This window comes from Candidatus Pelagibacter sp. PS_43, assembly GCF_059417795.1.
Map to the genome: position 1 here is coordinate 691288 of NZ_CM182066.1, position 114740 is coordinate 806027.

General features: G+C 28.8%; 129 protein-coding genes and 3 pseudogenes (2 of these 132 only partly in view). 48 read left to right on the forward strand and 84 right to left on the reverse strand.

Going from position 1 to position 114740, the window contains the following annotated elements:
* The 4 genes from AC5SLL_RS03805 to AC5SLL_RS03820 form a co-directional block, all read right to left on the reverse strand.
* Window positions 1–354 carry the 5' end (the start) of a carbamoyltransferase family protein gene (locus AC5SLL_RS03805; protein WP_494586152.1) on the reverse strand. Its footprint begins 1482 nt before the window's first position, so the window shows 354 of its 1836 coding nt (coding positions 1–354); the start codon lies at window positions 352–354; its stop codon lies off the left edge, out of view.
* A gap of 134 nt (window positions 355–488) precedes the next feature.
* Complete coding sequence (locus tag AC5SLL_RS03810; protein ID WP_494586153.1) at window positions 489–638, reverse strand: DUF5989 family protein; 150 nt, start codon at window positions 636–638, stop codon at window positions 489–491.
* A 1-nt stretch (window position 639) separates the two neighbouring features.
* Window positions 640–1023 carry an SxtJ family membrane protein gene (locus AC5SLL_RS03815; RefSeq protein WP_494586154.1) on the reverse strand — a complete coding sequence of 128 codons (384 nt, stop codon included), beginning with the start codon at window positions 1021–1023 and terminating at the stop codon, window positions 640–642.
* A 331-nt stretch (window positions 1024–1354) separates the two neighbouring features.
* Window positions 1355–3376 carry an acyltransferase family protein gene (locus tag AC5SLL_RS03820; protein WP_494586155.1) on the reverse strand — a complete coding sequence of 674 codons (2022 nt, stop codon included), beginning with the start codon at window positions 3374–3376 and terminating at the stop codon, window positions 1355–1357.
* 173 nt (window positions 3377–3549) lie between these two features.
* Between AC5SLL_RS03820 and AC5SLL_RS03825 the strand changes: the two genes are divergently transcribed.
* On the forward strand, window positions 3550–4923 hold the full coding sequence (locus tag AC5SLL_RS03825) for an SGNH/GDSL hydrolase family protein (protein ID WP_494586156.1): 1374 nt from the start codon (window positions 3550–3552) through the stop codon (window positions 4921–4923).
* The gene (locus tag AC5SLL_RS03830; RefSeq protein ID WP_494586158.1) at window positions 4913–5800 is read left to right on the forward strand and encodes a phytanoyl-CoA dioxygenase family protein; all 888 of its coding nucleotides are present in this window, start codon (window positions 4913–4915) and stop codon (window positions 5798–5800) included. The genes AC5SLL_RS03825 and AC5SLL_RS03830 overlap by 11 nt, the downstream gene beginning before the upstream one ends.
* Before the next feature lie 194 nt (window positions 5801–5994).
* On the opposite strand, the gene xsc is transcribed toward AC5SLL_RS03830, so the two are convergent.
* Window positions 5995–7779 carry a sulfoacetaldehyde acetyltransferase gene (gene xsc / locus AC5SLL_RS03835; protein WP_494586159.1) on the reverse strand — a complete coding sequence of 595 codons (1785 nt, stop codon included), beginning with the start codon at window positions 7777–7779 and terminating at the stop codon, window positions 5995–5997.
* 113 nt (window positions 7780–7892) lie between these two features.
* Between xsc and AC5SLL_RS03840 the strand changes: the two genes are divergently transcribed.
* The 3 genes from AC5SLL_RS03840 to AC5SLL_RS03850 are packed head-to-tail and all read left to right on the forward strand — an operon-like array spanning window position 7893 to window position 10445.
* Window positions 7893–8177: a UxaA family hydrolase gene (locus AC5SLL_RS03840; protein ID WP_494586160.1), complete on the forward strand. Its 285-nt coding sequence runs from the start codon at window positions 7893–7895 to the stop codon at window positions 8175–8177.
* A gap of 5 nt (window positions 8178–8182) precedes the next feature.
* Window positions 8183–9349: a UxaA family hydrolase gene (locus AC5SLL_RS03845; protein WP_494572649.1), complete on the forward strand. Its 1167-nt coding sequence runs from the start codon at window positions 8183–8185 to the stop codon at window positions 9347–9349.
* A gap of 22 nt (window positions 9350–9371) precedes the next feature.
* Entirely contained in the window at window positions 9372–10445 is a 1074-nt protein-coding gene (locus AC5SLL_RS03850) for a YeiH family protein (RefSeq protein WP_494586161.1), read from the forward strand.
* Here AC5SLL_RS03850 and AC5SLL_RS03855 read toward each other — a convergent pair.
* The 11 genes from AC5SLL_RS03855 to AC5SLL_RS03905 all read right to left on the reverse strand — a co-directional run bounded on the left by AC5SLL_RS03855 (window position 10442) and on the right by AC5SLL_RS03905 (window position 20623).
* Complete coding sequence (locus AC5SLL_RS03855; protein WP_494586162.1) at window positions 10442–11524, reverse strand: sulfite exporter TauE/SafE family protein; 1083 nt, start codon at window positions 11522–11524, stop codon at window positions 10442–10444. The two genes, AC5SLL_RS03850 and AC5SLL_RS03855, sit on opposite strands and share 4 nt — an antisense overlap.
* A 231-nt stretch (window positions 11525–11755) precedes the next feature.
* A complete protein-coding gene (locus AC5SLL_RS03860) occupies window positions 11756–12106 on the reverse strand; it encodes a hypothetical protein (protein WP_494580492.1) in 351 nt (116 codons plus the stop codon).
* An 18-nt stretch (window positions 12107–12124) separates the two neighbouring features.
* Window positions 12125–13984: an adenylyl-sulfate reductase subunit alpha gene (gene aprA / locus AC5SLL_RS03865; protein WP_494580490.1), complete on the reverse strand. Its 1860-nt coding sequence runs from the start codon at window positions 13982–13984 to the stop codon at window positions 12125–12127.
* Window positions 13984–14454 (reverse strand): adenylyl-sulfate reductase subunit beta, encoded by a 471-nt coding sequence (gene aprB, locus AC5SLL_RS03870; protein WP_494580488.1) that lies wholly within the window; start codon window positions 14452–14454, stop codon window positions 13984–13986. Before aprB ends, aprA begins: the two co-directional genes overlap by 1 nt.
* Before the next feature lie 19 nt (window positions 14455–14473).
* Window positions 14474–15268: an adenylyl-sulfate reductase gene (locus AC5SLL_RS03875; protein ID WP_494572655.1), complete on the reverse strand. Its 795-nt coding sequence runs from the start codon at window positions 15266–15268 to the stop codon at window positions 14474–14476.
* A gap of 104 nt (window positions 15269–15372) precedes the next feature.
* A complete protein-coding gene (locus AC5SLL_RS03880) occupies window positions 15373–15771 on the reverse strand; it encodes an HIT family protein (RefSeq protein WP_494586163.1) in 399 nt (132 codons plus the stop codon).
* 5 nt (window positions 15772–15776) lie between these two features.
* Complete coding sequence (locus tag AC5SLL_RS03885) at window positions 15777–16547, reverse strand: aminotransferase class IV (RefSeq protein WP_494586164.1); 771 nt, start codon at window positions 16545–16547, stop codon at window positions 15777–15779.
* Window positions 16510–17067, reverse strand: a complete 558-nt coding sequence (locus tag AC5SLL_RS03890) for an aminodeoxychorismate/anthranilate synthase component II (protein ID WP_494586165.1) — start codon at window positions 17065–17067, stop codon at window positions 16510–16512. Before AC5SLL_RS03890 ends, AC5SLL_RS03885 begins: the two co-directional genes overlap by 38 nt.
* Window positions 17064–18227: a chorismate-binding protein gene (locus AC5SLL_RS03895; RefSeq protein WP_494586166.1), complete on the reverse strand. Its 1164-nt coding sequence runs from the start codon at window positions 18225–18227 to the stop codon at window positions 17064–17066. The genes AC5SLL_RS03890 and AC5SLL_RS03895 overlap by 4 nt, the downstream gene beginning before the upstream one ends.
* 3 nt (window positions 18228–18230) lie before the next feature.
* Window positions 18231–19451 (reverse strand): MFS transporter, encoded by a 1221-nt coding sequence (locus tag AC5SLL_RS03900; protein WP_494586167.1) that lies wholly within the window; start codon window positions 19449–19451, stop codon window positions 18231–18233.
* The gene (locus AC5SLL_RS03905) at window positions 19448–20623 is read right to left on the reverse strand and encodes a trans-sulfuration enzyme family protein (RefSeq protein WP_494586168.1); all 1176 of its coding nucleotides are present in this window, start codon (window positions 20621–20623) and stop codon (window positions 19448–19450) included. The genes AC5SLL_RS03900 and AC5SLL_RS03905 overlap by 4 nt, the downstream gene beginning before the upstream one ends.
* A gap of 163 nt (window positions 20624–20786) precedes the next feature.
* On the opposite strand from AC5SLL_RS03905, the gene AC5SLL_RS03910 reads away from it, so the two are divergent.
* Window positions 20787–21500 carry a hypothetical protein gene (locus AC5SLL_RS03910; protein WP_494572662.1) on the forward strand — a complete coding sequence of 238 codons (714 nt, stop codon included), beginning with the start codon at window positions 20787–20789 and terminating at the stop codon, window positions 21498–21500.
* Here the strand turns inward: AC5SLL_RS03910 and mnmA are convergent.
* On the reverse strand, window positions 21493–22608 hold the full coding sequence (gene mnmA, locus AC5SLL_RS03915; RefSeq protein WP_494580475.1) for a tRNA 2-thiouridine(34) synthase MnmA: 1116 nt from the start codon (window positions 22606–22608) through the stop codon (window positions 21493–21495). The genes AC5SLL_RS03910 and mnmA overlap by 8 nt on opposite strands.
* A 41-nt stretch (window positions 22609–22649) precedes the next feature.
* Here mnmA and AC5SLL_RS03920 point away from each other — a divergent pair, with 41 nt between their 5' ends.
* Genes AC5SLL_RS03920 through AC5SLL_RS03930 form a run of 3 tightly spaced genes read left to right on the forward strand, consistent with a single transcriptional unit; the run spans window position 22650 to window position 23727 of the window.
* The gene (locus AC5SLL_RS03920; RefSeq protein WP_494586169.1) at window positions 22650–22820 is read left to right on the forward strand and encodes a DUF3553 domain-containing protein; all 171 of its coding nucleotides are present in this window, start codon (window positions 22650–22652) and stop codon (window positions 22818–22820) included.
* Window positions 22817–23587, forward strand: a complete 771-nt coding sequence (locus AC5SLL_RS03925; RefSeq protein WP_494586170.1) for a 3'(2'),5'-bisphosphate nucleotidase CysQ family protein — start codon at window positions 22817–22819, stop codon at window positions 23585–23587. Before AC5SLL_RS03920 ends, AC5SLL_RS03925 begins: the two co-directional genes overlap by 4 nt.
* Entirely contained in the window at window positions 23587–23727 is a 141-nt protein-coding gene (locus AC5SLL_RS03930) for a hypothetical protein (RefSeq protein WP_494572666.1), read from the forward strand. Before AC5SLL_RS03925 ends, AC5SLL_RS03930 begins: the two co-directional genes overlap by 1 nt.
* Here AC5SLL_RS03930 and AC5SLL_RS03935 read toward each other — a convergent pair.
* A complete protein-coding gene (locus AC5SLL_RS03935; RefSeq protein ID WP_494572667.1) occupies window positions 23719–24282 on the reverse strand; it encodes a regulatory protein RecX in 564 nt (187 codons plus the stop codon). The genes AC5SLL_RS03930 and AC5SLL_RS03935 overlap by 9 nt on opposite strands.
* A 28-nt stretch (window positions 24283–24310) precedes the next feature.
* Here AC5SLL_RS03935 and AC5SLL_RS03940 point away from each other — a divergent pair, with 28 nt between their 5' ends.
* Both AC5SLL_RS03940 and AC5SLL_RS03945 read left to right on the forward strand, forming a co-directional pair.
* Window positions 24311–24784 (forward strand): ABA4-like family protein, encoded by a 474-nt coding sequence (locus AC5SLL_RS03940; protein WP_494586171.1) that lies wholly within the window; start codon window positions 24311–24313, stop codon window positions 24782–24784.
* Window positions 24777–25355, forward strand: coding sequence for a 2-hydroxychromene-2-carboxylate isomerase (locus tag AC5SLL_RS03945; protein ID WP_494586172.1), 579 nt, complete (start codon window positions 24777–24779; stop codon window positions 25353–25355). Before AC5SLL_RS03940 ends, AC5SLL_RS03945 begins: the two co-directional genes overlap by 8 nt.
* Before the next feature lies 1 nt (window position 25356).
* On the opposite strand, the gene AC5SLL_RS03950 is transcribed toward AC5SLL_RS03945, so the two are convergent.
* Entirely contained in the window at window positions 25357–25740 is a 384-nt protein-coding gene (locus tag AC5SLL_RS03950; protein WP_494586173.1) for a rhodanese-like domain-containing protein, read from the reverse strand.
* Window positions 25741–25771: 31 nt separating this feature from the next.
* Between AC5SLL_RS03950 and AC5SLL_RS03955 the strand changes: the two genes are divergently transcribed.
* Both AC5SLL_RS03955 and bcp read left to right on the forward strand, forming a co-directional pair.
* A complete protein-coding gene (locus AC5SLL_RS03955; protein WP_494586174.1) occupies window positions 25772–26773 on the forward strand; it encodes a glycosyltransferase family 2 protein in 1002 nt (333 codons plus the stop codon).
* Window positions 26766–27227, forward strand: a complete 462-nt coding sequence (gene bcp, locus AC5SLL_RS03960; protein WP_494586175.1) for a thioredoxin-dependent thiol peroxidase — start codon at window positions 26766–26768, stop codon at window positions 27225–27227. The genes AC5SLL_RS03955 and bcp overlap by 8 nt, the downstream gene beginning before the upstream one ends.
* Window positions 27228–27287: 60 nt before the next feature.
* Here the strand turns inward: bcp and AC5SLL_RS03965 are convergent, their stop codons facing one another.
* The 8 genes from AC5SLL_RS03965 to AC5SLL_RS04000 form a co-directional block, all read right to left on the reverse strand.
* Window positions 27288–28589, reverse strand: coding sequence for an ammonium transporter family protein (locus AC5SLL_RS03965; RefSeq protein ID WP_494586176.1), 1302 nt, complete (start codon window positions 28587–28589; stop codon window positions 27288–27290).
* Window positions 28590–28734: 145 nt separating this feature from the next.
* A complete protein-coding gene (locus AC5SLL_RS03970) occupies window positions 28735–29010 on the reverse strand; it encodes an HU family DNA-binding protein (protein WP_271495401.1) in 276 nt (91 codons plus the stop codon).
* Between the two features lie 140 nt (window positions 29011–29150).
* On the reverse strand, window positions 29151–30284 hold the full coding sequence (gene rseP / locus AC5SLL_RS03975; protein ID WP_494580460.1) for an RIP metalloprotease RseP: 1134 nt from the start codon (window positions 30282–30284) through the stop codon (window positions 29151–29153).
* 36 nt (window positions 30285–30320) lie between these two features.
* The gene (locus AC5SLL_RS03980; RefSeq protein WP_494580458.1) at window positions 30321–31088 is read right to left on the reverse strand and encodes an ABC transporter permease; all 768 of its coding nucleotides are present in this window, start codon (window positions 31086–31088) and stop codon (window positions 30321–30323) included.
* Window positions 31078–32013 (reverse strand): ABC transporter ATP-binding protein, encoded by a 936-nt coding sequence (locus AC5SLL_RS03985; RefSeq protein WP_494586177.1) that lies wholly within the window; start codon window positions 32011–32013, stop codon window positions 31078–31080. The genes AC5SLL_RS03980 and AC5SLL_RS03985 overlap by 11 nt, the downstream gene beginning before the upstream one ends.
* Before the next feature lie 49 nt (window positions 32014–32062).
* Complete coding sequence (locus AC5SLL_RS03990; RefSeq protein ID WP_494586178.1) at window positions 32063–33511, reverse strand: sodium:solute symporter family transporter; 1449 nt, start codon at window positions 33509–33511, stop codon at window positions 32063–32065.
* 108 nt (window positions 33512–33619) lie between these two features.
* Entirely contained in the window at window positions 33620–34135 is a 516-nt protein-coding gene (locus tag AC5SLL_RS03995) for a hypothetical protein (protein ID WP_494572677.1), read from the reverse strand.
* Between the two features lie 20 nt (window positions 34136–34155).
* Complete coding sequence (locus AC5SLL_RS04000) at window positions 34156–34599, reverse strand: cytochrome c (protein WP_494586179.1); 444 nt, start codon at window positions 34597–34599, stop codon at window positions 34156–34158.
* A 3-nt stretch (window positions 34600–34602) separates the two neighbouring features.
* Between AC5SLL_RS04000 and AC5SLL_RS04005 the strand changes: the two genes are divergently transcribed.
* Window positions 34603–35145, forward strand: coding sequence for a cytochrome b (locus AC5SLL_RS04005; protein ID WP_494586180.1), 543 nt, complete (start codon window positions 34603–34605; stop codon window positions 35143–35145).
* On the opposite strand, the gene AC5SLL_RS04010 is transcribed toward AC5SLL_RS04005, so the two are convergent.
* Entirely contained in the window at window positions 35142–35855 is a 714-nt protein-coding gene (locus AC5SLL_RS04010) for a class I SAM-dependent methyltransferase (protein ID WP_494586181.1), read from the reverse strand. The two genes, AC5SLL_RS04005 and AC5SLL_RS04010, sit on opposite strands and share 4 nt — an antisense overlap.
* 51 nt (window positions 35856–35906) lie before the next feature.
* Between AC5SLL_RS04010 and AC5SLL_RS04015 the strand changes: the two genes are divergently transcribed.
* The 3 genes and pseudogenes from AC5SLL_RS04015 to AC5SLL_RS04025 form a co-directional block, all read left to right on the forward strand.
* Window positions 35907–36860, forward strand: a complete 954-nt coding sequence (locus AC5SLL_RS04015; protein ID WP_494586182.1) for an ADP-ribosylglycohydrolase family protein — start codon at window positions 35907–35909, stop codon at window positions 36858–36860.
* Complete coding sequence (locus AC5SLL_RS04020; RefSeq protein ID WP_494586183.1) at window positions 36861–38180, forward strand: MATE family efflux transporter; 1320 nt, start codon at window positions 36861–36863, stop codon at window positions 38178–38180. It abuts the gene before it with no gap.
* Between the two features lie 36 nt (window positions 38181–38216).
* A pseudogene (locus AC5SLL_RS04025) lies at window positions 38217–38891 on the forward strand (MBL fold metallo-hydrolase); the annotation flags it as partial.
* A gap of 8 nt (window positions 38892–38899) precedes the next feature.
* On the opposite strand, the gene AC5SLL_RS04030 reads toward AC5SLL_RS04025, so the two are convergent.
* From AC5SLL_RS04030 to AC5SLL_RS04065, 8 genes are all read right to left on the reverse strand, one after another.
* Window positions 38900–39268, reverse strand: a complete 369-nt coding sequence (locus AC5SLL_RS04030; protein ID WP_494586184.1) for a thioredoxin family protein — start codon at window positions 39266–39268, stop codon at window positions 38900–38902.
* A 6-nt stretch (window positions 39269–39274) separates the two neighbouring features.
* Window positions 39275–39586, reverse strand: a complete 312-nt coding sequence (locus tag AC5SLL_RS04035) for an AzlD domain-containing protein (RefSeq protein ID WP_494586185.1) — start codon at window positions 39584–39586, stop codon at window positions 39275–39277.
* The gene (locus AC5SLL_RS04040) at window positions 39586–40284 is read right to left on the reverse strand and encodes an AzlC family ABC transporter permease (RefSeq protein WP_494586186.1); all 699 of its coding nucleotides are present in this window, start codon (window positions 40282–40284) and stop codon (window positions 39586–39588) included. The genes AC5SLL_RS04035 and AC5SLL_RS04040 overlap by 1 nt, the downstream gene beginning before the upstream one ends.
* A gap of 18 nt (window positions 40285–40302) precedes the next feature.
* Window positions 40303–41361 (reverse strand): ABC transporter ATP-binding protein, encoded by a 1059-nt coding sequence (locus AC5SLL_RS04045; protein ID WP_494586187.1) that lies wholly within the window; start codon window positions 41359–41361, stop codon window positions 40303–40305.
* A 4-nt stretch (window positions 41362–41365) separates the two neighbouring features.
* The gene (locus AC5SLL_RS04050) at window positions 41366–42982 is read right to left on the reverse strand and encodes an ABC transporter permease (RefSeq protein ID WP_494586188.1); all 1617 of its coding nucleotides are present in this window, start codon (window positions 42980–42982) and stop codon (window positions 41366–41368) included.
* A gap of 76 nt (window positions 42983–43058) precedes the next feature.
* The gene (locus AC5SLL_RS04055) at window positions 43059–44078 is read right to left on the reverse strand and encodes an extracellular solute-binding protein (RefSeq protein WP_494586189.1); all 1020 of its coding nucleotides are present in this window, start codon (window positions 44076–44078) and stop codon (window positions 43059–43061) included.
* A 435-nt stretch (window positions 44079–44513) separates the two neighbouring features.
* Window positions 44514–45791: an isocitrate lyase gene (gene aceA, locus AC5SLL_RS04060; protein WP_494586190.1), complete on the reverse strand. Its 1278-nt coding sequence runs from the start codon at window positions 45789–45791 to the stop codon at window positions 44514–44516.
* 65 nt (window positions 45792–45856) lie between these two features.
* Window positions 45857–46024, reverse strand: a complete 168-nt coding sequence (locus AC5SLL_RS04065) for a hypothetical protein (protein WP_494572689.1) — start codon at window positions 46022–46024, stop codon at window positions 45857–45859.
* Window positions 46025–46135: 111 nt separating this feature from the next.
* Between AC5SLL_RS04065 and AC5SLL_RS04070 the strand changes: the two genes are divergently transcribed.
* A complete protein-coding gene (locus AC5SLL_RS04070; protein WP_494586191.1) occupies window positions 46136–47569 on the forward strand; it encodes a helix-turn-helix domain-containing protein in 1434 nt (477 codons plus the stop codon).
* On the opposite strand, the gene AC5SLL_RS04075 is transcribed toward AC5SLL_RS04070, so the two are convergent.
* The 3 genes from AC5SLL_RS04075 to folE are packed head-to-tail and all read right to left on the reverse strand — an operon-like array spanning window position 47570 to window position 50090.
* The gene (locus tag AC5SLL_RS04075; RefSeq protein ID WP_494586192.1) at window positions 47570–48460 is read right to left on the reverse strand and encodes a LysR family transcriptional regulator; all 891 of its coding nucleotides are present in this window, start codon (window positions 48458–48460) and stop codon (window positions 47570–47572) included.
* Window positions 48460–49461 carry an oxidoreductase gene (locus AC5SLL_RS04080; RefSeq protein ID WP_494579153.1) on the reverse strand — a complete coding sequence of 334 codons (1002 nt, stop codon included), beginning with the start codon at window positions 49459–49461 and terminating at the stop codon, window positions 48460–48462. Before AC5SLL_RS04080 ends, AC5SLL_RS04075 begins: the two co-directional genes overlap by 1 nt.
* Before the next feature lie 20 nt (window positions 49462–49481).
* Window positions 49482–50090 (reverse strand): GTP cyclohydrolase I FolE, encoded by a 609-nt coding sequence (gene folE / locus AC5SLL_RS04085; protein WP_271516874.1) that lies wholly within the window; start codon window positions 50088–50090, stop codon window positions 49482–49484.
* A gap of 77 nt (window positions 50091–50167) precedes the next feature.
* Here folE and hisI point away from each other — a divergent pair, with 77 nt between their 5' ends.
* The 3 genes from hisI to AC5SLL_RS04100 all read left to right on the forward strand — a co-directional run bounded on the left by hisI (window position 50168) and on the right by AC5SLL_RS04100 (window position 51922).
* Window positions 50168–50635 carry a phosphoribosyl-AMP cyclohydrolase gene (hisI, locus tag AC5SLL_RS04090; protein WP_271516876.1) on the forward strand — a complete coding sequence of 156 codons (468 nt, stop codon included), beginning with the start codon at window positions 50168–50170 and terminating at the stop codon, window positions 50633–50635.
* Window positions 50636–51010, forward strand: coding sequence for a DUF2237 domain-containing protein (locus tag AC5SLL_RS04095; RefSeq protein WP_271516878.1), 375 nt, complete (start codon window positions 50636–50638; stop codon window positions 51008–51010).
* A gap of 63 nt (window positions 51011–51073) precedes the next feature.
* Window positions 51074–51922, forward strand: a complete 849-nt coding sequence (locus AC5SLL_RS04100) for a bile acid:sodium symporter family protein (RefSeq protein ID WP_271516881.1) — start codon at window positions 51074–51076, stop codon at window positions 51920–51922.
* Between the two features lie 3 nt (window positions 51923–51925).
* Here the strand turns inward: AC5SLL_RS04100 and AC5SLL_RS04105 are convergent, their stop codons facing one another.
* Window positions 51926–52897: a DeoR family transcriptional regulator gene (locus AC5SLL_RS04105; protein WP_494586193.1), complete on the reverse strand. Its 972-nt coding sequence runs from the start codon at window positions 52895–52897 to the stop codon at window positions 51926–51928.
* Between the two features lie 103 nt (window positions 52898–53000).
* On the opposite strand from AC5SLL_RS04105, the gene AC5SLL_RS04110 reads away from it, so the two are divergent.
* Window positions 53001–53216 carry a hypothetical protein gene (locus tag AC5SLL_RS04110; RefSeq protein WP_494586194.1) on the forward strand — a complete coding sequence of 72 codons (216 nt, stop codon included), beginning with the start codon at window positions 53001–53003 and terminating at the stop codon, window positions 53214–53216.
* On the opposite strand, the gene AC5SLL_RS04115 is transcribed toward AC5SLL_RS04110, so the two are convergent.
* From AC5SLL_RS04115 to AC5SLL_RS04140, 6 genes are read right to left on the reverse strand one after another with little or no spacing between them, the layout of a single operon-like run.
* Window positions 53217–54836 (reverse strand): electron transfer flavoprotein-ubiquinone oxidoreductase, encoded by a 1620-nt coding sequence (locus AC5SLL_RS04115; RefSeq protein WP_494586195.1) that lies wholly within the window; start codon window positions 54834–54836, stop codon window positions 53217–53219.
* 23 nt (window positions 54837–54859) lie between these two features.
* Window positions 54860–55813, reverse strand: a complete 954-nt coding sequence (locus AC5SLL_RS04120; protein ID WP_494586196.1) for an electron transfer flavoprotein subunit alpha/FixB family protein — start codon at window positions 55811–55813, stop codon at window positions 54860–54862.
* Window positions 55813–56562, reverse strand: a complete 750-nt coding sequence (locus AC5SLL_RS04125) for an electron transfer flavoprotein subunit beta/FixA family protein (protein ID WP_494586197.1) — start codon at window positions 56560–56562, stop codon at window positions 55813–55815. The genes AC5SLL_RS04120 and AC5SLL_RS04125 overlap by 1 nt, the downstream gene beginning before the upstream one ends.
* A complete protein-coding gene (locus AC5SLL_RS04130) occupies window positions 56562–58994 on the reverse strand; it encodes a GcvT family protein (RefSeq protein WP_494586198.1) in 2433 nt (810 codons plus the stop codon). Before AC5SLL_RS04130 ends, AC5SLL_RS04125 begins: the two co-directional genes overlap by 1 nt.
* Window positions 58995–59053: 59 nt before the next feature.
* Entirely contained in the window at window positions 59054–59554 is a 501-nt protein-coding gene (locus AC5SLL_RS04135) for a hypothetical protein (RefSeq protein ID WP_494586199.1), read from the reverse strand.
* The gene (locus AC5SLL_RS04140) at window positions 59499–60068 is read right to left on the reverse strand and encodes an NAD(P)H-dependent oxidoreductase (RefSeq protein WP_494586200.1); all 570 of its coding nucleotides are present in this window, start codon (window positions 60066–60068) and stop codon (window positions 59499–59501) included. Before AC5SLL_RS04140 ends, AC5SLL_RS04135 begins: the two co-directional genes overlap by 56 nt.
* A 36-nt stretch (window positions 60069–60104) precedes the next feature.
* Between AC5SLL_RS04140 and AC5SLL_RS04145 the strand changes: the two genes are divergently transcribed.
* Window positions 60105–60302 carry a DUF4170 domain-containing protein gene (locus tag AC5SLL_RS04145; protein WP_494572701.1) on the forward strand — a complete coding sequence of 66 codons (198 nt, stop codon included), beginning with the start codon at window positions 60105–60107 and terminating at the stop codon, window positions 60300–60302.
* On the opposite strand, the gene AC5SLL_RS04150 is transcribed toward AC5SLL_RS04145, so the two are convergent.
* From AC5SLL_RS04150 to AC5SLL_RS04180, 7 genes are read right to left on the reverse strand one after another with little or no spacing between them, the layout of a single operon-like run.
* Complete coding sequence (locus tag AC5SLL_RS04150) at window positions 60260–60682, reverse strand: DUF6691 family protein (protein WP_494586201.1); 423 nt, start codon at window positions 60680–60682, stop codon at window positions 60260–60262. The genes AC5SLL_RS04145 and AC5SLL_RS04150 overlap by 43 nt on opposite strands.
* Window positions 60679–61098 (reverse strand): YeeE/YedE family protein, encoded by a 420-nt coding sequence (locus AC5SLL_RS04155; protein WP_494572703.1) that lies wholly within the window; start codon window positions 61096–61098, stop codon window positions 60679–60681. The genes AC5SLL_RS04150 and AC5SLL_RS04155 overlap by 4 nt, the downstream gene beginning before the upstream one ends.
* On the reverse strand, window positions 61099–61536 hold the full coding sequence (locus tag AC5SLL_RS04160; protein ID WP_494586202.1) for a CoA-binding protein: 438 nt from the start codon (window positions 61534–61536) through the stop codon (window positions 61099–61101).
* The gene (locus AC5SLL_RS04165) at window positions 61536–62321 is read right to left on the reverse strand and encodes an enoyl-CoA hydratase (protein ID WP_494586203.1); all 786 of its coding nucleotides are present in this window, start codon (window positions 62319–62321) and stop codon (window positions 61536–61538) included. Before AC5SLL_RS04165 ends, AC5SLL_RS04160 begins: the two co-directional genes overlap by 1 nt.
* Window positions 62305–62679, reverse strand: coding sequence for a cytidyltransferase (locus AC5SLL_RS04170; RefSeq protein ID WP_494586204.1), 375 nt, complete (start codon window positions 62677–62679; stop codon window positions 62305–62307). Before AC5SLL_RS04170 ends, AC5SLL_RS04165 begins: the two co-directional genes overlap by 17 nt.
* Window positions 62679–63086 carry a P-loop nucleotide/nucleoside kinase family protein gene (locus AC5SLL_RS04175; protein ID WP_494572707.1) on the reverse strand — a complete coding sequence of 136 codons (408 nt, stop codon included), beginning with the start codon at window positions 63084–63086 and terminating at the stop codon, window positions 62679–62681. Before AC5SLL_RS04175 ends, AC5SLL_RS04170 begins: the two co-directional genes overlap by 1 nt.
* Before the next feature lies 1 nt (window position 63087).
* Window positions 63088–64281, reverse strand: coding sequence for an aromatic ring-hydroxylating oxygenase subunit alpha (locus tag AC5SLL_RS04180; RefSeq protein ID WP_494586205.1), 1194 nt, complete (start codon window positions 64279–64281; stop codon window positions 63088–63090).
* Window positions 64282–64334: 53 nt separating this feature from the next.
* Between AC5SLL_RS04180 and AC5SLL_RS04185 the strand changes: the two genes are divergently transcribed.
* From AC5SLL_RS04185 to AC5SLL_RS04195, 3 genes are all read left to right on the forward strand, one after another.
* Window positions 64335–65111 carry a methylenetetrahydrofolate reductase gene (locus AC5SLL_RS04185; RefSeq protein WP_494586206.1) on the forward strand — a complete coding sequence of 259 codons (777 nt, stop codon included), beginning with the start codon at window positions 64335–64337 and terminating at the stop codon, window positions 65109–65111.
* Window positions 65104–66462, forward strand: coding sequence for a glycine cleavage T C-terminal barrel domain-containing protein (locus tag AC5SLL_RS04190; protein WP_494572710.1), 1359 nt, complete (start codon window positions 65104–65106; stop codon window positions 66460–66462). The genes AC5SLL_RS04185 and AC5SLL_RS04190 overlap by 8 nt, the downstream gene beginning before the upstream one ends.
* A gap of 149 nt (window positions 66463–66611) precedes the next feature.
* The gene (locus AC5SLL_RS04195; protein WP_494572711.1) at window positions 66612–67157 is read left to right on the forward strand and encodes a hypothetical protein; all 546 of its coding nucleotides are present in this window, start codon (window positions 66612–66614) and stop codon (window positions 67155–67157) included.
* Here the strand turns inward: AC5SLL_RS04195 and AC5SLL_RS04200 are convergent.
* The 4 genes and pseudogenes from AC5SLL_RS04200 to AC5SLL_RS04215 form a co-directional block, all read right to left on the reverse strand.
* Window positions 67154–67318: a hypothetical protein gene (locus AC5SLL_RS04200; RefSeq protein WP_494586207.1), complete on the reverse strand. Its 165-nt coding sequence runs from the start codon at window positions 67316–67318 to the stop codon at window positions 67154–67156. The genes AC5SLL_RS04195 and AC5SLL_RS04200 overlap by 4 nt on opposite strands.
* Window positions 67315–67812, reverse strand: a complete 498-nt coding sequence (locus AC5SLL_RS04205; protein ID WP_494587066.1) for a DMT family transporter — start codon at window positions 67810–67812, stop codon at window positions 67315–67317. Before AC5SLL_RS04205 ends, AC5SLL_RS04200 begins: the two co-directional genes overlap by 4 nt.
* A gap of 24 nt (window positions 67813–67836) precedes the next feature.
* Window positions 67837–68198, reverse strand: a pseudogene (locus AC5SLL_RS04210) (DMT family transporter); the annotation flags it as partial.
* A complete protein-coding gene (locus AC5SLL_RS04215) occupies window positions 68195–68674 on the reverse strand; it encodes a YbaK/EbsC family protein (protein WP_494586208.1) in 480 nt (159 codons plus the stop codon). The pseudogene AC5SLL_RS04210 and the gene AC5SLL_RS04215, both read right to left, overlap by 4 nt.
* 145 nt (window positions 68675–68819) lie before the next feature.
* On the opposite strand from AC5SLL_RS04215, the gene glnA reads away from it, so the two are divergent.
* A complete protein-coding gene (glnA, locus tag AC5SLL_RS04220; RefSeq protein WP_494586209.1) occupies window positions 68820–70226 on the forward strand; it encodes a type I glutamate--ammonia ligase in 1407 nt (468 codons plus the stop codon).
* A gap of 6 nt (window positions 70227–70232) precedes the next feature.
* Here the strand turns inward: glnA and AC5SLL_RS04225 are convergent, their stop codons facing one another.
* From AC5SLL_RS04225 to AC5SLL_RS04265, 9 genes are read right to left on the reverse strand one after another with little or no spacing between them, the layout of a single operon-like run.
* Window positions 70233–70403, reverse strand: coding sequence for a hypothetical protein (locus tag AC5SLL_RS04225; RefSeq protein ID WP_271480643.1), 171 nt, complete (start codon window positions 70401–70403; stop codon window positions 70233–70235).
* 58 nt (window positions 70404–70461) lie between these two features.
* Window positions 70462–70794 carry a HesB/IscA family protein gene (locus AC5SLL_RS04230; protein ID WP_494572716.1) on the reverse strand — a complete coding sequence of 111 codons (333 nt, stop codon included), beginning with the start codon at window positions 70792–70794 and terminating at the stop codon, window positions 70462–70464.
* Window positions 70794–71090 (reverse strand): iron-sulfur cluster assembly protein, encoded by a 297-nt coding sequence (locus tag AC5SLL_RS04235; protein ID WP_481968292.1) that lies wholly within the window; start codon window positions 71088–71090, stop codon window positions 70794–70796. The genes AC5SLL_RS04230 and AC5SLL_RS04235 overlap by 1 nt, the downstream gene beginning before the upstream one ends.
* Window positions 71091–71093: 3 nt before the next feature.
* Window positions 71094–71564 carry a Fe-S cluster assembly sulfur transfer protein SufU gene (gene sufU, locus AC5SLL_RS04240; protein WP_494586210.1) on the reverse strand — a complete coding sequence of 157 codons (471 nt, stop codon included), beginning with the start codon at window positions 71562–71564 and terminating at the stop codon, window positions 71094–71096.
* Entirely contained in the window at window positions 71561–72781 is a 1221-nt protein-coding gene (locus AC5SLL_RS04245) for an aminotransferase class V-fold PLP-dependent enzyme (protein WP_494586211.1), read from the reverse strand. Before AC5SLL_RS04245 ends, sufU begins: the two co-directional genes overlap by 4 nt.
* Entirely contained in the window at window positions 72778–74043 is a 1266-nt protein-coding gene (sufD, locus tag AC5SLL_RS04250; RefSeq protein ID WP_494586212.1) for a Fe-S cluster assembly protein SufD, read from the reverse strand. The genes AC5SLL_RS04245 and sufD overlap by 4 nt, the downstream gene beginning before the upstream one ends.
* Complete coding sequence (gene sufC / locus AC5SLL_RS04255; RefSeq protein WP_415272176.1) at window positions 74030–74761, reverse strand: Fe-S cluster assembly ATPase SufC; 732 nt, start codon at window positions 74759–74761, stop codon at window positions 74030–74032. Before sufC ends, sufD begins: the two co-directional genes overlap by 14 nt.
* A complete protein-coding gene (gene sufB / locus AC5SLL_RS04260; protein ID WP_415276111.1) occupies window positions 74761–76203 on the reverse strand; it encodes a Fe-S cluster assembly protein SufB in 1443 nt (480 codons plus the stop codon). The genes sufC and sufB overlap by 1 nt, the downstream gene beginning before the upstream one ends.
* A gap of 1 nt (window position 76204) precedes the next feature.
* Window positions 76205–76630: an RrF2 family transcriptional regulator gene (locus AC5SLL_RS04265; RefSeq protein ID WP_494572720.1), complete on the reverse strand. Its 426-nt coding sequence runs from the start codon at window positions 76628–76630 to the stop codon at window positions 76205–76207.
* 149 nt (window positions 76631–76779) lie between these two features.
* Here AC5SLL_RS04265 and AC5SLL_RS04270 point away from each other — a divergent pair, with 149 nt between their 5' ends.
* Window positions 76780–77424 (forward strand): alpha/beta hydrolase, encoded by a 645-nt coding sequence (locus AC5SLL_RS04270; RefSeq protein WP_494587067.1) that lies wholly within the window; start codon window positions 76780–76782, stop codon window positions 77422–77424.
* A gap of 2 nt (window positions 77425–77426) precedes the next feature.
* Here AC5SLL_RS04270 and AC5SLL_RS04275 read toward each other — a convergent pair whose 3' ends face one another.
* Entirely contained in the window at window positions 77427–78554 is a 1128-nt protein-coding gene (locus tag AC5SLL_RS04275; RefSeq protein ID WP_494586213.1) for an anhydro-N-acetylmuramic acid kinase, read from the reverse strand.
* 44 nt (window positions 78555–78598) lie between these two features.
* Between AC5SLL_RS04275 and tyrS the strand changes: the two genes are divergently transcribed.
* Window positions 78599–79828 carry a tyrosine--tRNA ligase gene (tyrS, locus tag AC5SLL_RS04280; RefSeq protein WP_494586214.1) on the forward strand — a complete coding sequence of 410 codons (1230 nt, stop codon included), beginning with the start codon at window positions 78599–78601 and terminating at the stop codon, window positions 79826–79828.
* Here tyrS and AC5SLL_RS04285 read toward each other — a convergent pair.
* The 4 genes from AC5SLL_RS04285 to AC5SLL_RS04300 all read right to left on the reverse strand — a co-directional run bounded on the left by AC5SLL_RS04285 (window position 79825) and on the right by AC5SLL_RS04300 (window position 85453).
* Complete coding sequence (locus AC5SLL_RS04285; RefSeq protein ID WP_494586215.1) at window positions 79825–81048, reverse strand: hypothetical protein; 1224 nt, start codon at window positions 81046–81048, stop codon at window positions 79825–79827. The two genes, tyrS and AC5SLL_RS04285, sit on opposite strands and share 4 nt — an antisense overlap.
* A gap of 305 nt (window positions 81049–81353) precedes the next feature.
* Entirely contained in the window at window positions 81354–82022 is a 669-nt protein-coding gene (locus tag AC5SLL_RS04290) for a hypothetical protein (protein ID WP_494586216.1), read from the reverse strand.
* Window positions 82019–83050 (reverse strand): peptide chain release factor 2, encoded by a 1032-nt coding sequence (prfB, locus tag AC5SLL_RS04295; RefSeq protein WP_494587068.1) that lies wholly within the window; start codon window positions 83048–83050, stop codon window positions 82019–82021. Before prfB ends, AC5SLL_RS04290 begins: the two co-directional genes overlap by 4 nt.
* A 63-nt stretch (window positions 83051–83113) precedes the next feature.
* On the reverse strand, window positions 83114–85453 hold the full coding sequence (locus AC5SLL_RS04300) for a penicillin-binding protein 1A (RefSeq protein ID WP_494586217.1): 2340 nt from the start codon (window positions 85451–85453) through the stop codon (window positions 83114–83116).
* Between the two features lie 99 nt (window positions 85454–85552).
* On the opposite strand from AC5SLL_RS04300, the gene AC5SLL_RS04305 reads away from it, so the two are divergent.
* Window positions 85553–87400, forward strand: coding sequence for an Rne/Rng family ribonuclease (locus AC5SLL_RS04305; RefSeq protein ID WP_494586218.1), 1848 nt, complete (start codon window positions 85553–85555; stop codon window positions 87398–87400).
* Here AC5SLL_RS04305 and AC5SLL_RS04310 read toward each other — a convergent pair.
* Together AC5SLL_RS04310 and thiS are read right to left on the reverse strand one after the other, a co-directional pair.
* Complete coding sequence (locus tag AC5SLL_RS04310) at window positions 87397–88170, reverse strand: thiazole synthase (RefSeq protein ID WP_494586219.1); 774 nt, start codon at window positions 88168–88170, stop codon at window positions 87397–87399. The two genes, AC5SLL_RS04305 and AC5SLL_RS04310, sit on opposite strands and share 4 nt — an antisense overlap.
* Before the next feature lie 2 nt (window positions 88171–88172).
* Entirely contained in the window at window positions 88173–88391 is a 219-nt protein-coding gene (thiS, locus tag AC5SLL_RS04315; protein WP_494586220.1) for a sulfur carrier protein ThiS, read from the reverse strand.
* Between the two features lie 16 nt (window positions 88392–88407).
* Here thiS and aroQ point away from each other — a divergent pair, with 16 nt between their 5' ends.
* From aroQ to accC, 3 genes are read left to right on the forward strand one after another with little or no spacing between them, the layout of a single operon-like run.
* Window positions 88408–88848 (forward strand): type II 3-dehydroquinate dehydratase, encoded by a 441-nt coding sequence (gene aroQ, locus AC5SLL_RS04320; RefSeq protein ID WP_494586221.1) that lies wholly within the window; start codon window positions 88408–88410, stop codon window positions 88846–88848.
* Complete coding sequence (locus tag AC5SLL_RS04325) at window positions 88845–89273, forward strand: acetyl-CoA carboxylase biotin carboxyl carrier protein (protein ID WP_494586222.1); 429 nt, start codon at window positions 88845–88847, stop codon at window positions 89271–89273. Before aroQ ends, AC5SLL_RS04325 begins: the two co-directional genes overlap by 4 nt.
* Entirely contained in the window at window positions 89273–90610 is a 1338-nt protein-coding gene (gene accC, locus AC5SLL_RS04330; protein ID WP_494586223.1) for an acetyl-CoA carboxylase biotin carboxylase subunit, read from the forward strand. The genes AC5SLL_RS04325 and accC overlap by 1 nt, the downstream gene beginning before the upstream one ends.
* Here the strand turns inward: accC and AC5SLL_RS04335 are convergent.
* Both AC5SLL_RS04335 and AC5SLL_RS04340 read right to left on the reverse strand, forming a co-directional pair.
* The gene (locus tag AC5SLL_RS04335) at window positions 90607–91014 is read right to left on the reverse strand and encodes a DUF2155 domain-containing protein (RefSeq protein WP_494586224.1); all 408 of its coding nucleotides are present in this window, start codon (window positions 91012–91014) and stop codon (window positions 90607–90609) included. The two genes, accC and AC5SLL_RS04335, sit on opposite strands and share 4 nt — an antisense overlap.
* The gene (locus AC5SLL_RS04340) at window positions 90974–91333 is read right to left on the reverse strand and encodes an NADH-ubiquinone oxidoreductase subunit NDUFA12 family protein (RefSeq protein WP_494586225.1); all 360 of its coding nucleotides are present in this window, start codon (window positions 91331–91333) and stop codon (window positions 90974–90976) included. Before AC5SLL_RS04340 ends, AC5SLL_RS04335 begins: the two co-directional genes overlap by 41 nt.
* Window positions 91334–91447: 114 nt before the next feature.
* Between AC5SLL_RS04340 and AC5SLL_RS04345 the strand changes: the two genes are divergently transcribed.
* The gene (locus AC5SLL_RS04345) at window positions 91448–92269 is read left to right on the forward strand and encodes a TSCPD domain-containing protein (RefSeq protein WP_494572735.1); all 822 of its coding nucleotides are present in this window, start codon (window positions 91448–91450) and stop codon (window positions 92267–92269) included.
* 1 nt (window position 92270) lies between these two features.
* On the opposite strand, the gene aspS is transcribed toward AC5SLL_RS04345, so the two are convergent.
* The 3 genes from aspS to AC5SLL_RS04360 are packed head-to-tail and all read right to left on the reverse strand — an operon-like array spanning window position 92271 to window position 95794.
* Complete coding sequence (gene aspS, locus AC5SLL_RS04350) at window positions 92271–94055, reverse strand: aspartate--tRNA ligase (RefSeq protein ID WP_494586226.1); 1785 nt, start codon at window positions 94053–94055, stop codon at window positions 92271–92273.
* Entirely contained in the window at window positions 94056–94718 is a 663-nt protein-coding gene (locus tag AC5SLL_RS04355) for a P-loop NTPase family protein (protein ID WP_494572737.1), read from the reverse strand.
* Entirely contained in the window at window positions 94715–95794 is a 1080-nt protein-coding gene (locus tag AC5SLL_RS04360; protein ID WP_494586227.1) for a hypothetical protein, read from the reverse strand. The genes AC5SLL_RS04355 and AC5SLL_RS04360 overlap by 4 nt, the downstream gene beginning before the upstream one ends.
* On the opposite strand from AC5SLL_RS04360, the gene purM reads away from it, so the two are divergent.
* Both purM and purN read left to right on the forward strand, forming a co-directional pair.
* Entirely contained in the window at window positions 95793–96833 is a 1041-nt protein-coding gene (purM, locus tag AC5SLL_RS04365; protein ID WP_494587069.1) for a phosphoribosylformylglycinamidine cyclo-ligase, read from the forward strand. The genes AC5SLL_RS04360 and purM overlap by 2 nt on opposite strands.
* Window positions 96811–97389 (forward strand): phosphoribosylglycinamide formyltransferase, encoded by a 579-nt coding sequence (gene purN / locus AC5SLL_RS04370; protein ID WP_494586228.1) that lies wholly within the window; start codon window positions 96811–96813, stop codon window positions 97387–97389. Before purM ends, purN begins: the two co-directional genes overlap by 23 nt.
* On the opposite strand, the gene ndk is transcribed toward purN, so the two are convergent.
* Together ndk and AC5SLL_RS04380 are read right to left on the reverse strand one after the other, a co-directional pair.
* Window positions 97386–97796 (reverse strand): nucleoside-diphosphate kinase, encoded by a 411-nt coding sequence (ndk, locus tag AC5SLL_RS04375; protein WP_494586229.1) that lies wholly within the window; start codon window positions 97794–97796, stop codon window positions 97386–97388. The two genes, purN and ndk, sit on opposite strands and share 4 nt — an antisense overlap.
* On the reverse strand, window positions 97789–99246 hold the full coding sequence (locus AC5SLL_RS04380) for a leucyl aminopeptidase (RefSeq protein ID WP_494586230.1): 1458 nt from the start codon (window positions 99244–99246) through the stop codon (window positions 97789–97791). The genes ndk and AC5SLL_RS04380 overlap by 8 nt, the downstream gene beginning before the upstream one ends.
* A gap of 62 nt (window positions 99247–99308) precedes the next feature.
* On the opposite strand from AC5SLL_RS04380, the gene AC5SLL_RS04385 reads away from it, so the two are divergent.
* The 6 genes and pseudogenes from AC5SLL_RS04385 to rsmA all read left to right on the forward strand — a co-directional run bounded on the left by AC5SLL_RS04385 (window position 99309) and on the right by rsmA (window position 106583).
* Window positions 99309–100439 (forward strand): LptF/LptG family permease, encoded by a 1131-nt coding sequence (locus tag AC5SLL_RS04385; protein WP_494586231.1) that lies wholly within the window; start codon window positions 99309–99311, stop codon window positions 100437–100439.
* Entirely contained in the window at window positions 100439–101518 is a 1080-nt protein-coding gene (locus tag AC5SLL_RS04390; RefSeq protein ID WP_494586232.1) for an LptF/LptG family permease, read from the forward strand. Before AC5SLL_RS04385 ends, AC5SLL_RS04390 begins: the two co-directional genes overlap by 1 nt.
* A complete protein-coding gene (locus AC5SLL_RS04395; protein ID WP_494586233.1) occupies window positions 101508–103898 on the forward strand; it encodes an LPS-assembly protein LptD in 2391 nt (796 codons plus the stop codon). The genes AC5SLL_RS04390 and AC5SLL_RS04395 overlap by 11 nt, the downstream gene beginning before the upstream one ends.
* Window positions 103899–103901: 3 nt before the next feature.
* On the forward strand, window positions 103902–104840 hold the full coding sequence (locus tag AC5SLL_RS04400) for a peptidylprolyl isomerase (RefSeq protein ID WP_494586234.1): 939 nt from the start codon (window positions 103902–103904) through the stop codon (window positions 104838–104840).
* Between the two features lie 127 nt (window positions 104841–104967).
* Window positions 104968–105794 (forward strand): annotated as a pseudogene (locus tag AC5SLL_RS04405) (4-hydroxythreonine-4-phosphate dehydrogenase PdxA).
* Window positions 105795–106583: a 16S rRNA (adenine(1518)-N(6)/adenine(1519)-N(6))-dimethyltransferase RsmA gene (rsmA, locus tag AC5SLL_RS04410; RefSeq protein WP_494586235.1), complete on the forward strand. Its 789-nt coding sequence runs from the start codon at window positions 105795–105797 to the stop codon at window positions 106581–106583.
* On the opposite strand, the gene gmk is transcribed toward rsmA, so the two are convergent.
* From gmk to fabD, 4 genes are read right to left on the reverse strand one after another with little or no spacing between them, the layout of a single operon-like run.
* Entirely contained in the window at window positions 106572–107204 is a 633-nt protein-coding gene (gene gmk, locus AC5SLL_RS04415; protein WP_494586236.1) for a guanylate kinase, read from the reverse strand. The two genes, rsmA and gmk, sit on opposite strands and share 12 nt — an antisense overlap.
* Before the next feature lie 8 nt (window positions 107205–107212).
* Entirely contained in the window at window positions 107213–107452 is a 240-nt protein-coding gene (locus tag AC5SLL_RS04420) for an acyl carrier protein (RefSeq protein WP_415284196.1), read from the reverse strand.
* A 48-nt stretch (window positions 107453–107500) separates the two neighbouring features.
* A complete protein-coding gene (gene fabG, locus AC5SLL_RS04425) occupies window positions 107501–108238 on the reverse strand; it encodes a 3-oxoacyl-[acyl-carrier-protein] reductase (RefSeq protein WP_494586237.1) in 738 nt (245 codons plus the stop codon).
* Window positions 108231–109163, reverse strand: coding sequence for an ACP S-malonyltransferase (fabD, locus tag AC5SLL_RS04430; protein ID WP_494586238.1), 933 nt, complete (start codon window positions 109161–109163; stop codon window positions 108231–108233). The genes fabG and fabD overlap by 8 nt, the downstream gene beginning before the upstream one ends.
* A gap of 86 nt (window positions 109164–109249) precedes the next feature.
* Between fabD and rpsF the strand changes: the two genes are divergently transcribed.
* The 6 genes from rpsF to AC5SLL_RS04460 all read left to right on the forward strand — a co-directional run.
* Window positions 109250–109615, forward strand: a complete 366-nt coding sequence (gene rpsF / locus AC5SLL_RS04435) for a 30S ribosomal protein S6 (protein WP_494580328.1) — start codon at window positions 109250–109252, stop codon at window positions 109613–109615.
* Window positions 109616–109617: 2 nt separating this feature from the next.
* Window positions 109618–109896 carry a 30S ribosomal protein S18 gene (gene rpsR / locus AC5SLL_RS04440; protein WP_494572753.1) on the forward strand — a complete coding sequence of 93 codons (279 nt, stop codon included), beginning with the start codon at window positions 109618–109620 and terminating at the stop codon, window positions 109894–109896.
* Window positions 109897–110355 carry a 50S ribosomal protein L9 gene (rplI, locus tag AC5SLL_RS04445; RefSeq protein WP_494586239.1) on the forward strand — a complete coding sequence of 153 codons (459 nt, stop codon included), beginning with the start codon at window positions 109897–109899 and terminating at the stop codon, window positions 110353–110355.
* Window positions 110356–110422: 67 nt separating this feature from the next.
* Entirely contained in the window at window positions 110423–111841 is a 1419-nt protein-coding gene (locus AC5SLL_RS04450; RefSeq protein ID WP_494580324.1) for a replicative DNA helicase, read from the forward strand.
* Window positions 111842–111862: 21 nt separating this feature from the next.
* Window positions 111863–114247 carry an efflux RND transporter permease subunit gene (locus AC5SLL_RS04455; RefSeq protein WP_494586240.1) on the forward strand — a complete coding sequence of 795 codons (2385 nt, stop codon included), beginning with the start codon at window positions 111863–111865 and terminating at the stop codon, window positions 114245–114247.
* 7 nt (window positions 114248–114254) lie between these two features.
* On the forward strand, window positions 114255–114740 hold the 5' portion of the coding sequence (locus AC5SLL_RS04460; protein ID WP_494586241.1) for a CvpA family protein. It continues 60 nt past the right edge of the window; the window shows 486 of its 546 coding nt (coding positions 1–486); the start codon lies at window positions 114255–114257; its stop codon lies beyond the right edge, outside the window.

The following is a 114740-nucleotide window of genomic DNA, read 5'->3' on the forward strand; positions in this document are numbered from 1 at the left end:
ATCGTGCTCTTTCAATTTATTAAAAAGGAAATTTTTTTGAAAAAGTTTTTCTTTAATCCATAAAGGCATTGCCTTTGAAAATGATGTAAAACCTCTTGGGGCAAATGCAACATAAGTTTCTAATAATCTTTCAAATTTTAAAAAGGGTTTTTCAAAGAAAACTATTTGATCAACTTGACTCAATTTAAGATTTGCAAATTTTAAAACAAAATCGATTGCATTACGTGGATAATTTGGGTCATGTTTTTTTCTTGTAAATCTTTCTTCTTGCGCTGCTGCAATAATCCTTCCATTTTTTAAAATACATGCTGCACTGTCGTGATAAAATGCTGAAATTCCTAAAATGTATGACATCTTAATTTAAAAACTTATTATGAATGTTTATTGGAATTAATTTTTGCAAAAATGGGTCAGAAAAAAACAATAAGAACATTTAAAATTAAATAAGAGATAATGTAATGAAAAATATTAAAGAAATATTTTTCATTTTAAAAGATCGTATAAATAAAAGGTGCTACTGCTGAACCCTGTGTTAATACTATCAACCCGCCAAACAGAGCAAGAATAATGATAATCGGTAAAAGCCAATATTTTTTTCTAACTTTTAAAAATTCCCAAAACTCTTTTATAAAACTCATATCAAAATTGGTTTTTCATTTTACTTTTTGGACCATTTTTTTCAATCCAATATGATTTATTTTTATTATATTTAAGATTTAAGATATCCTTTCCTAAAATTCTCATAATTATACCTGTTGGAGTTACTACAAAAAAAAATATAATTCCCATTATAATTGGTGAAATTATTTTTCCTAAAAATATCCCAAATTTGGCCCAGAGTTTATTTAATGGTGTTAAAATTTTTGAGTTTAATAGACCCAAAATTAAAAAGATTAAAGAAATAAATAAAGACCATATTTTTATCCCATCATTATTAATCAAAGGGTATAAAGATATCAATATAAATACTACAAAAAAAACAATTCCAAAACTTCGATTGGAACTTATTTTGATATCATCCATTTTTTTAGAATACGATAATTAGTTGTTATTTAAAAGGATTTAAAATTATAATATTAATAGTTTGACACTAGACCAGATCCAATGTCTATAATAAAATGAATTATGCTAACATTGATACTTTTTGCATTTTTAGTTGTTATAATATGGGTACTATTCAGACCAATCACAAAAAAAGAGATCGATCGTTATAACAATAAAGACAATTGGTCTAACTCAGATTTGCATTAAGAATTTAGAAAATTTTAGATATGGCACATAATTTGAGTCTGCAAGTTATTGATATAAATGATCATATTTTTGATGAAAGGCTTCTAAAAACTAGCAGAGAAAACTAAAATATTTTGTTTTTAACTAAATGTTCTAAAAGCAGCCATCCTCCGTCGAGACTCAAATGAGTCTTGTTCCAATAAAATACTTTGCCTTGGTAATTTGCAACACATTTATTTTCAACAAAGCTGTTACAAAAAAGGTCTTTTGTGAATATTCTATTTATATCATCATTAAGATTGTCAAAAAACAATACAGTTTTTAAATTTTTCATTTCATTTTCTTCAAATGGTATGAAGGCTAATACTTTATCGTTTTTTAAAACTTTTTTAGCTAAATAATTCGGAACATCTATTCCTATTCTTGGCAAAGGATAAAGTAAGGTTATAGTCTTATCTGAGTCTAAAATTTTTTTAATTTGTAGTTTAAAATTTTTTTCTATTTCAAATTGTTTTATTTTAAAATATTCTTTTTGTTTTAAATCTTTACATTTAAACTCACCACAATAAAAATCTCCATTATATTCATTTACAGAATGAAATTTATGACTCCATCTAAAGAAAAGAACTACATTTTTGATATTCTTGTCATTTAAAACAAAATCAAAAATATCTTTACATAAATTGTTATTCATAAAATTATGTACGTCACATGACGAAACATCATAAAAGATAGATTTTTTATTTTCATTTAAATAATCATTAAGAGGAGATAGCAAGCCATGAGTGAAACTATCTCCTATTAAAACTGTATCTGGTATTTCTTTCTTACTTCCTAGTTTTGAGCAATTATCTGGAATTATTTTTTTTTGAAAACTTTTGAATAATACTTTGCTTTTTATTTTTTTTATCAAACTTTCTTTGCAAGGATTAATCATATTTGATGGTGATTTTGAGTTGTTATATTCTAGATAAAAAGATGCTTCAGATGGAAATCGTTCAATTAGTCCATCTTTTTGATAGATATAATTTCCAGTAACAAAAATTATAGTAAGTCCTATTCCACAAAATCCAAATAATTTTTTTAGCGATATATTTTTATCTCTGAAAGGTTTTTCCAAATATTTCCATGTAATAAAAGACAATACAAAAGTTATTATAATTAAAATAATATAAGTAAGAATTGATAGATCATAAAAATTATGTGATTTATCAGAGTACATAAAATTAAAATGTCTCGAAAAAACAAATAAAGGAAAATGCCATAAATAAAGAGAATAAGAGATTAGGCCTATATTGACTAAAAATTTATAACTTAATATTTTTCCCATGAGGGTAAATTTATCAGCTGAAATAATTAATAAAAAAGCTCCAGCTACTGGTATTAAGGTATAAAAACTTGGATGAGGAATTGTTTCATCAAATATAATTAAAGAATATATTATTAAAATAAAACCAAGTATTGATAATAAATTATTGTGTGAAATTGATTTTATTTTATAATTTGAAAGTAAATATAAACTTGCTAAAGAACCTGCTAAAAGTTCCCATGCCCTACTCACTAAAATTAAAAAGTTAAAATTAGTGTAAAGACCATCTGATAAATCTTGTGCAAGAATTAATGAGAATATTAATAAAATAATTACTATAAATATGATCTTTTTATTAAAAATTTTCCAAAATACTATTAAAAAAATTGGATATAAAAAATAAAATTGTTCTTCAACTCCTAAACTCCAAGTGTGTAACAAGGGTTTCAAGGAGTCTGGTTCAGCAAAATAACCGCCTTGTAATAAAAAAACCACATTAGGAATAAATGTAGACACACCTATCAAGCTCTGACCATATTCTTTAAATGTAAAAGGGAATAAAAGTTTATAAGCAGGATAGATTGATATTATTGTAATGAATACTAAAATTGGTAAGATTCTTTTTATTCTCCTTATAAAAAAATTTTTAAAAGATATTGTTTGTTTTTCATTTAATTCTTTTAGAAGAATATTGGTGATTAAATATCCACTTATAACAAAAAAAATATCTACTCCAATAAAACCCCCAGAAGCATAAGAAATGGAAAATGTATGGTAAAAAATTACTGGTATAATTGCAATGGCTCTTAATCCATCAATTTCTTTTCTGTAAAGCATTATTATTTAAAAATATTATTTTTTTTTATTATTATATAGATTTTTGAAGCTACTAACCCATATACTTTTTCTGAGTAATGAGTTTTTGTGTCACTAAATAGCTTAAATTTATTATTATTAAATTTTCTGATTAACTCTTTTACTTTATTATGATTTTTATCTAAATACAAGATATGTTAAAGATTTTTCAAAAAGCCAAAAATCAATTTATTAGAACTAGTATAGTTTTATTTTTAATACTCTCTTTTTTGATTCTACTTTATACCTTCTACATATCTGAAATTAACTTCCAAGGTTCAAAACATGAAAAATATATTAAGTATTATATATTATCTTTATTTTTAATTTTATTTTTTTTAACCTCATTAAGATTTAGTAAAAAATTTCAGGAATACTTAGTTATAATCACATTTAGTACTATAATTTCTCTTTATACTTTTGAATTTTATTACTTTTTAAAATTTGATTACAGAGTAACAACAGTTAAATATAAAAAAATAGTCAAGGAATCTAAAATAAAAATCTATGAGGATTTCAAAAAAATGAATATTCAGAGTATTCCTTATTACAGAGTTGAAAAAGAGTTTTTACATAATAATCAAGTTATTTTTCCTGTTTCTGGTGTTTCAAAAATTAAAACCATTTATTGTAATGAAAATAATAAACAAATTAATTACATGAGTGACAGATATGGTTTTAGAAACGAGGATAAAGAATGGGATAATAAAAAAATTGATGTGGTTTTGATTGGAGATTCTTTTGCACAAGGAGCATGTGTAGACAATAAAAATACATTGTCTGCAAATATGAAAAAAAAATCTGATTTAAGTATAATTAACCTAGGTATATCAGGTCACGGACCTTTAAAAGAGCTAGTTGTATTAAGAGAATATGCAGAATTTATTAAACCAAAAAAGATATTTTGGTTTTTTTATGAAGGTAATGACCTAACAAAAGACTTAAAAGCAGAACTATCGAGTGATTTTCTAAAAAAATATTTTCATCCTGACTTTAAACAAGATCTAATAAAAAAACAAAAAAATATTGATAATCTGCTTTTAAAAGATTTCAGAAAAAAAATGTTATTTGAAAACCAAACAAATGACAGCATTACAAAATTAAATAATAATCACGTTTCAAAATTTAAGGATTTTTTAGAAAATACAAAATATTTAAGATTATGGGCTGTTAGAAATATATTAAAAAAAAATATTTCTAAGAAAAAAATAGATCCAGAGTTTAAAAAAATTTTAAAATTAGCAAAAAATGAGGTTAACTCCTGGGGAGGGAAATTATATTTTGTTTATTTGCCAGAAAAAACTAGATACCAAAATACATTCTATAGAGAGGTTTATTCTGATCAATTTAGAAACAAAAAAAAAATTTTAGATATAGCACATAGTTTGAATCTGCAAGTTATTGATGTTGATGATGATATTTTTTATGAAATTAAAAATCCAACAGATTTATATTATTTACATTTTAATGAAGATGGTTATAAAATAATCTCCAATCACTTATCAGGATATATTAAAAATGAATATTAACTCTTATTCAGTTTATAAAGAACACTTTAACAAATTCGGATATGTGATTCTTCCTAATGTTTTTAAACCTAATGAAATAAATGATTTAAGAAATGAAATTAAGCTTCAAGAGGAAAATTTAAAAAAAAATATTTCAAGAACAAAATCTTCACTTAAGGATGTTTTAAGTTATCCTTCATTATCTAAAGCAATTCTAAAAAATGAGATTGTTGATTTGTTAAGAATACTTTTAGATGAAAAACCAATATATTGGGGAGAGAGCTCATTTAGATGGAACGAAAATCCCAGTAGAGCTTTTCATAATGACGCGAAAAATGATAACGAATGTCCTTTTAAAACTAAGTATAACTTATTAAGATTTGGTATTTATCTGCAAGATCATGATAAATCTAGTGGTGGATTAAAAATCTGGCCAAAATCAAATAGTATTTTGCAACCAGGCAGACAATTGTTAAAAAAAATTTTTAAAAAAAACTATAGTTTAAAAAATTTATTTCCACAGCAATATCTTAAAAGTGTTAATTTAAAAACAAAAGCAGGAGATATTGTAATTTGGAATCTTAGAACAGCACACAGTGGAAGTGCAGTTAGATTAAAATTTTTAAATAATATAAGTTTTGGTCCTAAAATAGAAAATATCATATTTAAATATTTACATTTTATGGTCAAAGATCTTAGGAAGGAACGATGTGTAATTTTTGCAACTTTTGGAGCAAAAGGCTATCAATTAGAAAATTACATGGAGGAAAAATCAAAACATGAAGGATTGAAAATAATATTTGGAAATTCAAACTGGGATAAAGAAACAAAATTAGAAGCCAAAAATTTAGGAGTAGTACTTGATGAAAGACTTCTAAAAACTTACAGTGCGAACTAAAATATTCATTTTACTTTTTATTTATTGATGAATAGATTTTTTAAAGTATTAGCTTATATCCTTTTTCTGAGTAATCGGTTTTTTTGATTAAATAATTCTTCATGAAGATCAATAAGACAAATATTTGAATAGTTTTTAATTTACTTATAGTAAAATAAACTATTACTAAACTTTTTTTAGAGGCTATTTTTATATTATCCGTTCAATGATTTTTGTGGTTTCATGTCTGCTTTGTCGATCCCAGCCACTTTAACTGGTTTCTTCATAGCATCTCTTCTAAACGGTTCACCTAATTCTTGGTTTAATATGACTTCTATAAAAGTTGTGATCCCTTTTTTTTGGTCTTCACAAGATTGCTTTATTGCAGCCGTAGTTTCTTCCATTGTTCGAACAGTTACACCTTTTAAACCACAAGCATCAGCTACTTTTGCATAACTTAACTCAGGATCTAATTCTGTTCCAATAAAATTATCATCAAACCATAAAGTAGTATTTCTTTTTTCAGCACCCCATTGGTAATTTCTAAAGATTACCATTGAAATTGCTGGCCATTCTGGTCTAGCACATGAACTCATCTCATTCATGCTAATACCAAATGCACCGTCACCTGCAAAACCAATTACTGGTGTATTAGGACATCCAATTTTTGCTCCAAGAATTGCTGGAAAACCATAACCACAAGGACCAAATAATCCTGGTGCTAAATATTTTCTACCTTTTTCAAACGTTGGATAAGCATTTCCAATTGCACAGTTATTACCAATGTCGCTTGAGATAATTACATCATCAGGCATACCTACTTGTATTGCTCTCCATGCTTCTCTAGGAGACATTCTATCTGCATCTCTTTTTCTCGCTTCTGCATTCCAAACTGTTCCTTTATCATCATCTTCGTGATCTAAACTTGATAACTCTTGTAACCAAGCAGATTTAGTTTGGTGAATAATATTTTTTCTCTCTTCTCTATTTTTATCTCCTGCTGTTGGAGAAAGTTGAGCTAAAATTTGTTGTGATACTAATTTTGCATCCCCACAAATACCAACTGTGACTTTTTTAGTTAAACCAATTCTATCTGAATTCATATCAACTTGAATGATACTTGCATCTTTAGGCCAGTAATCCATTCCATAACCTGGTAATGTTGAGAAAGGATTTAATCTTGTACCAAGTGCAAGAACAACATCAGCTTTCTTAATTAATTCCATTGCAGCTTTTGATCCGTTATACCCTAAAGGTCCAGCTGCTAATGGGTGACTTCCTGGAAAACTATCATTATGTTGATACCCTGAACAAACTGGAGCATCTAATTTCTCAGCTAATTTTTTACAATCTTCAATTGCCCCACCAATTACTACACCTGCACCAGATAGTATTACTGGAAACTTAGCGTTTGACAATAAGTCAGCTGCTTTTTTAATTGCATCAACTCCACCTGCTTGCCTTTCAAGTCTAACAATTGGAGGAAGATCTATATCAATTACTTGTGTCCAATAATCTCTTGGAACATTTATTTGTGCTGGAGCTGATCCTCTGATCGCTTTTTCAATTACTCTATTTAATACTTCTGCCATTCTTGAAGGATCTCTAACTTCTTCTTGATAACAAACCATATCTTTAAATAAATTCATTTGTTCTACTTCTTGGAAACCACCTTGGCCCATAGTTTTATTGGCAGCTTGAGGTGTTACTAATAATAATGGTGTGTGGTTCCAGTATGCAGTTTTAATAGGGGTAACAAGACCAGTAATTCCAGGACCGTTTTGAGCAATAACCATTGACATTTTGCCAGTAGATCTTGTGTAACCATCAGCAATTAATCCACCGTTTGTTTCATGAGCAACATCCCAAAAAGTAATTCCAGCATCAGGAAAAATATCTGAAATAGGCATAAATGCAGAACCAATAATTCCGAATGCGTGTTCAATACCGTGCATTTGTAAAACCTTTACAAAAGCTTCTTCAGTTGTCATTTTAGTCATAATAATTAGGCCTTCCTGCTTAAGTTTGTTAAAAAAATCTATAAATAATTTGTTAATTATTAAGATTAATATATAAGAATTAAAAAATTTCAAACAAACAAATTGACCCAATTATGGCCACAGATATTATAATACATGATGAGAAAGACAACGTAGGAGTAGTTGTTATTGATAAAATCACTCCAAAACAAGATTGTGCATGCTGGATTATGGAGAATGATAAAACAGTTCAAATTCAATCTGTTGACGAAATTCAATTAGGACATAAAATTGCAATGGTTGATCTTAACGAAGGTGACACTATTTTGAAATATGGTCATGATATTGGAAAAGTAATTAAATCAATCAAAAAAGGTGAGCATGTTCATGTTCATAATGTAAAAACTAAGAAGTGGTAAAAAATATGGAAATTCCAAAAAGTTTTTTAGGTTATAAAAGAGAAAATGGCAGAGTTGGTACTAGAAACCATGTAATCATCTTGCCTGTAGATGATATTTCAAACGCTTGTGCTGAAGCTGTAGCAAACAACATTAAAGGAACAATTGCCCTTCCTCACTCTTATGGAAGACTTCAATTTGGTGCTGATTTAGATTTACACTTTAGAACAATGATTGGGACTGGAAAAAACCCTAACGTTGCTGCTGTAATTGTTATTGGGATTGAACCTAAGTGGACAAAAAGAATCGTTGATGAAATTGCTAAAACTGGAAAACCTGTTGAAGGATTTCATATTGAAAGAACTGGTGATATTGGAACAATTATGAAAGCTTCTAAAAAAGCTCAAGAATTTGCAATGTGGGCTTCTGAAAAACAAAGAGAAGAATGTCCTTTAAGCGATTTATGGATTTCGGTTAAATGTGGTGAATCTGATACAACATCAGGTCTTGCTGCTAACCCAACTGTTGGAAACCTGATGGATAAATTAGAGCCATTAGGAGTTCATTTATGTTTTGGTGAAACATCAGAGTTAACTGGCGCTGAAAAAGTTTGTGCTACACGTGGTGCAACCCCTGAAGCCTCAAAAAAGTTCATGAAAACATGGAGTGATTACAACGATTTTATTTTAAAAGAAGCAACAGATGACCTTTCTGAAAGTCAACCAACTGCAGGAAATATTGCAGGTGGATTAACTACAATTGAAGAAAAAGCGTTTGGAAATTTCCAAAAAATTGGAAATTGTAAATTTATCGATGTTTTAGAGCCAGCTGAAGAACCTACTAAAGGAAAAGGATTATACTTTATGGATACTTCATCTGCTGCAGCAGAGTGTATTACCCTTCAAGCAGCTGCTGGATTTAATATTCATTTATTCCCAACAGGTCAAGGTAATATTGTAGGTAACCCTATTGAACCAGTTGTAAAATTAACTGCCAACCCATTAACTGTAAAAGGCATGGGTGAACATATTGATTGTGATGTATCAAAAATATTATCACGTGAGATGAACATGTCTGAAGCAGGTGATGAATTAATTAAATCGATGATTAGAGTTGCTAATGGCAGATTGACTTGCGCAGAAGCTTTAGGTCATAAAGAGTTTGTTATGACTAAACTTTACAGAAGTGCTTAATAATAAAATCTAATAAATATTCATGATATTTAAAAAATACCTGGTCGTTGTACCAGGTATTATTTTAGCATTTGTTCTCTACAGTTTATCTCAGGGTTTTAATAATATCATTGGAATTGAATTATTGGGCTATGAAAAAAGCCCAATATCTACAGCAATGATTGCTATTTTACTTGGAATGGTTTTTGGAAACATATTTCAAATGAGAAACAACTTCGTTAAAGGTTTAGAATTTACTCAGTCATATATTCTCAAACTTGGAATAATTTGTTTAGGAATTCAGTTAAAACCTTTTGAGTTTATAGAATTTGGTGCAATAGCAATACCTTTAATTATAATTTGTATTGTAGCTGTACTGATAGTTATAAAGCTATTAATTCAAAAACTCAAAATCCCTACAAGAATGGCCTATTTGATTTCTATTGGCAGCACCGTATGTGGGACAACAGCAATTATGGCGACTGCTCCTGTAATAGGTGCAAAAAAAAATGAAGTATCCTATGCAATCGCTAACATCACATTGTTTGGAATTTTATCAATGCTCTTATACCCTTATTTTGCCAACCATTATTTTGATGCTGAGCCAATGTTTGTTGGTTTATTTTTGGGGACATCAATTCATGAAACATCTCAAGTAGCTGCTGCTGGACTTATTTATGATCAACAATTTAATAGTCCCGAAACACTGAATGTTGCAACGGTAACAAAATTAATAAGAAATACATTTCTAGTAATAATGATTCCTCTTTTTGCATTTCTTTATAATAGAAATAATGTTGTTAAAAAAGACTATTCAATAATTGCAATTTTTCCTTATTTTGTAATAGGTTTTGTAGTTATGATAATTTTTAGAAATGTTGGAGATCTATTTTTCTTAACATCTTATAATGAATTATGGCTAGATACAGTCAAAATAATTAAATTATCATCAAAAATTTTCTTAACAATGGCGATGGCAGCTATTGGTTTATCAACTAACCTCAAAGATCTTAAGGGTATGGGTTACAAGCCTTTTGTCGTGGGGTTTATAGGAATGGCGACAGTAGGTTTGGTTAGTATTTTGACTATAGAATTTTATATTAATTTTTTAAACTAAGACTTTTTTAGTAACATCTTTTTTTTGAAATTAGAAATAACACGCCTAATAAGTGCAGCGCCTACCCCTAAAGTAATTGCAAACATAATTGAAAATAGTCCATAGAAAAATGGCATATCTTCAGAAAATTCTAAGATAAATAATGAGAAAAAATTTAAATCTGAAACTAACACTTGTATTGTTTCTTTATCTACTTGCTCAGCAAAAAATGTTTCATAAGCAATAGCTATTCCAACTATTAGTAATAAAATTGCTAATAATGCTTTTAACCCTGAGCTATCAATTTTTTCACCAAGTTTTTGTCCTATTTGAACTCCTATGATTGATCCAACAACTAACATTGTAACCAACATCAAGTCTATTGATCCAAAATTAAATGAATGTAAAAAAGTAACTATGACACTGACAAAGATTGTCACAAACAAAGAAGTTCCTGGAACTAATTTTGTGGGCATTTTAATTATATAAATCATTGCAGGTACTAATATAAAAGCACCACCTATCCCCATGATTGCAGCAATAAACCCTACGAGCAAACCAATTATAATTGGAGTAAATATACTTTCATATAATTTTGATTTTGGAAATCTCATTCTTAATGGAAGACCGTGTATCCAATAATGTACATGTAGTTTTTTTTTAACTACAAGGTTTCTTTTTGCTCTATCTATTTCTCTAAGACTTTCGACTAACATCAATGTACCAATTATTGCGAGTATATACATGTAAGCTAAAGAAATAACTGTATCAATTTTTCCAATACCTTTAAAATATGTAAAAGTGTAAATACCTAAAGCAGTTCCAATTGTTCCACCAATCACAATCATAAAACCCATCTTATAATCTAAAGTATTCTTTAAATAATGAGTTGTTGACCCTGATACCGATGTTGCAAGAATATTGTTAGCTTCATTTGCAACCGCATATGCAGGTGGTACACCTAAAAAAATTAAAAATGGTGTCATTAAAAAACCACCCCCAACACCAAATAAACCTGAGAGTACTCCAACGATTGCACTTAATAAAAGTATTTCAATGGGGTTAACAAATACTTGTGCTATTGGTAAAAATACATCCATAAAAAATTAATAGTTGTTAAAAAACAACCTAATTAAATGTAATAAAAGTTCCAATTAAAATAACACCCCAATAAGCAGCTAGACTAACGAGGATCCCTGTTTTTATTAAAGTTGCTTTAAAATTTGAGAGTTTATTTATTATTTTTATGTTGAAAATTGACATTACAACCGTCAATACACCCAGTTAATTATTTGTCAAATAAATAGTTTATCTAAAATGATTTTTTTTTATTAGTAGATGGTCGCTCCAAAAACTTTGACTTCATCCCCCTCAACACCAAGCACCAATCTTCCAAGGAACTCACCTTCAATTTCCTTACTCCTCTGTTTGAATAGAACTGTGATGTTTTGGCCTCGTCTTAAACAGCCAAAAGCCTGATAGTCTTCTTTTAAGCTTGTTAAAAGCTTATTATTAGCCCACTGCTTTCCAAGCTCAACTTCATTCGCACCAAACAACATTTGAGTACCAAAATCTTTAGTGAAACCACCATAATCTTTCATATTTGAAGTTTTAACAAGATTGTCCCAAATAGGATTAGCAATTGCTATAATCTCATCATCAGATTTCTCTAATAAATTCATAATTTAAGTTTTACTATTTTAAGAAGCTTTTTTCTTCTCGTTCTCGTCAACTATGTGATATACTGGAACTTTCTCAAGTGAAAATTTACCAGTTTTAGGATCACGTCTAGAAACCGTTAAACAATGCCAATTATCATCGTCAAGTTTCATGTGATCACCTCTGTAATAGTAACCAGGCCAACGTGTTTCCTCACGAAACATAGTATGTTCTGTAACACACTGTGAAGTTAAAGCTCTATGCTTTAATTCCCAAGCTCTCATCAGTTCGTGGTAATCTTTAGCACCAACGTTTTCTAAATCTTCCTCTAACCAAGCCAATAATTCTAAGCCTCTTTTAAGCATATTACCATTGGTCATATAGTTAGTTGCAATTCCTCCTACATATTCGTCCATAATTCTTTGTAGACGTTGTAGTCCTTGAATAGGTGAAATGTAGCTTGGTGAAACGGTTCCACCAGTAATTTCGTTTTGACCTACAGTGTAGTTTTCTAAAGGTTTATAAACTGTAGCTTTAAAATCTTCACATTGTTTATCAGAAACTTTAATTCCTTCAGCTTTTTTATCTTCAATATATTTTACAGCAGCTTTTGCAGCTAAACGTCCTTCTGTGAAAGATCCAGATGAAAATTTATGTGCACTTCCACCAACTGTATCTCCAGCACCAAAAAGTCCATCAATAGTTAACATTCTATTGTATCCCCAAAAGTATTCTGGTGGAGATAAGTCTTCTGGTCCACTTACCCAAGCTCCTGAACAAGTTGCATGAGAACCCATAACGTAAGGCTCAGATGTTGTTAGTTCTGGATTTGTGTACTTAGGGTCAATATTTTGTGATGCCCAAACAACAGCTTGACCAACCGTCATACCAAGGAAATTTTCCCAGCCAACAGTCTCTAAATGTGGATCTTGGAATGCTTCAGTAGTAACCATGTGAATTGGTCCACCACCTGCCATTGTTTCTTGAATAAATGCATGATTTCTTAAACATGTTGGAGTTGGATGATGGTCAATGTATTCACCAACTAATTCTTTAGTTTGGTCGTACCATTTCTTCTCGTAGTTTTCTCCATTCGCATTTTGAGTATAAGTTTTAAGATGTAAAAAATATGCTCCAACTGGACCATAACCATCTTTAAATCTACATAACACAATTCTATTTTCCATTTGTGTCATTTTAGCACCAGCTGCAATTGGTAATGCATAAGCAGAACCATTACTCCATGGTGCATACCAAGTTCTTCCCATTCCTTCACCAACGGCTCTTGGTTTGAAAATATGAGAAGCTCCACCTGCTGCAACGATTACAGTCTTTGATCTAAATACATGAAAATCACCGGTTCTCATGTTGAAGCCTACAGCACCACCTACTCTATTTTCTTGAGTCTCATCCATTAAAAGATGAGTAATCATTATTCTATTATAAATTTTATCAGCAGATTTTTTGGCAGCTTCAGCAACAATTGGCTTATAGCTTTCTCCATGAATCATGATCTGCCATTTACCTTCTCTAAGGTAACGGCCAGTTTTTTCATTCTTCATCATTGGTAATCCCCACTCATCAAACATATGAACAGTTGAATCTACGTGACGAGCCATATCATATCCTAAATCTTCTCTAACCATTCCCATTAAATCATTTCGAGCATATCTTACGTGATCTTCGGGTTGGTTTTCTCCCCACTGCATACCCATATAACAGTTGATAGCATAAAGACCTTGAGCAACCGCTCCACTTCTATCAATATTAGCTTTTTCAACACAGATGATTTTCATATCTCTGCCCCAGTGTCTAGCTTCAAATGTAGCACCTGTTCCAGCCATACCTCCACCAACTACTAAAACATCACAATCTTCAAAATGTGTCTTATGCTTAGCCATTAGTAGTAAACTCCTTTTTTAAATGAGTCTTTTGGAACTGACGGTAAATCTCCATCAATATTTAAACCTTTTGGTTCAGTGTAAAGTCTTTGTGAATTAATTTCACCTTGATTAGGTTTATCAACTTCAGCTAATTTTGGTATAAATTTTCCCCAAGGCTTTGTTGTAATTGGAGACACAAAATCCTTTGTAGTTCCATTTCTAAATTTAATTTTCCAAGAGATAGTTCCTTTTTCTTCTTCACGTCTAACCCTAACACTGTGACCCATTGGTGCAAAGTCTGCATAACCACGAACATCTATTGCATGATTAGGGCACGCTTTTACACATGAATAACATTCCCAACAAAAGTTAGGCTCGATATTTACTGCTCTTCTAATATTTTCATCAATGTGCATGATATCTGAAGGACAAATATCTACGCAGTGACCACATCCATCACATCTCGTCATGTATACAAAAGTTGACATATTATTTTACCTCTCTCTATTAATAGTGCTTTGGTTGTTCTCTTTTAATGCCTAATCCAAATTGTTTTGGTGCATCTGCAAGTGGAGGAAGATTATCTCTTGAACCATCTGCTTCAGCTAAGTTTTTTTGGATAGCTGCACCAGGTTTATAAAACATGTGTGCAAATTTTGACCAATAAACTCCCCCAAATAAAACAATGTTTGAGGTAATAAATAAAATTAAAAATAAATAACTAAGTCCCATTGAATTTGATGATTGAAAATAAGACCATGCAAGTCCAGTAGTTGCGCAAGCTAATAATGCTAAAACAAATAAGTCTGCTTTAATAATTCTATACCAAGGATGAGCTTCGGCTAATACATCAACTCTTAAAAATAACCAAAACCAATATCCACCAACACAAGTCATAATTGCACCAATATGCCAAATCATTGGCCATATTGTAGGTGTCATTATTTCTTTCCCAGTATAACAAAAAACCATTACAACTGAGGCTACCCAAAATAAAATAGTGCCGTACATACCTAGTACATGCGCAACTCTTCTTTTTCCAGCTCCAAGTTCTGCTGTTGTTGCAATGTCATGTACTACAGTTTTTAAAATTACTGATGTTTTTTCAGCTGCACCCAATTCTCTATCAGCTGACAATTTTGCTTTTTTTGCGTTATTAAAAAAATAAGTAACATTTTTATGATGGATCATCTGAATAATTGTTCCAATAATAATAAGAGCAATCATTGCTAATACAAAAAATTGTATTGCTGCTGGAGATATAGTTTCAGCCAAAACTGAAAAAGGGTTAATTGACATCATAATTAGTTGTACCTTAATTTAGATTCTATATTGATTGTGATTTTTTAGTACAGTTGAAATAATAGATCAACCGTTTTATATGGGTTATTTTATCATATAAGGTTTTACACCTTGCGCTTGTAGTGTTGTTGCTTTGGTATAACCGACCGAACTCCTCCTTGTGGGTTATCAACATCGCCTTCTCTACGAGGAATTAAATGAATATGACAATGCAAGATTGACTGTCCAGCAATAGCGCCAGCATTTGTTCCAATATTAAACCCTTTAACTGCAGGATCTTTTAACATTATTTCTTCTTTAATTTGCTTGATTAAATTATTGCAAGCAATCACCTCATCATTATTTAAATCAAAATAATCCCTAACATGACGTTTTGGAATAATTAAACAATGAAATTCAGACACAGGATATGTGTCATAACTAGCATAAGCAAACTCATTTTCAGCGGCCAAACCACTTTGTTTAGAATTGCAGAATAAACAAGGATTGTTTGGGTCAAACATAAATATTATTTATAGATAGAACATTTGTTAATTTCACTTTTATAAAAACTAGAAAATATTTTATAAAATTTTAAACTTTTTCTCTTCCAATTAATTTCATTAATATTTTTTATTGATGCAACACCTTTTCCAGAGCCAATAAGAAGGATTTCTTCATACTCAGATAAATTTTTAATCACAATATCTTTACTAATAATTTTTCCTAATTTCTTTTTAAAAAACCTATAAGTTATACCTTTGTAAATATTATTTAGTGGAGAATACACTTTATCATTTTTTATAAATAGCATATTTGAAGTTCCACTTTCTAAGATAGTATTTTTGTAACAAAGTCCCACATCCGAGGTAGTATTATTCATTTTTGATAAATGCTTAAGTATAAACTTATATTTAAGATTTTTATATTTAGGATCAAATCTTTTATGATTTATGAGTTTTAAATTAAAATTTAATTTAGGAGTTTTCCTATTTCTGAATGAAATTGATATCATTTTTTTATTTACAGCAACCCTAAGAAGATGATTATAAGATTTTTTTCTATTAATATTTAATTTTATTAATTTAAGAATATTTTTTTCAAGATTGGGAGTATTTAATTTATAAACCTTTAAAGATTTAATTAAATTTTTAATATGTTTTTTAAAAAAAAGTATCTTTGCTGGTTTTCCAAAAATCCACATTGTTGTAAACACACCCTTGTCCCCCCAAAGATCATTAAAATTAATTTCTTGGTTGGTTTTAAGCTGATAAGATTTTTTTAATAAGTAAGTTACCATTTTCAGTTAAAAAAGATTCAGGGTGAAATTGAAAGCCATATATTTTCTCTTTATTATTTTCTATTGTCATTGCTGTATTTGAAATAGCACACCTCATTGTAATTTCAAAATTTTTCGCAGTAAACGGCTCTTTTAATTTTAGAGAGTGATATCTACCTACTGTGAATTGACTTTTTTTTTTGAATAATGAGTTTTTACTAGTTACTTTTATTTTAGATTGGAAACCGTGGTAAATCTTTTTTTGTTCAATTATTTTTCCATTTTCACAATGAAGAATTTGTTGAAACCCAAGACAAATTCCAATAATTTTTTTTTTACCTTTGAATTTTTTATAAATCTCAGAACTAATTGGATAGTCTTTCGGAGCACCTGGACCTGGTGAAAAAACAATAATATCTGCTTTTTTTAATTTATTTTGATTTATTTTATTAAAATTAGTACAAACCACTTCATCAAAATTTTGAAATTGATGTACTACGTTTTGAGTAAAAGAGTCATGATGATCGATAATGTATATCATTTGTAAAGATCCATTAATGATTTTGCTTTAATATAGTTTTCATTAAATTCATGAGCTGCATTGCTGTCAATTACCACTCCTGAAGCCACAGAAATTTCTGATTTACCTTTAAAATTTAATATTGATCTAATAATGATATTAAACCTCATATCACCATTGAACTTTAAGTAACCAAAACTACCTGTATAAATATTTCTACTTTGTTTTTCCTGTTTGTTTAACAAATTTAATGTACTAATTTTAGGACATCCTATTACAGAACCCCCTGGCATCATTGCTTTTATAATCTCTAATGAAGTAACTTTATTCTTGAGTTGTCCTCCAATTAAACTCACATAATGATAAAGATCTTTATATTCTTCAACTATCTTCTTCTTTAAAATTTTTACTGAGCCTGGTTTACAAATTTTAGATAAGTCGTTTCTTTCCATATCAACAATCATATTATGTTCTTTGGATTCTTTTAAGTTTTTTCTAAAAAAAGTAAGGGCTTTATTTTTATTTAATTTTTTAGTTTTTTTTAAAGTGCCTGCTATAGGCTTCGTTGTTATAAAATTATTTTTTTTTGTTATCAAATTTTCAGGTGAGCAGCTTATTATTGAATAATTTTTATCCTTAATCATAAAGGCTTCGGGCGCCATATTACTTTTTACAAGTCTACAAAAGAAGTCTAAAGCATCAATTTCTGATTTATTGCTATATTTAGTACAAATTTTAATCTGGTATGTTTCTCCAGATTTTATTTTCTTTTTAAATTTATCAAATATTTTCTTATAGGATTTTTTATTGATATTTATTTTAAATAAATTATTAGCATTTAATGATCTTGTTTTGTTATACTCAAGATTGTTTGAAAGTTTTAATTTTGTTTCAGGTTTGTAAAATATTCCTTTAGGGAAATTTATTGTTTTTTGTTTTTTAATTTTTACCTCAATTAAATTATTTAATATTTCATAGCCAAAAAAACCGATAAACAGATCTGTTTCTTTGTGGGTGGATCTCGATCTATTATTTTTATTAATAAATTTTTTAATATTATTTTTGTTTAAAATGATCTTTTTCGAAAAGTCTGTATAAAGATCAAACCCTTTATCTGATTTATAGATTATGAAAGGTTTCTTTGAATTATTTAAATCCAGTAAGTAGTTTTTCTTATTCAATTTCTATTCTGTTTTTAATCTTAGAACTGCTTCTTCTTTAATTGGTAAATGTATTATTGCTGCAAAAACAGATAAAACAATTGCTAAATACCAAGCATAATCATAAGAGCCATATAAATCATGAAATAGTCCTCCAAGAAATGCTCCAAAAAATGAGCCTACTTGATGACTTAAAAAAACTATTCCATAAAGAATACCAAGATATTTTGTTCCAAAAATATGAGCAACTATTCCACTTGTAGCAGGTACTGTTGATAACCATAAAAAACCAAAACTTGCACCAAAGATAAATGCATTAATGTTACTTGCGGGTAAAAATATGAATAATATAATTGAAATTCCTCTCAATGCATAAATAGAGCTTAAGATAATTTTTTTACTAATTTTTGTAGATAGATATCCGCTTAATAAAGAACCAAATATGTTAAATAATCCAATTAATGACAATATTGCAGCAGCCGTCCAGCTTTCTAAACCTCTATCTATTACGTATTTTGGAACGTGTGTTCCAACTAAAGTTATATGAAAACCACATACAAAAAACCCAGAGACTAAAAGTATATAACTTTTGTTTTTGAAAGCTTCCTTAAATGCCTCTAAGGCGCTTTGGTTGTTTGGTTTTTCAATGGATTGAGCTAAAGAAGGAGATCTAACAAAGAAAGCCACTATAAGTCCAATAAATAAGAATATCGTGAATACAAAAAGTGTGTCCACCCATCCATTTTTAATTAACGAATAACTCGTATAAAGTGGAGAGATAAAATACCCCAAAGAACCAACTGCTGTCACTATACTCATAGCTATTGTTCTGTTTGATAATGGAAAATGCTTTCCAACAATAGACATTGGAATACTAATTGCAGTTCCTCCCAAACCAATACCAACTAGAAGTCCTAAATCTATTTGAAAAAAAATTCCAGTATTTGGACCAGCATATAAAAAATAAATTCCTAAAATATAAAAAACAAAAGCTAAACAAATCGCTTTATGTCCACCATATTTGTCAGCAATAGCTCCAAATATAGGACCAGTTAAACCCCACATTAACATTTGAATGCCAATTGCTAATCCAGATTGAGTTATTGAAATATCCAGATCATTTTTAAAATCCATAAAAAACAAACCAAAAGTTTGTCTAATTCCAAGAGAAATTAAAACTACAATACAGGCTGCAATCAGCGTTATTAAAGCTGTTCTATTTTGAATAAATTTTTCTGAACTCATTTAACATGTTTAATAGATCTTTTTAGATCGTCAATGAGATCTTTTGGATCCTCTAAACCAATATGTAATCTAACTAAATGTTCATCCTTTGCTAATTTTAAATATTTTCTATTGCCCTGTTCTCTTTTGTCTTGATATAAAGCCAAACTTTCAAACCCACCCCAACTATAACCATAGCCAAATAACTTAAGAGAATTTACAAATTTGATCACTGAATTTTTATTTTTAGATTTTATTTTAAGACCCATTAATCCTGAGGCACCAGAATAATATTTTTTCCACATTCTAAAATTAAATGAATCTTTCTTGTGGGGATATAAAATTTTTATATTTTTGTAATTGGATAAAAATTCTGCAACTAATTTTGCATTTTTTTGATGTCTATCTAACCTAACATCTAAAGTCCTAAGACCCCTTGTTATTAAATATGCATCATCTGGTCCAAGTCTTAGACCGGTAATTTTATTTGTTTTTTCAACTTGTTTAAAAACTTTTTTATTAACAGCTAAAGTTCCACCCATTACATCTGAGTGTCCTGAATAATATTTTGTAGCTGATACTATAGACATATCAAATCCTAAGTTCATAGGTTTTAAAAAATATGGTGTTGCCCAAGTATTATCAATTGCAGTTAAAACTTTATTCTTTTTTGCAATTGAAACTATTTTACCTAAATCTTGAAAATCAAATGTGTTACTTCCTGGATTTTCAACAAAAATTAATTTAGTTTTTTTTGTAATTGCTTTTTCTAAAGTTTTCAGATCATGTGGGTTATAAAAAATTGATTTTATATTAAACTCACTTAAAAAATTTTCTGTTAAAATTCTTGTTGGTGAATATGTGGGATCAGCCACAATAATTTCATCACCTGGTCGGGTAACACTGAAGATTGACAAAAAAACTGCACCAAATCCTGTTGGAGTTAAAAAAACATGATAAGCCTCTTCAATTTCTTTAAGAATTTGTGATAAAATATGTGTTGTTGACGTACCTTGTCTTCCATAATCAAAATGTCCGCCCGTTGGATCTTTTTTGCTTTTCTCTTGCATTTTTCTAATATCTTGCATGGATTTGAAGATAATAGTTGATGCTCGAACAATTGGAGGGTTGACTGACTGATTATGGTAATCTTTAGCTGTATGTTTAATGAATGTCTTAAAAGATTTAGTCATAAAAAATTTGATAAGTTCATGGGAGAATGCTATATCCCTCGAATTACGTCAATAAAATTAATTATAGGATAGTATGGGTTACCCAAAAAAACATAGAGGCCGAAGAAAACAGGGTTCTAAAAAAAGAAGAGCCAAAAGAAAAAATAAAAAGAAATAGTTTCCAATGGAGCAGATCAACAAGGTTAAGTCCATAAGTATATGGATTTTTATCGTACCATTTGTTGCAGTAAATACTTGCTTAATACTAATAACACAATTTCAAGAATTATTTCCTAATCAAGAGGATATCATCCACAATACAATACCTTATTTTGATGGAGGAGCTTCCATCAGCAGAACTGCAAGACCTTATCCGTCGTGGCTTGTTTTTAAACCAGCAATGTTTTTAACCTCATTCCTATTAATTAAATATTGGCTATTCAATAAAGCTATTGCATCCTCATTTGAAAAAAATCATAAATATATTAATAAATTTGTTTATTTTGGGATAGCTTCGGCAATAGCCTTAACTGTTCACTCAATTTTCCTAGGAATAAAATTTGATAATGATTTTTATAAATTATTCAGACGTGTTGTTATGCTTATGTTTATAATTTTTGAAATTGTTGCCCAAGCATATCTAGTTGCAACTTTATACTCTTTTAAAGATAAACTATCTAAGTATATTAATAAAACTTATCTAACTTTAAAATTATATCTTGTAAGTATTTTAATTGTTGTAGCAGTAATAAGTGTCCCTATAATTAGTTTACCAGGTAATAATTTTTTAGGTTTTAGTGTAAAATTTTTTAAACATGGTTTAGAATGGAATTATTTTATAGGCGTAATAACATTTTATCTATTAACTTACTTGATGTGGAAAAAAAAAATTAATTAGTTATCCACCCACCCCCAAGAACTTTATACCCATTATTATTTTTTGAATAAAAAACACACGCTTGACCTGGAGCAATACCATGCTCCTCTTCTAATAAAAGAACATTAGCTGTAGTGCTGTTTATATCAATTTTAGCTTTTATTAGTCTTCCAGTGGATCTAACTTTGACTAATAATTCTTTTTCGAAATCTTTATGATTATTGGTAATAATATTTAAATCTTTTAAATTTATTTCTGTTTTAACAAGATGCTCTTTAGAGCCAACGATTATTTCATTTTTATTAGCAATTATTTTTATTACATACAAAGGATTTTTATCAGAAACACCAATTCCTTTTCTTTGGCCAATTGTATAGTTAATTATGCCATCATGTACTCCTATTACATCACCGTCAATATTCTTGATGTTCCCTTTGCTAAAAGAATTAGGTCTAAATTTTTCTATAACAGAAGCATAATCACCATTTGGAACAAAACAAATATCCTGACTGTCCGGTTTATCTGCAACATTAAGATCTAAATCTCTTGCTATTTTTCTAGTTTCATCTTTTAGCAAGTTTCCAAGTGGAAATCTTAGAAAATTTAATTGATCTTTTGTTGTATTGAATAGAAAATAACTTTGATCTCTATTTAAGTCAATTCCACGATACATATCAGTATTATCAAAGTCTGTTATACTTTTTACGTAGTGTCCTGTAACTAGTGCGTCAGCTTTTAACCTTTTTGCTTCTTTAAACAAATCTGTAAACTTAACTGTTTTATTACATTGAACACAAGGAATGGGTGTTTCTCCATTTAGATAGCTATCAATAAAGTTATCAATAACTCCCTCTTTAAATTTATTTTGATAATATAAAATTTTATGTTCAATTTTTAATTTATCAGCTACCCTTTTTGCATCCATAATATCTTGTCCGGCACAGCATTGTTTTGAAGATGCGGTTTCTTTATTATCATTGTAGAGCTTTAGTGTTATTCCAATAACGTTATAGCCCTCGTTTTTCATCATCGCTGCAACTGTTGAGGAGTCGACTCCTCCAGACATAGCAACAACAACTAACGTATCTTTTGGATCTTTGGCTATTCCAATTGAATTCAATTTTGTCATATTTAATAATATTTATTAGTATATTATCTATAAGTAAATTAATGATTTTAGATTTTGAACCTGGTGACAAAGTAACTAATCCTGACAACAAAGAATGGGGTATTGGACAAGTTCAATCAATAATTAATGGTAAAGTTACAGTAAATTTTGAAAATGTAGGAAAAAAAGTAATCAATTCTAAACTAATAAAATTAAAAAAATTATATAAATGAATTTAGAAGAAAAAAAGAAAATAACCCTTTCGTTAATAGATACTTTTAATAAAGCAGGAAAAGTAGCTTTGGATCTTAGAGAGGTAGGATTAATAAAAGAAACTAAGTCGGACAGTACGCCTGTAAGTAATGGAGATATTGAGGTTAATAAACTTCTTACTAAGAAAATAAAAGAGATTACACCTAATATTATAATTGTTTCAGAAGAGAGTGCAAATCACAAGCAGGATATTGATTTAAATAATTTCTGGTTAATAGATCCAATAGATGGGACTAGGGATTACATAAATAATAGAAATGAATTTACTCTCAATGCATCATTAATCTTAGATAAAAAACCAGCAATTGGAATTATAACTGCTCCTGCAAAGAATAGAGTTTTTTACTCTTATGGATTATCACATAGTTATGAGTTGATTAACGCTCAAGAAATTCAATTAATAAATAAAAAAAAAAATCATGATACAATAACAGCTGTAAGTTATTCTAATGAATTGAAACCAGAGATTTTAGAAATACATAAAAAAAATAATATTACCTCATATCAAAAAATGAAAAGCTCCTTGAAATTTTGTGTAATTGCTGCTGGTGAATTTGATATGTATGTTGCTGAGCCTAGAGCTTGTGAGTGGGACATTGCAGCGGGGCACGCAATACTTGAACATGCAGGAGGTAAAATAACAGATTTTAATGGTCGTGAAATACTTTATGGTAAACCGAGTTTTAAAAACCCAAGTTTAATTTTAAAAAGTAAAAATATACTGTAATGGATGAACAATTAAGAATAATATTGATTATAATAGTTTCAGTTTCAATATTTGGTCTTGTAACTTTTGTATTTGTAAGAAATTATATCAAAAATATTATCAACCAATTAGTTAAGGAAGATAAAAAAAAATCAAAGTAGTTTAATTATCTTTAAATAGTCAGCTTGATCAATATCCATTATTCTTTTTGATGTTTCAAAGTCAAAACCATTTCTAGCAAGCAAAGAAATGTCTTTTTTGTAAAATAAAGGTCTATTGTCTTCTGCTCTAGCAGGTCCAATTCTCTTTTTTTTACAAATCTTTATACCTGAGAAAAAATCTTGATCAGAATTATCCTCTTTAATCTTATCAATAGTTTCTTTGATGTAGGTGTCATCAATGCCCTTTACCATTAGGTAGTTTCTAATTTTATTAATTGAGCTACCTCTTTGAATAAGACTTCTTGATTTACTTTCTGAATAAAATTTATCACTAATAAATTTACTTTTTTCAAGATCTACTAAAACAATATCTATCAAATCAGTAATATCTTGTTTTTTAACATTAGGGACATTTGCTTTTAAATATTTTTTTAATAAGTAGGTTCGTAGTTGTTGTTTTGAAGGAGCATATTTCTCTATGTAAGCGAATGAAAAATTTCTCATTTCTTCCATGGTAACTTCTAGTGTTTTTTTTCTATTTCTTATGGGAATCATGCTATCTTGTAATATAATACACTAAAAAATGATTGATCAAATTTATACATATTTTACTATTGAGATGATTTTTCTATGGTTGAATTTAGGTGTTTTGCCATTCTGGCTAGTGTTAATAATTTTTCCACAATCACAAATATGTAAGGTTTTTATAACGTCAATCTTTCCTATTTCTATAATAAGCTTGGTTTATTCTTATTTGTTATATTCATTGTTTAATGATGGTTATGATTTTCTAGGAAATTTTGAGCTTTATTTAGGGTTAAGCTCAATTTTAAATCTATTTTCAGATAGATCTTTTTTAATTTTATTTTGGTGTCATTTTTTAGCTATAAATTTATTTTGTGGTGGATGGATCGTTAAAGACTCTCAAAAATTTGGTATCAATAAGATATTGATAACTTTACCTCTCATATTAACTTATTTTATTGGACCAATAGGAATTACTATTTATTGGTTTATAAGAATTTTTTATTCAAAAAAAATAAGTCTATATGACTAAGGAATTAGAATTCTATTTTGATTTTATAAGTCCATATGCATACCTGGCTCATAAAAAAATCCAGTCACTTCCAAGCAGTATTAGAACAAGTTATAAGCCTATATTGTTAGGTGGTCTTCACAATTTAGAGGGAATAACAGCTCCCGCGTTTATAAAATCAAAATTAAAAAATATGATTAATGATTGCAATCTTGTTGCAAAAAAATTTAATTTTAATTTTAAGTGGAATGATAAGTTTCCCCTAAACTCATTAAATATCATGCGTGGTTATTTTTCAGTGAATTCAAGTATTAAAGACCAGTATGTAAATACAATGTTTGATGCATATTGGAAAAACAATTTGGATATTACTGATGAAAAGATATTAATTACTCTTCTTAAAAATTGCAAAATTGATCCTGATCAATTTTTTGAAACAATTAAAGAACAAATGATTAAAGATAAATTAAAAGAGGCTACTAAAGATGCTCACGAAAAAGGAATATTTGGTGCACCAACTTTTATGATTAATAATCAAATATTTTGGGGTCAAGATCGATTAGAGTATGCATTAGATGAATACAGTAGTTAGGTTAGACTATTTCAAAATCACTTTGACTAATTGCAGCAAATCCACCATCAATATGTGAAACCTTTTCAAAGCCCATTTCTTTTAAAGATTTTGCAGCAAGAGCAGATCTTAAACCGCCCGCACAAAATAAAACCATTTCTTTATTCATGTCCAGCTTACCATCTTTAAAATAAGCACTATTTGGATCTAACCAAAATTCTAACATTCCTCTAGGAATATGGTTAGAGTTTTCAACTCTACCCATTTTATCCAATTCACCTTTTTCTCTAATATCAATTAAATTACATTTTCCTTCATTGGACAGCTTTAAAGCCTCTGCAGGAGTAATAGTTTTAATTTCTTTAAGTGCCTCAGAAACAAGAGTTTGTGATGATTTAATACTCATAATACTGTAAAATATAATCATAAACAATTATATGAAAAAGACCATCCTTAAAAAATTATTTATTAAAATTTCAAAATTTTTAGGATATCAGATTATTGATCAGGCAAATTTTTACTCCCCCACTCTTGATAAGGAATTAAGCAATGATCTCTCTTCAATTAACAAAAAATCTATTGTTTTGCCACTAGGCGAAGTTCCAATTACTAAAAAAGTAAAATCTGTACTGTTAATTTTTAGAACCAATACAGATATTGAGATTTGGGATCAAAATAAAAGAAGATTATTTGAAAAGCCAAAAATTGAATATTCATTAAGATCTTTAAATTCACTTATAAAATCAATTAAATTTTCTAAAAACAAATATTCTAATATAAATTTCAAAATGATAATTGTAGATGACAAGTCTAAAAAAGAAAACTTTGAAAAAATAGAAAAATTAGTAAATGAAAGCAATCTAGATATTAATATTATTTCAGTAGATCATGAAAAATATAAAAATAAAATTAAGCCACAAAAAACTCATCAAACTTTTTCAAATTTGGCAAGCTTGCTTCAATGTTTTGAATTAGGAAAAAAATATGGTGAAGATTTAATTTACTTTGTAGAGGATGATTATTTACATTTTGAGTCAATGCTAGAAGAAATGATTGCATCTTATGAAAGAATTGCTTCCCAAGTTAATAGAGATATTTTTATGTGTCCTGCTGATTATCCCTATCTTTATATGAATAATCAAAAGAGTAATATTATAATTGGTAATAAGCGACATTGGCGTACAATTAATCAGACCTTGTGTACTTTTCTTACAACTAAAAATTTACTTAATAAATATTGGGAAAACTTTAATAAAACTTGTTTAGATAGACATGATCCTTTTGAAAAATATTTAAATGATATTTATAAAGATGAATTTTGTATATCACCTTTAAAGAGTTTATCTTTGCATTTAACCAACATAAACTCCAGTTATGGTCTATCCCCTTTTATAGATTATAAAAAACTATGGGATGCAAATGAAGTAGTTGATGCTTAAGATAAATTCTAAAGCTCCTAATTTTAATTTAGTTTCTACTAATGGTAGTTCGTATTCATTAAAAAATTCTATTGGAAAATATGTAGTTCTATATTTTTATCCAAAAGATGATACTCCAGGATGCACTATTGAGACTAAAGACTTTAATAAATTATTATCCAAATTTAAAAAACTTAATTGTGAGGTATTTGGCATTTCAAAAGATAACCTTAAAAGTCATCATAAATTTAAGGAAAAATATAATATTAAATTTGATCTTTTAGTAGATGAAGAAATTAAAATTGTAAAAAGTTATAAAGTTTGGGCTAAAAAAAAATTTATGGGTAAAGAGTTTATGGGTGTAGTTAGAAGTACATTTTTGATTGATCCTAAGGGTAAAATTGTAAAAATTTGGGACAATGTAAAAGTTAAAGATCATGCACAAGAAGTCTTGAGTACCCTAAAAGACCTTTAGAAATAAAAAAGGCCCCAATTAGGGGCCCCTTTTCAACTATAAGAGAGCAATAGTTATTTTTTAATCTCTAATTGCGTAAGCAATTACACCTGTTTCTGAAACGTCTGTTCCTTTTGTTTCAGCTTCTTTACTTAATCTTAGACCAACAGTTGCCTTCATAATCGACCACACAATGTAGGCAATAACGAAGATAAATATATTAACTGCTAGTACTCCAATTAACTGAGCGCTAAAAGAAGCATCAGGGTTAGTTGCTGGTACAATTAATGTTCCCCAGATACCTGCAAACAAGTGAGCTGGGATAGCTCCTACAACATCATCAATTTGTAAAGCAAATAATAATTTAGTACCGTAGACAACAATTACACCCCCTACACCACCAATTAAGATAGCAGCTAATGGAGATGGCATTAATGGTTCAGCTGTGATTGCAACTAATCCACCAATACATCCATTAAGCATCTGTACAACGTCAGTTTTTCCAAATCCTAATCTTGTAACTGTTGCAGCAGCCATTACACCACCAGCTCCAGCTAAGAACGTATTAATAAAGATTGTTGACACAGCAATTGCATCAGCAGCAGTTCCCATAGCTAGTTGTGAACCACCATTGAAACCAAACCAGCCTAACCATAAAATAAATACACCAACTGTAACTAAAGGAATTGATGAAGCAGCAAATGGCTTAATAGGAGCTGGCGCACCTGACTTTGTAAATCTTCCAAGTCTTGGTCCAATTATTATTGCACCTGCTAAAGCTGCAGCACCACCAGTTGAGTGCACAAGAGTTGAGCCAGCAAAATCAGAAAAACCTAATTCTGCTAACCAGCCTCCGCCCCACTGCCAACCCATTACGATTGGATATAAAATTCCAGCTAAAATTGCTGCAAATAAAAAGAATGGCCATAATTTAATTCTTTCCGCCATTGCACCTGATACAATAGATACTGTGGTTGCACAAAATACCATTTGGAAATACCAATCAGATCCATCTGAATAACCCGTTTCAATTGCACTACTATCAGACCAAGGAATAATAGTTCCTATATATCCACCTTCTGGTATGCCGTAAGCTAAATTATAACCTACTAACCAAAACATTATTCCAGCTATTGAAAATAAACCGATATTTTTTGCACAAATTACTGATACACTTTTTGAAGTTACCATCCCAGATTCTAGCATTGCAAAACCCGCCGCCATGAACATGACAAGGAAACCACAAATTAAAAATAATAGAGTATTAAAAATAAACCCTACTTCTGCTGAAACTGTAGTCTCAGCATATCCAACACTTGTTAAGCCCATTAATATTACTAATGAATATAAAGGTGCCGTTATTAGTTTAATCATTTTAGTCATAAGACCTCCCGTTTAGTTAAAAGACTTATAATTTAGTGACTTACAAAAACTAACGCTGATTAGGTAAAATAGCTATGCAGTATTCGCATATAGAAACGGCCTAATTGCTTATACTTAAAACATTTAGGCCGTTTAAAAAAAAGTGTTATTTATTGAATACTTCTTTTAATGCTTTTGCTGGTAAGAATTTAACTTTTTGAGAGGCTCCGATTTGAATTTGCTCTCCAGTTCTTGGATTTCTTCCAACTCTAGCTTTTCTTTTTGCTACTTTATAAGTACCAAATCCAGCGATCTTAACTGAATCATCGCCTTTTAAAGCATCTAGAATAGTGTTTGTTATCGTATCAAAAGTACGCTCTGCATCAGCTTTACTTAGGTTTAAAGAACCTGAAAGTTTAGCGATTAGTTGTTTTTTGTTCATTTATTTAGCTCCGGTTTTATTGGTTATTTTCACATAATTTACATAAAACCTTATAAATCAAGCTTTTTATTAGTGTCTCTTAAAATAGAAACCCCAACATATTGTGATTAATTAAATAAACGTTGATTTTAAAAGGTTATTTAAGAAATGTAATTGTTAAAAAACTTAAATAAACCAACATCTTTTAGGTCATTAAATGTGGTGAAAAACATCAATGATAACAATAAAAACATACCGATTCGAAAAAAACCTTCTTGTGTTTTTTGTGATAAGGGACGACCTAATATTTTTTCAATTCCATAAAACATTAAATGTCCACCATCAAGCATTGGAATTGGAAACAAATTGATTAGCCCTAAACTTATAGAAATATAGGCCATTAAACTAATAAAAGGTAAAATACCAAATTCTGCAACCTGTCCACTTATTTTTGCAATTCTTATGGGTCCACCTAATTGTGAGCTATCACCATTTCCAGCGATCATACTACCTAAGTATTTAAGTGATGAGGTAGTCACATAATAAACCTCATTAACAGCATAATATATAGCTTTAGAGGGACCAAGTTTTACATGGTTTACTTCATTATTGTAAGCTCCAAGTTTTATGCCAATCATTCTTTTATTGATTTTATTACCAAGATTGTCTTCGCTGTTAACTAAATTGGGCTTAACTCTAAAAATTAGTTCTTGATCAAATCTTTTTATAGTAAAGCTTATAAATTCATCAGTAGACATGGTGATAAATTTAGAGACATCCATTATGCTTTTTACCTCATTGCCATCAATTGAAATCACAATATCATTATCTTTTAGGCCTGCTACCATTGCAGGACTATCTTTTTGAACTTCATTAATCACAGCTGGAGTAAAGTCTTTGCCAGCAAATGTATAAATTGAAAAAAATATCAAAATTGCTAATAAAAAATTAGCTAAAGGGCCACCAAAAACAATTAAAGCTCTTTGATATAAAGGCTTTAATACAAATAATTTTTCTTGATCTTCTTTACTATATTCTTTTATAATTTTTTCATTATCAGCTTGGCTATAAACATTTCTATCACCAAAAAATTTAACATATCCACCAAGTGGTATGACACAGATCTTCCATCGCGTACCAGATTTATCATTCCAACCAAACATTTCTTTTCCAAATCCAATGGAAAAATCAGTAACCCCTACTCCATAGCGTTTAGCAAAATAATAGTGCCCATATTCATGGATAAAAACCACTACAACAATTAGAGCTATAAAGGGTAAAATATAAGATAACATAATGATAATTAATAATACTGTTTTTAAACTAAATTTCTAGCTCTTAATATTATAACCTTTTTTAAGTAAGATGCTCACAAGTGTAATACAGACCATTAAGAAGAAGACCATTGAGCTGATACTGATCCAGATATTAAAATCAGACACCCCATAAAAAGAAAATCTTAAACCATCAATTAAATAAACCACAGGATTAAAATAAGAAACTGTTTGCCAAAACGGTGGCAGCATATCAAGAGAATATAAACTTCCTCCAAGAAAAACCATGGGTGTAATAACTAACGACGGGATTATAGACATTTGTTCGAAGTTTTTACTAACAACACCAATTAAGAAACCAAATAATGCAAAGGTAAAAGAAACCAAAACTAATAAAAATATCATCAACGTTGGATATTTGACTGTGACATCAGCAAAAAAGGATGCGGTGGTATAAATTACAGTTCCAACGATTAATGTTTTGGTAGCTCCTGCTCCAACAAAAGCAATTACTGTTTCAAGTGTTGAGATAGGTGCTGCTAAAATTTCATTAATAGTTCCATTAAATTTTGGAAAAAATATTCCGAAAGATGTATTGCTTATAGATTGAGTTAACAAGGTTAACATTAATAATCCAGGGACAATGTATGATCCGTAACTCACACCATCAATTTTTTGAATATAACTGCCAATAACTGAACCGAAGACAACAAAATATAATGAGGTTGATATAACAGGAGATAAGATAGATTGACCTACAGTTCTTATAAATCTATTCATCTCGTGAACATATATGGCTTTAAAACCATAATAATTAAATTTCATTGTTCTCCTTTACCAAATTAACAAATATCTTTTCTAATGTGCTTTGTTCAGTTTTTAAATCTTTTAGTTTTAAGCCAGCATCTTTTAAATTTTGCAATAAATCTGTAATCCCAGTTTTTTCTGCCTGAACATTATAAGTATAAATTAAATTCATATTTTCATTACCTATTTCAAGATTATACTTAGATAAATCTTCAGGTATTTTTGTAATTTTTTCTTGTAATTCTACAGTGAGCTTTTTATGGCCCATTTTTTTAATAAGCTCTTTCTTGTCTTCAACAACAATAATTTCACCTTGATTAATAACAGCTACCCGATCAGCAATAGCTTCTGCTTCTTCAATATAATGAGTGGTTAGAATAATAGTTACTCCTGTTTTTCGAAGTTCATCAACAACTAACCACATATCTCTTCTAAGCTCAACGTCTACACCTGCTGTTGGTTCATCAAGAAACAATATTTTAGGCTCATGCGATAAAGCTTTAGCAATTAAAACTCTTCTCTTCATTCCGCCAGATAATTGTCTAAGTCTTTGATCTTTTTTATCCCACAAGGTTAAATCTTTTAAAACTTTTTCAATATGTTTTGGGTTAGGTGATTTTCCATAAAGTCCTCTAGAATAAGAAACAGTATCAAAAACTGTTTCAAAAGACTCTAAATTTAGTTCTTGAGGAACTAGTCCTATTCTTGATCTTGTCTCTCTATAATTTTTTATAATATCAAAATTATCTATTGTAACTGTGCCTGATGAAGGTTTAACAATTCCACAAATAATACTGATTAGACTAGTTTTTCCAGCTCCATTTGGTCCAAGCATAGCAAGAATCTCTCCTTGTTTTACTTGAAGACTAATATTCTTAAGTGCATTAAAGCCATTATCATAAACTTTGGATAAGTTGTTAATGGATATTTGGATTTCAGACATTTGTTAAGGTGTATATAGTTACTTATACACCTTTTACAAATTATTAGGTCTATTTTTTAGATCCTTTTATTTTCCAAAATATTACGGGTAAAAAAGTTGCGATAATAAAAGATAAAAACAACAATGATTGAGAGACAAAAGCTGGAAAAGTTTCAGAAGGTAAAATTATACCCACTAAGAAACTCTTTGAAAAATCAGGAGCTGGAAATAAAAGAAATCCTCCAATTAATCCAATAATAATTGAAATGTATGCTGTTTTTTCATTCAACTTCTTATTATAGAAGCTATAAAAAACAGTAAGCACAAATGCACAACAGAATAAATCAGCTAATAAGAATAAGTATAAAACACTAAATCCTTTAGAAGCAATGACAAAAGCTATAATTGAAAGTGCTACTAAACAATATTTTGAAAAAGTTAAGTAATTAGTTTTCTTATTTAAATTTAAAGTCGCTTTACCATCAACTACTATTAAGCTCGATATTGCATTAACTAAAGTATCAACAGTACTAATTGTTAATGACAAACCAAGGATCACAATTATTAATGATAAAAATTCTGTCTGCTCACTTAATAATAAAGAGAAGAAACCAAGGTCAGGAATAACTTTGGGATTAGCTGATACTGCAACTAAACCACTAAAGCCCATAAAAAAGACTATTGGAATAATTACAATAAATGCAACAATTAAACTTTTCTTTAAAACTTTGTTATTTTTTGCAGCATAAACTCTTTGCCAATTTCCTTGGTGAAAAAGATTGGTTGCTGCAACTGCTATAAAGAAAGTTAATCCTGCGGTATAGTTTGGAATATAACTTGCACTTAATAAGTGAGGACTTTTTTCTTTAATAAATGAGAAAGAAAACTGATCTCCTGTAAATGAAGTTAGATAAAATACTGAAATTAATAATAAAGCTACAATTACTATCATTTGAATATTATCTGTAAAAATTGAAGCTCTTAATCCACCATATAAAGTGTAAGCAAGCGTTGCGATCAGAATAATTAAAGAGGTGACCCAAAGTTCAGTTCCTGAAATATAATTTATCAATATTGCAATTGCAGTAACTTCAGCACATAAAAAGACGAACATATAAAATACTGTCATAAGCAAAATAAGTTTAAATAAACTCTTACCAAATCTTTTTCTTAAAAATTCGATTAACGTTGAACCTTTCGGAAATTCTGTCCTTATTTTTTTTCCAAGTGAAATTAAAAAGATCATTGGAAAAGCGGTGCCTAATGCATAACCAATCACAGCTCCTATTCCACCCCATGTTGCAGCAGATGCTGGACCAAATAAAATCCAAGCCCCAAGTGCTGATGCAATTAGACTTGTAGTTAGTGAAAAGAAACCAATGTTTCTATTCGCAGTTAGATAATTGTTAATCCCTTGATATTTTTTAGAGTAAATTAATCCAACTATTGTAAAGATTAAGCTTATAGTTATGACGAGTGTTAATGATGTTGATTGACTTATAAAATATGTATTATCCATTGTTCTCCCTTTCTGAATTACCGGACAGGTTATTAGGGTTTATTCTCAGTCAGTTACGACACCCCTTAAGATTTTTATAAACTATAATTCAAATTTTTAAAGATAAACTTAGTTTATCTTGTCTAAAATTTCCAAAGGTAATGGTGCTTCTGGATACTTCTCTTTACACAGTTTTTCATAGTTTTTACAAAGTGTGCTTACAGTATCATGAGCCTCTTCTTTAGATGTTAAAAATTTAATTAAACTATCTCTCTCTAATTCAATTTCTTTAATATCTGTTCCTCTTAAATATTCACCAGTTTCAATCTCCCAATAAGTATCTTTTAATTCATCTGAATCTAAAGACTTAAGTTTATTTTGAAGTTCGATTATAATTTTATCATCTGTTTTACTATCTTTCATTGGTGAATTAACTAATTTTCCTAGACACTTGTCCTTAAGATCCTCTAAAAAAGTATTGTAAGGTTTGCCTTGAGCAAGTCCGGCAAAATGATTGCTTTCAAAATATTTTTCTATTGCAGCTTTAGTTGAAACTTTGTTTTTACCTTTGGCTAAGGCAACTTGAACATAGACTTCTTGGCTTATATATTCAGTTAAATACGCTTTAATTTTATCCGATAGCATTTTTTAAGTTATAATTTTAATTAATGCTCAGCTCTAAATTTAGAATGACAAGCTTTACAACTACCCCACATATATTTTCCAAGGGTTGCTTTCACATCTTCTGCTCCAGCAATAGCAGACGTTAACTCAATCATATTGCTTGATGCTTTTGTCATTAATAAATTGAATTCATCTTTATTTTCCCAAATAGCAGGCAAAGCTTTTGTTTTAAATCCTGTTTTTGAATTTTCAGGAAAAAGATCTAATAATCTTTTATAATTGTCACTCATTTCAATCATTAGTTTTTTTGCTTCATCTAAATTTCCATTAGATGCAAGACCTTGGACTCTTTTGGCAGTTTTGTAATTTTTACTAAAAATAGATTTTCTTTCATTAATAATCTCTTCAACTGTTTGTTCAGAAAAAGCATTAAAACTATAAAATAATATAAAGATAAAAAATAAAGTATTTTTAATTATTGTCATAATATGTTTAATTTAATCATGTCTTTATTAAATAATAAATCAAATTATGGATTACTCAGCAAATTATTCCATTGGCTAACTGCCGCAGGATTAGTAGTTCAGATACCACTAGGCTTTTATTTAGTAGATTTAGACTTTGATCAAACTAGAGTTGATATAGAAAATTATCATATATTATTTGGATTAATTATTTTTTATGCAACTCTGATAAGACTGACCTTTAAACTATTATCACCTTCACCAAATTTTAATGATAATGCTTTTCCTGGTCAAAAAATTTTAGCAAACTTAAACCACTTTTTTTTATACTTAGCTTTATTAACAATAACCATATCAGGTATCTTAAAAAAACTATTTAATGGTGAGGGCTTAGTTATTTTTTTTAAAGAAATAAATTTAACTTATAATTATGAGCTTTCTGAGCAGTTTTATTCAATTCATATATTGGCAAACTACATTCTAATTGGATTAACAAGTCTTCATATTTTAGCAGTATTATTTCATAAGTTTTTTTTAAGAGAAAATATTTTAAAGAGAATTCTCTAAACTTTTGAAAATATTATACATTTGAGTTTATCGTTAAATGAAATATTTTTTTTATATTTAAGATCAACCTCCTTAATACCATTGGAAATTTGAAATGAGCTAAACTTTAATAAAGTTGATATATAACGTTGTTTTATCATCTTTAAGTAAATACTTTTTTTAATATTAACCTTAAAATTAAATTTGGTGATCTTTTTTTTAATATCAAATTGAAGTAGTTTTTTCCAAATAAGATTATCTCTTTTAAACGATTGCTTAAGTTTTTGTTTCATTAAAAAAAATGAAGGTATTTCATTATTTTTTGTATCTAAGGTTAAAATCACTATAATCCCTGCAACTTTTAAACTAGAGTATGAGTAAGTTAAAACTTTCTTAATATCCTTCAAATTAAAAAAATGAATAGTTTGTTTAATTAATATTAAATCAAATTTTTTTTTATTATTTTTAAGGTATTTAATTGCATTTGTTTTTTTAAAAGTAATTCTTTTGTCAAAATCTTTGTGATTTTCAATATCAAGTCCAATGGGCTTGTTTATTAATTTGAGTTTAGAGGACAAAGAGCCCGTTATCTTACCCCGGCCACAACCAATATCTAGAATTTTTGAATGTTTAGTTAGTTTCTTTTGTTTTAATAAAAAATTAATAAAGGATTGAATATATTTTGTAGAAGAAATCCAAGTTTTGTTGTCCCAATTTTTAATCCTTAACATCATTCAATTTAAAACATTTTAACTTTTATTTAAATAAAGTATTAGTTACGGATGATTAAAAAGTTACATATATTTCTTGGCGCAACTGTCGCAGATGCAGCATCACGACCTTTGCATTGGGTATATGATGAAAAAAAACTGAAATCTTATATTAAAGGAAAAAAAAATATTGCCTTCTTTAAGCAAAATAGATCTCCATTCTATTCTATTAAAACTGGAGAAGTTTCTGGTTACAACGATGTAGGTCAAGTAATGTTTAGAACATTAACAAAAACTACTAATCACAAAGAGGTCATTAAACTTTTTAGGAAGAATATTGTCAAAAATTTTGGGCCAGGTTCAAGATATTGGAAAAATTTATCCATAAGAAAAAAATATAAAAAGATTAAATGGAAAACAGCCATGAAAGGTCCATGGATCCATCAAAATATTTTAGAAACTATCAAAAATATTAAACTAAAAAAAACAATCACGGGTGGGACTAAAGTTAACGAGTCAGATGGATATTGTGCAAGTCTACCCTTTTATTTTTCAAACAATTCTGACCAAAAAACAAAACAAATTATAAGAACAGTTGCTAATGGCAAAATTAGTGAGCAATTTGCTTTAGCAAAACTTAAGATTATTGATTTAGCTGATAAAGGAGACAAGGATCCAGTTAATAGTTTTTTAAAAAAAAATTTAAAAAACAAATATTTTAAAAATGTGATTGAAAATATCAAAAAAGTTAAAAAAATTAAGTCAAAACCCCACAATTTTGTTGTAAAGAAATTTGGTAAAGCATGTAGTTATCCAGGCACTTTTAATGGTTCAATACATGCAATTATTACTTCTAAAAATTTTAAAACTGCAGTGATAAAAACAATTAAAGCTGGTGGATGTAATTGTTCTCGTGCCAATTTCGTTGGCGCTTATTTTGCAGCTTACAAAGGCTTAAAAGGTATTCCTCAAGATTGGATTAAAAAAACAAATCCTGTCAAATCTATACTAAAATTTATTGCTTAGATGCAAAACCCCTCAATTAAATACATTTTAAAGTTATCTATTCCAATTTTTTTTGCAAACTTGGCTATTCCACTTGTTGGTATTATTGATACTGGTTTAATGGGTAATCTTGGTAACTTGTCATATTTATCAGCAACTTCGGTAGCTGCTAATTTATTTTCGATGATTTTTTGGAGCTTTGGTTTTTTAAGAATGGGAACTGTTGGTTTGGTTTCACAAGCTTATGGTAAAGAAGATTACTCAGAAATATTTAATATTGTTGTTCGAAATTTAGTTTTTGTTTTACTTATTTCATTGATCTTAATTTTATTACAAAGTTATATATTCAATCTAAGTGTAGATATTTTTAATTTATCAGACACTACTAAGCAATTTTATCAGGATTACTTTCAAATAAGAATTTATTCAGCACCTGGTGAATTAACACTTTACATTATAACTGGTTTATTTGTTGGATTACAGAAGACAAAAACCTCGAGTTTAGCCGTTGGTCTTTTTTCAATTCTAAATATAATTTTAAGTATTATTTTAGTTTCAGCATTTGATTTAAATATCAAAGGGGTTGCTTATGGGACTTTATTTTCAGCACTTTTAATATCTACAACATTTCTAGGTTATACATTTTGGTATCTAAATAAAATGTCTAAAATTAATGTTAACATTAATAAATTAATAGATCTTAATAAACTTAAAAATATTTTTAACATTAATCTAAACATATTTATTAGAACTATATTGTTAACCTTTTCATTTTTTTGGTTCACTTATCTTGGCAGTCAAATTGGTGAAGACTATATTGCCGCAAATGCCATCTTGATTAACCTAGTCTTTTTGTCTGCTTTCATTCTTGATGCTTACGCATTTTCAACTGAAGGTATGGTTGGATATTCTTTGGGTAAAAAAGATATAAGCTTATTTAAAAAAATTGTTAAAAACTCTTTTATTTTAAGTACACTTACTGGATTAATTATTTCGATAATTTATTTTTTTATTAACAATTATGTCATTACATTAATGTCTGATATTGAAAGTATTAGAAATCTAAGTTCGTCTTTTGCTGTTTGGCTTATACTTATGCCTTTAATTTCTTCATTCTGTTATCAGTTTGATGGAATATTTATTGGTGCTTCACAAACAAAAGAGCTGAGAAATGCTATGATTTTCTCTGTATTTTCTTATTTATTGATGTCTTTATATTTAACAAAGTTAATTGGCAATACCGGTATCTGGATATCTTTAAGTTTATTCATGGTGTTAAGGGCCCTATCTTTGTTTTATTATCTAGACAAAATTTATTTAAGATTTCCTACTGGGAAATAAATTCAACTAGCTCCGATAAGATGCTATTATAAATTAATGTTATTTAGACAACTATTTGATAAAACCTCTAGCACTTTTACGTATCTGATAGCTTCTGCAAAAGGAAGGGAAGCACTTATTATTGACCCTGTTTTAGATAATATTAATGAATATATTGGTTTGCTAAATGAATTAGATTTAAGATTGGTAAAAGTAATTGATACCCATATTCATGCTGATCATATTACTGGTGCTAGCAAATTAAAAGATCAAACAAATTGCACAACTATTATGGGTGAACAAACTCCAGCCAACGCAGTAGATTTAGAAGTAAAAGATGAGGAAATTATTAAACTTGATCAGATAGAAATAAAAGCACTTTATACACCAGGGCACACTTCTGACAGTTTTAGTTTTTTGATGAATGATTGCTTATTTTCTGGGGACACGTTGCTTATAAATGGTACTGGTAGAACAGATTTTCAAAACGGAAGTGCTAAAGATGCATACAACTCGATTTTTAATAAACTTTTAAAACTTCCAGAAAAAACTCTACTATATCCTGCGCATGATTATAATGGTGAAAAAGTTAGTTCTATAGGAAAAGAAAAAAAATTTAATCCTAGATTACAAGTTAGCAGTGAAAATGAATATGTAGAAATTATGAATAACCTTAATCTTCCAGAACCAAAAATGATGGATGTTAATGTTGCTAGAAATATTAAATTAGGAGCTTAGATTTATATAGAGGTTTTTATAGCTTCGTAAATTAAATCCCTACTCGTTTCACCAATACTTCTATAAACTTCTTTATTATCTTTAAAAATTAAAAGTGTAGTTTGATATTGTACATTTAGTAGATTTGAAATTTCTTTATTTTCTATATTGAACGTGAAGTATTCAATATTATCAAATTCATTCTTGGCTTTATTTAAAACTTTCATTTGGCTCGCACAAGATGAGCAATATTTCACCCATGAACTTACCACTACAACTTTTCCATCTGATTGAGCTTTATCAAACAACTCTTTAGTAAAAGTTGTTTTTTTTTCATCTGCATTAGCATTAAATGCAAATATACAAAAAATAAATATAAAAATCTTTTTCATATAATCTTATACAACAAATATTAAAAACCAATAAGAAATTAATCCAGCAAAAATTGTCGCAATTATGTTTTTACTTAAATAGCCAACAAGTATAGCAAATATTGCAGCTAGTATTTTAGGGTTATTCTCTAAATCTAAAGAACCAGAGTTATCTAAAAATATTGGTGGAAAAATTATTGCTGGAAAAATAGCCGATGGAACATATGACAAAATTTTTTTCATTTTATAATTCAATATGTCCTCCTTTAATAAAAATATCATAGAGAACCTTGTTAAGTAGGTAATTATTCCACAGTAAATAATTGTCGACCAATGCATTATTTTTGTTTTAAGTTGATTAAAGTTAATAATGTAGCAACCAATAAGGCTGATAGTGCTGCTACAATGATGTATGCTTGAAATGGTATTGTATTATAACCAATAGTTGCAACTACCCCTGATACCAACATTACAATAATATTTTTAAACTTTCTAAAATCATTAATTAACAAAGCTAAAAAAGTTAAAGAAATAGTAAAACTTAAACCTAATTCTTCTGGTACAACAGACCCTAGAACTATACCTAAGGCTGTTGATATTTGCCAAACTGTCCAGCAGGTAAAACCAGCTCCTAATAAGTGGTAATGCTTGTAGTTATTCTTTTTATTATTTTTAAAATAAGTATTTGAAACTGCAAATGCTTGATCAATCAACACATAAGATAATATAAGTTTCCAGGTTAATTTTAAATGAGATAAATATTCAGAAAAAACTGCTCCATATAACAAATGTCTAGAATTTACGGCTCCAACAGATGTTATTGTAACTAAAGAAGATGCTCCGCCTGAGAATAATTGAAGCAAAACTATTTGAGAAGCGCCACCAAATATTATAATCGACATCCCAAATGTCATGTACGCAGTGAGACCTAATTCCATTCCAATAACACCAAAAATAATTCCAAATGGAACCACAGGTATCATTAAAGGACTTACATCAATTATTCCTCTAGATAAGGTTTTTAATCTATCATTCATTTTAAGTTAAGTTTTGTATTAAAAACAAACTATATGTTCAATATTAATTGGTCTCTTGATACCAAATTTTTCATCTACTTCATGCTGATGGATATGGTGAGAGTGCACAAAAACTGGTATTAATTTATTACTTGCTGTTTTAAGGGTATAGATAAAATTTGTTCCTCTAAATTTTCTATCGACTACTTCTAATTTTAAATTACTTTGATCATCATGTTCTAAATCTTCTGGTTGTAGTAAAAGTTGAACTTCAGATCCTTTTGGATAATGTTTTATAAAATCTCCAGTTATTGTTCCTAAATCAGCACTCTCTAAACTGTTTTCACCAGTGACTTTTGCTGGAATTAAAATTCCTCTATTCAGAAAATTAACCACCTCTATTGAGTTTGGAAAATGGTAAACATTATACGGGTCGTCGTATTGTTTAAGTTGACCATCTAGAATTATTCCACATTTAGTTCCCAGATAAAAAGCCTCATAAGAGTCATGCGTTACGATAATTGTTGTAATTTTATGCTCTGTTAAAATTTGCTTTAATTTTACTTGTATTTCCTCTTTGAAGTTCTGATCGACGTTTGAAAGAGGCTCATCTAATAACAATAAATCAGGATTAGATAACAAAGACCTTGCTAATGAAGCTCTTTGAGCTTCTCCAGAACTTATCTGATGTGGAAATTTATCAATCACATGATCGATATGAAGAAATTTAATTATATCATTTAAATTTAAACTTTTCTTTTTCTTTTTATTTCTATCTGCACCAAATTTTATATTTTCTAAAACTGTATAATGGGGGAAAAGTGAATTATCCTGAAACCCCATAGAAATATTTCTATTTTCAGGTTCAATATGAGTATTATCAGATGATAAAATTTTATTTTTTAAAACAATCTTCCCTGATTGTATTTTTTCCAAACCTGCAATTGTTCTAAGTATAGTAGTTTTGCCAATACCAGATGGTCCTAACAAACAAACAATGTCTCCTTGATTTTCAATAGTTAGAGAAACATTATTCACTTTACTCTGAGCACTCGCTGCAAATGTTACATTGTTAATTTCTAAAAAATTTTTTGTCATAATCTTAATCCTTAAGGATATATCTAGATGTAATTAAAATAAAGCAACTTGCAATAAGTATAAGTAATAATGATGGAGCAGCTGCAGCTTCAAGTAAATCTTGGGAAGCATAAATATATGCTTTTGTTGCAAAGGTTTCGAAATTAAATGGTCTCATAATCAAGGTAATGGGTAATTCCTTAATTATCTCTATAGTTAATAAAATACCTATTAATAAAACTGAATTCTTTAAATAAGGAAGGTGAATATTCTTAAATGTTTTAAATTTTGAATAACCAAGAAGATAAGCACTCTCATCTATCGAATAATTAATTTTTAGGTAGCCTGATTTAATTCCATTGCTTGCTAATGAATAAAATCTTATAAAATAAATTAGAACCAGTCCTAAAACAGACCCAATAAAAATAGATTTTATCGATTCTGTTCCAAGGTAATTAATCATATTAAGATCAAGCCATGAAATAAATGTTATAAAAGCGACAGCTAAAATAATTCCAGGTATTGCATATCCTGAAATAGAAAATGTGTTTAACATTTCTAGAAATTTACTTTTTGAAACTCTATTTCCATAGTTTGAAATAAAGGCTAATAATATTAATACGCAACATGATAAGAAAATCAATAACATCGTATTTGAAAATAATTCAATTAAATTCAAATCTAATAAATGTTTTGGAAAAATAATTGTCCAATATAACATTTGAAAAACTGGAAATAAAAAACTTAAGAAAAATACAACCATGCAAAAAAAAGAAGCTAAAATTGATTTATAATTAGATAATTGAATTACAGATTTTGATTTAAATCCTCCTTTTGAAGATGTGTGATATTGAGCTTTCTTCCTTGATAAATTTTCTAAAACAAATAACCCAAGTATAAAAATTAACAAGTAAGAAGATAACCTGTTTGCTAAAGTAAGGTCATCAAAAGATATCCACGCATTATAAATTCCTGTTGTTAAAGTGGACACTCCAAAAAATGATACTGAACCAAAATCTGATAAAGTTTCCATCGCAACCAAAGAAAGACCAGCAACTATTGAGGGTCTTGCTGATGGTAAGATTATTTTAAAGAATGATTTTTGTTTTGAAAAACCAAGGTTTTTTCCAAGTTCTAGCAAGTTTTGTGACTGATAATGAAATGATGCTCTAGTTAGCACATAAACATAACCAAATAGTGAAAATGATATTGAAATTATTGCACCTAACATTCCATCAAACTTAGGGATATGAGTATTATAATTTCCCTCACCTAATAAGTTTTTTAAAATTGAAAAAGCTGTTCCATAGTTTTCAAAAAAAGCGGTTAATGAGTATGCATATATATAAGCAGGTACAGCAAAAGATAAAATTAAAGCCCATTTAAAAAAATTAACACCAGGAAATTTGTAAAATGAAACTAAATAAGCACAACCAACACCTATAATAAAAGTTAAAGTTAAAACACCTATCAAAAGTATTAATGAATTATAAATATAATCTAAAAGAAAAGTATTTTTTAAAACTGAAACATAGTTTCCAGTTATTTCAAAGAAACTACTGAATACAGTTATAATGGGTACAGCTACAATTATAGATATTATAAATGAACTAAAATACCAAATGTTAATTTTATTACCCATTTTTTAACAACACACTAATAACATCAAGCAGGGTAATTAACTTAATATTAAAAGTGTGTTGTGTTATATAACCTCTTTATTTCCACCTCGCGTTAAGCATTATCTCTACCGCGGTAGCTTGATTTTTTCCATAATTAGCTACTTTAGTTTTAAGATCTTGTTTAAAATCAAAACCCATTTGTTTAATTAACTCATGAGGCTCAACTCCTTTAATCATTGGATACTCATACGTATTATTAACAATATGTTGTTGGGCTTCTTTAGTTAATAAAAACTCTAACAGTTTAATTGCGTTATCTTTATTTGGAGCATATTTTAATATACCACCACCACTAATATTCATATGTGTTCCCCTATCATCCTGATTTGGGAAAAATGGTAATACTTTTTTTGCAGCCATTTGTTGCTCTTCTCCTTTACTGCCAGAAAGCATCAACGCATAATAATAAGTATTTGCAACTGCAAGATCAGCTTCTCCGGCTGCGACAGCTAAAATCTGAGCTCTATCATTACCCTTTGAGTCTCTAGCCATATTTGTAACTAAATTTTTTGCCCATTTAGTTGTATTTTTTTTTCCATTATTATCAATTAATGAAGCTACTAGAGATTGATTATAAATATTATTAGATTGTCTTATAACAATTCTACCTTTCCACTTAGGATCAGCAAGACCTTCATAAGTCAATCCATTAAGATCATTGTCACTTACTCTCTCTGGAGAGTAATAAATTATTCGTGCTCTTTTAGCTATTCCTGTCCAATTTTTAGATCTAAAGTTTGCCGGTACTGCAGATTTAATTGCTGGCGACATAGAGTTTTGAAACATCCCTTTTAAATCGAAAAGTCCTAACTTTCCAGCATCAGCTGTAATATAAAGATCGGCTTTGGAATCTTTTCCTTCTTCTATAATTCTTTTTTGAAGAGATTTATCTTTGCCAGATATGACATTAACTTTAATTCCAGTTTGAGATGTAAATTTTTTGTAAAGCTGGATATCTGAATCGTAATGTCTTGCACTAAAAACATTAACTTCATTAGCTAAAGTCATGCTTTTAAAAAAACTCAGGGTTAATATAATAAGTATAATTTTTTTCATTTTTCCTTCATTTCTTTACCCTTAATTAGTTTAGAATGCTTATTATTAACATTGCGAATGATTATCAATCGCATTTATTGACGCAGTTTACAATGGTTAATTAAGTTAATATCCGGATAAGCAGATTACTTAGGAAAGACATGAATGCATAAAACCCTATAAAGAAATTGCAGTACATTATTGAGACAGCCCGGTTTCTAACTCTTCTTTTTCTTACAAATGGCTTATCATCAAGGTCTGAAACATCTCTTTCTCCAATTACTTGATAGTCATATGACCAACGCCATACAGAATTACCAAAACGTTCATCTGTATTATTGTAATAGATAATCCAAGCAACAATGTATCTGTGAGAAATATAGAGAATAATTAAAAGTAAACTACTTATAAACATCCAAATATATAATCATATTTAGAAAGCTTATTAAAGACTAATTAAAACTGTTCAGATTCTGTTGATCCTGCCATAGCTGTTGTAGAGCTTTTTCCACTACTTATAGTATTTGAAACTGCATCAAAATAAGATGTTCCAACTTCTCTTTGATGTTTAACACTTGTGTAACCATCTTTTTCTCTAGCAAATTCAAGCTCTTGGATTTTAGAATAAGCAGTCATTCCTTCTGTTTTATATTTTTCAGCAAGTTCAAAAATTGCAATATTTTGAGTATGAAATCCTGCAAGAGTTATAAACTGGAATTTATATCCCATCTCACTAATTTTTTGCTGAAATGTTGAAATCTCAGCATCTGATAAATGTTTTTTCCAATTGAACGAGGGAGAGCAGTTGTAAGCCAACAATTTACCAGGAAACTTTTCATGAATTGCATCCGCAAACTTTTTTGCTTCTTCTAAGTTTGGTGTTGCAGTTTCACACCAGATTAAATCTGAATAAGGAGCATAAGCTAAACCCCTTGAGATTGCTTGATCAATTCCATGTTTAACATAATAAAAGCCTTCTGGTGACCTTTCACCAGTTAAAAATGGTTTATCATTTTCATCAAAATCATTAGTGATTAATTTTGCAGCATTTGCATCTGTTCTTGCTAGAATTATTAATGGTACATCTGCAATATCTGCAGCTAGTCTTGCAGCTTTTAAGTTTTTAATCATAGTGCCAGTTGGAACTAAAACTTTTCCACCCATATGGCCACATTTTTTTTCACTAGCTAATTGATCTTCAAAGTGAACACCAGCTGCACCTGCTTTAATGAATTTTTTTGTTAACTCAAAAACATTTAATGGACCACCAAATCCTGCTTCACCATCTGCAATAATTGGTAGCATATAATCTGTTCTATCTTTTGATTTCATATCACCATCTTGTAATTCCATATGTTGAATTTGATCTGCTCTTATTAGAGCATTGTTCATCGACTCAACTAATTTTGGTGCACTATCATATGGGTATAAAGACTGATCAGGATACATTTCGCCAGCAGTATTTGCATCAGCTGCTACTTGCCATCCACTTAAATAAATTGCTTTTAATCCAGCTTTAGCGTGTTGGACAGCATGATTTCCAGAGAGTGAACCCAATGTATTAATATAATTTTCTGAATTCAATAAATCCCATAATTTTTTAGATTGGTGTTTGCACATAGAATATTCAATTTTAATTGAACCTCTTAATCTCTCAACTTCTTCTGGGGTGTAGTCTCTTTTTATTCCTAAAAATCTTTTTAAATCGTATGAAACTTTAGCTTCTGAGCTCATAGGTAAGTCTTTCTAAATTATGTATTAAGAAAATTAAATTGTGTCTAAATTAACAGTAATAGGATTTATTTTTTTTCACTAAATTCTTGAGTGAATTCATTCATCCCACTAGAACCCCAATCACAATGATCGTCTCTTAGGTAAACACCTGATTGACTAAATTGATTCTGATTGTTGTTTTCGTTAATTTCTCTTTGATTTTCTTGTTTTTTATTTGTGTTTTTATTGTTCATGTAAACTTTATAATTTACAAAATTTACAAAATCTAATTAAATCGATAAAAACCTTGTAAAACAAAGAAATTTGTTGTAAATTAAAATTTACAAAATTTACAAATAGAAATTATGAGTCAAATTGATTTAAAAATTGGTCCTAAAATAAAGGCTTTTAGACGACAGTTAGGACTACAAGCTAATAAACTTTCGGAAGATCTGGGTATTTCTCCAAGTTATTTAAATTTAATTGAAAGCGGAAAAAGAAAAATAGATGGAGATTTGCTGCTTAAGGTTTGTGAAAAATTAAATATTCAGCTCTCAGACTTAACATCAAAAACAGATGTTAACTTAGAAAATACTATTTCAGAAATTTTAGATGATAAATTGTTTGAAGACCTAGATATTCTTGGTCCTGAAGTTAAAGACCTTGTTGGAACAAATCCTAAGATTGGTAGAGCTCTTGTGAGATTAGGAGATATTCTTAAAAAGAAAGATCATGAGCTAATTAATAAAATAGAAAAAATATCAGGTAAGATAGTTGATAATAGAAAAAACTCTTTTCCAGGAGAAGTAATATCTGATTTTCTTCAAGAACATAAAAACTATTTTCCAAAATTAGAAGAGTTTGCAAATAAAGTTTTTGATAAAATTCAAAAAAATAACAGAACTCGATATATTTCTTTATGTGAATATTTAAATAAAGAATATTCAATTACAGTTAAAGATATTTTACCAGAAGAGGGAAAGCCTTTTTCTAAAATTTATAATAAAAATAAAAAAGAACTCTTATTAAGTGATTATAGTTCTTTGGAGACAAAAAAACTTCATGCAGCAGCTCAGATTGCACAAGAAGGTGCAATGAAAGATATTGATAATTATCTATCTAAATTTTCTTTTCCTTCAGAAGAATCAAAAGAATTGACTAAAGTTGCTTTATTAAATTATTGTGGTGCAGCAATTTTAATGCCTTACAAACCTTTTCATACTGAATGTAAAAAATTGAAATATGATTTAGAGCTATTACAAAATACATTTGCAACTTCTTTTGAACAAGTTGCTCACCGTGTAACATGCTTACAAGATCCAAAATTACCTGGAATTCCTTTTCACATGCTTAGAGTTGACATGGCAGGAAATATCTCAAAAAGATTTTCTTTATCAGGAATTGATATACCAAGATATGGTGGTGCATGTCCTAGATGGAATGTTTATTCGGCATTTACTCGACCAGGTGTAATTCAAGCAGCTGTTAGTAAAATGACTAATGGTGAAAAATATGTTTGTATCGCAAGAACTGTGGAAAAAGGTGTTGGAAGATATGGTCGATCAAAAAGTATATTATCAATTGGTCTTGGCTGTGACGCAAAGTATGCAAAAGACTTTGTGTACACTGAAAATATTAATGTTAGTGATAAAACTACTGAAATTCCTATCGGTGTATCTTGCAGAACTTGTGATAGATTGGATTGTTCACAAAGAGCCTTTCCACCGTTACATAAAAAATTTGATGTAGATATTAATTCTAGAGGTGTCTCAGTATATGTAAACGATAAGTCTAGTTAATTAAGACTTCCAATCACCAATTTTACTGAACAGAAAATTTCTAAATGCTGTAATTCTTGCTGTATTTTTAAGTGATTGCGGATAAACAAAATGTGCTTCGGTAATTGGACCTTCTGAATTGGGAAGAACTTTAATTAAATTTGTCGAATTTGTAACTAAGTATTCTGGTAAAGCTGCTAGTCCAACTCCAGTTTCAACAGCAAGTAATAGACCCATAACACTATTTACTTTCATTATAGATTTCCTTTTTTTTCCATCTTTAATACCAAGTTTTAATGCCCAATCAGGATTATATACTGGTGATGGAGCACCTTTTCCAAACGAAATAAATCTATGTTTGTTTAAATCATTAATTGTTTTAGGCATCCCATGTTTTTCTAAGTATTTATAAGAACCATAAATATAATACTTAATATCAACTAATTTTTTTTGAATATAATTAAGCTGCTTAGGTCTTCTCATAAAAATTCCAATATCAGCTTGTCTAGTACTTAGATCAAGTTCCTTATCATCAAAGATTAATTCAATTTCAATTTCTGGATTTAAAGTCATAAATTCTTGAATTCTTGGAGTTAGCCAGTGAGTCCCGAAGCTTCTAACAGTTGTAATTGTTAGTTTACCAGTTGGTTTATTTTTTTGATCACCTAACGTAGATTCAACTTCTTTTAGTTTACTAATTACATCATGAGCTGTTTTAAACACATATTCACCATTTTCAGTTAATGTAAGACCTCTTGCGTGTCTTTCAAAGAGCTGTACTTTTAGATCCTGTTCTAAAGATTGAATTTGTCTACTTATTGCAGACTGACTAAGGTTTAAGTTTATTGTTGCATTAGTAAAGCTTCCAGCTTCTGCAACTGCATGAAAAATTTTTAATTTATCCCAGTCCATTATTTATTTACATCAACAATATATCTTCCGGATGTTTCACCTTTTAACATTTTTGGATATATGTCTATTAAATCCACCAAACTTATTGTCTTTATTGATTTTTCTAATTGTTCAAAATCAATAATATTTTTAACTTCGTTCCAAACAAATTCTCTTCTCTTTATTGATGCTGTAACAGAGTTTATTCCCCAAAGTTTAACACCTCTTATAATAAAAGGCATAACTGTAGTATTTAATTTATAATCAGACGCATTTCCACAGGCTGCAACAATTCCATTATCTCTAGTTTGTGCTAATGCATTAGCAAGTATTTTACCACCAACGGTATCAACAACACCGTCCCATAACCCTTTATCTAATGGCCTTGGATCCTTATCTAGATCTGCTTTATTTATTATATTTTTTGCACCTAACGTTCTTAAGTATTCTTCATTTTCAGATTTTCCGGTAACAGCTGTAACATCATAACCAAATTTATTTAAAATCATTACCGCAATACTTCCAACGCCTCCAGATGCACCGGTTACTAGAACATCTTTTACTTTTTCTCCTAATAAAAGTTCTTCTCTAGCTTTGATTGCAAAAGAACATAGTAAAGCTGTAAGACCTGCTGTGCCTAAAATCATTGCTTGTTTAGATGTTACATCTTTTGGTTTTTTAACCAAATAATCACCGTTAACTTTTGCAAGCTGAGAATAGCCACCAAAATAAATTTCTCCTACTCTCCAACCTGTTAGAATTACCTCATCTCCTTTTACAAACTTTGAGTTATCACTTTCTATAACAGTACCTGCAAAATCAATACCAGGAATATGCGGAAATTCTTTTACTAGTTTTGCACCATTATTTAAAATAAGCGCATCTTTATAATTTAAATCTGAATAATCTACTTTAACAGTAACATCTCCATGTTTTAAAAATGATTTCTCAATTGACTTTACTTCTCTAGTAAAATTTTCACCTTCTTGATTGAGAATTAATGCTTTAAAATTATCTGACATACTTTTCCTCCTTGGGAAAGTTACTTACTAATAAATCTTAGATATCTATTTTGAATACTTAAATCTTTTTTAAATTCCCCTAAAAAATAATTTGTAACAGTTGTTGCATTTTCTTTTTTAATACCCCTCATTGTCATACATTGATGTGCAGCGTCAATTGTTACTGCAACTCCTTTTGCATCTAATGAAGTCATTAAAGCTTGTGCAACTTGCATTGTAAGTCTCTCTTGAGTTTGCAATCTTTTTGAAAAGACTTCTACAACTCTTGCAAGTTTACTTAATCCTACAACTCTTTCATTTGGAATATAGGCAACATGTGCTGTTCCAACTATTGGTGCCATATGATGTTCACAGTGACTAGTTACTGAAATATTTTTTTCAACAACCATGTCGTCATAACCCTCAACATCACCAAAGGTTTTTTCTAATATCTTATTTGCATCCTCGGCATATCCACCAAAATATTCTTTAAATGCTTTAACAACTCTTTTGGGTGTTTCAAGTAAACCTTCTCTAGAAGGATCTTCACCCATCCAAGTTAAAATAGTTTTAAAAGCTTCTTCAGCTTCCTTATCAGAAACTTTCTTGGTATCTAAAACTTTATTATTTATGTCTTCAACTAATTTCACAACGCAAGTTTATACAGTAAATCATTGTTTTTAAAATATTTAATATATTGAGTAATATGCTACATAATAACCTGATTATGTTTAAAAAAAGAGAAAATATCCTAGAAATTGAAGAAGGCAAATATCTATCTCCCAAGTTCGATAATGATGGATTAATACCGGTTATTACAATGTGTTCAAAAACTAGAGATATCTTAATGCATGGATATATGAATGTTGAAGCTTTAAAGAAGACTATAGAAACAAAAGAAGCTCATTATTTTAGTAGATCAAGACAGCAAATTTGGCACAAAGGCAAAACTAGTGGGTATACCCAAAAAATAACAGAAATCAGAATTGATGATGATCAAGACTCAGTTTGGATTACAGTTGATATTGGTGATGGTGCTAGTTGTCATGTTGGTTATAGATCATGTTTTTATAGATCAATTCCACTAGGTCCGATCGACAATGGTAGAGAAATTGAGATGAAGTTTGAAGAAAAAGAAAAATCTTTTGACCCTGAGATTGTCTATAAAGGTCAACCTAACCCTACAAAAATTTAAATGGCTGACAAACAAAAAAATGTTCTAGGTGAAGATCTAGAGGAATGTTCTAACAGCCCATTAACAGGATGGTATAGAGATGGTTGCTGCAATACTGATGAAAATGATCATGGTGTTCATACTGTTTGTGCAAAAGTTACAACTGAATTTTTAGAATGGTGCAAAGAAGCTGGTAATGATTTAATAACACCACATCCTGAATTTGGTTTTCCAGGACTTAAAGATGGAGATGGTTGGTGTGTTTGTGCCAGTTGGTATGCAAGAGCTGTTGATGCTGGAAAAAGTTGTCCTGTATATTTAAAAAGAACACATGAAAAAACTTTAAAGCTTGTTTCTATGGAAGCTCTAAAAAAAAATGCAATCGATTTATCTTGATTATTTTTAATTGAGAAATCATTTTCTTGTAAAAAAACCCATTATGAACTATTCAATTAAATAATGGAAATTGTCACAAAAATTGCTCCGTTAGGTTTAGCTATAATAATGTTGGGACTTGGAATGAGTCTAACAATTAAGGATTTTACAAGAGTAGTTAAGTTTCCAAAAGATTTTTTAGTTGGTTTAATTTGTCAGATGCTTGTTCTTCCAATTATTGCATTCGCTCTTATTAAATTATTAAATACTCCGCTTGAGCTTGCATTGGGAGTAATGATAATTGCAGCTGCTCCTGGGGGTGTAACATCAAATGTACTCACTAAATTTGCAGATGGAGACGTCGCTTTATCAATAACGCTAACAGCAATTATTAGCTTAGTTAGTATTATATCTGTTCCTTTTATTATTTTTCTTTCAATTGATTTATTAAATATCAATTATATTACAAAAGAATTTTCTATGGTTGGTATTTCCTTAAAAATGTTTTTTGTTGTTACTGTCCCAGTTTTAATAGGAATGATTATTCGTCATTTTGCTGAGAATTTAATTTTAAATAATGTTTTATTAATTCAGAGAATTTCAATAGCTTTATTTGTCTTGGTATTTATCGCGATCTATATTGAAGAATGGGATAATATTGCAAGCTTTATAAAGCAGGCTGGTTTGATTGCATTAATACTTAATATTGTAATGATGATTGTAGGTTTTTGTGTTGCAAAATTTTTTACATCAGGTGTTGCGCAACAAAGATGTATATCTCTAGAGTGTGGTTTACAAAATGGAACATTGGCTGTATTTGTTTCAACCCAATTATTTGATGAGATGGTTTATATCGTACCTACAGCAGCTTACGCATTAGTGATGATGGTAACTTCTTTGCTTTTTGTCTATATTGTAAAAAAGAGCAGCTAAAATTTAATCATTTTTCATTAAGCATAAATTATAAACACGTGTAGCAAATTTAGATAATTTGTCCAAGGTTATTTTTTGTACCTCTAATACTTTTTGTGCATGATGACCAGTTGAACTATAATGTTTTTTGTTATCAACTTTTAAAAATTTTTCTTTTATTAGTTTATTTAATTTTCTAATAACTGTAGCTCTTGGTATCCCTGTTATATCTGAAATAGACATTGCGTTAACACCTGTTTCACTTCTTTGGTCACTCCACATATACTTTTCTAAGTAAAATTCTTTACTCATTTCACTATTATCATGTTTTTTTGAGTGTAAAGCTTGATTAATTATACAAACGCCATTAACATGAAAACTTTCCAAGTCACCAAAAACTTTTTTATAACCTAATAACATAGGGAATTGCATTTCATAATAAAGTATCCAAACAAATGAAAAATATTCCTTACATATTTTTGTTAAAATTTCATTGCTGAACGGTTCAGATATTTTCCTTTCAGTAACACATATTTTTGAAAGAATGGATAAAAATCTTGTTATTCTTTTTATCGTATCATCAGGTTTAATATTTGGCCAAGTATTTCTGTCAATTATAATCTTTTTATTAATTTTTTTTATTACACCCATTTTTTCTAATTCATTAATTTTTCTTCTAGTTGTTTCTTTTGCTATATTTAGGGATTTAGATATTTCCATTACATTAATTTTTTCTATTTCAAACTCACTTTGATTAAAATACTCATCATAATTTAACGTCGTAAGATTTTTGGCGTAAGTTTCAAATGTGCTCTTCAATAAATACATGACGATCATATATTTTTCATAATCATAAAAAGTCCTATAAACACTATTAACCCATGTTAATTGTAATGGTGCCCAAACAGGAATAATCGAAGCATAGTTTTTCTCTATTACTTCTCGTATGACCTCACTATGAATTTGTTTTGATAGTTCAGGTAAAAATTTAGACATAAATTATATTTTAACCCAAAATGAACATAATTGAGACTAGAGTCAACCCAAAATGAACAAATGCAAAATTGTTAAGTTATACCAACTATGATTTATTATAGTTATGAGTTCTGAAAAAAAAATTAGTTCTGGGGAAATTGAACTTCCTTATTTTACGACCCCTATTCAAAATGAGGAAGTTTCATCGAAGCGAGTTGATATAAATGTACTTTTAAATAGAGCAAGAAAAGTTCAAGAAAAAGAAACAAGAACTAACTTAGTATTAGCTGGACTTGGACTTAGTTTAGTTTTTGTTGTTGGGTTAATTTTATCTTTCTAATTACATATTTCCATACTTTGGACCACCACTTCCTTCAGGCGTCACCCAAGTAATATTTTGGGAAGGCTCTTTGATATCACAGGTTTTACAATGAATACAATTTTGTGAATTTATCACAAATTTATTTATCCCATTTTCATTTTGAACTTCATAAACACCTGCTGGACAATATCGTTGTGCAGGTTCATCAAATTTTTCTAAAGTATAATTTATTGGTAAATTAGGATCTTTTAATTGTAAGTGCACTGGTTGATTGTCAGCATGATTGGTTCCTGTTAAATAAACAGAACTTGTTTTGTCAAAGGTAATTACATTGTCTGGTTTTGGATAATCAATTTTTGGCATTTCATTTGCTGGCTTTAATGTTTCGTGGTCAGCATGTTTATGCTTTAAGGTAAAAGGTAATTTTCCTCTAAACAATATTTGATCGATTCCAGTGAATATTATTCCAAGAATTAAGCCCCAGCTAAAACTTGGTTTAACATTTCGAGCCGCATGTAATTCTTGATAGACCCAGCTTTTTTTGAACTTATCTTCATATATGGATAAACTTTTATTTTCTTTTAAATGCTCATTGATAGTTTCAGCTGCAATCATTCCACTCTTCATTGCCGTATGTGACCCTTTAATTTTTGGCATATTTAAAGTTCCCGCATCACAACCAATAAGCAAAGCTCCTGGCATAAACATTTTTGGTAAACTTTGTAGTCCACCCTCAATTAAAGCACGAGCACCATAAGAAATACGTTTTCCACCTTCAATTATTTTTTTAATTGCAGGATGAGTTTTAAATCTTTGAAATTCATCAAACGGGGAAAGATATGGGTTTTTATAATCAAGACCAATTACATAACCTAAAAAAACTTGTTTATTTTCTGCATGATACATAAAGCTTCCACCATAAGTATTGTTATCTAGTGGCCAACCTGCAGTATGCATGACCATTCCCTCTTGATGATTTTTTTCAGTTATTTCCCAAATTTCTTTAAATCCAATTCCATATTGTTGCGGGTCTTTACCTTCAGATAAATTAAATTTTTCAATTAATTGTTTTCCAAGATGTCCTCTACATCCTTCAGCAAAAACAGTAACTTTTCCTAAAAGTTCTATGCCAGGTTCAAAACTATCTTTTTTGTTTCCTTCTTTATCAACTCCCATATCTTGAGTTGCAACTCCTTTGACTGATCCATCTTCATTATATAAAATTTCACTTGCTGGAAAGCCTGGAAATATTTCAACTCCTAAACCTTCTGCTTGTTCTGCTAACCATCTACATAAATTAGCTAAACTAATTATGTAATTGTTATGATTTTGTTGAACTGATGGTAACAACCAAGTAGGCCAACTTATTGATTTGGATTTTCCTAAAAATAAAAATTTTTCCTTAGAAACCTTGGTTTTAATAGGTGAGTTTAGTTCTTTCCAATTTGGCAATAACTCCTCTAAGGCCCTGGTTTCAAAAACATTACCACTTAAAATATGAGCACCGATCTCAGATGCTTTTTCTAATAGACAAACATTTAATTCTGGATTTATTTGTTTTAATTTAATTGCAGTTGATAATCCTGAGGGACCACCTCCAACAATCACCACGTCATATTCCATTGCTTCTCTAGGCATATGGTATTTTTTTATATTATTTGTTATTTTTGTATAGTGTTTAATTTATTCAATTCTTCTAGAAATTGTGGAAGTGCTTCAAACAAGTCGGCTTCTAAACCGTAATCTGCAACACTAAAAATAGGTGCTTCCCCATCTTTATTTATTGCAACAATAATTTTACTTTCTTTCATGCCAGCCAAATGTTGAATTGCGCCAGAGATTCCAACCGCAATATATAAATCTGGTACAACAACTTTACCTGTTTGACCAACTTGATGTTCATTGCTTATATACCCAGCATCCACTGCTGCACGTGAGGCTCCTATTGCTGCATTTAATTTATCAGCTATATCTGTAATCAATTTAAAATTATCTCCACTTTGCATACCTCTTCCACCTGAAATCACAACTCTTGCAGTTCCAAGCTCTGGTCTGTCTGATTTAACTTCTTCTCTTTTAATAAATTTTGATACTGAAACTTCATCTGCAGCATCTATTTTTTCAACTGTTGCAGACCCTCCTGACGTTTCACATGGTTCAAACGAGGTTGGTCTTATAGTTATGCATTTTTTTGTATCATTGCTTTTAACAGTTGCAAATGCATTGCCCGCATAAATAGGTCTTATAAATGTATCTGGAGAAATCACTTTTATTATATCGCTTACTTGTGAAGTGTCTAGCAACGCTGCTATTCTTGGCATTAAATTTTTACCAAATGTATTTGCAGAGCTAACTACATGTGAATAATTTTCAGAAGCCTTAACGACTAATGGTGTAAAATTTTCAGGCAAAAAATTTTCATAATGAGAAGCTTCAGCTTGTATTACTTTTTTAACCAAAGGTATTTCTGATAAAGCTTTTGCAACTTCAGAGCAATTATTTCCTATTAATAATGCATGAACATCACTATCAATTTGTGATGCTGCAGTAATTGCATTAAGAGTAAATGGTCTTAATTCTTTATTATTATGTTCAGCAATTAATAAAATAGACATTATATAACCTTCGCTTCATTTTTAAGTTTTTGTACTAATTCAGCTACACTTGACACTTTTATTCCAGCTTTTCTTTTTGGTGGCTCTTCAACTTTAATTTGTTGAACTCTTGGTGCTGCATCAACACCTAAATCTGCTGCTGATAGTTCATCGATTGGTTTTTTTTTAGCTTTCATAATATTTGGTAATGAAGCATATCGAGGTTCATTTAATCTTAAATCACAAGTAACCACTGCTGGAACATTAACTTCAATTGTCTCCAAACCTTCATCAATTTCTCTTATGATTTCTAACTTATTATCTTTAATGTCTATCTTTGATACAAAAGTTGCCTGAGGCCAGTTTAATAATGCACTAAGCATTTGCCCAGTTTGATTACAATCGTCATCAATTGCTTGTTTTCCCATAAATACTAAATCTGGTTTTTCTTTATCTACAATTTTTTGCAATAATTTAGCGACTGCTAAAGGCTCAACAATTCCATCTATTTTAACATGAATTCCTCGGTCTGCACCAACTGCTAATGCTTTACGAACTGTTTCTTGTGCCTTTTCTTCACCAATAGTTACTGCTACTATTTCCGTGGCTTTACCAGCTTCTTTAATTTTTACAGCTTCTTCTATTGCATTATCATCAGGTGGATTTGTTGACATTTTAACGTTGTCTGTGACGACACCAGTGCCATCCTCCTTAACTCTTATTTGGACGTTGTAATCAATAACTCTTTTTACGGCGACTAATATTTTCATTATGCTCTTAGTAAATTATTTTCTGGGTCATAAGGACTTTCCTCTAAAATTGTACAATCATACATTTTACCAAGAATATCAATTTTCAATTTTTGCCCTGGTGTCGCAATCTCAGGCTTAATCATTCCTAATGCTATTGATTTACCTAGTCTAAAACCAAAATCTCCACCAGTTGCACGTCCAATTACTTTTCCATTATCATAAATTGGATTATTTCCTAAAACATCTGCATCTTCTATGTTGTGAACTTCTAAGGTAACCAATTGATTTGAAAATCCTTTTTCTCTCCATTTATTCAAAGCCTCTAATCCAATAAATTTTCCTTTATTTGGGTGAATAAATCTATCTAACCCAGATTCGTAAGGTGAGTATTCGATTGATAATTCTGTACCAACAAGTTTATAAGATTTTTCAAGTCTTAAACTATTCATAGCTCTAATTCCATAAGGCTTAAGACCTAAATCTTTTCCAGCTTCCATTAATTTATCGAAAATATGATTTTGGTATTCAATTGGGTGATGAAGTTCCCAACCTAGTTCCCCTACAAAGTTTACTCTCATAGCATTAACTTGTGCATTTCCAACATCAACAGTTTTTGCACTTAACCATTTAAAGTTTTCATTTGAAAAATCATCTCTTGATACTCTAGTCATTAACTCTCTAGCTTTAGGACCAGAGACAACTAGAACACCAATGCTATTTGTTAAGTTTTCAAATTGAACACTACCATCGGTTGGCATCCATTTTTGAATCCAGTCATGGTCTAATCTTTGATTTGCTCCCGCAGAAACTAAATAATAACTGCCCTCTGCTTCTTTCATGATTGTAAATTCAGAATGCACTCCACCCTTAGTATTAAGAGCATGACATAGTCCAATTCTGCCAATTTTTTTTGGGAGTTTGTTTGCAACTAAATAATCTAAAAACTCTTCAGCACCAGATCCTTTAATTCTACATTTTGCAAATGCCGTCATATCCAGAAGACCAACATTTTCTTTTACATTTTTACATTCTTTTTCTATCGCCTTAAACCATTTAGATCTTCTAAAAGACCAGTCATCTTTTTGTTCCATCCCATCAACTGCAAAGAAATTAGGTCTTTCCCATCCAAATTTTTGACCAAAAACTGCACCAAGGGCTTTCATTCTATCATAACAAGGTGATGTTCTTAATTCCCTAGCAGCTTCTCTTTCTTCGTCTGGATAATGAACTTTAAATACATGATTGTATGCTTCTTCATTTTTTTCTTTTAAATATGATTTTGAAACATAATCACCAAATCTTCTTGGTTCGACACCAAGCATATCTATTGTTGGTTCACCATCAACTATCCATTCTGCAAGTTGCCATCCAGCTCCACCTGCTGCTGTTATTCCAAAACTATGTCCTTCGTTAATCCAAAAATTCTTTAATCCCCATGCGGGTCCAACAATCGGGTTTCCATCAGGTGTATAACAAATTGCACCATTATAAACTTTCTTAACTCCTACTTCTCCAAAAGCAGGTACACGGTGAATCGCTCCTTCAATATGTGGTGCTAGTCTATCTAAGTCTTCTTGAAATAATTCATATTCAGAATCTTTTGACGGACCATCTACATAGCATGCGGGTGCTCCATCTTCATATGGACCTAATATTAATCCACCTGCTTCCTCTCTCATATACCATCTACTATCACTATCTCTTAAAACTCCCATTTCAGGTAAACCATCTTTTTTTCTTTTTACAATATCTGGATGAGGTTCTGTTACGATATATTGATGTTCAACTGGTATTACCGGAATATCTAAGCCAACCATTTTTCCAGTTTGTCTTGCAAAATTTCCAGAGCAAGAAATTACATGTTCACACTCTATTGCACCTTTATCTGTTTCAACAATCCAGCCATCTTTAGTTTGTTTCATTCCTACAACAGCTGTGTTTCTATAAATTTCTGCACCTAGATTTCTAGCCCCTGTTGCCATTGCTTGTGTTAAATCAGCGGGCTGAATATAACCATCTTCTGGATGTTGGATTGCACCAATTAAATCTTCTGTATTACACAAAGGCCAAATTTCTTTTACCTGATCGGGAGTTAAAAATTTTACGTCAACACCAATTGTTTGGGCAACACCTGCATACTGATGATACTCATCCATTCTATCTTTAGTACTTGCTAAACGTATATTTGATACAACACTAAAACCTACATTTTTTCCAGTTTCTTCCTCTAATTTTTTATAAAGATTAACAGCATATTTGTGAAGTTGACCAACTGAATAACTCATATTAAACAAAGGTAATAATCCTGCAGCATGCCAAGTGGAACCAGAAGTTAATTCTTTTCTCTCAATTAAAACAACATCCGACCAACCTTTTTTTGCAAGGTGATAAAGGGCGCTAACTCCTACTACACCACCACCAACTACAACAACTTTAGCTTTAGATTTCATTAAAACGATTCCTACTAAATTTTCATTACGAACGAAACAAAATTCGTTTACTCTCTAAATTAAATTGAAGATCCTAAGGGCATTGGAGCGGACACCATTGTAGTCAACCAGCAGTCTTTGAAGGGACCATCTTTTTTATATTTTTCAACCTGCCATTTAAATTTGTAGTAGGATTTGTCTTTTCCAAGAACACTAACTTCATACAAAGCTACCTTATTGGTAAGGTTTTCTTGAACAATTTCATGATCTAAATGATCTAATAATATTTTATATGATTTGCCTTTCAGCATGGTCTTAAATCTATCCAAAGGTCCTGTGCTTTTTCTATTACTAGGATGGGCAAACTCCCATGTTTGTTCAATACCATTATCTATAGTCGGAGAATTGTTTTTTTGTAAACTTTTTAACTGAATTTCTACAACCTGGTATGGCTCAATATTGCTATTGGGCTTTATTAAGTCTGCTTGTAAAATTGTAAAACTTAGAAAGTAAATTAATAAGGTCTTATATATTATTTGCCGTCCTTTTAACATCTTCAAGAAATTTTTTTCGTTTTTCATCAGTTACAAACGGTACTGCAAAATATCTTCTGTATACAATATTATAAATGCCACACATATGAAACACACCTCTTTTTAACCTTCTAATAGGCAGGTTTAAAAAAAATGTTGTAATAGCTAATCTTGGAGACCCATAAGTACAAAAGATTATAGCCTTTTTATCTTTTAAGTTTCCCATTGGATAACCGTAATTTCCAACTAATTTTTTAAATGTGAAAGCCCATGGTGGTGACAAAACTTTATCTATCCAACCTTCTACAATAGCTGGCATTCTAAAATTCCAAATTGGAGCAATTAAAACAATAGTATCACATTTTTCAATACGTCTTCTGTGATCTAATACATCCTCTCCTGCTTGTTCACCTGCAAAAACTGGATTAAATTTTTCTTTGTACAAATCTACACAATCAACTGTATTACCATTTGCTTCAACAGTTTCTATAAATGTATCTCTAATAGCCGCATTAAAAGACTTTTCATTGTAATGACCATATAAAAGAAATATTCTTTTCATAATTTAGATGGTATAGACCAGAAAAATTAAAAATCTATGAAAAATTTTTACGTTATTGTTGGTATCCATAAAGACCCAAATAAAATTGAAACAATCATTAAAGAAACAGAGAAAAGATTTGGACCCTTCGAAGAAACCCAAGCAAATAATTTTGCCAAGAGTTTAATTCAAAAAAATATAGATGATTTTTATCATCGTGCTTGGGTAGTTAAATCTAATAATTTAACCAAATAAAACCCGGTAAACATAAAGATTACAAAACTTACAGAATTTAAGTTTAGTAGAGCTAATGATGCTATTGCAGGTCCTGGACATAAACCTACTAATCCCCAGCCCGCACCAAAAAGTGATGAGCCTATAATTAATTTTTTATTTAACTCTTTATTATTTGAATAAGAAAATTTCTCAGCAAAAATTGGTTTCTTATTATTCTTAAATAAATGAAAAAAAGGTGAGGATATTACTAAAGCTCCAATCATAACAAACGCTAATGATGGGTCCCAGTCTCCAAAAATATTTAAAAATCCTAAAACTTTTTCAGGATTTATCATCTGTGAAACAGTAAGACCTATTCCAAATATTATTCCACAAATTAAAGATATAATTCTATTCATATTAAATTTTTTACTAAAACCGTTAAAATTCCAACAATCATAAACGTTACTGTTGCTACAATTGATCTTAAAGAAAATCTTCCAATGCCACTGATGCCATGTCCACTAGTGCAGCCACCACCTATTCTTGTACCAGCTCCAACCAATAAACCTGCAAATGCTAACAAATAAAATGAGTTTGAAATTGAAATATTAATCTCTTCCTGACTAAATATTTTATAAACGATAGGTCCAATAATTAATCCAATTAAAAATAAAAGATTATCAAACCTATTATCTTTGGAGGTTAAAAAATTACTAGCGATACCACTTATTCCAATTAATCGGCCATTAAATACAAAAAAAATAATAACTGCTAAACCAATTAAAGATCCCCCCAGAAATGCAGAAATTGGAGTAAAATTAATTATATTCACTTAATTTTGTAACACTGGAAATGCTGGATTAATATTTAGAAAAATTTTTTGGTATTCCATTTTTGTACAACGATTTTCAATATATTGGATTTGATTGTTTTCAACAAGAGTTTTTGCTTCTTCACATCTTATACCCAATTGTAACCATAAAACTTTTGCATCAATTTTCACAGCATCTCTTGCAAAATTAATTGCTTCCTTTGAGGGTCTAAACACATTAACAATTTCTATAGGTATTTTTATATCTTCAAGTTTTCCATAAACTTGTTCCCCTAAAATTTTTTCACCTTTTGCTTTTGGGTTAACAGGAATAACTTTAAAACCATATTTTTGCATATACTTCATCACTATGGTTGATGGTTTCTTTTCATCTTTGCTGACACCCACCATTGCTATAGTTTTATAGTTTGAAAGAATTTCTTTAATTTTGTCTTTCACTACTTATGTTTCCACTTGGGTTTTCTTTTTTGCAAAAATGCTGAGATCCCTTCTTTTGCATCCATTGCCATCATATTTTTAGTCATCATTTTACTCGTATATGCATAAGCTTTTCTCAATGGCATTTCTAATTGATTATAAAAAGTTTGTTTTCCAATTTTAATTGTAAGGCTTGATTTTGAAGCAATAGTTTTGGCAATTTTTAATACTTCATTATTTAATTTTGCTTTAGCAAAATGATTATTAATTAGTCCAATTTCTTTTGCATAATTTGCTTTAATAGGTTCACCAGTTAATAACATTTGCATCATTCTTTTTCTATTAACTTTTCTACTAACTGCAACCATTGGTGTACTACAAAATAAACCAATATTTACTCCTGGTGTTGCAAAAATTGCATCATTAGTACTGTAAGCAAGATCACAGCTTGCAACTAACTGACAACCTGCTGCAAATGCTGCACCATGAACTTTTGCAATAACTGGTTTTTTTCCTTCAACTATTTGAAGCATCAATTTTGAGCAAAGATTAAAAAGTTTTTGATACTTTTCTCTTTTTTTTAATCCACTCACTTCTTTTAAGTTATGACCTGCGCTAAAACCTTTGCCAGCACCTTCAATAATAATTGCTTTAACATCGTTATTATTATCTAATCTTTTAAAAACTTTGATTAGGTCGTTTAAATTTTTAAATGAAAGTGCGTTATATGTTTTTGGCTCATTAATGATGATTGAGGCAATATCTTTATTTGAAAATTTTACTTTAATATTACTTAAGTTTGCCATCTTCTCTCATTTTAGCTCTGATTTTAGTTGCTGATATTTTTTGAATTTCCTCTGATAAAACTATTTCTTCAATTTTATAACCAACTCCTCTACCGTAACAAATGTTTGTAATATTTGGCACTAATATCACCTTAAATCTACCTTCAAACTCTGGGTTTAATCTTTCTTCAATATTCTTTTTCACTGTGTCAAAATCAAATGGGTTATCATCAACTCCTTGAACGTCTCTAATTTGAATACAAACTTGTCCAGTTTTTTTAATAATTTCCTGAAATAAAGCATAATGACCATCATGAAATGGTTGCCACCTTCCTAACATTTGTGCAGTTGGTTTTTTATTGTCCCATTTGTAAGTCACTATTTTATCTCCTTTAATATTATTGGTGCCCAGTATTTAGCATCTTGAGTTGTGACCTGACAATCAAATTTTTCAGGCTTTACAAACATTTTGTTAGTATCGTCAAAACGTCCTTCTTTTATTGTGTTTACCCAAATAATATAATCAGCTGGAAATAAGTTTCTAGCCTCAGGAGTTGGGCAAACAAAATCTGCCACAACATAATTTCCTTCATCTTTCAATTTTTTTGCAAAATCTGCCATTCGCTTTGATTGTCTTATTCTTCCTTCTTCTGAAAAATCCCAATCATTAGCTTCTTTTCTAACCTCATCCGCATTCAATCTTTTAGCATTTAACATTGGTGCTATTTCATTTGCTAAAGTTGTCTTGCCTGAGCCTGGTAAACCCATTATTAAAATTATTTTCATTTTATATTAAATTTTCTGCTACCCATTTATGAAATTGATGGGTTGGATTATCCATTATCGGAGAAAAATTTCCACCATTATAAGTAGGAGAATTTCTTCCTTCTTGCATACCTTCGATAGCTTTTATATCCTCTTTCATTACTTCTTTCCAAAATTCAGAATTTTTTTTTCTCATTTCAGCTAATTTGCTTCCATTTGCACTTTCATCACCTATATAATACATGAATAAGTGCTCTCTTGTTTCACTAATAGATTTTGGCTCCAACCAAAAAATATAGAAATGATCAATATGCAAACCAATCATAACATTAGGAAATAGAGCGATGTATTCGGCTTTTTTTTTTAAATCCTCTGGCCAATTTGGAAAATTATTAAAACTTTTTTCACCTTTAACCGGTTGATCATATTTATTTGTTCCTTGCCCAGCAAATCTATTGGGTAGACCTTGTATGTGATAATGATCAGTTATATTTGAAACTTTGTTGAGTTCTGGATGTATCCAGGGCAAATGGTAACTTTCACAGTAGTTTTCTATAGCGAATTTCCAGTTACATTTAACATCAAGATTAAAATACCCATGATCTTTCGAGTATTTAATTAAATTTTGGTCTTCTTTAGATATAAATTTTGACCATCTTTCTTCAAGAGGCTTTATATATTCCTCAAACTCTAGCTCATTATTATTTATATTAACAAAAATTATATCCATCCATACTTCAGTTCTAACTTCTTTTAAATTACTAGAAGATTTGTCAAAATTTTTTATTTCATGAATGTTCAGACCTCCAATATGAGGTGTTGCAACTAATTTTCCATCAAAATCATAAGCCCATGAGTGATAGGGACATCTCAATACATTTTTTAATGAACAAGGCTCATCTATAAGCTTAAATCCTCTATGGCTACAAACATTATGAAATACTCTTATTTTTTTTTCCTTATCTCTAAGAATAATAAGAGGAATGCCTAACAAACTATAGGGTTGAGCATCTCCTGAATTGGGTACAGAGCTTGCCACTCCAATTACTGACCATTTATTCATGAAAATAGCCTCTCTCTCAAATGATAAATAGTCCTTACTTATATAGCACTCGTTTGGTAAGCCATGAGCTGTTTCAATAGGGTTTCCAACAACCCTGATTTTGTCCAAATCTAAAATCTCTGAAAGTTTAAAATATTTGGTATTTTTGGACATAAAAAAAATTATCACTGAGATTTTTTTTGGCAACAAATATCTTTGTCCACAAGATGAATTTCTTTGACAGCTTTTACAAAAAAGATAAAGATCAAAAAAAAATGAATTTTTCTCTTGAGGTAGGACCTCACACAGATCTTGAAACATTGCCACCAGTTAAAGATGTTTATGTGACTATGCTACCAGGTGGAGACTATAAAGAAACCGCAGCAAAATCTGGTGATTTAGTTAAAAAAGGTTTCAATCCAGTTCCCCATTTTCCAGCAAGATCAATTTTAGATGAACATCAATTAAAAGATTTTATCACAAGATGTAAAGATGTTGGTACAAAACAAGCTTTAGTAATAGGTGGTAGTAGAGATCCAATTGGAAAATTTGATAGTTCAATACAAATTTTAGAAACAGGATTTTTTGAAGGAATTAAAATAGGAATAGCAGGTCATCCAGAAGGTAGTCCTGATATTTCCGATAAAGAATTAGAAAAAGCTATGATGGATAAAAAACCTTACGCCGATTATATAGTGACTCAATGGTTACTAGATAGTCAACCCATTTTAGATTTCATTTCTAAGCAGTCAGTACCAGTGCATGTGGGAATTACTGGGCCAATGAAAATATCCAGCTTAATTAAGTTTGCTAATATAGTTGGGGCGAAAAATTCCATAAATTTTCTTAGATCTAATTTTAGTAAGGCATTAGATTTATTGAAACCTAAAGACCCTAATGATTTAATTGGGAAAGTGAAAGAGTTTACAGGTAACTTCCACATTTATACATTCGGCGGCTTGAAGGAAACTAACAAGTGGTTGAAGGAGAATGGTTATGTCTAATGAATTTGACTATACTAAACTAAAACATGTAACTTCAGTTGATCAATCAGATCGTGAAGTACCATATAACTTAAGACAAAGTGGTCCTACAAAAGTTGAGATGTTAATTTCAACAAGAGTAAGAAAATCTCCATACTGGCATTTATCTATGCAAGCTGGTTGTTGGAGAGCAACTGTATACAATCGTATTTATCACCCAAGAGGTTATGTAAAACCTGAAGATGGTGGAGCGATGGTTGAATATGAAGCAATTAAAAATCACGTTACAATGTGGAACGTTGCTGTTGAAAGACAAATTAGAGTTAAAGGTCCAGATGCAGAAAAGTTTACTGACTACGTTATAACTAGAGATGCAACTAAAATCTCACCCATGAGAGCAAGATATGTAATTTTATGTAATGCTTATGGTGGTGTTTTAAATGATCCTATTCTTCTTAGAATTTCTAAAGATGAATTTTGGTTCTCATTATCAGACTCTGATATTGGAATGTATCTTCAAGGTGTCAATGCTGATGGAAGGTTTAATTGTACTATTGATGAGATTGATGTTTGTCCGGTACAAATTCAAGGACCTAAATCAAAAGCTTTAATGAAAGACCTTTGTGGAGATCAAGTTGATTTTGACAATATGCCTTTCTATGGTTTAGCTGAAGCAAAAATTGGTGGCAGAAGTTGTGTAATTTCACAATCTGGTTTCTCAGGTGAAGCTGGATATGAAATTTATTTAAGAGATGCCACTAAATATGCTGACGATATGTGGAATGCTGTTCTTGCTGCAGGTAAAAAACATAGCCTGATGGTTATCGCTCCTGCTCACCACAGAAGAATTCAAGCTGGAATTCTTTCTTGGGGACAAGATATGGATCAACAACATAACCCTTACCAGTGTAACCTTGGTTATCAAGTGTCACTTTCAGGTAAAGGTGAGTGGAATAAAAAAGCTGACTATGTTGGAAAAGCTGCTTTAGAGAAAATGGGTGCAGAACTTAAGGCTGGTAAAAAACCTTACAAACTTCAGTTAGTAGGTCTTGAGTTGGGTGGAAAACCAATTGAAGAATACGCTCCTGACTTTTGGTTAGTGTCACCTGAAAGCGGTGGAGATCCTGTAGGATTTATCACATCTCCTTGGTATCACCCTGAAAAAGGTCAAAATATAGCAATGGGATATGTGCCATTTGATGGAACATTAAATGCTAATGGTTTCCCTAAGGGTAAAGTTGGAACTAAGTACAAAGTTCATTTACCTGCTAAATATTCTGACGCACCAGGAACACCAGTTGATGCTGTGGTAGTGGATATTCCATTTACAGAATCTTATAACGCAAACACTAGAGAAGTCGTTAAAGGTTAAATTAATTATTGGGGGGAGACTTATTCTCCCCCACTAATAATGACAAAAACATTCCTAATCGTAGTTTGCATAATAATTGTAATTGCTTTAATACTCTTTCCACTATTTGTTTCTTACAAAGCTCAGAAAAATAGTAAAAAAAATAAATAATGTTTGGTCAATTTTTAAATATTGTTGTCAGGTCTATTAAATTAGATAAATCTCTCTACAAAGATAATAAAAACTTTGGTGAGGCAGCAGTATACTTTGCTGGTCTTATCATGATATTGGATGGTTTAGCTGGGGCAGTTGCTGCAAACACTGTTATTAAAACTGCTGTTGCAATGTCTGGCTTAACTGCCATTCTTACTTGGTTTGTATGGGGATTATTTATTTATGTGATCGGTGTAAAATTATTTCCAGATAAGGAGACAAAAGTTTCATTTAAAAAAGTATTAACAGCAGTTGGCTATGCTCATGCACCAGGGCTTTTAAGATTTTTTGCTGTAACTCCAGATTTAATGATCCCAATAATATTTCTAACTCAGTTTTGGATATTTGCAGGATTAATCATTTCAACAAAACAAGTTTTAAATCTTAAGTCTAATTTTAAATCATTTGGAATAGTCTTTTTAGCATTTTTAATAATTGCTTTTCTTTCAATATCTTTTGTTATGAGTAAAATGAACAGTTTGCCTATAAGCAATATCAGCTAAATTGGAAATATTGTTTTAGAAGTTTTACAAGAACTGCAAATTTTAAATCCTGTTAAAATTAAATTTTGAGAAACACATTCGTCTTCTTTTTTACATTCTTCACAAAAATTATCAATTTCTTCAAAGTCTTCTTCTACTTTACCTTTATCATCTTTATTCATGGTTTATTTAATCCTGCTTTTTTTACAAAATAAAGTCCTACTAGTACTGCAAATAATGATACTAAAACTTTATCAGTAATTAATTCATCTAAAAATATGTAGCTTAAAATAATTCCAAAAATAGGTATCAAATAAGAGACTTGGGATTGAAATATTAATCCATTATTTTTTAAAATTTTAAATCTTAACAACCAAGCAGCTCCTGTTGAAACCATTCCTAAATAAACTACTGATATTGTGGACTCTATACTGGGTACTGAGTTCCAAGGCTTTTCAAAAAAATAAACTAAAGGTAGTAAAATTAAAACAGCCCAAATTAATATAGATCCTGTTACATTTTCATTTTTCTTTTTACTAATTTTAAGGGTTAGAACGCCACCAACAACATAACATGTTGATCCAAGTAAGATTAATAATGCAGAAATAAAATTGTTATCATTAATCAGTATGTCGTCAGAAAATAAATAAATAATTCCTGCAAAACCAATTAAAATTCCAAAAGTTTTAAGGGCATTAAATTTTTCATTTTTTGTGTAAAAATGACCTAATACAGTTGAGCTTAATGGTGTTGTAGACATTAATATTGCTGCCAAGTTACTTTGTACTGATTTAACACCGTAAGCTATTAAAAAAAAGGTAAAACTAAATTTACAAAACCTATTATAGCAAACCAATACCAATCTTTAGAGAATGCCTCCACTCTTATTTTTTTATAAAAACATAATAATAGTACTGGAATAGATCCAAAAAAAACTCTTAGAAAAGCAATTGTAACAGGGCCAAAAGACTCTGTTGCAATTTTAATATTAAAAAAAGCTGAAGCCCAAATTAAAGCTAGAATTACTAACAGTATATAATCAATTAATTTAGGTTGTCTCATTCAGTTATATTTTCAACTTTTCCATTAGTGATTTTTTGAATATTGGTAAAATTTATTTTAAATACACAATTTGGATGTCCTGCTGCTGCAAATAGCTCATTAAACCTTTCTAGGGAATTGTCTATAATAATTTCGATTTGCTTTAAATGACCAATGGGTGATACACCACCAATTGTATATCCTGTTTGAGATTTTACGTCCTCTGGATTTGCCATTGAAACATCTTTTTTGTTAATTATTTTTTTTATTTTACTCAAAGAGGCTCTCTTATCTCCTGCAACCAAACAAAGTATAAAACTATCATTTGTTTTAAATAATAAACTTTTAACAATTGCTCCAACATTACAATCTAATCCTGTTGCCGCATCTTGAGCTGTTCTTGCTGATTTATCTAAAACAATAACCTCTAAGGATTGATCAAAATTCTTCAGAGATTTCTCGGCTCTTTTAACTGGCTCTTTGTCTAATAAACTCATAATTCAACTAACAATTGATTGATAATTTAACAAATAATGATGTAATTCATATGTAAAAAACGCATAGGTGTTATTAATTAATCAAGCAATATAATTAAGATATTTTTTGATAATTTAATCTAACAAAATTTAAAAAGGAGAGATCATGAGTGCCAAAAATGTACTAAAATTCATTAAAGAAAAAGAAGCAGAGTTTGTTGATTTAAGATTTACTGATCCAAGAGGAAAACTTCAACATTTAACTATGGATTCTACAATTGTAGATGAAGATATGTTAAATGATGGTGTGTTTTTTGATGGGTCATCTATCGCCGGATGGAAAGCTATCAATGAGTCAGACATGATTTTAAAACCTGATACTTCAAGAATGATCATGGATCCATTTACATCTCATAATACCTTAGTACTTTTTTGTGACATCCTCGATGCAGTAAAGAAATCTCCTTATGACAGAGATCCAAGAGGAACAGCTAAAAAAGCTGAAGAGTATTTAAAGAAATCTGGTATTGGTGATAAAGCTTTTTTTGGTCCTGAGCCTGAATTTTTTGTTTTTGATGATGTAAGAATTAACAATGATCCAAACAATACTGGTTTTAAAATAGACAGTAAAGAAGGCCCTTATAATTCAGGGACAGAATATGCAAATGGAAATATGGGACATAGACCTCCAGTAAAAGGTGGCTACTTTCCTGTTCCTCCAGTAGACAGTGAACAAGATATGAGAAGCGAATATCTAAAAAGTCTAAAAGAAGTTGGGATTAAAGTTGAAAAACATCACCACGAAGTAGCTCCAAGTCAACATGAACTTGGAATGTATTTTGGTACTCTGGTTGATCAAGCTGATAATGTTCAGTTATATAAATATGTAGTTCAAATGGTTACTCATTCTTTTGGAAAAACTGCAACATTCATGCCAAAACCAATTGCAGGTGATAACGGTTCTGGAATGCACATTCACCAATCAATATGGAAAAATGATAAACCAGTTTTCTCTGGAGATGCATACGCTGGATTATCAGAGACTGCACTTCATTACATTGGTGGAATTTTAAAACATGCTAAAGCAATAAATGCATTTTCTAATTCTACTACTAATAGCTATAAAAGATTGATACCTGGCTTTGAAGCTCCAGTGCTACTTGCTTATTCTGCAAGAAACAGATCTGCTTCTTGTCGTATACCAATTTCATTAAGCAAAAATGGAGCAAGATGTGAAATAAGATTTCCTGATGCCTCAGGTAATCCTTATCTTACTTTTGCTGCAATGCTTATGGCTGGACTTGATGGAATTAAAAATAAGATACATCCAGGAGAGTCGTTTGATCAAGATCTATATGATTTACCTCCTGAAGAAGTTAAAAATATTCCAACTGTTTGTGGTTCATTAAGAGAAGCAATGGAAAATCTAGATAAAGATAGAGAGTTTTTAACTGAAGGTGGAGTATTTACTGACGATCAAATTGATGCTTACATTGCATTAAAATTTGAAGAGATACATAAATTTGAACATGCACCTCATCCTGTTGAGTTTGAGATGTATTACAGTAGTTAAATATAATTACTGTCTAGTTGTTGCTATTGTATCTTTGTTAATTCCTTTTTTAACAACGTAATCCTGTGTGCCATTAGCACCAGTATTGACCTCTGTTCTAAGAGTTTTAAAAAAAGTTCTTTCTTTTAAAGACTTCTCCAGTGATTTAACAAGATTTTTAAATTCAAATTTATTCATATCCAATTAATACACTAGATATGTGTTATTTGCAATACAGATATGCGTATAATTAATATCAAATTTTAAAAGACTCTCCACAACCACAACGTTCAGACTCATTGGGGTTATTAAAGACAAAAGAGGATGAAAATTCTTCCTTTTTATAGTCCATTTCTGTGCCCAATAAATACATTACAGCTGCTGCATCAACAAAAACTTTAACACCCTTATCTTCTATAATTTCGTCTGTAGGATTAATTTCTTTTGCATACTCCATAACATAAGACATTCCAGCACAACCCCCAGATTTAACTGCAACTCTTACACCAATAGAATTTGATTCTTTATCTGACATTATTTCTTTAATTCTATTAGCCGCATTATCGCTTAATCTGATTATAGGATTCATTATAAATTTAACTCCAGTTTAGCAGCTTCTGACATCATTGATTTATCCCATGGTGGCTCAAACACTAAATCAAGATCCACTTCTTCTATGCCCTCAACTTGCATAGCGCTGTCTTTAACTTCTTTAGGTAAGCTTTCAGCAACTGGACAGTTTGGAGTAGTCAATGTCATTATAATTTTAGCCTTATCATCTTTTACTTTAACATCATAAATTAGACCTAATTCATAAATATTAACTGGTATTTCAGGATCATATATTTTTCTAATTTCAGCTATTACTTGTTCTCTTAAGTCCATAATTTAATCTAATCTTTCAGTATTAATTTCTTCTTGAGTATTGTCAATTGCAGAAACTAAAGTATGCCATGATAAAGTTGCACATTTAACTCTCATTGGATATTTTTTTACTCCAGATAAGCACATTAATTTGGTTTTTTCATCCTCTTTTAAATTTTCTGAATTTAATTCAGGATTTTCTTTTATCATTCCTAAAAAATCTTCAACAATTTCTTTAGCTTCATGTTCATTCTTACCTTTAATTAAGTCTGTCATAATTGAGGCTGACGCCATTGAGATAGCGCAACCACTACCTTCAAAAGAAATATCTTCTACTATTTTTTGTCCATTAAGTTTTAAATAAACATGTACATTATCACCACATAAAGGATTATGTCCTTTAGCATCTTTATTAAAATTTTCAGTTTTTCTAAGATTGCGTGGATTTTTACCATGCTCTAGTATTATTTCTTGATATAATTCTTTTAAGTTCATTTTTGGTTAAATATTTTTTTACAATTATTTATTGCATCATTAAGTGTATCTAAATCTTCTCTTGTATTATAAATTCCAACAGATGCTCGCGAACTTGCAGGTATATTTAATTTATCATGTAGAATTTGACAGCAATGATGACCCGCTCGAATTGCAACTCCATCTCCATCTAAGATAGTTGCTACATCATGTGGGTGAATACCCTCAATAGTAAAAGATAAAACCCCACCTTTATTTTTAGGATTACCTATTAATCTAACTGAATTATTTTTTTGTAATAGTTCCTGCCCATATTCAACTAAGTCAGCTTCATGTTTCACCACATTATCTATACCAATTCTTTCTAAAAATTTAATAGACTGATCAAATGCAATCACTTGAGCTGTAGCCATAGTTCCTGCCTCAAATTTATTAGGAAGATCACCATAAGAAATTCTATCTTTTTTAACCTCATTGATCATTCCACCACCACCTTGATATGGAGGCAATTCTTCTAACCATTTTTTTTTACCATACAAAACACCTAAACCAGTAGGGCCATACATTTTATGACAAGAAATAGCATAAAAATCACAATCAAGATCTTGCATATCTAATCTTAAATGAGGAGCACCCTGACAACCATCAACAACTACAATTATACCTTTTGAATGAGCAAGCTCTGTTATTTCTTTAATTGGTAAAATAGCACCTGTAACATTTGATAAATGTGTAATTGAAATTACTTTTGTTCTAGTAGTAATTCTTTTTTCAATTTCTTCTAATGTTACTTCACCATCATCATTAATTTCAGCAAAATTAATTTTTATATTTTTGGATTTTCTTAGAAAATGCCAAGGCACATAATTAGAATGGTGCTCCAATTCAGTGATAAGCACTTCATCACCATCTTGTAAATAATTTTGACCTAATATATTTGCAACTAGATTAAGTGCTTCTGTTGCACCTTTGGTAAAAACAATTTCATTTTTATCCTTAGCATTAATAAACTTTTGAACTGAGGTTCTTGTGTTCTCATATAAATTGGTAGCAGCAACTGCAAGATAATGAACACTTCTACCTACATTAGAAAATTCTTTACTATAAAATTCATTAATTCTATCTATTACAACTTTTGGTTTTTGAGAAGAATTTGCACTATCTAGATATACTAAATCATTGTTTTGAATTTTTTCATCAAAAATAGGAAACTCTTCTTTTATCTTGTCTATATTCATTCTTTAAGTCCAATTATTTTTTTTATTAAATTTTTTATTTCAAAGTCAGTTATTTTTTCTATTACATCTAGTAAAAACCCATTAATTAAAAGTTCTCTTGATTGTTGATAATCTAATCCCCTAGACATTATATAAAATATAGAGTCCTCATCTAAACTACCTGATGCTGAACCATGTGAACATTTAACATCATCTGCATAAATTTCTAATTCTGGTTTTGCATTAAATTCAGATGCTTCATTTAATAAAATTGCTTTACTTAGTTGATATCCATCTGTTTTTTGTGCTTTTGAATTAACAAATATTTTTCCCTGATATACAGCTTTAGAACTATCGTTTAAGACACTTTTAATTAATTGATAGCTTTTAGTATTTTCTGTTAGATGATTTATGGTAGTTCTAACTTCATGGTGTCTATCATTAGAAAGTGAAAAAATACCATTTATAAATGCTGATGAATATTTTCCATTTAAATTACAATTAATCTCACTCTTAAAGAAATGTGATCCAGATGATAAAATAAACGTTTCTGATAAACTGTTAGCAGCTTGTTCAATATTATTAAAAGAATATTTTACATTCGTATTTTCTATTTTATCAATTTTATAATTTTTTAAAATTGCATTTTGTTTTAAATCAAAATTATAAAAAATGTTTAAAAAATTTTTTTCTGAATTATCATTAAATAAGTCTATTAATCTCAAGGAGCTATTTTCCTCTAGTTGAAAATCTAAGCTTAAATTTATGTTTTTGGACTTAATCTTATCATTCGTTACATGATAAATTATTAAAGGTTTTTCTAGTTGATAATCTTTTTTAATTAAGATTTTATAAGATTTATTGGTAAAGGCCTTATTTAAATCAATTAAAGAGTTAAAGTTATTTGACCTGTTGTCAATTTCTGGCTCATCAATTATTTTTATCTTATCTTTTTTTTCATAATCAAAAACAATTTTTTCAATTCTGCCATTTACAAAAACGATCTTGTTGTGTTCTAACCCATCAATAAATACTGATGTATCAATCTTATTTGATAATGAATAATCATTATAAAAGCTTAGATCACCAATTTTTTTTTTAATTATTTGATTTAAATCAGAAAATTTCCAATTTTCATCTCTTCTATTTGGAAAACCTGTTTTTATAAATTCATTCAAAGAGTTTTGTTTAAGTTCAATATCTCTTTTGGTAAAACTTGAAGTTTTTATAATATTATCAAAATCTATTTGAAGTTGTTCTTTCATTAAATTAAAAACTTTCATATCCTTTTTTTTCTAGTTCTAAAGCTAATTCTGCTCCACCAGATTTAATAATCTTTCCATCTTTCAATACATGAACAAAATCAGGTTTAATATAATCTAGTAGCCTCTGGTAATGGGTAATTATTAGAAAAGAATTTTTCTTATCCCTTAAAGTATTCACCCCATCAGCCACAATTTTTAAAGCATCAATATCTAATCCAGAGTCGGTTTCATCTAAGATTGATAACTTTGGTGCTAACAATGACATTTGCAAAATTTCATTTTTCTTTTTTTCTCCACCAGAAAAACCAACATTTAATTGTCTATTTAGTTTTTCCTCATCAAACTTAAGTTCTTTTGCTTTTTCTTTTACTAATTTTAAAAACTCGATAGCATCAAGCTCCTTTTCACCTCTTGCTTTTTTTACTGCATTTAATGAAGTTTTTAAAAATATATTTGTATTAACTCCAGGAATTTCTAAAGGATACTGAAATGCTAAAAAGATACCTTTGTGTGCTCTTTCCTCTGTTTCTAAATCAAATAAATTTTTATTTTCAAAAAGAACCTCTCCTGAAACTTCATAACCTTTTTTACCTGATAAAATATTTGATAATGTGCTTTTTCCAGATCCATTTGGACCCATTATAGCATGAACTTCTCCTGGGTTTATTTCAAGAGAAAGTCCTTTTAAAATTTCTTTACTATCTATCTTTGCATTTAATTTATTTATTTTTAACATTACCCAACACTTCCTTCCAAACTAATGCCAACTAACTTTTGAGCTTCAACAGCAAATTCCATCGGTAACTGTTGCAATACCTCTTTACAAAATCCATTCACTATTAATCCAACTGCTTCTTCTTGACTCAAACCTCTTTGCTGACAATAATGAAGTTGTTCTTCACTTATTTTTGAAGTTGTTGCCTCATGAGCAATATTTGATTCTGAGTTTTTGTTTTTAATATACGGAACTGTATGTGCTCCACACTTATTACCCATTAACAATGAGTCACATTGAGTATAATTACTAGAATTTGATGCTTTAGAGGAAATATCAACTAGACCTCTATAAGTCATATCTGAAAATCCTGCGCTTATTCCTTTTGAAATAATTTTACTCTTTGTATTTTTACCTAAATGGATCATTTTTGTACCCGTGTCAGCTTTTTGATGGTTATTTGTAATCGCAATTGAATAAAACTCTCCAATTGAATTGTCCCCTTTTAAAATACAACTTGGATATTTCCATGTAATAGCAGATCCTGTTTCTACTTGTGTCCATGAAATTTTAGAATTTTTTCCTTTGCACAATCCTCGTTTAGTAACAAAATTATATATTCCACCTTTTCCATCTTTATCACCAGGATACCAATTTTGAACTGTAGAATATTTTATTTCAGCATCATCTAGTGCTATCAACTCTACATTAGCAGCGTGCAATTGATTTTCATCTCTCATAGGAGCTGTACAACCTTCTAAATAACTTACATAACTTCCCTTATCTGCAACAATTAAGGTTCTTTCAAACTGACCTGTATTTGAGGCATTAATTCTAAAGTAAGTAGATAGTTCCATCGGACATCTTACGCCTTCAGGTATATATGCAAATGAACCATCAGTAAAAACAGCAGAATTAAGAGTTGCAAAAAAGTGATCAGTTGTAGGAATTACAGATCCTAGATATTTCTTAACTAGTTCAGGATGATTTTGAATAGCCTCCGATATAGGACAAAATATAATTCCTAGCTTAGACAGTTCTTCTCTAAAAGTTGTGGCAACTGAGACCGAGTCAAATACTGCATCAACTGCAATACCATTTAATCTTGCCTGTTCTTGAAGTGGGATCCCAAGTTTTTTATATGTTTCTAAAAGTTTTGGATCTAATTCGTCTAAACTTTTAGGTTTATCATCCATACTTTTTGGTGCTGAATAATAATATAAATCTTGATAATCAATTTTTGGATACTTAGGTTTTTGCCAATCTGGTTCTTTTAATTGTTTAAATCTTTCAAATGCTTTTAATCTAAAATCAAGCATCCATTTAGGTTCTTTTTTAATATTTGAAATAAATTTAATTACTTCTTCATTTAAGCCTTTGGGTGCTGTTATACTTTCAATGTCAGTTGAAAATCCATATTTATAATCTTTTAATTTTTCTATTTCTTTCTCTCTAGCGTCCATTTTAATTTCTACTTTCTGATGAGTTGCTTATAAGGTCTTTTAAATTTTTTTGTTCAAAAAAATGATTGATATGGATTTCAAGTTCGTCCCATAAATTATGAGTGATGCATTTTGTGGTCTTACTATTGCATCCCTTTTTAGACTCCTTCTTGCATTGAACAGTTTTAACTTCTTCATCTACAGCACTAAGTATGTTTGCTAATTTAATTTCTTCTGGTTCTTTGTTTAAGATATAACCTCCATTAGTTCCTCTAATGCTTTTTACGATATTATATTTTTTTAACTTAGAAAAAATTTGCTCTAAAAAATCCAAAGAAATTCCTTGTCTTAACGATATATCTCTCAAAGGTACTGGATTAACGCTATTGAACTTAGCAAGGTCAGCTAAAGCCATTACCGCATATCTACCTTTTGATGTTAATTTCATATTTACCCTTATTTAAGAAGGCTTTTTATATAAACTTGACCAAATTAGTCAAGTATCCAATATAAAAAAAAGATAACATATTGTCGCTTAGTTATGATAAGTGTATTTTTTTTTGAGAATAATAATCAATATCATTTATGGATAACAAAATAGTAGAAGTTTTCATACCTGGGCCTGCTGGAAGATTAGAAGCAAAATATTTTAAAAGTGATAAAAACACTTCACCAATAGCGTTGGTGCTTCAGCCACACCCTCAATATGGTGGAACAATGAACAATAAAGTTGTTGTTGACACATTTCATACATTTATGGAAAATGAATTTTCAGTTTGTAGAGTTAACTTTAGAGGTGTTGGTAAAAGTGATGGTGAATTTGATAATGGCCAAGGAGAATTAGCTGATGCAGCAGCAGCACTAGATTGGCTTGAAAGAGAAAACTTTGATAATTCTCAATGTTGGGTTTCTGGATTTTCTTTTGGCTCATTAATTGCAATGCAATTATTAATGAGGAGACCTGAAATAAATAGATTTATTGCAATATCTCCTCAGCCAAACGTATATGATTTTTCATTTTTATCTCCTTGTCCAACTTCTGGATTAATGATCTACGGAAAGAAAGATGAACTAGTTCCAGTTGAACATATTGCTGAACTCGATAAAAGATTAAGTGCTCAAAAAGGAATTAAAGTTGACTTTCAAGTTATAAGTGATGCTAATCATTTTTTTTCAAAGACTGAAGATGTTTTGATGAAACATTTAGATAAATATATTAAAAAAGAGTCTGCTTTATTTTAAAGTTAATAATTTTTAACTAAAATTCCACCAGTACAAGATTTTTTAACGTTTGTTGTTTTAACAAATGAAATTTCTTTTTTAAGTAATGATCTTATTGCAAGATATGCAAAGGCCTGCGACTCTATAAAATCGCCATTAATATTATAATCGTCAATTAAATCTAAATTAATATTATTTGGTAGTTTGTTTCTAATATTTTCAATTAGTGTTAAGTTTCTTCTTCCACCACCACAAACTAATAAATTAATTTTATTAGTTTTATCTTTTTTTGCGATTTTAATTATTGAGTCACAAATAATTTCACTAGTAAATTTTGTCAAGGTTGAGAGTCCATCTTCATAAGATAAACCTCTAACAAAACTTAAATCAAAATCTTTTATATCAAATGAGAGATTTTTATTTTTGTTTATATTTTCAAAATTTTCAGTAGCTTGGTTCAAGATGATTTCATCTATTTTTCCAATACTTGCTGCTTTGCCATTTAAATCATATCTATAACTAGTATGCTTTCTAACCCATTCATCTAATAAACAATTACCAGGCCCTATGTCATAACTTATCAGATCATCATTTTTATTTGATGTTATGATAGTAATATTTGCTATGCCTCCAATATTTAGAATAAAAACTGGTAACTTAATTCTATTTTTATTTATTATTAAATTATGAAAAATTGGTGCTAGTGGGGCTCCTTGACCGCCATTCGCTATATCATTAGCCCTAAAATTATAAATTACATCTTTTTTTAAAAGATTAGATAATAATGACCCATCACCTAATTGTTTTGAAATTTTTTGGCTTGCATCATGAAATATGGTTTGACCATGAAAACCAATTAAATCCACCTCATGATCAATTTTATTAATAATCTTATTGCAAATTTCTGCATGATATAAAGTGATTTTTCTCTCAATTTCACTTACTAATTCAGAATTAACAATTATATCATCAGCAGAATTAATCTTGTTTCTTAGATTTACTAAATCTTTATATAAAGCCTGATCATATTCAAAGAATTCATCAAAAGTTGACTCATATTCATTTTCCCCATCCGATCTAATAATTGAAGCATCAATACCATCCATTGAAGTTCCACTCATTAAACCTAAAGAGGTATAAAATTTTTCCATTCTTAATTTTTAAATAAATATTGTATATTCTTGATAGCATATTTATGAATATTTTTTTAAAAGAATTTAAAGAAAGAGGTTTTTTTTACCAATGTACTGGAGAAGAAAATCTATCTCAATTACTTGATAAAGAAAAAATTAATGCTTACATTGGTTTTGATTGTACAGCTGAAAGTCTTCATGTTGGAAGCTTGCTTCAAATTATGTGTCTTAGATTGCTGCAAAAACATGGCCATCGTCCTATAGTGTTACTAGGTGGAGGGACAACTAGAATTGGAGATCCATCAGGAAAAGATAAAACTAGAACTATTTTATCAGAAGAAGAAATTAAAAAAAATATTAAGAATATTGAAAAAATATTAAAAAATTTTTTAACTGATACTAACCCAAAAACAAAACCTATATTCGTAAATAACTATTCTTGGCTAAAAAACTTAAATTATATTTCTTTTTTAAGAGATATTGGAAAACATTTTACAATAAATAAGATGTTAAGTTTTGATAGTGTTAAAACTAGATTGGAAAGAGAGCAATCTTTGAGTTACATGGAATTTAATTATATGATTTTACAAGCATATGATTTTCTTGAACTAAATAAAAAAGAAAATTGTATGTTGCAAATTGGTGGTTCTGATCAATGGGGAAATATTGTAAATGGTGTTGAATTAATTAAACGATATTCAAATAAACATGTTTATGGCCTCACTACACCTTTAATAACTCTAGCCTCTGGAGCAAAGATGGGAAAAACAGAATCTGGTGCTGTTTGGTTAGATAAAAGATTTCTTTCTGGTTATGATTATTGGCAATTTTGGAGAAATATTGATGATCGTGATGTTTTAAAGTTTTTAAAAATTTTTACAGATATTACATTGGAAGAAATTGAAACTGTTAAAGATAAAAATATAAATGAATTAAAAATTTTATTAGCAAATAAAACTACTGCTATGCTACATGGTGATGAAGAAGCAAAAAGATCTGAAGAAACAGCAAAACAAACGTTTGAGAGTAGAGTGCTGGGAGACAATTTACCAACTATTCAAATTATGAAAAAAAAATTAGACAATCAACTTAACATCATAGATCTGATAGTTATGTCAAAGTTAGAGAATTCCAAAAGTGAAATTAGAAGATTAATTAAAGGAAATGGCGTTAAGATTAATAATCAAACTATCTCTGATGAAAAAATGCTTATCTCTAGAACTTTGTTTAAGGATAATTTAATAAAGCTCTCTTTAGGTAAAAAAAAACATATAAAAGTAGAATTAATTTAGTTCTTTTTTAATTTTTCTAGAGTTCTTGTAATAAATCTTGGTGTTAAAGTTTTAACAGGATTAACGGTAGTTGATAAGTCTTCTGGTGGTCCTTTAATTTTAAAGCTAACGCCAAATACTCCCTCTCCAACCTTGTCTCCAATTAATAAATCACCTACAAATGGTATCGAAGCAATGGATCTATTTATTGTTGTTGCTGGCACTAACGTTCCTCGTAGACTAACTAATTTTTTACTTTCTATATAACCATCCATTAATATCGATACAGCTGGCCCTATGGCATACATTTCATCAATATTAGTAAGACCTTTTTTATTAGAAAATCTCATTTCGAGGTCAGTAAATCTTATTCCTTCACCAGTAAGAATATCTGCTATTCCCTGAAGTGAAGCTAAGCTTAAAAGTTTAGCAAAAATAGGAACTTTTTGAACTTTAAAGTCATCAATAATTAACACTGAGTTCGATACACCATCTTTTTTAATGGATTTAAAATTTAAATTTCCTTCTTCAAATCCTTTTATAAATTTATATCTCTTAATTAATGGTTTTGGGTAATCTGTAATTAGACTTGTGGTGGTTTCCTTTGCATCATTAGTTAACACTGCAAGTGAAATCTTTTTACCATTTGGAAAGTCTGCATCAAGTATTAGATTGTTAATCTTATTATTTTTTAAAATTACATATCCTGATAAATTATTGAGATGATTAATTTCATCAATATAAGTTTTTTTAATATTTATATCGACTCTACTGTTAAGATTTTCAAAAATAGAAGAATTTTCATCATCACTATCCATGATATTATCAATTAGCTTTGATAGATCTAAGTTATCTCCCTCAACAATAAAATTGGAACTATCTTTTCTTAAATTGAATTTATTAAGAATTTTATTTTTATTTTTATAATTGATATTAGCTTTTTCTATATCTAAAACTTTAAAATTTTTATCTAGCTTTAAATTTTTAATCAAAATTTTATTTTTGTTTTCTTCTAAAGAGATAGTTTTAAATTTAAGTAAGTTTCCTTTTTTGAAGTCCCCATTTATTATAATTATAGAGTTTACATCTTCTTTTTTTTCATAATTTAGAGGAACAATTTGTAAGGAATTATCTTTAATATTAAATTTAGTATTAAATGAAAATTGATCATTATTCTTATTAATCTCATAAGTTATTTGTTCAGATTTATCAGTAAAAAAAATACTGCCCGTTCCTTTCACTTTCAGTTTGTCTTTTTTGTAATTAATTTGAATTTTATTTTTTTCAAATAATATTTCTTCTTTTGTGTTTTTTAAATATGCACTTAAATCAATAAATTTTTTAAAGAAAATTAACTTATCTAAGTCAAGTGTAGTTTCAATATCAAGTTTATTAATTTTAAATTTCTTATTAATTTCAAATGAAAGTTTGTTGTTAGAGCTAAATTCAATTTCTTTTATATCTTTAAGATTAATTAAACCTTTGGATATAAAATTTAAATCATCACCATCTAATTTTTGATTTTTTGTTAAAAATATTCCGTCTATTAAATATAAATCTTTTTTTTTTTAATTTCAATTAGCGGTGAATCTAATTTAATTCTATTAAAAGAAGTTTTAATTTTACTTAATGAATATTGATTTTTATTTAAATTAAATAAAAAGTTTAAATTATTAAAAGTTGACTGATTTAATAAATCCAATCTTGCGTTTTTAATAGATCCATTAATCTGATAGTCGTTTTTTATTTTGCCCTTAGAATCAAAGTTTATGCTAACATCAACTTCTATTGAACCATCCTTAATAATTTTGCTTAAAATAAATAATTGAGGAGAATTGTGAACTTCTCTAGTAAAGAATAATAAGTCATTAATCTTTATTTCAGCAGTTGAGATTTCCAAATCATCAATTGAATATTGATTGTTAATAAAAGATTTTATTGAAATATTTGTTTTAATATTCTTTATATCAATCAGTCTATTATCAATTGATAATTTGGAATTGTTTATCAAAATATTTATACTTAAATCTTTTAGATTTAATAAATAGTTAACATCATTTATTTGAAAATTAATTTTACTGTTAACTTCTGAAATGCTTTTTTTAATCTGACTATTAAATTTATCTGTTTTTAAGCCAAAAATACTAAGATATAATATTCCTAAGATTAAGACTAAAATAACAGTTAATAGAGTTTTAATTATTCCTTTAATCATTTTACTTTATATAGGGAGCTCTCTAAAAAGTCGTCAATTTCTCCATCTAGCACTTTATCAGGATTAGAGCTTTCAAAATTAGTTCTGTTATCTTTTACCATTCTATATGGGTGTAAGACATAAGATCTAATTTGGTGACCCCATCCTATTTCTGATTTTGAAGACTCTAAATTTTGACTATCTTTTTCTTTTTTCTTCATTTCAAAATCATAAAGTCTCGCTTTAAGCATATTCATACAGGTTTCTTTATTTTTATGTTGAGATCTTTCATTTTGACACTGGACAACTATTTTAGTTGGTAGGTGTGTAATTCTAACAGCGCTGTCGGTTGTATTAACATGCTGTCCTCCTGCACCACTAGATCTGTAAGTGTCTATTCTTAAATCTTTTTCAATAATTTCAATATCAATATTTTCGTCTACTATAGGATACATCCATACGCTAGCAAAGCTAGTATGTCTTCTTGCTCCTGAGTCAAATGGAGAAATTCTAACCAATCTATGAATACCTGATTCAGACTTTAGCCAACCAAAAACATAATCACCTTCAATTTTAATTGTCGAAGATTTTATTCCTGCTTCGTCTCCTTTATGTTCACTAATTAATTCTGATTTAAAACCTTTTATGTCAGACCATTTTAAATACATTCTTCTAAGCATTTCTGCCCAATCTTGGCTTTCTGTACCTCCTGCCCCCGCATGTATTTCTACATAGCAATCTAAACTATCAGTTTCATTAGACAGGAAACATTTTGTTTCATTCTCTTTAGCTGTTTTTTTTAATTTTATGATACTTTCTAAAACTTCTTTAATTATTGATTGATTTTTTTCTTCTGTGGCTAAATTATTTAATTCATCTAAATCGGCAAGAGATACAGAGGTATTCTCATATGAATTTATTAAGTCTTCATATAGCTTTTTTTCTTTAATTATTTTTTGTGAGATAGATTTATTCTGCCAGAAATTATTTTCTAACATCTTAGCATTATTTTTTTTTAATTTTTGACGAATATCATTTTTTTCAAAGATACTCCTTAACTCTGTGGTTAATTTTTTTGATTTCTAATTTGTGATTTATGTATTCGTTATCCATTAATAAAACCTTAATATATTATTGTTTTTTAATCTATTGTTAATATCTTGATTTGCTAAATTATCACCAGGTAAATTTTTATATGCCTCAATTATGGTTGATTTAGTTGATGAGCTTGGTTTTTTTCCAGTAATTGGATCTATTACTTTCATGATAATATTATCTGCAACTTTGAATGGTCTAGCTTCTTCTTTTTTAACTGCATTTTTTACAAAATTTTTAAAAATTGGTAATGCTGTTTTTGCCCCTGTTTCATATTTTCCTAACGATTTGGGATTATCAAACCCAACATAGGCACCAATTACAAGTTTTGATGTAAAGCCTATGAACCATGTATCAGTATTGCTATTTGTGGTGCCAGTTTTTCCACCAATATCTAAGTTTAGATCTTTTAAATTTTTTCCTGTACCATTTTGAACAGTACCCTCTAATATTGATGTCATTTGATAAGCAGTTTCAGGAGAAAATATTTGTAAAAATTCGTCTGTGATATTTGGATAATTTTCACTTAAATAAGAAATCTGATCACAATTAATACACTTTCGTTTTTCATTATTGAATATCGTATTTCCTTCACTATCTTGAATTCTATCAATCATTATGGGCATTATAAGCTTTCCTCCGTTGACAAAAGATGAGTAAGCTGATGTTAATTTTAATAGTGTTGTTTCAGCTGAACCAAGTGAGATTGATAATAGTTCACTTGGATCTTCGTAAATTTTTAGTTGTTTTGAAAAATTAACTATCTTCTTAAGACCTAGATCTTGGGCTATTCTTACAGTCATCAAATTTCTAGATTTTTCTAATCCCATTCGTAAAGTTGAAGGACCATAGAATTTTTTTCCATAATTTTCAGGTTTCCACATCTTAAGATCTGATCCCTGCTCTAAAACGAGAGGAGCATCTAATATTAAAGTTGATGGCGTATATCCATTCTCAAGTGCCAACGCATATATGAATGGTTTAAATGCTGACCCAGGCTGTCTTAATGCTTGAGTTGCTCTATTAAACTCACTTTTTTTAAAACTAAAACCACCACTTAGTGCTAGCACTCTTCCTGTAAATGGATCCATAACAACTATTCCCCCATTAACTTCAGGTAGCTGTCTTAATGCATAAGTATTACTTTTTAATTTTTCAACGTAAATTATATCACCAACTTTTAGTATTTGATCAAACTCTTTTTTTACCCAAGAAATATTTTCATATTTTATGGTGCCATTTTCTTTATTTTCTGTTTCAATATCTACAAAAAACTTATCAATCTTTATTACTATAGCAATCTCCCAATTAATTGATTTTTCTAATCTAAATTTATCTAAATTAATATCTTTGTTCCAATTATCTAATTTTTTACTATTAATTATTGGACCTCTCCACCCTCTTCTTTTATCGTAACTTATTAGTCCTTCTCTTAAAGATTTTATTGTAATTTTTTGTAAATCTAAATTAATTGGGGTGCTTATATTCAATCCTTGTTTATAGACTTTATCAAACCCTAATTTCTCAACAACATCTTTTCTAATATCTTCTACGTAATAACTGGTATCTTCTGTAAAAGTTTTTTTTCTTTTTTTTAAACTGATTTTATTATTAGTGAATTCCTTGTAATCGCTTTCATTTATGTAGCCATTTTCTAAAAGATTTTTTAATACTAGGTCTCTTCTAAACTTTGCTAATTTAATATTTTTATATGGATTATATCTGCTAGGAGCCTTAGGTAATGCCGCTAACATAGCTGCTTCTTCATAGCTTAATTCACTAATTGGCTTATCAAAATACTCAAGGCTTGCAGATGCAACACCATAAGTTCCTTCTCCAAGATAAATTTGATTTAAATAAAGTTCTAATATTCTTTCTTTTGAAAGTGCTCTTTCAATTCTAAATGCAAGAATTGCTTCTTTTATTTTTCTATTTAAACTAACTTCATTTGTTAATAAAAAATTTTTAGCTACTTGTTGCGTTATAGTTGATGCCCCTTCTAGTCTTCTTGATGCTATAATATTGGATATATTATTTACTACAGCTCTAAGTACTCCTTTTGCATCTACACCGGGATGATAAAAAAAATTTTTATCTTCAGCTGATAGAAAAGAATTTATAACTTTTTCAGATATTGCTTTATAGGGAACAAAAATTCTTTTTTCTGAAGAGAAGTCATTTACTAGCTCACCATCTCCTGAGTAAACTTTGCTTGAAACAGCAGGTTTATAGTTCTTTAGAAATTTATAATCAGGCAAATTATTAGAAAAGGCCCATAAAACTGCTATTATTGATAATGCAGACAATAGACCAAAGCTTAAAATTAGTATAAATATATTTTTAATTATTTGATGCATTAACTTTAATATATATATGAATTTGTTAAAGATAAGGCATCAAAGTTAAAACAAAATTTAAAATTATTTAAATATAATGAAACAATTAATCAAAAATATATGGAAAAAAATTTATACATTGATGCTTCGCATCCAAACGAAACTAGAGTTGTTCTTAAATCTGGCGATAATATCGAAGACTACGAATACGAAGGTTTAAAAAATAATCTAATTAAAAACAATATCTATCTTGGTAAAGTTAGTAGAGTTGAGCCCTCTCTGCAGGCTGCATTTATAGATTTTGGAAGAGAAAGACATGGATTTTTATCATTCAACGACATTCAATCTGACTACTATCAAATTCCTCAAAGTGATTTAATTAAGATCAAAGAAGAGGAAGAGAGAGAAAGAGAAGAGCTTTTAAAGGAAAGTGAAAAAGAAGAACAAAAAAATATTAATGAAGGCAATTTAGATATAAACGATCCAGTTGAGGTTCAACCTGTGTTGGATTTGGAATTAAATACATCTGAAGAATTAGTTGTATCAGAAGAAGCTACTATAGATGGAGGTGTTAAAGAAATACCTGAAATCGAAAATGTTAAAAAACCTCAATCAAGATTTAGAGCCAAGAGATATAAAATCCAAGAAGTTATCAAGCCAAATCAAGTAATTTTAGTTCAAGTCTTAAAAGATGAAAGAGGACAAAAAGGTGCTGCCTTAAGCACTTTTATTTCAATTGCTGGTAAATATATTGTGTTAATGCCTAATACTCCAAAAGGAGGTGGAATATCTCGTAAAATATTTAATCCAGGGGAAAGAAAAAAAATCAGATCAATTTTAAATGAGATAGTTATACCAAAAGAAATGGGTCTTATAGTTAGAACAGCAGGATCTAATAAAACTAAAAATGATATAGATCATGATCTACAAACATTAATTAAAACATGGAATGAAATCAAAGAAACAGCTCTAAATTCAATTGCACCTTCTTTAATTCATCAAGAAAGTGATATTATAAAAAGAACTTTAAGAGATATATATGACGAAGATACTAACAGTATTGTTATAGAGGGAAATGAAGCTTATAAAAAGGCGCAAGGGTTTATGAAATTAATGATGCCCTCACATGTAAAAAAAATAAAAAAATATCGAGAAAAAACCCCTCTTTTCTTTAAAGAAAATATTGAACAAAAGTTAAATCAAATTTATGACACAGAAATAAAATTAAAATCTGGTGGTTATTTGGTTATCAATCCAACAGAAGCTTTAGTTTCTATTGATATAAACTCTGGAAGTTCGATAAAACAAAAAAATGTTGAAAGCACAGCTTTAGATACAAATTTAGAAGCAGCTGATGAAATATCAAGACAAATAAAGATTAGAGATTTATCTGGCTTAATAATTATAGATTTTATTGACATGCTAAGCTTTGGTAACAGAAGATTGGTCGAGAGAAGACTAAAAGAAAAATGTAGAACTGATAGAGCAAGAATACAAATAGGTAGAATTAGTACATTTGGTCTACTAGAGATGTCAAGGCAGAGATTGCGAGAAAGTGCTGTCAAATGGAAAGTAACGCTAACTGATGAATCATTTTCACTTAAAATACTTAAAATGGTAGAAGTAAAAGCTGTTTTAACTAAAGCTAAGTTTGTTGAATTGAAGATTTGTCAAAAAATTTCTGATTTTATGAAAGAAAATTTCATAGAAGATTTAAAATTTTTTGAAGAAAAAAACCTTATAAAGATAGATATTATTGCAGATAACGCTTTAATAATTCCTGAATATATAATTAATTTACAAAATAAGAGTAAAAAAACTATTGAGATTGTAGAGCACTTTGAAAAATTAAAAAATCTAGAGGATCAAAAAAAAGAAGCTAAAACATATGAAATTTCTAACAAAAAGAAACCATTAAAGAAAAAGCCTTTTTTTAAAAAGAAATTTTATAAAAATCCAGCTGCTTAAATAATTCCTGTAGTTGGTGAAGAAGCACCGCCATAAATAGTTTTTTCTATTCTGCCAGCTAAGTATGATTGTCTCCCTGCTATAACTGCATCTTTAAAAGCTAAAGACATTAAAAAAGGTTTTTTAGCTTTTGCAATAGCAGTGTTAGCCAAAACACCGTCACAACCCAACTCCATAGCAATAGTTGCATCTGAAGCCTGTCCTAATCCTGCGTCAACTATTACTGGAAGTTTTGTCTGACTTCTTATTATCTTTATATTTGTTGGATTCAAAATACCAAGGCCTGAGCCAATAGGAGCTGCCAATGGCATTATTGCACTCGCTCCCACATTTTCTAATCTTTTAGCCATTAATGGGTCATCATTACAGTAAACCATAACCTTAAAACCTTCCTTGGTTAGAACTTCAGTTGATCTTAAAGTTTCTATCATATCAGGGAATAAATTTTTTTTATCACCTAGAACTTCTAACTTGACCAATTTCCATCCTCCAATTTCTCTTGCCAATCTTAAGGTTCTAAGAGCTTCCTCTGAAGTGAAACAGCCAGCTGTGTTGGGTAAATAGGTAATTTTTTTTGGGTCAATATAATCCATCAATAATGGTTTTTTCTTATCAGAAATATTAACTCTTCGTACCGCAACAGTAACAATATCTGCACCAGATAATTTAATTGCTTTTGCACATTCAGACATCGTTTTATACTTTCCAGTACCAACAATTAATCTGGAATTAAATTTTTTTTTTGCAATAATTAATTTATCGTTTATCAATTTTAACCACCTCCAATAAAGTGTACGATCTCTATCTTGTCATCTTTTTTTAATTTGATATTATCTAGTTTTTTTTTATCTACTATTTCGTGATTTAATTCAATTGCAACTTTTTTTAAAGGAATTTTAAGCTGATTCAATAAGGTAAAAAGACTTAAATTTTCATTTATTGTTGAAAATTTACCATTAACTTTAATTTTTATTTTTTTTATTTTTTTCATACTATATAAGTCTCTGATGAGTAATAATATTATAGTTATTAATGGTCCCAATCTTAATCTATTGGGTAAAAGAGAACAATCACAATATGGTGCTATAACTTTTGAACAACTAAAAGAAAACTGCCAAGCTAAAGCTAAAGAATTAAATGTTAATTTAGAATTTTATCAATCAAATATTGAAGGTGAAATTGTTACACGTATACAAAAATCAAAAAATGAACATGACGGTATAATCATTAACGCTGCCGGTTTTACACATACTTCTGTTGCTATAAGAGATGCTTTAGATATCTTTAAAAAACCAATCATTGAACTTCATATTTCAAATATATATAAAAGAGAAGAATTTAGACAAAAATCTCTAATTAGCGATATTGCTACTGGTGGTATTTTTGGCCTTGGAGATTTTGGATATATTTTGGCCATAATCTCTATGCAAAACATGTTGAAAAAATGAAAATAGATAAAAATATTATCAAAGAATTAACTGATTATCTTAATGAGTTTAATTTAACTGAAATTGAGTACACAGAAAAAGATACAAAAATAAAAGTATCAAAATCAACCAATACTGTTTCTGCAAATTCGAGTGTTGCAACTCAGCTCACTCCTTCATTAAATAAAGAAACAGCCAAACCTGCTATTACTGGAACTGAGGTAAAATCTCCAATTATTGGAACCGCCTACCATGCCCCAGAACCTGGAGCTAAAAAGTTCATTGAAGTGGGGAAAAAAATTAAAAAAGGTGAAACGGTTATGATTGTTGAAGCAATGAAAACTATGAACCACATACCATCTACAGCTGAAGGAATAGTAAAAGAGATTTGCGTAGAAGATGGCCAACCTGTTGAGTATGGTCAAACGATTATCATCGTAGAGTAATGTTTAAAAAAATTTTAATTGCAAATAGAGGTGAAATTGCAGTTAGAGTTATAAGAGCCTGCAAAGAATGGGGAATTGCTACAGTTGCAGTGCACTCTGACGTTGACAGAGATAGTATGCATGTAAGATTAGCAGACGAAAGTGTTTGTATAGGCTCACATCAACCTGCAAATAGTTATTTAAATATTCCAGCATTAATGTCAGCTATTGAACTTACAAAAGCTGAAGCTGTTCACCCAGGCTACGGTTTTTTATCTGAAAACGCTAACTTTGCCAGAGTACTAGAAGAGAATAATATTAAGTTTATTGGTGCGTCATCCAAACTTATAGAAATGATGGGTGATAAAATTCAAGCAAAAAAAATTGCAAAAGAACATGGTTTGCCTGTTATTGAAGGATCCGAAGGTGGTGTAAAAGATATTAAACAAGCAAAAGAACTGTGTAAAAAAATTGGCTTCCCTGTTTTAATTAAAGCCTCTGGTGGCGGTGGTGGTAAAGGAATGAAGATAGTACATAAAGAAGAAGAATTTGAAAATTCTTTTTCAACAGCCAAGTCTGAAGCACAAAAATACTTTGGCAATGATGAAGTATATATAGAAAAATTTTTTCAAAATCCAAGACATATAGAAGTTCAAGTTTTATCTGGTAAAAATAGAACAGTTCATTTGCATGAAAGAGATTGTTCTGTACAAAGACGACATCAAAAATTAATCGAAGAAACTCCAAGCCCTGTTTTAACTGATCAAATAAGAAAAGATCTTTTTGAAAGAACAGTCAATATGGTAAGTAAAATTGGTTATGAAGGTGCTGGAACTGTAGAGTTTATTTATGAAGATGGAAAATTTTATTTTCTTGAAATGAATACACGTGTTCAAGTTGAACACCCAGTTACTGAAATGGTAACTGGTATTGATATCATTAAAGAACAAATTTGGATTGCTTTCAGTGGAGATACTGCTTTAAAACAAAGTGATATAAACCCTAGGGGGCATGCTATAGAATGCAGAATAAACGCTGAGGATGCTAGTAAAAATTTTCAGCCCTCTCCTGGTACAATTGGTATGTGCCACCAGCCTTCAGGATTTAGAACTAGAGTGGATGGTGCTATATTCCAAGGTTACAAAGTTACTCCTTATTATGACAGTATGGTATGCAAAGTGATTACTCATGGAAGAAATAGAACTGAAGCTATTCAACGTATGAATAGATCTCTTGATGAATTTGTTATTGAAGGCATCACAACAACAATACCTCTTCACAAAATTCTTCTTAATCATAAAAAATTTATAGAGTCTGATTTTAATGTTAGTTGGTTAGATAACGAAAAAGTATTTTAATAACATTTTGTTAACCAAATATCATATACAGGGTGATCGAATGGATTGATTGCAGGACTAGAAGAGAACGTCCAACCATTAAATACAAAGACTTCATTATTATCTCGGTTAGTTAAATCTTGAACTTGAATGTATGCAGTAATTTCTGGATTATCATCAAACTCTGAATTTTTACATTTAAGGCTTTTTATTAAAAGATTTTGAAATTTAACTTCTTCACCAATATTTAATTTTAAAGAGTTGGTTTTAGAACTCACTTTGTCTAAAATTTTTAATTCAATAAAACTATTTGGAATACTTTCTAAAGCAGACAATGAAGATGAAAAAATTATAAAAAATATTAGTAATGAAAAAGATGTAAAACTAACTTTTCCAGGTAGTATACTTTTTTTTAATATCTTCATTATTTTTATTTGGGTGATAAGCGTTAGATGTGCCGGTTTGATTAGATTGATGAGGTTTTTGCCAATCATATTTTTTTAAATCATGATTGTTTTCTATTTTATTTTTTGTAAAATGAATCCACGAGTACCATTCGTTAGGTATTTTTGATGCATCAATTTCATCACTATAAATAACCCATCTTTTACCATCTTTACTTTCGTAATATTTGTTTCCTGTCGAATCAGTCCCAACAAGTTTTCCAAAAAATAAAGTCTTTAGTTTTGTTCCAAGTGTTTCCTGATTCCACCAAACAAAAATTTTTTTTAAAAGTGTCAACATATAATTTAATTCTTTCTTCAATCTAAAATTGTATAATTTAAATTAGACTAAAGTAAGGATTTGTATATAAATTAATTATCTTAAGATTCAAAATAAAAATTAATTAAAGGAAAAATGGCAAAATATTTAGTTGAAACATATTATACATGTAGCTTTAAAGTTAATCATTACTTAGATGACATCAATGAAAAAGAATTAGCTAATCTAGAAAAAAGAGACGATGGAAAATTCGAAGTTTTAGATGTAAAGCTTGATACTAGAAAAACAAAGAGTTTAGACTCGAACAATAAAGTAACTGAAACAAAAAAATTAGATATTATTTCGGAACAAAGTCAGCCAAAAACAATATCAAAAGAAAATAATACTACTTTTGTCAAAAAAATTAATGAAGGTGTAAGTAAACGTTTCAGTATGCCCGATAGAAGAAAAGGCTATATTCAAAAAGCAACTATTGGAGATCATAAAGTTTATCTTCACACTGGAGAATATGAAGATGGTAAAATTGGAGAAATCTTTATTGATACGAGTAAAGAAGGAGAGCTGGTGAAAGCTTTAATGAATAATTTTGCAATAGCTATTTCACTAGGCTTACAATACGGCGTTCCTTTAGATGAATTTATTAGTGCTTATGTTGATACAAAGTTTGAACCATCAGGAAAAGTTTATGGAAATGATAGAATTATGAGTGCTTCGTCTATACTTGATTATATATTTAGGGAGCTCGCTATCTCTTATCAAAATAGAGAGGATCTAGCTCATACTCCTGCAATTGGAGGATCTGATCGATCATCACCTGAAGAAGAAAATACTGAAGATCAAAATCAATTACTTAAAATTGTTAAAGACATTACCAGCAAAGGATTTGTAAGAAACAATTATAAGAAAAATTTGGTTGATTTATCTGATGTTAAGATCAGTTTAAAGGGTAAAAAGTAAATTACTTTTTCAACTTTATTGCTAAACCAAGTTCTTTAAGTTGATTTTCACTAACATCAGAAGGAGCATTCATCATTAGATCTTGAGCATTCTGATTCATTGGAAACATTGTAACTTCTCTAATATTTTTTTCGTTAGCTAAGAGCATTACAATTCTATCAATACCGGGTGCAATTCCACCGTGTGGAGGAGCACCATAACTTAGAGCATTAATCATTCCACTAAATTTTTCATCAACATGCTTTTTTTGATATCCTGCAATTGAAAATAGTTTATACATTAATTCAGGCACATGGTTTCTTATTGCACCAGAAGATAGTTCTATTCCATTACAAACAATATCATACTGATAAGCTTTAATCTTTAACGGATTATCAAAATCTATATCTTTAATATCTCCTTGAGGCATTGAAAATGGATTGTGGCTAAACTCAATTTTATTAGTTATTTCATTTTTTTCAAACATGGGGTAATCAACAATCCAACAGAAAGCAAAAATATTCTCATCTATTAAGTCTAAGTCCCTTGCAATCCTATCTCTTGCAAGAGCAGTAATCTTTTCAACTTCATTAATTTTACCACAAGCAAAAAATACACTGTCTCCTATGTCAGCACCAGTTATTTTCATTATTTCTTTAAGTGATTCTTCTGAGAAAAATTTACCCACAGGTCCTTTAGCAGTAACATTGTCATCTTTTTCAATTGTAAAATAAGCTAACCCAGATGCTCCCTGCTCTTTAGCCCATTTGTCAATGTTATCAAAAAAACTTCTAGGTTTATCCTTTGTATTTTTTGTGACAATACATCTTACTTTTGATCCAGATTTTACAAGTTTTTTAAATATTTCAAAAGTTACATCCTTTCTTGAAAATATTTCTGTTAAATCTGATATTACTAATGGATTTCTTAAATCAGGTTTATCAGAACCATATTTAAGCATAGATTCTTCATAAGAAATTCTTGGAAAGCTTTCATGCATTAATTTCTTGGATGAAAATTCTTTAAAAACATTTACTATTAATTGCTCAACTACTCTAAAGACATCTTCCTGTTCTACAAAAGACATTTCAAGGTCAAGCTGATAAAATTCTCCTGGACTTCTGTCTGCTCTAGCATCCTCATCTCTAAAGCAAGGTGCAATTTGAAAGTATTTATCAAATCCAGAGACCATTATTAATTGTTTAAATTGTTGAGGCGCTTGGGGTAAGGCATAAAATTTTCCAGGATTTAGTCTACTTGGAACCAAAAAGTCTCTTGCTCCCTCAGGACTCGAAGAAGTTAAAATTGGAGTTTGAAACTCTAAGAAACCCAATTTAAACATTTCGTTTCTTATAAAAGAAATAACTTTTGATCTTAAAATAATATTATCATGAATTTTTTTTCTTCTAAGATCTAAAAATCTATATTTAAGTCTTATTTCTTCAGCATATTCCTGATCACTAAAAACAGGCATTGGGAGTTCTTTGCATGAGCCCAGCACTTCAAAAGAGTTTATATTGACTTCAATTTCACCAGTCTGCAAATCTGAATTAATAGTTTCATTACTCCTTTTTATTACTTTGCCATTAACTTTTATTACACTTTCTAACTGTATTTTTTCAAGAGATTTAAAACTTTCATTACTTTTATCTATAATACATTGTGTAATTCCATAATTATCGCGCAAATCAATAAATAACAAATTACCATGATCTCTTTTTTTGTTGATCCATCCAGATAATATAATCTCTTCTCCATTGTTGGATATTGATAATTCGTTACAATTATGTGTTCTATACTTATTCACTTAATTTTCTAAAGCCTCATTAATAATTTTAAAATCGATTGATTTTTTCTTTTTTAAACTAATTTCATCAATTTTATATATGAATTCAAATATTTTGCTATACGATCTGTCTATTCTTTTAATAATATAATCAATCAACTTTTTATCTAATGTAATTTGTCTATCTGATAAATTTTTCAGTATTATAGCAAACATTAACTCATCATCTGGGTTTTCAATTTTTGCTAAAAGACAATTTTTTGTTCTAGATCTTAGATCTTGTAACTTAAAATCAATTTCTACAATCGGTTTATTTGATGTAACAATTAAAAATTTATTATCCTGATCAATTATATTAAAAAGTGTGTAAATGAGGTTTTCATCAATTTCTAAGGTCAAATCCTCTAGTACAATACATTGAAAGGATTTAATGGTTTTAAGATCTTCATTATTTAATAAATTTGACTCAATCTTAATTCCATTAAATTTTTTTAAAAAAATATTAACAAGATGAGTTTTGCCAGAGAACTTTTCACCACTTATATTTAAAATGTTTTTTTCCCATTTTGGCCATTTATTTATAATTTCAAAAGTGTAATAGTTGCTTTTTCCAACATAAAAATCATCATCTTTAAAATTTTGCTCATAATTAAAATCTAGTAATAATTGGTTCAGACTTTTCATTTAACTACCCATACATTGTCGGTCATGACTAAATCAAAATTTTGTTTCCTCATATCGCTTAAAAATAGTTTTGGAGAGCCATTATAAATTATTCTAATTTGAAAATTTTGATTATCAAATTTTAATGTATAAAATTCTGATATAAGGTCCATATTTGCTAAAACATTTTTTATTTTAGATATTCTTTTATAATCTTTTGAGTTTAAAGAAATAGTAATTGGAAGTTTAATTGATGTATTAATTTCATTATTTTTTTTCCATTGATTTTCATAGTCATTTTTTAAATCTATGATTAATTTTTCTACATTGGTTTCATTTTGCAAATTAATTTCACTATATGTTTTATTTACAAGTTTAGTTGAATTATCTAAATTTATTTTAGATAAAATTTTTACTTCATTTTTTGTTTTATAGACTATTAATATTATATGATCTTTGATGTCATATTTTTTTACCAATCTATTAAAATCATATACTTCAATATTGTTAATTTCTTCTTGGATATTATTTAGATCATCTAAATCTTCACTTGGTAAAAAGTATTCTAATAATTGAAAGTTATTTTTTTCATTATTCCATTTATTATAAAACGGATTTTCATCATAAAGATCGACTCTTTCTTTTTCAGTGTCGAATAAAACAGGTATCAATAAAACTTTGTTTTTTATAGGTGCGGATGGAAAAATATTTTTATTTTCAAGAAATTTTAAAACTTTTTTTTTATTAAAAGTTGTTTCAAGAATAGCAAAGTACTCATTGTCGACAAATTTCTCCTTAGAGATTGTAAAAGAATCTATCATTTCTTTAATTTTAATAATTGGAGTATTTTTAATCTTTTTTTTATCGGTAGTGGTTGTGATCATTGACAAAAGATTAATGAAAGATGTTTTAAAACCATCATCAATTACAGTATTTTTTTGGAAATTTAACTCAAATGATGAAGAAATTTCAATATTTGATACTTTGAATGCATTGGCATGCAAATAGGTTGTGGAAAAAATTATTAAAAATAGAACGATATAGCTAAAAATTATATATAGTTTTGAAAATCTTAAAAATTTATTAAAAATTTGCATATTTTATACTAATGAAAAAAAAAAATTTACCTATGAAAAAAGTGGAGTGAACATAAATGCTGCAGATAACTTTGTTAAATTTATATCTTCAATTTCAACAAAGAATAAAGGCAAAAAAAAGTTTCAAAATATTGGTGGTTTTGGATCAATATCTAGCATTCCAAAAGATATAAAAAAACCAAAAATTGTAGCCTGCACTGATGGTGTGGGTACGAAAGTTGAAATAGCTAATACACTCAATAAATTTGATACAATTGGTATTGATTTAGTTGCAATGAGCGTTAATGACTTAATCGTTCAAGGAGCAAAACCTTTATTATTTCTAGATTATATCTCTATTAATAAAATAGATTTAAAGAAATTGAAATCAATCCTTAAGGGCATTGTAAAAGGATGTAAGATTTCAAATTGTGAACTTGTTGGGGGAGAAACCGCTGAAATGCCAGGTACTTATGCAAAAGGTAAATTTGATATTGCTGGATTTGCAGTGGGCATAGTAGATGGTAATAAAGTTTTAGATAAAAGAAATATTAAAAAAAATGATTTAATTTTAGCAATCCCCTCAAATGGTATTCATTCAAATGGATATTCATTAGTACGATATGTCTTAAAAAAAAATAATATAAATTTTAAAAATAATAAATTTTTAAAAAAAGAACTTATCAAACCAACCAAAATTTATGTTAATGAGATTTTAAATTTGATTAAAAGTAAACTCTTAAATTCATGTGCCAATATTACTGGAGGTGGCCTTGAGGATAATATTAAAAGAGTAATACCAGATGGTCTTTCTGCTGATATTAATTTGGATAAAGTAAAAACTAAAAAAATTTTTAAATGGCTAAAACAAAATAATATTAATGATAAAGAGATGTTAAAGACATTTAATTGTGGTGTTGGTTTTTGTTTAATAATAAAACCACAAAACTTAAAAAAAATTAATAAGTTTTTTAGCAAAGAATTTAAACCTTACGTTATTGGCAAAATAACTTCAGGAAAAAATAAAGTCAAACTTAATGGCAAAATTGATTGGTCATAATAAAATAAAAACTGCAGTTTTTATTTCAGGGACTGGTAGCAATCTTAAAAACTTAATTAATTTTTCAAAAACTAAAAAAAGTCCAATTTCTATAGATTTGATAATTTCAAATATAATTAAAGCAAAAGGTTTGAGATATAGTAATCAATATAAAATCAAAAAGAAAATATTAAATTTCAAAAATATCAAAATAGCTGAAAAAAGATTATTAAATTTATTAAAACAAAATAAAATACAATTTATTTGTTTGGCAGGATTTATGAAAATTCTATCTAGTAAATTTATTAAACAATTTAACGGCAAAATAATTAATATTCACCCTTCTCTACTTCCTAGATATAAAGGTTTAAATACTCATATTAGAGCAATTCAAAATAAAGATAAATTTACAGGCTGTAGTGTACATTATGTTACAGAAAAACTGGACTCTGGAGAAATTATAATACAAAAAAAAATTAAAATTTTAAAAAAAGATACACCAAAATCTCTTGCTAAGAAAGTTCTTAAGCAAGAACACAAACTTTATCCTAAAGCAATTTTAAAAATTTTTAATTAGTCTTTGAAAAAGAAATTAATTTCTATTTTTGCATTTTCAACGCTATCTGAACCATGTACAGAATTTTTATCAATTGAAATTCCATATTTTTTTCTAATGGTGCCCTCTTCAGCATCTTTTGGGTTTGTGGCTCCCATTAACTCTCTATTACCTAATACTGCATTTTCTTTTTCAAGAACCATAACAACTATTGGACCAGATGAAAGATATGCGCATAAATCATTGTAAAATGGCTTTGTTTCATGAACTTTATAAAACTGCTCTGCTTCACTTTTTGTTATTTGAATTTTTTTGTCTTTTACAATTTTAAAACCTTTATGTTGAAACATTTCCTTAATTTCTGTCTCTAAATTTCTTTCTACGGCATCTGGTTTAATTATTGATAATGTTTGCTCTAAACTACTCATAATGATCCTCTATTAGTTGGTTTAATAATCTTACCCCATAACCTGTTGCTCCACCTGAATTTAAAGCACCACCATATTTTGAAAAAGCCATACCTGCTATATCTAAATGAGCCCAGGGTGTTTTGTTTAAAATAAATCTTTGTAAAAATTGTGCGGCTGTTGTTGATCCAGCACCACCAACATAGTTAATATTTTGCATATCTGCATTTTTTGAGTCAATTAATTTATCAAAATTTTTATGTAGAGGCATTCTCCATAATTTTTCATCAACTTTTTCACCAGCTTCTAATAATTGTTTTGATAATTTATCATCATTTGAAAATAGCCCTGCGAATTCAGATCCTAAAGAAACTATTATAGCGCCTGTTAAGGTTGCTAAATCAATCATAAATTTTGGTTTAAATTTTTTCTCTGTAAAAGTTAGAGCATCAGCTAAAACTAATCTTCCTTCAGCATCGGTATTTAATATTTCAATTGTTTTACCACTATAAGATTTGACTATATCCCCTGGTCTTTGAGCGTTTCCACCAGGCATATTTTCAACAAGCCCTACAACACCAACAGCATTAACTTTTGCTTTTCTTAAAGCTAAATTTTTCATTAAACCCACAACTGTAGCTGAACCAGCCATATCATAAGTCATGTCTTCCATAAATTTTGCAGGTTTTAAAGAAATGCCTCCAGTATCAAAACAAACCCCTTTACCAACAAATGCCACCGGTTTAGAGTTATCTTTTAAACCATTCCATTCCATTGTTACTAAATAGGATCCTCTAATGCTACCTTGTCCAACACCAAGTAGTGCATTCATACCTAATTTTTTTAATTTTGTTTCGTCATAAATATTTATTTTTAAACCATCTTTTTTAAGTCTATTTATTCTTTTTGCATACTCATCAGGGTGTAAAATATTTCCAGGTTCTGAGACGAGATCTCTTGCAAAAAAAGTTCCCTCTTCTAGAGCTTTAAAACGTTTTTGTTGTTGTATAGGAATTTTATTTTTATTGTCAATTACATTAATAGAAATTGATTTTCTATTCTTTTTGGATTTGTAAAAATTAAACTCATATGATTTTAATTTTAATCCGTGCAGGAAGTAAGCTGCAAGATTTTCAGTTTTACTATTGATAGTGTCTGCATTTATAAAATAATTATCATTTTTATCATAATTAATATGGCTATGAAATTTAGCACCTAAGCTTTCTATATCAGATGTTTTCAAATCTTTCTTGACAGACACCAAATATATTGTTTTTTTTGAATTAATATTAAATACAAGAATATCTTTTTTTAAATCACTATTTTTTAATAGATCAGATATGTAAGAATAATCACTAATTGAAATATTCTTTTTAAGTTGAATAATATTAAATTTTTCATCAACAAATAAAACAAGATTTGAAGATGTTTTATTTACAAATTTAGTAGAGTAATTAATTGCAATAGACATAAATTTTTAAATACAATCTGAGATAGATGAGTGCTATATATGAATAAATTTATTATATTACAATGAAAAAATTATTATTTACTCATTTTTTAAAGGATACCTTCTTTTTTTTTATATTATTAACCTTAACTCTTGGTTTGATTGTATGGGTCATTCAAGCAGTTAAATATCTAGACTTTATTACAGAAGATGGCCATGGTTTTTTTGTATATTTTTCCTATACACTCTTTAATTTTCCTAAAATTATTCATAGAATTTTACCTTTTATATTTTTTGTCTCACTTTTTTACCAAATTAACAGATATGAATTAAAGAATGAATTGATTGTTTATTGGGCGGCTGGTGTAAGTAAATTACAATTCATTAAAGTAATTTTAGGCTTCTCATTATTTTTTATAATTTTTCAAATAATCATGGGTTCATATATTTCACCAACAGGTCAGGATAAAGCTAGAAATTTCATTAGGAATTCCAATATAGATTTTTTTCCATCATTATTTCAAGAAGGTAAATTTATTGATGTGGTTGAAAACTTGACTATTTTTATTGAGTTTGAGAAGCCAAGTGGAACTTATAATAATATTTATTTAAAAGAAATAAATAAGGGTTTAGATAATTCTTCTAGAGTTATTTATGCAAAAAAAGGTTATTTAAATAACTCAAATGAAAAAAAATATCTAGAATTATTTAATGGAGACATAGTTAATATAAATGGTTCTAAAACTAATAATTTTTCATTTGATAAAATTAATTTTGATTTAAATGAATATACTTCTAAAAGTACTACGTTTCCAAAAATACAAGAATTAAATAGTAAGCTTTTAATAGAATGTTTGGTTTATAATGCCAAGGGCAAAGCTAAAGACATAAAAAGTGAAATCTTTACTTGTAACAAAAGTACAATTAAAAATGTGAAAGAAGAAGTTTTTAAAAGATTTTACAAGCCTATATATTTGCTATTACTTTCAATGATTGCTTGTTTGATATTTTTTATCTCAAAAGAAAATAAGAAATTTATGTTATATAGATATATAATATTTTTTATTGGTATTGTTGTCATTGTTTTATCTGAACTTTTATTAAGATATGCCTCAAATAATATTATCGGATTTTATTTTTTTATAACTTTTCCATTATTTTCAATTTTAAGCTTATATATTTTTTCACATTACAAATCAAAAATAAATTTTTAATGATTAAAACTTTTGAATTTTATCTTATTACTCTTTTTTTAAAAAAAATTCTAAATATTTTTTTAATTTTTCTTGCATTAACTTTTATACTTAATTTACTTGAAGAAATAAATTTTTTTAAGAGTTTAGAAATTAGTCCCTTTTTTCCAGTAATGTTAAGTGCTTTAAATTCACCTGCAACTATTTTTGAAATTTTTCCTTTCATTTTTTTAATTGGTACTCAATTTTTTTTTCTAGATATAATTGATAAAAATGAGCTAGATCTTTTAAAAATTAATGGGTTAAGTAATCTTAGAGTTTTACGTTCTCTATTCTTAACTTCATTTATTTGTGGATTTATAATAGTGACTTTGTTTTATACTCTCTCATCTAAATTAAGGTTTATTTATTTTGACATAAAAAACTCTTATTCAAATGATGATAAATATTTAGCGGTTATTAAGGAAAGTGGTCTATGGATTAAAGATGAAATAAATAATAGAAAATTAATTATTAACGCTGAAAAAATTGACAAAAATTTTTTAACCAATGTTTCAATTCATGAATTTGATAATAATTTTCAATTAATCAATTTAATTCAATCTGAAAAAGTTGATATTTCTAAATATGAATGGAATGTAGCTAAACCATTAATTTTTAATAATAACAGTTCAGTTAAATTAGATAAAGAATACTTAATAGAAACACATTTTAATATTGAAAAAATTAACAGCTTATTTAGAAATTTGTCATCATTAGATTATTTTCAACTAATCAAATTAAAAAATGACTATGCTTCATTAGGAAATTCAACTCGAGAAGTTGTTATTCATTTAAACAAGCTTTATTCTCTTCCATTATTCTTATCTATTATGACAGTTTTGTCTTCAATTCTAATGTTTAATAATAAACGTAATACCTCTAAGATTTTTCACCTACTTATTGGAATATTATCATCCGTAATTATCTATTACTTATCATTTGTATTTTCTTTAATGGGTGAAAATGGAAAAATACCAATTTTATTGTCAATATATCTTCCATTTATGATATTGGTACTGATTATATCAACTGGAATAGTTAGGTTAAATGAAAAATAATTTAAATTATATAATTTGTTTATTTCTTTTTGTTATTCTATTTTTTAACAATAAAATTAATGCTAATGAGATTTCTTTCAGTACATCAGAAATACTGATTACTGACAATGGTAATATAACTAATACCGGATCAGGCACTGCTTACTCTGAAGTTGACAATATAAAAATTGACGGTGAAAGTTTTAAATTTGATAAAAATAATTCTATATTGATCGCTAACAACGCAAGAACAATTTTATCTGAAAAAAATATAGAACTTATCGCTGACCAATTAATTTACGATCAAAAAGTCTCTACCATTAAAGCATTGGGAAATGTTGAGATTAATGATTTATTAAATGACATTAAATTTAAATCTGAAGAGGCTATTTATAACAAAAATAAAGAAACCATTGTATCAAATACAAAATCTATTTTAACTGATAAGCCTGGTAATAATTTTATTACAGAGCAATTCATTTATACATTTGATGATAATTTGATAAAAATCTTTAAATCAAAAATTACAGATATACAAAATAATGTTTATTATATTGAAAATGCTTTTTTAAACCCAATAACAAACAAATTAATTGGTAAAGATATATTAATTAATTTTAATAACTTGGCCGAAAATAATGAGCCAAGAATGTCTGGTAAAATTATTAGTAGTGACAAAGACAAAACTGTAATAGAAAAAGGTGTTTTTACAACTTGTAAAAGAAACGATGACTGTCCTCCTTGGGAATTTTTAGCAAAAAAAATTACCCATGATAAGAAAAAAAAAACTATCAATTATGAAGGCGCTTGGTTAAAAATTTATGATAAACCTGTTTTTTATTTTCCAAAATTTTTTCACCCTGATCCGACTGTAAAAAGACAATCTGGTTTTTTAATGCCTACTTTTGCAAGCTCTAATTCGGTTGGTTCAGCTTTTACATTGCCTTATTTTCACGTAATTGCTACTAACAAAGATTTAACTTTAAGTCCTAGACTATATTCAAAAAATAAAATTTTAGCACAATCTGAATATAGATCTGTTAATGAAGAATCAAAACATATAGTAGATTTTAGTTTATTGAATGAAAAAGATCATTCATCTAAAAATCATTTTTTTTCAAATAGCCAAAAGGAACTTAATACAAACTATTTTGATAATGCTGATATGTCTCTTGATTTGCAGTATTCTTCCAGTGACACTTATTTAAAGCAATATAAATTAGAGTCTCCTCTAATAAATAGTGATACTGGAACATTAACTTCCACATTAAGTTTTAATGCTTCAAAAGAAGATTTAAGCCTAGAGACAGACTTCATAATGTATGAAAAATTAAGTGATATTCCAGATTCAGATAAATATGAATATGTTTATCCTTCCTATTATCTTAAAAAAAATTTATATACTGATTTATTAAATTCTGGCAGTTTAAGTCTTAGTTCGAATGGCCATTTTAAAAATTATGACACAAATGTTTTTGAAAAAGTTGTTGTTAATGATTTTTTATATAGTTCTTATCCAAAATTTACTGACAAAGGTTTAAAAAATAATTTTAATTTACTGTTTAAAAATATAAATACCGATAGTGAAAATTCAAAAAACTATAAAGAAAAATTAGATACAAAAATAGCTTCTATAATTGAATATAGTTCATCTTTTCCATTAGAAAAAAAAACAGACAGCTACGTAAATATAATTAAACCGATTATATCAGCAAGGTATAGTCCCAATAATTCAAAAAAAACAAGGGATGATGATAGAAGGATTAATTTTAATAATGTGTTTAGTTTAAATCGACTTGGGTTTAATGACTCCGTAGAGGGTGGTGGCTCATTAAGTTTTGGAACCGAATATAATAAAACTGATTTAACTGGTAGAGATATCTTTACTGGTAAAATTGCTAATGTTTTTAAATATGAAGAAGATAAAAATTTACCTATCAACAGTTCACTTGGAAATAAAACCTCCGATATAATGGGATATTTAAATTACACACCAAATAATTTTTACAATATTGAGTATGAATTTTCACAAGATGAAAATTTAAAAGATACAAATTATCAATTATTAAAAAATGAATTTAAAATTAACAATTTTGTTACTACCATTGAATACCTTAATCAAAATAACACTGTGAATAAGGAAAGTTATCTTTCGAACAAAACTACCTATAATTTTGATCAATCAAATAGCTTCTCATTTGAAGCAAGAGAAAACAAGGAAACTAACGCAACTGAATTTTATAATTTAATGTATCAATATAGAAATGATTGTCTGATTGCAGCGATAAAATATAATAAAGATTATTATACTGATAGAGATTTAAAACCAAATGAAAGCATTTATTTAAGCTTAACTATAATTCCTTTTGGGCAAACAAAATCACCAAATCTTAATAAATAAAAAATGAATAAAATAAAGTTTATTTATATTCTAATTATTTTGTCTCTAATAACGCTTAACACAAAATTATTTTCAGATGAAAGTGTATATATTATCTATAAAGTTAATAATCAAATTATTACAAATAAAGATGTAGAAAAAGAGCAACTGTATTTAATTTCATTAAATAATAGGTTGAAAGAGCTTGATGAAGCTAGAATGTTAGAGATATCAAAAGAGTCTGCTTTAAGAGAAAAGATTAAAAAAATAGAATTAGAAAAATATTTTAACTTTGAGACATTAGAACTTAATGTTGATATTTATTTAGAGAATTTTTATAAAACCTTAAATCTCAATAATAAGAATGAATTTGAGCAGTATTTAAAAGAAAACAATATATCGTTAAATTATATTAAAAATAAGATTCAAATTGAAGTTTTATGGAATCAATTAATATATGACCGATATATTTCACAAATTAATATCGATAAAAATGAATTAAAAAAAAAATTACAAGAAACATATAATAATTTAGATCAAAAAGTATACTCTCTTTCAGAAATTTTGTTTGAAAATGAAATCAGTACAGATTTTGATAAAAGACTAAAAGACATAACTCAAAGTATTAGCGAAGTAGGTTTTAACAACACAGCTAATCTATACAGTGTTTCAGATAGTGCAAAATTTGGTGGTAAAATAGGATGGGTTGAAGAAAAAAAATTATCAAAAAAAATTATAGAAGAATTACGAACACTTGACGTTGGTCAATATACAAATCCCCTTCAAACTGGTGGCTTATTTTTGATTTTAAAAATAGAAGAAATTAAGTATGAAAAAGCCACGATCAATGAAGAAGAAGAATTAGATAAAATGGTAAAATTTGAGACTAGTAAACAATTAGATCAATTTTCAAAAATATTTTACAAAAAAATTAAAATAAATAATACAATTGATGAGCTGTAAGCCTATAATAATTGTAGCTGGAGAGCCTAATAGTGTTTTTTTAGAAATTTTTTTCAAAAGTCTAAAATTTAAAAAATATAAAAGTCCACTCATAATTGTTTGTTCAAAAAAACTACTTCAAGAGCAAATGAAAAAACTAAAATTTAGTTATAAGATTAATATTGTTGATAAAAATTTTGCTAAATTAGATACTTTAAATAATAAACAAATAAACCTAGTTAATGTTAATTATAATTTTAAAAAATGTTTCGAAAAAATTTCAAATAAATCAAATGATTATATAAAGAATTGTTTTGATATTGCTTTAGATATTATAAAGAAAAACAAACTTACAAAATTTATTAATGGTCCAATTTCAAAAAAACATTTTTTAAAAGGTAAAACTCTTGGTATCACAGAATATTTGGCTAAAAAAACAAGTAAAGATCATGAGGTAGCAATGCTTATATATAATAAGAGCCTATCTGTGAGTCCACTAACCACTCATCTTGCACTAAAAGATGTTCCCGAAAGATCTCAAAAAAGAAATTACAAATTCATGTAAAGCTTATTAATAGCTTTTATAAAACTAACTTTAATAAAAAACCAAAAATAGCAATTACTGGTTTAAACCCTCATTGTGAAAGTAATTTTAATAATTCTGAAGAAGATAAGATCATAATCCCTGCTATTAAAAAGCTAAAACAAAGAAAATTTAATGTTGATGGACCCTATCCTGCTGACACTATATTTATTAAAGACTATATAAAAAAGTATGATGTAATTATTGGGATGTACCATGATCAAGTGCTTACTCCTATGAAAACTTTATTTAATTTTGATGCAATTAATATTACTTTAGGTTTACCATTTATTCGTGTGTCTCCAGATCATGGACCAAACACTTCAATGTTAGGTAAAAACAAATCTAGCCCTCAAAGTTTAATTGAAGCTATAAAATTCTTAGATAATTAAGTGCATATTAGAGCTAAAAAAAGTCTTGGTCAAAATTTTCTAATAGATAGAGAGGTGCTTGAAAAAATTGTCTCTACAGTCAAAATCACTAATAAAGAAATTTTAGAGATAGGACCTGGAAGTGGAAATTTAACAAGTTATATTTTAAAAAATAATCCTAAGAAAGTTTTTGTTGTAGAAAAAGATGAAGGGCTATCTTTGATTTTAAAAGAAAAGTTTACTAATCAGATAGAAATTATTAATGAAGATGTTTTGAAAGTTGCAGAAAATGAAATTTCAGAACAAAAATTAGTAGTATTTGGTAATCTACCTTACAACATTTCTACAGAGATACTTTCTAAATGGATTGTAAATATTCATAAAGAATTTTGGTTTGAAAGCTTAGTGCTTATGTTTCAAAAAGAAGTGGCTGATAGAATTGTTGCTGGTTTTAATAATTCAAAATATGGACGTCTTTCCATTCTAACTGATTGGAAACTAAATGTTAAAAAGATAATAGATATAAAGCCTCAAAGTTTTACTCCTCGTCCAAAAATAGATAGCTCTCTTTTATTGTTTACTCCTAAAGAAAATTCTTTTGAATTAAAAGATGCTAAAAATCTTGAAATGATTACTAGAGTTTTTTTTAGTCAAAGAAGAAAAATGTTAAAAAAACCTTTTAACCAAATATTTAATAATGCTAAGGAAGTTGCTAGTAAATTCAATATTGATCTTAATCTAAGACCACAAAACCTTGAACCTGAAATTTACTTTAAACTGACAAAAGAATATGAGGATCTAAAACGTTAATTTTTCTACATGTTTTCTTATGTACTCTTTATCGTAATCTTTTGAGCCATTGTTAACTTCAGCATCAATTAAATTATTGATTTTTGAATAACATTCTTCAAGATTATCATTGATGATCACATAATCATAATTAATCCAATGTAAAACATCTCTAGTAAACTCTTTCATTCTCTCTTCTACAATTAATTTATCTTGGGTATGCCTGTTAGACAGTCTCTCAAATAAAACTTCCTTACTAGGAGGTAAAATAAAGAAGGTAATTAATTTATAGTTTAGCTTTTTATTCTTAATTTGATCAGCACCCTGCCAATCAATATCAAATATTACATTTTCACTTTTTTCTAACTTTTCAATTACAGGTGTTCTTGTAGTTCCGTAAAGGTGATTGAATACTTTTGCGTATTCTAAGAATTCTTCGTTTTTAATTAAGGTTTCGAACTTTTCATGATTAACGAAATAATAATCTTTATCTGCAATTTCATTAGTTCTTGGTTTTCTAGTGGTATGTGATACCGATATATGAAAGTCTTTATTTTGAGAGAGAAGTTTTACTAATGTGGTTTTACCTGCCCCAGATGGGGATGATAAAATCACCATTATCCCATCTTTTTTTTTGGACATTTATGTTTTTAGTTAGCTTTGCCTTCAATAAATTTAACAGCATCACCAACGGTTAGAATTTTTTCAGCTTCACTATCTGAAATTTCTGAACCAAATTCTTCTTCGAAAGCCATAACTAATTCAACTGTATCTAAGCTATCAGCTCCAAGGTCATCAATAAAGCTGGAGTCGTCTTGAACTTTTGCTTCATCTATTCCTAAATGGTCTGCCACAATTTTTTTAACTTTGCTTGAAATATCTTCTGACATATTGATCCTTTTTGTTATATTTCGTTAATAGTTTAAAAAGGGATTTTGTCAACCCAAATACATGCCTCCATTTACATGTATAGTTTCTCCATTAATATAGTCAGATTGATCTGAACTTAAGAATATTACAGCATTAGCAATATCTTCGGGCTTACCTAGTTTATTTGATGGAATTTTAGCAATAATTGCTTCTTTATGTTTCTCATCTATCTGATCTGTCATGGCAGTGCTTATAAAGCCAGGAGAGATACAATTAATATTAATATTTTTTTTAGCATACTCAATTGCTAAGCTTTTAGACATTGCAACAATTCCTGCTTTAGATGCTGTGTAATTAGCCTGACCTACGTTTCCTGTGTGACCCACAACAGAAGTTATGTTAACAATTTTTCCAGACTTATTCTTAAGCATTTTTTTAATAGAATATTTGCACATTAAAAAAGTAGAAGTTAAATTAATATCTATTACTTTTGTCCACTCTTCCAGGCTCATTCTTATTGTTAAATTATCTTTTGTAATTCCAGCATTATTTATAATACCATCAAGTGAACCACCTAATTTTTCAGTAGCTTCATTAATGAATTCTTCAATTTTTTCGTGTTGAGAAATATCAAACTTGAGAGCTTTAATGCCATTAAATTTTTTTGCTAGTTCTTCTAATTTTTCAATTCTTGTTCCTGTTGCTAAAACATTTGCACCTTGCTCATGTAGTTTTTCAGCAATGGAATTTCCTATTCCACCTGAGGCACCTGTGACTATAAAATTTTTATTTTTTAAACTACTCATTTATATTTATTAACTTTATATCTTCTTCATTATTTATTGCACTAACTTTAACATTCTTATCAATTCTCTTTACTAAACCTGATAAAACTTTACCTGGGCCTATCTCTATAAATTGAGTAACTCCTTTTTCAATCATCAATAAAACACTTTCACGCCATCTAACTCTACTTTCAATTTGTTTTACCAATAAATCTTTTAATTCATTAGAATCTGATATTTCTTTACCAGTTACATTTGAAATCAGTTTATTTTCTGGTTCTTTAAAATTCAATTTTACTATTTCCTCATTCATTACCAGAGTTGCTTTGCTCATTAATTTACAATGAAATGGTGCACTAACTGGAAGTTTTATATTTTTTATATTTGCAGCCTTTAAATCACCCATCATTTTTTCTAAATCATCTATCTTACCACTTAGCACTATCTGCCCCATAGAATTGTCATTTGCTATGTAACACTCATACTTATCTTTATTATCTATGATAATTTTTTCTATTGTCTCAATTTCAGAACCTAAAACCGCAACCATTCCGCCCACACCTTTTGGTACAGAGCTTTGCATAGCATTTCCTCTGATCTTTAATATTCTTAGTGTGTCTGAAAATGATAATGATCCTGCAGAAGTTAAGGCTGAATACTCTCCTAATGAGTGTCCTGCAAAAAAACTTGCTTTATTTAAGTCTATTTTAAATTCTTCCTTAATAAGTTTAAATATAGAATAGCTGACAAGAAATATTGCTGGTTGAGTATTCTCTGTTAGATCCAAATCTTCCTTTGGACCCTCTAAAACAAGTTTTGATATGGAAAATCCAAGGGTGTCATCTGCTTCTTTAAATAAATCTTGAACTAGACTATGCTTGTCATGTAAGTCTTTGCCCATTCCTACTAATTGAGAGCCTTGGCCTGGAAAAATAACAGAAAACATTTAAATATCTAAAGTTTATTATGGTTTTAAGTGTTGTAATTCAATAATTATAATAGTATATCCTCACTTTTTATTAAAGAACAAATATGAATTTATACGAACACACTATAGTAGCAAGACAAGACACTAGCCCTACTCAAGTTAAGTCATTAACTGAGAAATACTCTAAAATAATTGAAAAAAATGAGGGTGAGATTGTGCAAACTGAAGATTGGGGATTGCTAAACCTAGCATATGAGATCAAAAAAAATAAAAAAGGTATCTACATGCACTTTAAAATTAAAGGTGCTGGTAAAATTATAGAAGAATTAGAGAAGAATGAAGCAATTGATAAAAACCTTTTAAGGTATATGACTGTCAAAGTTAAAAAATTTGACTTAGAGGCTAAATATTTCTCAAAAAAAGATGAATACGAAAAAAAAGAATACAAAAAAGATTTTAATAAGAACTAATTATGCCATCAAAAAAAAGAGCTGGAAATAAAAAAAAAGGAAGTCAAAGTAACTTTGCAAAACTAAGTATTTTTCAGCCAAACAAATATAAATTTAAAAAATCTTGCCCACTATCAGTAAAAGGTGCTCCAGTAGTTGATTATAAGAACATAAGATTATTAAAAAAATACATGTCTGAGAATGGTAAAATTTTACCATCAAGAATTACAAATGTTTCTCAAAAAAAACAGAGAGAGCTTTCACTGTCTATCAAGAGAGCAAGAAATTTAGCGTTAATTTAAATGAAAGTTATTCTTTTAGAAAATCTTAGAAGAATTGGATCTATTGGTGAAATCATAGATGTTAAAAGAGGTTTTGCAAGAAATTTTCTTATCTCAAATAAAAAAGCTTTATACGCTTCAAAAGAAAACATTGCTGAAGTTGAAAAAATTAAAACTGAGCTAGGTAAAAAAGATGCTGAGAAAAAGAAAGAAGCTCAAAAAATTTCAGAACAAATAAATGGTAAAGAGTATGAAATTAAGAAATTGAGTACAGAAAACAAAGAGCTTTATGGTTCAGTTAAACCAACTGAAATTTCTAAAATATTATTAGAGAGCGACAAATTAGATATTAAACCATCAATGATACAACCCGTAACTGAAATTAAATCACTTGGTAAATTTAAGGTGAAAATTATTTTACACTCACAAGTGGATTCTGAAATTACAATTAATGTAGTTACAGCAGAAAATATTCAGTAATTATACAATTTTTTCCCCAGCATATATTTGTTATTTGTTAAAATCATTTTTCAGATAAGATTTATTAATGGAAAATAATCTAAGCATCGTCAAAGATACCTTCAAAGAGCTACCAAACAACATCGAAGCTGAGCAATCAGTTATCGGATCTATTTTGGTGTCGAATGAAATATTTGATGAAATTAATACAGTAGTTTCAAGTATTAATTTTTATGATCCAATGCATCAGAAAATATTTTCTGCAATCGAAAGTCTTATTTACAAAGGGATGCTCGCAAACCCTATCACCTTAAAGAATTATTTTGAAAATGAAAAAGATGAAATTAATGTACCTGAATACTTAGTTAAAGTTACAAAATTTTCAACATCTTCAAGACAAGCAATTGAGTATTCAAGAATTATTTATGACATGTTCGTCAGACGTGAACTAATTAAAATTTCTGAAAATACAATTGATGCTGCAAAAATAAATGACCTTAATACTAATGGTCAAAACATAATTGAAAACTCAGAAAGATTATTATTTGATTTAGCTGAAAAAGGTTCGTTCAACTCATCTTTAATTAAATTTGATGAAGCAATGAAGCAAACCATTGAAATGGCCTCTGCTGCTTATAAGAATGATGAAGGAATTGTTGGAGTGCCAACGGGTCTTCGAGATTTAGATGATAGGTTAGGTGGATTACATAATTCTGATTTAATTATTATTGCTGGAAGACCTTCAATGGGTAAAACTGCACTTGCAACTAATATAGCTTTCAATGCTGCTCAAAAATTACAAGAAGCTGGAAAGAAATCATCAGTTGCTTTTTTTTCTCTAGAGATGTCATCAGAGCAGTTATCAACTAGAATTCTAGCAGAGCAATCAAGAATTAAATCAAATGATATAAGACGTGGAAGAATATCAGATGAACAGTTTGATAAATTTATTGAAACTTCAAAAAACATAGCTGAGTTACCTCTTTATATAGATGAAACTCCAGCAATTAGTATTGCTGCAATGAGTAATAGAGCAAGAAGAATTAAAAGATTATTTGGTCTAGATTTAATTGTAGTTGATTATATTCAATTAATGAGAGGATCTTCTGGAAATAGAGACGGTAGAGTTCAGGAAATTTCTGAAATCACCCAAGGCCTTAAGGCAATGGCAAAAGAACTTAAACTTCCAGTTATTGCCCTATCACAGCTTTCAAGAGCTGTTGAACAAAGAGATGATCACAAACCTCAATTGTCAGATTTAAGAGAATCAGGATCAATTGAACAAGATGCGGATGTGGTAATGTTTGTCTACAGAGAAGCTTATTATCTGGAAAGAAAAGAGCCAAGACCAGCAACCGTTGAGCATGCAGAATGGCAAGCTAAAATGAATGAAGTATCAAATTTAGCCGAACTTATTATTGGAAAACAAAGACACGGGCCAACAGGTAATATCATGGTAGAATTTGAGGCAATGTTTACTAAATTTAAAGATACTCAAAGTAACTAATATCAAATATATTAGTCTTAAATGCTATCTCATTTATACCAAAACACTATATTAAAGAATCCAAAATCAATTTTTGTATTGCTTATAATAACGTTGCTAAGTTTTGGTTATTTTTCAAAAGATTTTAGATTAGATGCTTCATCTGAAACCCTTTTAATTGAAGGAGATCCTGATCTTAAATATTTACAAGAAATTACTGAACGATATGGCTCTAAAGAATTTTTAGTTCTAACCTACTCTCCTAATGAAGGAATGGTTACAGAGTCTTCAATTAATAATCTTTTAAGTCTTAAATATAAAATTCAAAGCCTAGACTGGGTACATAGTGTAGTAACCTTGCTAGATATTCCTTTATTAAATAATTCAGAAGCACCTTTACAAGAAAGATTGGAAAGTTTTACAACTCTAAAAGATAAGGGTGTTGATACTGAGCGGGGATTTAAAGAAATATTAAACAGCCCTGTCTTTAGAAATTTTGTTATCAGTGAAGATGGTAATACTAGTGGAATAATTGTTTATATTAAAAAGAATGATTTAAAAGATTTAGAAAATAAAACTGATGAAGAAATAGAAATTTATAAAGATACTTTAAAGAAGAAAAATCATGAAAACATTACTGAAATAAGAGAGATTATCAAAAGCTATGAAGATATAGGTAAGATCTACTTAGGTGGTATCCCTATGATTGCCGATGATATGATGTCATTTATCAAAAGTGATATTATTGTATTTGGCCTAGGAGTTCTATTGTTTATCATCGCAACACTCTGGTTTGTTTTTAGAAAATTAATTTGGATCATTGTTCCAATTAGTAGCTGTTTCTTTTCTGTATTGATTATGACTGGATTGCTCGGTCTACTTGGTTGGAAAGTAACTGTTATATCATCAAACTTTATTGCGCTGATGTTGATCTTAACTATGGCAATGAATATTCATATGAGTACTCGTTTTCTACAGCTAAAGAATGATTTTCCAAATTTAGATAATTTTAAGATTATCTCAATGACCACTGGTAAAATGTTTTGGCCAATTATCTATACCGTGTTAACTACAATATGTGCTTTCCTTTCATTAATATTTAGTGGCATAAAACCTATTATAGATTTTGGATGGATGATGACCTTTGGTTTGATCACTTCATTTATTATAACTTTTACGCTGCTGCCAACACTTCTTAACTTCATGTCTAATAATAATATTAGTATTAAAGAAGATGAAGGTTCAAAAATTACTGCCTTCCTTGGAAAAATATCTATTAATAATAAAAGTATTATTTTTGTAATTACTGGTTTTATTTTAATTGCAAGTGTCCTTGGTATAAGCCGTCTTGAGGTTGAAAATAGTTTTATAAATTATTTTAATAAGAACACTGAAATTTATAAAGGTATGAAACTAATTGATGAAAAATTAGGTGGCACCACACCTTTGGAGGTAATCTTAAAATTTCCTAAACCAATAGAAGAAAAATCAAGTGAGGATGATGAATTTGAAAGTTGGGACGATGAAGAGAGTCAAGATGATGAAAAATATTGGTTTACTAAAGATAAAATCGATAAAATTCAGTCTGTTCATAATTATTTAGATAGTTTACCGGCAATCGGTAAGGTTTTATCTTTTAGTTCCATTATCGAAGTTGCAACCCAGCTTAATAATAATAAGCCATTAGGAACTTTAGAGATGGGTGTTTTATATTCTAAGATCCCAGAAGGTATTAAAAAAGAGATTATAGATCCATATATTTCAATTAAAGATAATGAAGCAAGAATAAGCTTAAGAATTATCGACTCTAAAGAAGGATTAAGACGAAATGATTTAATAAATAAAATTAATTATGATTTAGAAAATGAATTAAAATTAAGTAAAGAGGAATTTAAACTAGGTGGTGTTTTAATTTTATTTAATAATTTATTACAAAGCTTATTTAAATCTCAAATACTAACTTTGGGATTAGTAATGACTGGAATTTTTATAATGTTTTTAATCTTGTTTAAAAATGTTAAATTATCTTTAATTGGAGTTGTGCCAAACTTTATTGCAGCTTTTTTTATCTTAGGAATTATAGGGCTACTTGGAATACCTCTTGATATGATGACTATCACTATCGCTGCCATTACCATAGGTATTGCTGTCGATAATAGTATTCATTATATCTACAGATTTAAGGAAGAGTTTACTAAAACTAACGATTACAATAAAACACTTAAAACTTGTCACTCAACTGTTGGCGTTGCAATACTCAATACTTCAATTACAATAGTATTTGGTTTTTCAATTTTAGTTTTCTCTAAATTTATACCTACAATTTATTTTGGTGTATTCACTGGCATAGCCATGTTGTTAGCAATGATTTCTGTTTTAACCCTACTTCCTTCTCTTCTGCTAATTAGTAAACCTTTCGGAAAATAAAACAGTTATGGTGGATTTTTTAAAAGATTTTTATGAAGCAATCTCTTTAATTGATCTCATCTATTTGATTATAACAATAATGTCTGTCATCAAATGTTACAGTAAGGGTTTTGTTTTAAGTTTGTTGTCAGCTTCAAAATGGTTATTGGCTTATGTGGTCACTTTAATCTTATTTCCAAGAATTAAACCCTATTTTAAAAACATAATTGATAGTGAGTATGTGCTTGATGTAACCCTTGGAGTTGTGATTTTTATTTTGGTTATATTCATTATCTTAATTGCCAATAGAACAATCAGTAAAACTATTAAGTTTGTTGGACTAGGAAGACTCGATTCTATTTTTGGTTTATTTTTTGGTTTTATTAGAAGCTATATAATCTGTGTTTGTTTGTTCACAGCCATAGATATTGTTTATAATTATAACAAATGGTCAATTAACATTGATAAATCATACACCTTTCCATACATTGAAAAAGGTAGTAATTATCTAGTA

Coding starts and splice junctions, on each gene's coding strand:
- AC5SLL_RS03900 (WP_494586167.1), bottom strand. CDS start 19,451: ATGAGTTCAGAAAAATTTATTCAAAATAGAACAGCTTTAATAACGCTG.
- AC5SLL_RS04075 (WP_494586192.1), bottom strand. CDS start 48,460: ATGGACTGGGATAAATTAAAAATTTTTCATGCAGTTGCAGAAGCTGGA.
- AC5SLL_RS04130 (WP_494586198.1), bottom strand. CDS start 58,994: ATGAAATCTAAAGCTAAAGTTGTTGTAGTTGGTGGTGGTGTAGTAGGA.
- tyrS (WP_494586214.1), top strand. CDS start 78,599: ATGAATATTTTTTTAAAAGAATTTAAAGAAAGAGGTTTTTTTTACCAA.
- AC5SLL_RS03925 (WP_494586170.1), top strand. CDS start 22,817: ATGAATTTAGAAGAAAAAAAGAAAATAACCCTTTCGTTAATAGATACT.
- rplI (WP_494586239.1), top strand. CDS start 109,897: ATGAAAGTTATTCTTTTAGAAAATCTTAGAAGAATTGGATCTATTGGT.
- rpsR (WP_494572753.1), top strand. CDS start 109,618: ATGCCATCAAAAAAAAGAGCTGGAAATAAAAAAAAAGGAAGTCAAAGT.
- AC5SLL_RS04035 (WP_494586185.1), bottom strand. CDS start 39,586: ATGCATTGGTCGACAATTATTTACTGTGGAATAATTACCTACTTAACA.
- mnmA (WP_494580475.1), bottom strand. CDS start 22,608: ATGACAAAATTGAATTCAATTGGAATAGCCAAAGATCCAAAAGATACG.
- hisI (WP_271516876.1), top strand. CDS start 50,168: ATGTTTAAAAAAAGAGAAAATATCCTAGAAATTGAAGAAGGCAAATAT.
- AC5SLL_RS04275 (WP_494586213.1), bottom strand. CDS start 78,554: ATGGAAAAATTTTATACCTCTTTAGGTTTAATGAGTGGAACTTCAATG.
- AC5SLL_RS04105 (WP_494586193.1), bottom strand. CDS start 52,897: ATGTCTAAATTTTTACCTGAACTATCAAAACAAATTCATAGTGAGGTC.
- fabG (WP_494586237.1), bottom strand. CDS start 108,238: ATGAGTAGTTTAAAAAATAAAAATTTTATAGTCACAGGTGCCTCAGGT.
- AC5SLL_RS04265 (WP_494572720.1), bottom strand. CDS start 76,630: ATGAAATTAACATCAAAAGGTAGATATGCGGTAATGGCTTTAGCTGAC.
- AC5SLL_RS03845 (WP_494572649.1), top strand. CDS start 8,183: ATGGAAATTCCAAAAAGTTTTTTAGGTTATAAAAGAGAAAATGGCAGA.
- AC5SLL_RS03920 (WP_494586169.1), top strand. CDS start 22,650: ATGATTTTAGATTTTGAACCTGGTGACAAAGTAACTAATCCTGACAAC.
- AC5SLL_RS04070 (WP_494586191.1), top strand. CDS start 46,136: ATGAGTCAAATTGATTTAAAAATTGGTCCTAAAATAAAGGCTTTTAGA.
- AC5SLL_RS03970 (WP_271495401.1), bottom strand. CDS start 29,010: ATGAACAAAAAACAACTAATCGCTAAACTTTCAGGTTCTTTAAACCTA.
- AC5SLL_RS03985 (WP_494586177.1), bottom strand. CDS start 32,013: ATGTCTGAAATCCAAATATCCATTAACAACTTATCCAAAGTTTATGAT.
- AC5SLL_RS04290 (WP_494586216.1), bottom strand. CDS start 82,022: ATGATTAAAGGAATAATTAAAACTCTATTAACTGTTATTTTAGTCTTA.
- AC5SLL_RS03935 (WP_494572667.1), bottom strand. CDS start 24,282: ATGATTCCCATAAGAAATAGAAAAAAAACACTAGAAGTTACCATGGAA.
- AC5SLL_RS04015 (WP_494586182.1), top strand. CDS start 35,907: ATGATTAAAAAGTTACATATATTTCTTGGCGCAACTGTCGCAGATGCA.
- AC5SLL_RS04245 (WP_494586211.1), bottom strand. CDS start 72,781: ATGAATATAGACAAGATAAAAGAAGAGTTTCCTATTTTTGATGAAAAA.
- AC5SLL_RS03965 (WP_494586176.1), bottom strand. CDS start 28,589: ATGACTAAAATGATTAAACTAATAACGGCACCTTTATATTCATTAGTA.
- AC5SLL_RS03850 (WP_494586161.1), top strand. CDS start 9,372: ATGATATTTAAAAAATACCTGGTCGTTGTACCAGGTATTATTTTAGCA.
- rpsF (WP_494580328.1), top strand. CDS start 109,250: ATGAATTTATACGAACACACTATAGTAGCAAGACAAGACACTAGCCCT.
- AC5SLL_RS04190 (WP_494572710.1), top strand. CDS start 65,104: ATGTCTAATGAATTTGACTATACTAAACTAAAACATGTAACTTCAGTT.
- AC5SLL_RS03840 (WP_494586160.1), top strand. CDS start 7,893: ATGGCCACAGATATTATAATACATGATGAGAAAGACAACGTAGGAGTA.
- AC5SLL_RS04150 (WP_494586201.1), bottom strand. CDS start 60,682: ATGAATAGAATTATATCTTTAATTTGTGGAATAATATTTGGAATAGGT.
- ndk (WP_494586229.1), bottom strand. CDS start 97,796: ATGAGTAGTTTAGAGCAAACATTATCAATAATTAAACCAGATGCCGTA.
- purN (WP_494586228.1), top strand. CDS start 96,811: ATGGCAAAATTGATTGGTCATAATAAAATAAAAACTGCAGTTTTTATT.
- AC5SLL_RS03890 (WP_494586165.1), bottom strand. CDS start 17,067: ATGATATACATTATCGATCATCATGACTCTTTTACTCAAAACGTAGTA.
- AC5SLL_RS03930 (WP_494572666.1), top strand. CDS start 23,587: ATGGATGAACAATTAAGAATAATATTGATTATAATAGTTTCAGTTTCA.
- AC5SLL_RS03810 (WP_494586153.1), bottom strand. CDS start 638: ATGAGTTTTATAAAAGAGTTTTGGGAATTTTTAAAAGTTAGAAAAAAA.
- AC5SLL_RS04120 (WP_494586196.1), bottom strand. CDS start 55,813: ATGTCTATTTTATTAATTGCTGAACATAATAATAAAGAATTAAGACCA.
- glnA (WP_494586209.1), top strand. CDS start 68,820: ATGAGTGCCAAAAATGTACTAAAATTCATTAAAGAAAAAGAAGCAGAG.
- AC5SLL_RS03860 (WP_494580492.1), bottom strand. CDS start 12,106: ATGAATTTATTAGAGAAATCTGATGATGAGATTATAGCAATTGCTAAT.
- AC5SLL_RS03945 (WP_494586172.1), top strand. CDS start 24,777: ATGACTAAGGAATTAGAATTCTATTTTGATTTTATAAGTCCATATGCA.
- AC5SLL_RS03830 (WP_494586158.1), top strand. CDS start 4,913: ATGAATATTAACTCTTATTCAGTTTATAAAGAACACTTTAACAAATTC.
- AC5SLL_RS04335 (WP_494586224.1), bottom strand. CDS start 91,014: ATGAAGATATTAAAAAAAAGTATACTACCTGGAAAAGTTAGTTTTACA.
- AC5SLL_RS04230 (WP_494572716.1), bottom strand. CDS start 70,794: ATGAATCCTATAATCAGATTAAGCGATAATGCGGCTAATAGAATTAAA.
- AC5SLL_RS04325 (WP_494586222.1), top strand. CDS start 88,845: ATGAAAATAGATAAAAATATTATCAAAGAATTAACTGATTATCTTAAT.
- sufD (WP_494586212.1), bottom strand. CDS start 74,043: ATGAAAGTTTTTAATTTAATGAAAGAACAACTTCAAATAGATTTTGAT.
- AC5SLL_RS04450 (WP_494580324.1), top strand. CDS start 110,423: ATGGAAAATAATCTAAGCATCGTCAAAGATACCTTCAAAGAGCTACCA.
- AC5SLL_RS04385 (WP_494586231.1), top strand. CDS start 99,309: ATGAAAAAATTATTATTTACTCATTTTTTAAAGGATACCTTCTTTTTT.
- AC5SLL_RS04020 (WP_494586183.1), top strand. CDS start 36,861: ATGCAAAACCCCTCAATTAAATACATTTTAAAGTTATCTATTCCAATT.
- AC5SLL_RS04395 (WP_494586233.1), top strand. CDS start 101,508: ATGAAAAATAATTTAAATTATATAATTTGTTTATTTCTTTTTGTTATT.
- AC5SLL_RS04345 (WP_494572735.1), top strand. CDS start 91,448: ATGGCAAAATATTTAGTTGAAACATATTATACATGTAGCTTTAAAGTT.
- AC5SLL_RS04400 (WP_494586234.1), top strand. CDS start 103,902: ATGAATAAAATAAAGTTTATTTATATTCTAATTATTTTGTCTCTAATA.
- AC5SLL_RS03875 (WP_494572655.1), bottom strand. CDS start 15,268: ATGATGTCAATTAACCCTTTTTCAGTTTTGGCTGAAACTATATCTCCA.
- AC5SLL_RS04305 (WP_494586218.1), top strand. CDS start 85,553: ATGGAAAAAAATTTATACATTGATGCTTCGCATCCAAACGAAACTAGA.
- AC5SLL_RS03990 (WP_494586178.1), bottom strand. CDS start 33,511: ATGGATAATACATATTTTATAAGTCAATCAACATCATTAACACTCGTC.
- AC5SLL_RS04215 (WP_494586208.1), bottom strand. CDS start 68,674: ATGAGTTTATTAGACAAAGAGCCAGTTAAAAGAGCCGAGAAATCTCTG.
- AC5SLL_RS04080 (WP_494579153.1), bottom strand. CDS start 49,461: ATGTCAGATAATTTTAAAGCATTAATTCTCAATCAAGAAGGTGAAAAT.
- AC5SLL_RS04005 (WP_494586180.1), top strand. CDS start 34,603: ATGTTTAATTTAATCATGTCTTTATTAAATAATAAATCAAATTATGGA.
- sufB (WP_415276111.1), bottom strand. CDS start 76,203: ATGGACGCTAGAGAGAAAGAAATAGAAAAATTAAAAGATTATAAATAT.
- AC5SLL_RS04420 (WP_415284196.1), bottom strand. CDS start 107,452: ATGTCAGAAGATATTTCAAGCAAAGTTAAAAAAATTGTGGCAGACCAT.
- AC5SLL_RS04340 (WP_494586225.1), bottom strand. CDS start 91,333: ATGTTGACACTTTTAAAAAAAATTTTTGTTTGGTGGAATCAGGAAACA.
- AC5SLL_RS03940 (WP_494586171.1), top strand. CDS start 24,311: ATGATTGATCAAATTTATACATATTTTACTATTGAGATGATTTTTCTA.
- AC5SLL_RS04390 (WP_494586232.1), top strand. CDS start 100,439: ATGATTAAAACTTTTGAATTTTATCTTATTACTCTTTTTTTAAAAAAA.
- AC5SLL_RS04175 (WP_494572707.1), bottom strand. CDS start 63,086: ATGAAAATAATTTTAATAATGGGTTTACCAGGCTCAGGCAAGACAACT.
- AC5SLL_RS04055 (WP_494586189.1), bottom strand. CDS start 44,078: ATGAAAAAAATTATACTTATTATATTAACCCTGAGTTTTTTTAAAAGC.
- sufC (WP_415272176.1), bottom strand. CDS start 74,761: ATGTTAAAAATAAATAAATTAAATGCAAAGATAGATAGTAAAGAAATT.
- xsc (WP_494586159.1), bottom strand. CDS start 7,779: ATGACTAAAATGACAACTGAAGAAGCTTTTGTAAAGGTTTTACAAATG.
- AC5SLL_RS03820 (WP_494586155.1), bottom strand. CDS start 3,376: ATGCTTTACAGAAAAGAAATTGATGGATTAAGAGCCATTGCAATTATA.
- AC5SLL_RS04050 (WP_494586188.1), bottom strand. CDS start 42,982: ATGGGTAATAAAATTAACATTTGGTATTTTAGTTCATTTATAATATCT.
- AC5SLL_RS04225 (WP_271480643.1), bottom strand. CDS start 70,403: ATGAATAAATTTGAATTTAAAAATCTTGTTAAATCACTGGAGAAGTCT.
- bcp (WP_494586175.1), top strand. CDS start 26,766: ATGCTTAAGATAAATTCTAAAGCTCCTAATTTTAATTTAGTTTCTACT.
- AC5SLL_RS03855 (WP_494586162.1), bottom strand. CDS start 11,524: ATGGATGTATTTTTACCAATAGCACAAGTATTTGTTAACCCCATTGAA.
- AC5SLL_RS03825 (WP_494586156.1), top strand. CDS start 3,550: ATGTTAAAGATTTTTCAAAAAGCCAAAAATCAATTTATTAGAACTAGT.
- AC5SLL_RS04300 (WP_494586217.1), bottom strand. CDS start 85,453: ATGCATCAAATAATTAAAAATATATTTATACTAATTTTAAGCTTTGGT.
- AC5SLL_RS04360 (WP_494586227.1), bottom strand. CDS start 95,794: ATGCAAATTTTTAATAAATTTTTAAGATTTTCAAAACTATATATAATT.
- aprB (WP_494580488.1), bottom strand. CDS start 14,454: ATGTCAACTTTTGTATACATGACGAGATGTGATGGATGTGGTCACTGC.
- aprA (WP_494580490.1), bottom strand. CDS start 13,984: ATGGCTAAGCATAAGACACATTTTGAAGATTGTGATGTTTTAGTAGTT.
- AC5SLL_RS04165 (WP_494586203.1), bottom strand. CDS start 62,321: ATGGCAAACTTAAGTAATATTAAAGTAAAATTTTCAAATAAAGATATT.
- thiS (WP_494586220.1), bottom strand. CDS start 88,391: ATGAAAAAAATAAAAAAAATAAAAATTAAAGTTAATGGTAAATTTTCA.
- AC5SLL_RS03980 (WP_494580458.1), bottom strand. CDS start 31,088: ATGAAATTTAATTATTATGGTTTTAAAGCCATATATGTTCACGAGATG.
- AC5SLL_RS04180 (WP_494586205.1), bottom strand. CDS start 64,281: ATGTCCAAAAATACCAAATATTTTAAACTTTCAGAGATTTTAGATTTG.
- AC5SLL_RS04195 (WP_494572711.1), top strand. CDS start 66,612: ATGTTTGGTCAATTTTTAAATATTGTTGTCAGGTCTATTAAATTAGAT.
- AC5SLL_RS04110 (WP_494586194.1), top strand. CDS start 53,001: ATGAGTTCTGAAAAAAAAATTAGTTCTGGGGAAATTGAACTTCCTTAT.
- AC5SLL_RS04065 (WP_494572689.1), bottom strand. CDS start 46,024: ATGAACAATAAAAACACAAATAAAAAACAAGAAAATCAAAGAGAAATT.
- accC (WP_494586223.1), top strand. CDS start 89,273: ATGTTTAAAAAAATTTTAATTGCAAATAGAGGTGAAATTGCAGTTAGA.
- AC5SLL_RS03955 (WP_494586174.1), top strand. CDS start 25,772: ATGAAAAAGACCATCCTTAAAAAATTATTTATTAAAATTTCAAAATTT.
- sufU (WP_494586210.1), bottom strand. CDS start 71,564: ATGAACTTAAAAGAATTATATCAAGAAATAATACTAGAGCATGGTAAA.
- rseP (WP_494580460.1), bottom strand. CDS start 30,284: ATGTTATCTTATATTTTACCCTTTATAGCTCTAATTGTTGTAGTGGTT.
- AC5SLL_RS03815 (WP_494586154.1), bottom strand. CDS start 1,023: ATGGATGATATCAAAATAAGTTCCAATCGAAGTTTTGGAATTGTTTTT.
- AC5SLL_RS04380 (WP_494586230.1), bottom strand. CDS start 99,246: ATGTCTATTGCAATTAATTACTCTACTAAATTTGTAAATAAAACATCT.
- AC5SLL_RS04140 (WP_494586200.1), bottom strand. CDS start 60,068: ATGAAAAGAATATTTCTTTTATATGGTCATTACAATGAAAAGTCTTTT.
- AC5SLL_RS03880 (WP_494586163.1), bottom strand. CDS start 15,771: ATGTTTGACCCAAACAATCCTTGTTTATTCTGCAATTCTAAACAAAGT.
- AC5SLL_RS04000 (WP_494586179.1), bottom strand. CDS start 34,599: ATGACAATAATTAAAAATACTTTATTTTTTATCTTTATATTATTTTAT.
- AC5SLL_RS04045 (WP_494586187.1), bottom strand. CDS start 41,361: ATGACAAAAAATTTTTTAGAAATTAACAATGTAACATTTGCAGCGAGT.
- AC5SLL_RS04115 (WP_494586195.1), bottom strand. CDS start 54,836: ATGCCTAGAGAAGCAATGGAATATGACGTGGTGATTGTTGGAGGTGGT.
- AC5SLL_RS04185 (WP_494586206.1), top strand. CDS start 64,335: ATGAATTTCTTTGACAGCTTTTACAAAAAAGATAAAGATCAAAAAAAA.
- aroQ (WP_494586221.1), top strand. CDS start 88,408: ATGAGTAATAATATTATAGTTATTAATGGTCCCAATCTTAATCTATTG.
- AC5SLL_RS04200 (WP_494586207.1), bottom strand. CDS start 67,318: ATGAATAAAGATGATAAAGGTAAAGTAGAAGAAGACTTTGAAGAAATT.
- AC5SLL_RS04235 (WP_481968292.1), bottom strand. CDS start 71,090: ATGGACTTAAGAGAACAAGTAATAGCTGAAATTAGAAAAATATATGAT.
- AC5SLL_RS03950 (WP_494586173.1), bottom strand. CDS start 25,740: ATGAGTATTAAATCATCACAAACTCTTGTTTCTGAGGCACTTAAAGAA.
- AC5SLL_RS04125 (WP_494586197.1), bottom strand. CDS start 56,562: ATGAAAATATTAGTCGCCGTAAAAAGAGTTATTGATTACAACGTCCAA.
- fabD (WP_494586238.1), bottom strand. CDS start 109,163: ATGTTTTCTGTTATTTTTCCAGGCCAAGGCTCTCAATTAGTAGGAATG.
- AC5SLL_RS04355 (WP_494572737.1), bottom strand. CDS start 94,718: ATGAAAAGTCTGAACCAATTATTACTAGATTTTAATTATGAGCAAAAT.
- AC5SLL_RS04040 (WP_494586186.1), bottom strand. CDS start 40,284: ATGAATGATAGATTAAAAACCTTATCTAGAGGAATAATTGATGTAAGT.
- AC5SLL_RS04145 (WP_494572701.1), top strand. CDS start 60,105: ATGAAAAATTTTTACGTTATTGTTGGTATCCATAAAGACCCAAATAAA.
- aceA (WP_494586190.1), bottom strand. CDS start 45,791: ATGAGCTCAGAAGCTAAAGTTTCATACGATTTAAAAAGATTTTTAGGA.
- AC5SLL_RS04455 (WP_494586240.1), top strand. CDS start 111,863: ATGCTATCTCATTTATACCAAAACACTATATTAAAGAATCCAAAATCA.
- AC5SLL_RS03910 (WP_494572662.1), top strand. CDS start 20,787: ATGGAGCAGATCAACAAGGTTAAGTCCATAAGTATATGGATTTTTATC.
- AC5SLL_RS03995 (WP_494572677.1), bottom strand. CDS start 34,135: ATGCTATCGGATAAAATTAAAGCGTATTTAACTGAATATATAAGCCAA.
- AC5SLL_RS04030 (WP_494586184.1), bottom strand. CDS start 39,268: ATGAAAAAGATTTTTATATTTATTTTTTGTATATTTGCATTTAATGCT.
- AC5SLL_RS04100 (WP_271516881.1), top strand. CDS start 51,074: ATGGAAATTGTCACAAAAATTGCTCCGTTAGGTTTAGCTATAATAATG.
- AC5SLL_RS04135 (WP_494586199.1), bottom strand. CDS start 59,554: ATGAAAAACGAAAAAAATTTCTTGAAGATGTTAAAAGGACGGCAAATA.
- AC5SLL_RS03905 (WP_494586168.1), bottom strand. CDS start 20,623: ATGACTAAATCTTTTAAGACATTCATTAAACATACAGCTAAAGATTAC.
- AC5SLL_RS03885 (WP_494586164.1), bottom strand. CDS start 16,547: ATGGTAACTTACTTATTAAAAAAATCTTATCAGCTTAAAACCAACCAA.
- AC5SLL_RS04095 (WP_271516878.1), top strand. CDS start 50,636: ATGGCTGACAAACAAAAAAATGTTCTAGGTGAAGATCTAGAGGAATGT.
- AC5SLL_RS04010 (WP_494586181.1), bottom strand. CDS start 35,855: ATGTTAAGGATTAAAAATTGGGACAACAAAACTTGGATTTCTTCTACA.
- gmk (WP_494586236.1), bottom strand. CDS start 107,204: ATGTCCAAAAAAAAAGATGGGATAATGGTGATTTTATCATCCCCATCT.